Raw genomic sequence first — 115343 nt, forward strand, 5'->3', positions numbered from 1 at the left:
GTTTTGGTTTTGGTTTTGTTTTGGTTTTGTAGGAGCCAATTTATTCGGCTCGGGTTGGTTTTTGCCTTAAATCGCCAGCTGCGCTGGCCCCGCGAACAAGTTGCGGGCTACAAGGGCATTTGGTTTTGGTGGTGACGGGGTTAATTCTGTCGTAGTATCAAGCACTCATCGCTCAAAATATGACTCCGGACGTTCCATTGGTTGATATTGCACCGCCTCAACATATTCAGCCCTCTGCTCACAGTGCGCCGTTTAAGGTGTCGCGGCGGCGACTGCGCGTGTGCCACGAGTGCGACTTATTATTGGCGCTGCCGCGGTTAAAAAACGGCGAAAAAGCCGAGTGCCCTCGCTGCCAGCACACCTTAGTACGCCGGCGCACCAATCCGGCGGAGCGCAGCCTCGCCTTGGCGCTGGCTACCTTGGTCACCTTAGCACTGTCGGTGGCCTTTCCGTTTTTAAGTTTTAATATCAGCGGTATCGGTAATGGCATTGCCCTCACCGATACCGCCTCGGCACTGATGAATCTGCACTATCCGCTGGTGGCGTTAAGCGTGCTATTAACGGTGATCATACTGCCCTGCTTATACCTATGTAGCTTGGTGTGGTTGTGCGTGGGCATAACACAAAAAAAACTGTTGCCCAGAAGCCACCGTATCGCCCGTACTTTGGGTTACATGACGCCGTGGATGATGGCAGACGTGTTTGTGATTGGCACTCTGGTGAGCTTAATTAAAATCATCGGCATGGCCGAGATTGAGCTGGGGCTGTCATTTTGGACCTTTTGTGCCTACGCCCTATTGCTGGTATTTACCACGCAATCCGTAGACCGCGACTGGCTGTGGCAACACCTAGATCCTGAGCCAAAAGCGCCAAGCCAGGTACAAGCTGGCTTTTCAGCATCTTTGCAAGGCTTAGCCGGTTGTCATACCTGTGGGCTGGTTAACCGCGTGCCCAGTTCGGGCAAAGCCCTGTGTCAGCGGTGTGCCGAGCCCTTGCACCCTTATCGCGGCGTCAACAATCAGGCAAGTCTGGCGTTATTGTTCGCATCTATATTGATGTATTTACCTGCCAATCTGTACCCCATTATGGTGACCACCTCACTGGGTGACACCCAAGCCTCGACTATTTTGGGCGGCGTGCTGATGTTTTTTCAACACGGTGATTGGCCCATCGCCATTATTATTTTAACCGCCAGTGTGCTGGTCCCTGTTTGTAAAATGCTGGCCCTGTTGTGGCTCTGCTATATAGTGCGCCAACCTAAATCTGTGCTTAGCCCCTTGAATCGCAATAAATTGTATCGCATTACCGAATTTATTGGCCGTTGGTCGATGGTGGATGTGTTTGTGGTGGCCATTTTAGTGGCCTTGATCCGCAACGGTTCGTTAATGTCCGTGGAGCCCGGCGCGGCCGCGCTCTCGTTTACCGCCGTGGTTATCCTCACTATGTTAGCGGCCATTTTATTTGACCCGCGCAGCATTTGGTTGCACACCGCACCTGAACAAGTCCAACCTTCGCCTCACGCTCACTCAAGGCACGCTATTTCATCTACCAGCAAGGAAGAACCTCATGTCTGAACCCCAGCTCGCGCGGCGAAAGCTGCAGCGCTCATTATCTCCGGTCTGGATAGTGCCTATCGTGGCCATACTCATTGGCGCTTGGATGATTTACGACAACCTCAGCCGACTCGGCCCCTCTATTACGCTGATCATGGACAATGCTGAGGGCATAGAAGCAGGCAAAACCCTGATCAAGACGCGTAACGTAGAAATGGGTAAGGTCGAAAAAGTCAGTTTGTCTGACGACTTAAGCCATGCGGAGATTGTGGCCCGCATGAGCCCGCAAGCCGCCAAGATGCTGAACCAAGAAACTCAGTTTTGGGTGGTGAAACCCCGCATCGGCCGTGAAGGCGTCAGCGGTTTAGGCACTGTATTGTCCGGTGCCTTTATTCAGCTGTTACCGGGCAACAGTGAGATCGAAATAGACACCTTTCAGGTATTAGATCAGCCGCCGGTTGCCCCACCCGATGCCCCGGGTTTGCGGATCAACCTTACTAGTCAGATCGGTAATTCGGTATCTACCGGCGATCCGGTGAGCTATCAAGGCTTTACCGTAGGCCGCGTTGAAAGCAGCCAGTTTGATCCCGTCACCCGCGAGATGAGCCATCGCCTGTTTATACAATCGCCCTATGAAGGGCTCGTCACCAATAACAGCCGCTTTTGGACCGCCTCAGGCTTAGACATTCGCTTGGATTCTCAAGGCTTTAAAGTCAATGTGGGTTCATTAGAAGCCTTAGTAAGTGGCGGCATTACCTTTGGCGTACCCAGCAATATGAAAAAGGGCAATCAAGCGAAAGAGAACAGCAGCTTCGTACTGTTTAATGATGAAGACAGCGCCAAAGAAGGCCACTACCGCGACTACCTAGAATACGTACTGCTGGTGGACGATACGGTGCGCGGTTTAAGCGACAATGCCCCCGTAGAATATCGCGGCGTGCGCATTGGCACCGTGGTCAGCGTGCCTTGGAACTTCAGTGCCCCGCAGCCGGATTCATTAAGCCGCTTTGCCATTCCGATTTTGATCCGCATTGAGCCGCAGCGCTTTGACGACTCAGGCACAGAGATAGACATAGCAGATTGGAAGCAACGTCTGGAAGGCATGTTTGGCCATGGCCTGCGCGCTTCACTCAAAGCGGGTAACCTGCTCACGGGCGCCTTATTTGTGGACCTTAACTTCTATAAAGATGCACCGCCGTTTCAACACATGACCTTTGTTGAAAAGCCGGTGTTCCCCACCACCTCTGGTGGCTTTGCGCAAATTGAGCAAAAAGTGTCTAACTTGTTGGATAAACTTAATAACTTAGAAATTGAGCCCATCTTGAGCACCTTAAACACCACGCTGGCCAGCACCGAGCAAACCATGCGCAAGGTGAACGACATTGCCGCCTCGGTAGATAAGCTGCTCACGGATCCAGCCACATCACAGCTTCCCGCCAACGTGAACACCACCATGCGCCAGTTACGCGATACCTTGCAAGGCTTTGCGCCTGACTCTCAGGGCTATAACGAGCTGACGCAAACGCTGTCTCGCCTTGAAAAACTAATGCGCGATCTGCAGCCTGTGGTGCGCACCTTAAGTGATCAGCCCAATGCGCTCATCTTTAAGAAGAAATTATCACAAGACCCACAACCGAGGGCCAAACCATGATTCACAGGAATAAAATAGCAGCACAGAGCAAGCCGCGCCGCCTAACCAGCCTAATGGCCGCAAGCCTGCTCGGCGTTACCTTAATGGGGCTGGCGGGCTGCGCCGGCCCTGTGAGTGGCCCCACTACCTATCTGTTGCCCTCAAGCACCATGGCGCTCACTGCTAATCAGCAACTTGGTTATCAGCAATATGACAAGCGATTAGCCGTGATAGTGGCGCCGCTGCGCATTGCCGAGCACTTAGACAATGAAGGCATAGTGATGCAGCTCAACGACATTGAGGTGTATCAAGCACGGCAACATTTATGGGCTGAAAGCATTGGCCAACAGCTACAACAACAGCTGCAACAACGCCTCGCCCTCGCCCTGCCTAACGCGCAAATCATCAGTAAAGGCCAACCCGTGCAAGCGGGTGTGCCAGTGCGCGAGTTACGCCTACAAGTGAACCGTTTTCAAGGGCAACAAAGCGGAGATGCACTGGCCGAGGGCCAATGGCAGTTATTGGATGGCAGCGGCCAACTGCTTAAACAGCGCAGCTTTAGCGTAACCGCCCCCTTAGCCGATAACGGCTACCCCGCCCTAGTGCGCGCCCTTGGTCAGGCCTGGCAACAACAAGCAGATGCGTTAGCAAAAGAGCTAGCCTCAAGCCAGCGCTAGGCGCCGAGCACCAAGCATAAGGCCCACAGCAACATAGTTGCAGTGGGCCTTTTTTTGTAGCCGGCTGTTTTCCCTTGTAGCCGGCTGTTTGAAAAACAAAACCCAAAACCGTGGCGAAGTCCTCTTCGCTGAAGAGACGGCCACCTACAAAAGACATCGCACTTGTAGCCCGCAATTTATTCGCGGGGCCAGCGTAGCTGGCGGGTTTTATAGCAGAACACAACAGCAAAACCGTGGCGAAGTCCTCTTCGCTGAAGAGACGGCCACCTACGAAAGACATCGCACTTGTAGCCCGCAATTTATTCGCGGGGCCAGCGTAGCTGGATGGTTTTAAATCAAAAAACAAAACCGAGCCGAATAAATTGGCTCCTACAAAAGATCGAAAAATCAAACCGTGCCTCAACCTTTTTACCTACGACACGGCCACCTACAAAAGATCGAACAACACCGTACGCCTGCACCACACCGCTCTTGCGGCTACACTCACCTCTCATGCCCATTATTCAAGGACGAATAATGACTTATCAAGATGCATTAGCAGGCAGAGTCTCTTTGCCGCAGCAAATTTATCATATTACGCTGTGCACTTATCAACGCCAGCCCGTGTTTACCTGTTTTGCTACAGGCCGCCTTATCGCCCATCAACTTAAAGACGCACAAGCGCAACGCCATGCGTTATCACTGGCGTGGGTCATCATGCCCGATCATCTGCACTGGTTAATGCAATTAGAAGAGACCTGCTCATTGGATCAGGTATTAAAACGGCTAAAAGCGCGCTCGGCGCAGGCGGTGAATCGGCATTTAAACCGCACCGGCCCGCTGTGGCAAACGGGGTTTCATGAACATGCACTGCGAAAAGAAGAAGACATCAAGCAGATAGCGCGTTACATCATCGCTAACCCGCTACGCGCAAAGCTGGTGACAAAAATAGGGGATTATCCCTTATGGGACGCCGTTTGGTTATGACCGATTGGCCACATGCATTTGTAGCCCGCAACTTGTTCGCGGGGCCAGCGTAGCTGGCTGGTTTTAGATCCAACCCTAAAACAAAACCGCAGCGAATAAATTGCTGCCTACAAAACCCCAAAACCAAATGACCTTGTAGCCGCCCGTCTCTTTGGCAAAGAGGACTTCGGCGGTCCGCGTTAGCGGATGGTTTTAAAATCGAAAACCAGAACAAAACCGTGGCGAATAAATTGCCACCTACAAAAGACATCGCACTTGTAGCCCGCAATTTATTCGCGGGGCCAGCGTAGCTGGATGGTTTTAAATCAAAAAACAAAACCGGCCCGAATAAATTGGGCCCTACAAAACCCCAACCTCAAAACCAAATATCCCTTGTAGCCGCCTGTTTCCCTTGTAGCCGCCAATTTATTCGGCGGTCCGCGTCAGCGGATGGTTTTAAATCAAAAAACAAAACCGTGGCGAAGTCCTCTTCGCTGAAGAGACGGCCACCTACAAAACCCCAAAACCAAATGCACTTGTAGCCCGCCGTCTCTTTGATAAAAAGGGCGCCGCTGCCCTGTCCAACCCACAATAGTCGTTAACGCACCGCGGCACGGCGGTTAAACACCCGATCGTTAGCGCGCATCCTCATCTCTAACATGAATCTCAAATTCGCAGTCGGCAGAGCCAAGCGGGCACCATTATAAGGTTGCAGCCATTTGAGCACTTCCAGCGCCACATCGAATGTGGCAGCCTGTGGATATTCCGCCACGCTGATGCCGTCAATCTCCAAGCCATCATTGTCTATGGCCAACGTGGGAGGTGTCGCATCATGGGGCTTGATCGCAGTTGCAGTAATTGTGGCATTATTCGCAACATCACCGGCAAAACTAAAGTGATCCTCGTCAAGTACCGCATGCTTGCCACTATCGAAGTAATACAGCTTGCCTGTGATATGGCCATCGGTATTTATCGGCAGCTCGATATCTGCTAAATGCAAATAACCAAAGCGCAGCCAGGCATTGTCTGCTAACTTCACTTTGGTACTGCCAGATAATGGCTTACTAGGGTTAGAGCTTATCGCATCTTCAGTAATGCTAATATTTAGTTTTAATTCCTGCTGTATTTTTTGTGCCGGTACGGCTTTTACTTTAGCGAACAGCAATTTTAGTTCATCTGTAAGCTCAATAGTATGAGTACCTGGCGTATCTATAAAGTCAGATTTATCTAAATCAACCTTACCGGCATCTAGGTTATCAATGGTTAACTCATTATCACTATCGTTTACCACAGACAATTGCAAATTTTTATTTAGCATCAAACCTTTGGCAAATTCACCACTGTAACTGGGTAAGTCACATAGTGTACCTGCTTGGCCAACGGCACAGCCATTAACGATAAATTCAGGATTTATCATAAATCCATTAGGCTTACCCCGATAAGCAATACCATCTGTTATCACTCCCGGAACGCCTTGAATGAATAAACTGTCCGGCACGGTACGGCCAACAATAGCACTAGAGCCCTTTGTTAATTTATTTCCACAGCCACCGTTATCAAGAGCACAATATGCAGTAACAGAAGCAGTAATCAAGCCGACTTGAGTAAAGTTAGACATTCCACCAGAAGAACGAACACTTCCATTAATTTTTAATGCATCTTCTCGGTCAAATGTATAACCTAAAAGTTTACTTGATTGTTTAGTTGCCTCTGTATTAAAAAAACCATAGGTGATGAAGCTCGGTTCGACTTTACTTTCCTCTCCAGCCTTAGCCAATACGGGGCAGCTTGAGTGTGCCTCATATTTAAATGAGCCTGGGTATACTGGGCAGCCAGACACAGACTGTACCTCGATCTTATAAGGCACAAAATTTAGGTTAGCGTTCAGAGAGGGAGCGGTTTGACCTGCTATCTGAGGAGTTAGCGTCAAGTTAAGCGGGCCTGCAAGATCATATTTAATATAAAGTGGCTTGTTCAGCGGCAGAGTAATGTCGCTATTGTTTTTTAACTCTATATAGTCGCCTGTTTTACCAACCTCTTTATAGAAGATATATCCATCGCCATAATTTACCTTAAATATTTTTTGTTTGTCGGTAGAGACATCTGTACTTTCAATGATTATTTTTGCCGCGTTTTCATCTTCGCCAAATACATAGCCCACTGTATCGTTCGCTTGCAGTGTGATTTCTTCTTTATCTTCTTCACCAAACCAATCGAAGTTATATGAACAACCGCTAATAACAGCGTTACCTTTCATGTCAAGATGCTTGCTACTAACTGCACCGCACAGGTTTTGACCTGGCGTCTGTACAAGTACCGTGCCTGTTGAATAGAGATAACCATAAAATTGACCTTCTATGTCAACATCGCCATTAACAAACACTAGCGAGCCATTAGTTTTATCTCCGAACGTCCCACCATTTTTGATATCTAAATCACCATTTATGATATGGATAGTCTTTTCTTCCAACCCATAGTTTTCTTTATTATCAACTGTAACACCACCACCCTCTTTAATAGTGATGCCTATTTTTTCCCTAACAGAAGCAAAATTAACAGTAGATGTTTTATTGAAGTTGACGGGTATAATACATTGTTGTCCGTAACATGTATTATCACTTATCTTCTGTTGGCCTTGATTATTAAAGTTCACTTCCCCAGGGTTATTTGTATTACCTACACCAGTGATTTTTGCATGAGAGTTCATGGAAATTGTCCCATCTTCGGAATGGCTTTGCACTGTATAGGGAAAAACATCTTTGATGGTCTGAGCCTGACTAAATGCGCTCCAAACTAAAGAAACCAACAATAAAAATTTTAAATACTTCATTCAATAGCCTTAATTTCTACATTGCTGATCATCAAGCATTGACCGGTATTATATGTTTCGGTGACCATGGTATTCATTTGACTAACACCGGCGTCATTATTGGTTGGCAAAACGCTCATGCTGCTCACACAGCCGCCGATGAGTGCGGCCAGCCGAGCGTCACTAAAAAATACGCGCAACGACAGGCGGCCACTGTGCGTGGCATTAAGATGGGTATTATTAGGATTCACCAAAACTCATAGAATACGTGTAAAACTCGTGGCTAAAGCGGAAAATGTGAGCAATTGCTGGTAGTGGTAGATTTTTGATGGTCAATATCAACGCAGATTGCCCTGCCCCTGAGCTAGCCACTGTTGAGCGGGGCAAGATATCAAACATTCTCCTCAGCGCATAAGGTTTTTTGTTTTTTAGATTGTTCACAAAACAGGGCCAAACCTGCTCCGCCGTCAAACGCCGCCGGTTGGTCTTAAAAAATTCGAGATTTTTAGCCATGGAATACACGGAAAAACACGGAAGGTAAAACGAACAAAGAGGGGGAGTGATTAAAGCCTGACAGTAGCTCGCGGGGGTAACTAGGTAAAGAGCTGGGGGAGATAGCTTGATCGGTAGCTAACTGGGTAAGGTAAGTAGATAGATAGATAGATAGATAGATAGATAGATAGATAGATAGATAGATAGATAGATAGATATTTACAGATAAGCAGGTTACGACTTAAATTAACGGGTGCAGATAACTGCACCCGTGAGGTTATGCTGCTGAGACCGGTCAGTTTGGCTCCGTTTCAGCTAATGATATTGGTTAATGCACCAATTCGCGGCGGTTAAACACCCGGTCGTTCGCGCGTTTGCGTGCGTTTGGTGTGATATGGAGCCGAGCGGGGTCTATTAGGCCTTCGCCATCGATTTCAGCCACCCTCGGCACTAGCCAATTTGCGTGCATAACCTGTACTTGTCCCAACCAGCCATCAGGATGTGGATATGCATCTACCTTGAGTACTTTATCTAACACGGTTATTGTAGGTGACTGGCTCGGCGGTGACTGGATCGTCGTCTCTATAACATCCGGAACACTTGTTGATAACCGATAAGGAAAAACCGTGTCTCGCTGTATACTCCCATCCTCCGCATAATAATTTAAATGGGTTTGCATATAACCCGTCTCGCCCGTCGGTAACTCAAGATCGTCGATGGTTAAAAACCCATAACGCAGTTTAGGCTTGTCATGGGTGTATAAGTGAGCCTCTAACCCGCCCCCAACGGACTCAGGCTTTATATTATCTTGAGGTACCTCGACAACTAATTTTAAACGCTGGATTATATCTTGCTCCCCCTTTATGTCGTCTTTGGTAAATACTAATCGCATAAACTTGGAGGGTAAAATAGTATGGATGCCAGATTCATAGGGGCCAGTATGTATATATCGGTTTAACACTATCTTAACTGGGTTCTTGTTTGATTCGCTTGTCTTGATCATTAGCTCTGCATCGAGATCGTTGCCCGCAGAAAACCTAACATTGTTGCCCAACGTTAAGCCTTTGGCAAACTCGCCACTGTAACTATGTAACTGCGTACAACCGTCTCTGGTCGGGTCAACGGCGCAGCCTATAATTTCAAACCTGGGCGGTCTGGGCCAACCGGACATTTCATTAAATCCCACCTCATGGGCACGGTAAACAACATCGTTTGCCAAGTCTCCAGCAAAGGCGGTCACCTTTAGGCGATCCGGCACGGTGCGCCCCAAGACTCGGCTATCACCATAGGTGGGTATTACTCCCACACCCTGCGCATTTTTACCGTGAACTGTATAATGATCTTGTACTGTCGCTTTGATCAAACCTACATGCTGTGATCGGTAGGGCAACAAATGGCTGCCTTTATCACCTGTGTTATTAAAGTTAAGCATCATATCAGTGGTAATCTCCTTATAAGGAGGTTCCTCTTCTTCATTAATTTTAGGATTACCCTCGAAAAATTCAGAAATTGTCACTAGTCTCTCTGAATTATTAGCCACGTAATTGGTAATCACTTTGTCACCTTCACCATAGGCTTGCAATCTCAATGGGATCTCTGCGCCCGCTTTACCTAATACAGGGCAGGTAGCGTGCTGAGTTACATAATTAAATTTATTGTCCTCGCTACCACAGTCTATTGCGTGATCTGCATTTTGTACCCAGGCTATCTTTTTAGGTACAAACCTTATTTTGGAGCGGTATAAAACGCCTGGGTTATTTACATCTTGCAACTCCAACTCAAAGGTTGCGGCATTATTATGGGTAACCTTTAATGGTCGCTGTAATCCTGTTGAGCCTAATTCAAGAACTTGTGCACTAGCTCTAACTGTTGTTAACCCCTCAGGACCTTCGTAGTTCACAATTTTAAAGTCATCGGCTTGCGATGAAGGAACATCGGGTGCAGCGAGGGCTGTTGCCTCACCATATACATAGCCATAATCATCTGCATTTTCATAACACAGAGTACAATTATTGAGGCGAAGGCCATCAACAAAACATGTTAACGGGGGTGAGCCATCGGGCAAAGGCATGACGCCAAAGGTGTGGTTATTAATTGCAAAGGTCGTGCATTTACCAAGAGTGCTCCCTAGCGGTTGAGTCTTTGTGCCTGTGCTGTTAATTTCTGAAAATGTAACCAAATTGTCACTGATACCACCATGTATGTTTTTGACAACAAGGTTATTAACTGTTCCTGTAAACTTATAATGACAGTTATTATCCGCACAGGCAGACGCGGTCAGTTCATTACTATGGGGAAGATAATTAATCTGATAATGGTCCATACCAGAAAACAGCTTGCGGTCCTCTATAATACCTTGTTTGTTGAATAAGCTACCTACATTCACGCCGCCATAAACTTTAGCGTGCGACTCCATCGCCAGGTGGTTTGGCGTATATAAATAACCATAAAACGTAGTATTATTTTTCATTCCCACTCCCTTTGGGAGGTTGTCAGTATGCTGTAACACTAACAATGACTTACCTACTTCACCTATTACAGAGCCACCACTTGGGTCATCCACAGGGCCACTACCTGATATTTCAATTTGATTATTTACATTGATAATTGCTCGGTTAGCGGCCAGAGTAAGTTTAGAGTTTTCTGCTACTGTTAGAGTATCAAACCAATGTTGCTCACCTGCAAGCTGCAAAGCAGAACCACCTTTAACTAACACCCCACCTGCTTGCATATTACCATTAACATATGCTGAGGCGGAAGCATCCAGTTCAACCCCCCCTTTAGCAATTAAACTCCCATGAAACCTTGATGAATCCTGAAAGTAAACAACTCGATTATTATTGGAGTGAACAATAATATTTATTGGCCTATCAGCGGTACCAAGAGTTGATTTACCCGTTACAGTTACAGTGCCCGTGACGTGAATAGTAACGGGGCCAGAGCCATCACCTAATATTTTAGCGCCTGATGCTATTGTTAAAGAATCAGCCTTATACGTACCCGCTGCATAGTTTACAACCGCACCCGCGCTAACACTAACAGCGCCTAAATTTTTTCCTGCAGAACGTTGATCAAAGCTTTTAAAATTCAATGTCCAACTTGGGGATACAGCTTGGTACTTATTTCCAGCTACTTCACAGGTAGAACTATCACATGTATTAACAATCCCGCCAAAGTTAATTGTCTTAAATTCTAGCTTGCGATTATTGGTCCCAATGATTTTGGCGTCATGAAGTCCAACCTGACTATCCCTCTTATTACCCTGAGCAGCAAAAGGAAAAGCTTTCTGAATATTATGGTTGGTTAGGTTTTGATTAGCAAAAGCGAACAATGGGGCAAGACAAAAAATTAACCAAGCACTTTTTAATTTATTCATTTAATCACCTCAACTTCAATGTTTCGGATTACGGTTAACTGGTCAGACTCACATTTGGCGGTCGCGGAAATATTGATTTGTTTGGTGAGCGTCTCACCATCTGTGTCGATACTTTTAATATAGGCGTCGCAACCATTAATCACCGCTGGCGTTCCCTCAACTGCTACTTTTGGGGCACTAATATTCGCTAATGAAACAAAAATCTGTTTTTCTAATATTGACTCTGCCGCCAACCGTGCTTTAAAGGCTTGCACTTCATAAACCAATTGCTGGCTGCTTTGGTTAGATAAGGTAGCAAGGCCGGCCATAAGTGCGCCCATGACTAAGATAATAAAGATCACGCTTATTAGCATGCTGCCACGTTGGCGGGCGTGGCGGCGAATAGCTAAGTTAAGGTCCATAAGCCACCTGAAACTGGTTGGGTAATACCAAGTTACCGTCTTGGGTTTTGAGTGACAAAGACATCACCAATAGCTGCAACCGTTCGTTATAAGGTTTAAATTTGCTATCGGTGCTAAGTTTGCTCAACATCAAATCGTTGCGCGACCATGTTGCCTCCGTTTTTTCGGCTCGATACAACTCACTACCTTGCAAACAAAAACGCACTTGCCTTGGCTGCAGTAGCGTATAGCGCTTGCCCATGCCTTCTTTATCAAAACTAACGGTATCAGCAAATGCATTGCCAAACGTCAAGCGAGACTGCTTAGTGGTTTGATTTTTAAGCTTGGCCACATTAACTGGCAAGGTGTCCGGATAATCTTGCCACACGCTGGCACCACTGTCGGCACGTACCGCGATATTCACATCTGTAATAATATTTTCTTGCTGGGTCAGCGGAATAATAAACTGTGCCATTTTATTTTTCACTAAACCATCATAACTGCCGGCGGCCAATACCGGCACAAAAGACACACATTGGCCATTACTATCATCACTGATATAGACACTGGGGCTGTACGCCAAACTGAGCTCGCGCTTCATGCGCTCCATGGCAAAGCGGGCACCGGCTAAGGCTTGGGCGCGCTCGGCGGTACTCACATAACTGTGGGCCATATCGGCAATAAAACGGGTGCTAAAGATGGCGCTAATACCAATCAGCACAATCACAATCACCAGCTCTAATAAGGTAAAACCACGGGCCCTCATCGGAGGTTATACCTGTGTAGCTCAAAACTCAGGGTGTCACTGCTATCAATTGAGATAATCATGGTGATTTTTTTTATAAAAAGGTCTGGATCTGTTTTATCGTAACCTGGATTTAAGGGGGGGGGCAGCTTGACACAGGTGGTTACACTAAACCGCGAATACAGTTCAGGTGCATACATCCCAAGATCGCTGGCGAGTGTTTCCCCATCTATAGCACCTAATGCCCCGTTCTCGCCGTTATCACACCATTTCTGAAAATCGTCCAGCACAAAAAAGTCTTTAATATTGGTGGTACTGGCTTGGTGCACATTTTTACAATCTACGTCTGGGGTTACACCACAGCGGGTTTGCAGGTTGGGGTCATTATTAGTGTCGTATTTTACTGACCAGACTTGTTCGGCGAGCGCTTCGGCTAAGGATGCGGCTCTAAACTGAAATACCGGATCTAATTGCCGAGGTTGGCTGGCAAAAAACAGCCCTACTCCTACCAACACAATCGCCAATATGGTCAGGCCCAATACAAACTCAATGAGGCTAACGCCACGGCTGAAATAATAACGGCTAGGGGACATGAATATAGCCCTCGGGTTCGATGCGCACTATTTTGGAATCTATCGTAATATCCAGTGCGCCCAATTCTGTAAGCGCAATTACATTACCATTATTCTGAGGAATGATATGAGGACGACCGAGATAACTCTGTTCACTCAAATAATCGGTGCCGCTGGCCGGTGGTAGACCAAATTGCACCACCAAAGCGCGATAGGTTGAAGACGGTGATTTTAGTTTGATGTTGAGGTCTTTTTTACCTAAAAATAGCCCTTGCTGCTCGGCGGTTTTCAGCTCGCTATCACTCAATAACTCTGCCGTATTACAATCTTTAGCAAGCGAGAAACCACTATTCGTTATTGCCACCCGACCACAACGCGTGCTGCCACTGCTGCTATCTAACGCCTCAGGGTCGTTCATGGCCCTGAGCTGTGCTTGGCGCAATAAGCCCACTAGGTTATCTGCTTGCAGGCGCTCTTCAAACTGACTGTTAATCGCTAACCGCGGCGCGACTACGGCACCTAGAATACCCACCAGTACCAGCACTAATATCATCTCGATCAGGGTAAAGCCCAACGACTTAAATTGCCTGTTAGGGTAAGCGAGGTTATGTAATGGCGATGGAGTGTGGTTCAATAAAGCATCTCGTTATTGTTCATAGCTAGCGTCCTTGTAGCAAGTGCTTAAGCCCGGGGAAAGCCTAGTTTGAGTGCAGTAATATTGGGATCAGCTTATAGCTAAAAAAAGGGTTCCAAAATAGGGCTAAAAGTTATTTTTCTTTAAAACTATACGGTAAATAAAGTTGTATTAGATGTCTTCGTTAGCCCAGCAAGTTAGCTAACGCTAGCCAAGAGACCCGAAAAATAAGGCGGCCTAAGCCGCCTTGCTTAATATCAAGTACTAATTAACAACCCTTAGTGAAAGCTGTCACTGTCGCTGTTTTTGTTTCAGTAACAGCGGCGTTTCCATCTTCCCCACCACCCGTAGTTGCTTCTGCACGTGCCTGTGTATATTCCACTTGACATTTTTTATCATTATCCGTTGCAGCTGATGTATCACGGTTTTTCGGAGAGAGTATTAATGGCTTAACATTAGTGCCTGGAGTGATAGTATAAGAAGATGAGAGTGACCCATGGTCTTGTAACATAAGCAGGATACCCGTATTAGTTGCAATAGGATAACCATTGTAAAAAGCAACATTAGTCCCATCGATATCTACGGCAGCCGCTGAACCTTTATCTTGACCGAGTAAAATAGCTTTAGTATGGGCTAAATTTGCTGCAGACTGGATTGAGCTTTTTAATGCGTTAATGTTAGCTTTATAAGCATCACCTTGCAGATTCAAAAACTTAGGTGCAGCTACGGCACCTAATATGCCTAAAATAACTATTACTATCACTAATTCAATCAGGGTAAAACCCGCGCTTTTTCTCATGTTCGCTTCCTTGTTTTCTTGGTTAATTTTCTTGGTTAGTTTTCTTGGTTAATTTTCTTAGTTAAGTAAGGCTGGGCTAAATGCTCAGCATTTAGGTTTACAACATTATACTTTATTTACTGCTCTTTATTTACTGCTCATTCTTAATAGTGAGATCATACTGTTCCGACTGAGGCTATACAATAGATACTAGAACAAAAGTAGCACAAGGTGGTGATAAATGTCTCAAATTTGAGACGACTCACACAAAGCTCTCAGATTAACTGTTAACGAGGGTTAACAGTTAGCCGCTCACAAGGGGTTAGCTGTTTACTAAGCCCACCATGTCCCACATGGGGGTAAAGATACCCAAGGCTAAAATCAGTACCATGGCGGAGATCACCACGATCAAGATCGGCTCAATTTTAGAAGTCAGGTTGGCCACGTCGTAATCCACCTCTTCTTCGTAAAACTTGCCTGCTTCCATCACCATTTCATCCACGCGGCCGGTTTCTTCGCCCACCTTAAACATCTGCAAAATCAACGGCGTAAACACCTTGCTCTGCTCAGCGACCACCGACAAGCTGGTGCCCGAGGCGAGCTTATCGGCCATGGCAAAAATAGCTTGGGTTAAATAGGCATTACCGGTGGCGTTACCGGCCAAGGTTAACACTTGCACTATGGGCACGCCTGCCCCCAGCATCATGGCAAAACTGCGGCAAAAGCGTGCCAGTAAAATGCGGTTAACTAAGGGGCCAATAATGGGGAGGCGCAACAATAAGGTGTGCCAGCGCAGTTGGCCGTTTTTCGTTTTCACGTAGCGCCACATGGCGACGCCGCTCAGCACCAGCACCACTATGATGTGCACGATATACGTGGTAAAAAATTCCGATGAGGCGATGAGTATGCGCGTCATCAGCGGTAAGTCTGAGCCCATACTGGCAAAAATACCGGTAAAAGCGGGGATCACGTAGATGTTGACCACCACCATGGCGATCACCATGGCGATGGAGACAAACATGGGGTAGCGGGTGGCGGCTTTAACGCGACGGCGGGTGTCTAATTCCAACTGAAAATAATGCGATAACTGAGCAAACGCTTGTTCTAGCTGACCGGTGCTCTCACCTACGTCAACCAAAGAGATAAATAAGCTGTTAAAAATATGCGGGTGTGCCGCCAGCGCATTGGCCAAGGTTTGGCCTTGGTTTAGCGCCTCGGCCACGTCATTTAAGGCACTGATCAGTAGTTTGTTGTCTGTGGTATCGCGCAAGCCTTCTACGATACGCAAAATGGGAATGCCGGCGCGGGTGAGCGATGAAAACTGCCGACACAAGATCAGTAACACTTCCAGCTTTACGCCGCCGTGTAGAAACTGTTGCCAGTTAACACTGGCCGTGACGCTGGCTTTGGCTGCTTTAATTTCGACCGGCATTAAGCCCGCACTCATTAAACTGTCGGCCGCCGCTTGGGCAGAGGCCGCTTCTAGCCGGCCTTGGTTAAGTTGGCCGCGGGCATTACGCGCCCGATATTCAAAAAACGCCATCAGTCTATCCACTCGCTCAGGCGCAGCACTTCACTTAAGGCAATATCCCCGTTGAGGGCAAGCTTAAGCGCCGAGTGCGCCAAGGTAATATAGCGGGGGTCTGCCGCCACTAGCTCGTTAAAGCGATCTATATTTTGCTCACGTAGGCTGTCTGCCATGTCGTGGCTAATTTCCAGCCATTCATACACCCCAAGGCGGCCTTTAGCGCCACTTTGGTTACAACTGGCACAGCCTGTGCCTTGGTAAAACTGGCCGCCACTGTGCTCAGGCGCTAAATATTGCAAAAACTGCTGCTCGCTTTGCTCAAGAACCTGCTTCACTTTGCAATATTGGCATAAGCGGCGTACTAGCCGCTGCGCCAACACGCCTTTTAGGGTGCTGGCCACTAAGTAACCGGGCACCCCCATGTCCATCAGTCGTACGGCTGAGCTGGGGGCGTCGTTAGTGTGCAGGGTTGAGAGTACTAAGTGACCGGTGAGCGCGCCGCGCATGGCAATTTCGGCGGTTTCTTGGTCGCGCATTTCACCAATTAACAGTACGTCGGGATCTTGGCGCAGGCTGGTACGCAAAATAGCGGCGAAGGTTAAGCCTGCCTTGGTATTCACCTGCACCTGATTTACCCGCGACAGTTGATATTCTACCGGGTCTTCGGCGGTAATAATTTTACGCTCAGGGGTATTAAGCTCGGTTAAGGCGCCGTAAAGCGTGGTGGTTTTACCGCTACCGGTGGGGCCGGTCACCAGCACAATACCGTTGGGGCTGGCCAGTTTACGACGAAAGGCGGTCAGTAACTCAGGCGGCATGCCGGCTTTATCGAGGCTGCGAATACCTTGCGATTGATCCAGCAGTCGTAATACGACGGCTTCACCATATTGCACCGGCATGGTGGCCATACGAATATCAACTGGACTGCCCTTTACGGTTAAGGCAAAGCGACCGTCTTGCGGCAAGCGGCGCTCGGAGATATCTAAATCGGCCATGATTTTTAGCCGCGAGACTAGCGCCGAGGCGATGTTGACTTCTTTAAGCTCGGTTTCTTGTAAGCGGCCATCCACGCGCATGCGCAAGCGGATCAGATTTTTATCGGGTTCAATATGAATATCGGAGGCGCCCACTTGCAGCGCATCTTCAAACATGGAATACAATAACTTAGCCACGGTGGCCTCATTGTCATCCAGGCCTGCGGCTTCCATGGCTGGGCGACTGGGCGCGTTTTCGCCTTGCAGCTGCTCGGCAAAATGGGCGATATCGTCGGTGCGCCGATAGAGCTGATCGTATAAGGTAAATAACTGGCTTTGCAGGGCCACCGCCAGCTTTATTTCGCGGGGTAGTAGTAGATTGGCAATGGCATCTTGCACATCCAAATCTGCGGGATCCGACAGCACCACCGTGGCTTGTATATCATCAGCGGCGACCACCAGTGCCCGATGGCGGCGCGCATACACCTCAGGCAATAACTTAACCGCTTGGGGGTCTATCTCGATTTTATTGAGATCGAATAACGGTAAATTTAATTGCTTGGCCACAAAGCCCAGTAGCTCCAGCTCAGTTAATACGCCCATTTTCACCATGATAGCGCCAATGCGCCCGCCTTCGCGCTGCTGCTGCAGCAATACGGTGTCTAATTGGGTTGGCGTTATCACCTGATGTTCGATAAGCAGCTCACCTAAGCGTTTAGTAAGTCTGTGCTTGGCCATGTTGCTCCCGTTGCTGTAGTTGTTCTAATTGGCTTTCAACAAAGCGATGCGAGGCCTCGCCTAAGTCGGCACTGGCGCGCGCTTGTAAAAACGCGGGGGTAAAATCTTGCCCTAACTGGCGCTGACACAAGCCCAGCCCTAACCACCATGCGCCCACGCGGGCGTGGGTCAACAACTCGCGATAGGTGTTTACCGCTTGGTCACAGTTACCGCTGCGCCGAGAAACCTCGGCTTTAAGGCTGTAATAATCTAAATGTTCGGCCAAGCTTGGGCTCACTTGATTAAGCTGTTGTAAGGCGGCGGCAAAGCGTTGTTGTTCAACCAGTAAGCGTGCCAGTGTGAGACGAAAATCCGCATTTAAGGGTGCCAATTCTATGCCTTGCTGTAATACGGTACGCGTTTGGCCGAGCGCCCCTCGGCCATATAATAACGCGGCTAAGCGTAAGCGCGTAACGTGGGCATCTTGATATTCGCCCAAGGCTTGTGCCAATCTTAATTCGGCCAGCGGCCAATTATTGGCGGCCAGCGCGAGATCGGCTTGATGATTCATATCACTTAGCCATGCAGAACGGCTAAGCACCACCTCAGAAAAATCAAGCTTACGAGGCTCAGAATGAGTGGCTTTGATCACTGGCTGGGGCTGTGCATAGTCTTGGGTTTGCGCATGGGGCTGCACTGTCGGCGGATTAAGCCGAGTCTGTTGCAAGTAATTAACCGCAAAGGCGTCCATGTCGGCGTCGCCAAGGTGCGCATCAGCGGCATCTGCCTCTGGCAAATTAACCATTAAGTCGGTCCAGGGCACATTATTATCATCGTCTTGGGCTTGCGCTGTGGGCACGAGCAACACGCTCAAGCTGGCCATTAATATGGCCGCCAGCGAGCTCTGTACTTTAAAGCGCAAGGTCATTAAAAGGTTCCTCTGTCTATGGCCCGCATCGGCTCGGAGAAGCTCATTCGGCCGTTGTCTATACTGCGCAGAGGTGACTGTTCAGGGTACCATTTCTCTAATAAATCACGTGAGCGCTTGAGTTCATCTTGCCAAGTGTTTTCGACGACCACCACTGGGCGCAATAAAATCACCAGCTCACTTTTTTGGCTGCTTACACTGCGGTTTTTAAATAAATTGCCTAGCACCGGAATTTGGCTTAATACCGGCACGCCACTGTTGATCTCTCTTTGTTTTTCCTGCATCAAACCGCCAATCACTATCATCTCACCGGAGCGGGCTTCTACTATGGTGTCTGATTCGCGCACCGTGCTTCGCGCCAGCGGCAAGGTAATAACACCGCTACCAAAATCGATTTGTTTATCGCCATCGGTCACTTCACTCACCGTAGGGTGAATATGCAGCAAGACTCTATTGTCGTCTGATATTTGCGGCGTCACGTCCAGCGAGATGCCAGAGAAAAACGGCTTAAGCTCGATGTCCGGTGAATCACGGGTGTTACCATTATTGTCGGTGGTGGTTTCTAAGGTAAAGTTGGTGACGAAGTATTCGTCGGTGCCCACTTTAATCACCGCTTTTTGATTATTACTGGTGGTGATTCTGGGGTTAGACAAGGTATTAACCTCACCTTGCGTTTGCAGCAAATTAATCATGGTCGAGAAATTACCGTCGGTGAAGTTAAACACGGCACCGCCGCCTAATACTCCGCCTATCGGGCTAAGAAAACCCGGGTAGGGTCTAGCTGTGCCGCCAGTGACCCTTGGGCTTGCACTAAAATTAGGGCTGCTACCAGCCTGCAAGTTAGCCCAGTCGATGCCTTGCTCATAACCGTCATCAAGCTCCACTTCAATAATGCGCGCTTCTAGCACCACTTGGCGTTTTAGCTGGCGTTCGGCTTGCTTTAAAAAATCTTCTACCAATGCAAGCTCGCTCGGTGCTGCGCGCACACTCACTAACCCCGCTTGGGCGTTGGTCACCACCACACGATCGTCTTTGCTGCCGATTAAACGGCTCAGTGCCGATTCAAGGTCAGCCCAAAAATCGTTAGTTGATTCGGTACTAATGCGGGTAGCGTCGTTGGTAGCACTGCCGCCGCCTTCACTGCTGCTTAAGCTACTGCCACTAATGGCTGTTTGAGACTGACCGGTGCGCGACAGCATTAAATAGTTAACGTTAAAGGTTTTGGTGCGCACGCCATTAGGAAACACCTGATACACGCCGCGCTTATGCTCGATGCCATAGCCGTATAATTGCGAAAGCGCGGTTAAACTTTCACTGAGCGTGGCTTGGCGCAAGTTAAGGCTGATAGTGCCATCTACTTCCGGATGCACGGCGATACTAATGCCATGCTGATTGGCTAGGGCATTAAAGAAGCTTTTAGCATCCACGTTATTGGCGGCAATATTAAAACGCCGCTCCCGTGGCTCTGCCACGGGTGAATTAATTCTGGGTTGCTGGCTCAATAACTCTTGCTCGACGGCTAACGGCACCGCATCTGGCCTAATGTTTAGCGCATCATCCAGCGCGGCTTTAGGTAAAGAGCCATCCGGTGAAGTGACACAGGCAGCCAGTGAGGCGCCGAATAAAGCTATCGCTAAAGGTCGTAAGGTTAATTTCATTAGTTACTCAGCGTCGATAAAGAGGGAAATAACGTCAACGTTAAGGGCGCGCCCGGCCCGTTCAGCACAACCTGGCTCGGTTGAATACGCACCAAGCGATAGTCTTGTACGGTATCACCCACACGGTAAGATTGACCGTCAATAATAGCGCTGTTTTTGCCACCACTAAAAATAGCTTGCAAGTGCAATTGGCTAGCAGGTGCCGTATTGATGACGCTCGGCTCGGTTTTCACCACAGTGGCCTGCGTTAATGGCTGAGTGGGATCTTGAATGCCAGCTGTGGTGCTGAGCAGTAACAGCAATAGCGGATTAACCACGTAACAGCTCCTTATGTTGGCTAATGGTAAAGAAATTAAGCCGAATGGTGGCAACCGGATATTTTTCTAACTCAAACTCTAAGCCTCGCCAAAAAATACGGCCCGACAACTGCTCCAGCTGCTTAACATAATCTAATAAAGACAAATAACTGCCACTCAACACCATGCTTAAGTTGTGTTGATACAAGGCTGCATTATCTTGTTCGCTATTAAGGCGAGTGGGCAATTCATTGCTCAGCTCAAGCAAGTCTAAGCCGTTGCTTTGTTCGAGTATCGAGAGCAATAACGCCGACATTTGCTCGGGCTCGACCAAAGTCTGCATTTTTTCATCGACGTGACTATTAAGCTGAGATAAATGACGATTTAGCCGCGCTATATGGGGCGCATTATCCTTACTCTTGAGCTCTGCTATGCCTTGATTAAGCTCCGTCATCATTTGCTGTTGCTGCGCGAGTGTATCATTAAGGCTGTTTTGCTCTTGCTCAAGCGCAATTACCCGCGCTTGGGTCGTGGCTTCATAAAGTAATAAACCCACCCATGCTAATAATGCCCACGTTGCACCTAATACTAACCAACGCTCCCGTTGTGATAAATCCAAGAAACGGCGATTTAGGTCTGCTAATAACGGTTGAATTTTGCTCATGGCGTCACCTCTGAACTGGTGAGGCTAAAGCTCAAGCCCCCTTCTGGCGCTTGGTTAATGGCTAACCGCCCAAAGCTGTGGCCGCGCAAGCTGCTACTTTTCTCAAAGCCTAAAATCCAAGCAGGCACGGCACTGGCTTGTGAGGCTGCACCACGTAATACCATTTGATTGCCCTGTAACGTGAGCCCCTGCAACGCCACGCCTTGCCAAGGAATATGGGCCAAATCATTTAAGGTTTTGGCGTACGACACCAAATTTGTTTGATTCAGTAACTGCAATAATTGTTGGCGCGTTTGAATATCGAACTCCACTCGCTCTAATTCACCATTATCTTGGCGCGCCTTTAAATCACTGAGTGCAACACTCATTAGCGCTGCATCTCGCTCAGCCGCTTGCACTGCGGCTTGTAGGACAATGTTTTGTTGTGTGAGCTGATATTGGCTGACCATGGCGCTGGCAAATATCAGCGCCCACGCCACCACAATGGCGAGGCTCACCCGGCATAGCAGCCCCATACTGGCACTATTTGGGGCAGGTTTGAGTACCGATTGATAAAACTCAACGCGCTGCTTCATGCTTGGCCCTCTTTTAAGATGCCAAGGGCAGGCAAACTCATTGGGCTCAAGGTGTCAGTGGTCAGCGATTTGGGGTTAATATCAAAAACTTGGTTAATGGATTCTTGAATAATCGGCGTGACGCGCTGTGGCAATGCCAAATACCAATTATCCGGTGCCGTTAGCTTCAGCTGGCCGACGGCGTAATCGATACTGCGTTGTAGCTCCAGCAGTAGATTATCAAACACAAATTGATCTACTGACATACTTTCATCATCTAACGCCTGAAAACCGCGAATAGTACGAGAGAAATGCCACTGGCGCTGATGAATAAACATCAGGGTCAACTCTTGGCCGGGTACCTTATATAACAATAAACCGCGCTCTTCTGGTGCCAATAAGTTAGCTAAAGCCAGTTCATCTACCCCTATGGTGGCTATTACACAGAAGGGCGTCACCGCTTGTACAATGCTCGCCATCGCTTCTTGCTCGCTGCTATACACCGCAATACGTTGTTGGCCGGCAGGCCCCGCTGGTAAGTCTATGTAGTCAAACAATAAGCTTTCTATGGGCTCATTAACTAACTCGCGCATGCACCACGGCAGTGCTTGTGCCAGCTCTTCATCTGGGATGGCGGGCTTTTCCATCTGTGTTTGTTTGTACCAATGGCGGTTGAGTGCCAGAGAAAGCCGGCGGCCTTGCCATGCTTGCTCTTCTATCATGGCTCTTAGGGCAACAGACACGGCTTCGCCCTGCCCGACGCTGCGCTCGAGCACAACAGTAGGATCCCCCTCATCTATGGCTAGCAAACGAGTGGGAGTAAGATAAATGCCCACTGCTGAGGTAGCACGGGCGGGTTTTAACCATCTGGGTAGAAGTTCCATTTGCACCGCACAATATTAAGAAGAGAACCAGTATAAACAGATAAAAGCGTTTTACAAACAAGCAATTACCCAAAGAAATGAAAATTTAGAGGCACGTCATATATAGGTGTGCTACTTGCTTAATAACACTCGTCACACCACACATTTACAAACAATTAACGTGTAATTTTTTATACAGCATTAAAAACGTGGCCTGAGCCGTTTAAATAAAAGCCAATGTCAGATAAATAACCACGGGAATGGTGACTACCGACATTAGATTACCTAACAGCACTATGCTGGCCATTTTATTTGGTTGGCATTGATATTGTTCGCACAATAAATAATTTAACACCGCCGGCGGCAGCATTACCGACAAGGCCAATAACTGCAACCAATCGGTGCTGAGCGGCAACCACCACGCCACCAGTAAAAAACTCACCGCGCCCACGGCTAAATAGATAAGGTTAACGCGCAGTGCCATGCCCAAATGGCCAATTTCACCCTGCGCTAGCCGTACCCCTAGCGCGAACAGCATTAAAGGCACGGCAATTTGGCCCAGCAGCTGGCTACTGGTTAGCACAAAATTTGGCAGCATTGCTTGATGCTCCGCCAACCCGAGCCCTAACAGCGCCGCCCACACCAAAGGATTTTTTAGCCACTGCCAGCGCCCCGCGGTATGGGACAACATAAACAGCCCCAATGAAAAATGCACTAAGTTCGACAACACAAATAAAATGATAATGGCGCCCATTTTATCGTCGCCATAGGCCAGCATCATCAGCGGAATACCAATATTACCGGTATTGCGAAACATGCCGCCCATGGCCAAGGTTCGCCGCTCTAACCCTTTTACCCGCAAGCTAAACAAAATAGCGCCCGGCACTATGATCACCAACACCCCCGCCACTATTAACGGCCAGCTGCTGCTCAGTTGCACGGGGTGCTCAATAAGCGCCGAAAACACCAAGGCGGGGCAAAACACCAGCACATTGGCGAGATTAACAAAGCTCATGTCGCTGTTAGATTGAGGACGGTTGGCTTGGCGCCGGCCAATCACAAAACCGACCACCACCACCGCAAACACGGGTATCACTATGTTTAACAAGGTGGCGAGCATAACTTCCTTCGGTTAAGTGCAAAGTTGGCGGGGGGTAAGCCGTATTTTGTGCTTTTGCTATTGCTATTGCTATTGAAATCATCCAGCTACGCTGGCCCCGCGAACAAGTTGCGGGCTACAAGAGACGATTCTTTCGTAGGAGCCAATTTATTCGGCTCGGTTTGTTCTTAAAACCATCCTGCTTCGCAGGCCCCGCGAAGTCCTCTTCGCCGAAGAGACGGCTGGCTACAGGAACATTTTGTTTTGTAGGGCCCGTATCGTAGGTAAAAAGTATTCGGGCCGATTTTGCTTTAGGTTTGGATCTAAGGCCATCCAGCTATGCTGGCCCCGCGAACAAGTTGCGGGCTACAAGGACTATGTCTTTTGTAGGAGCCAATTTATTCGGCTCGGCTCGGTTTGGTTTTCATTTTTGGCCTTAAACATTCCAGCTATGCTGGCCCCGCGAACAAGTTGCGGGCTACAAGGACTATGTCTTTCGTAGCCACGGTTATATTTTCAGTTTTAAAACCCGCGAATTAGAGCACAAAAAAGACGCCATTATGGCGTCTTGAAAAGCAGCTGTCTAGATGAAGGGCGGGAGCGCCCTGAGCAAAGAATTAGGCGTAGCGACTAACGTCTAACCCGCTATCATCGATATCTGGCTGTTTGCCGCTGATTAAATCGGCAATTAACTTGGCTGAGCCCGCACCCATGGTCCAACCCAAAGTGCCGTGGCCGGTGTTTAACCACAGATTTTTATAGCTGGTGCCGCCGATAACTGGGGTTCCATCTGGGGTCATAGGTCGAAAGCCCGTCCAAAACTTTGCCGTGTCTAGGTTGCCCGCTTCAGGGAATAAACTGCTCACCGACTCGGCGATGGTCGCGCGACGCGCCTTGGGCAAGTCCGCATTAAAATCTGCCAGTTCGGCGGTGCCTGCTGCGCGAATACGATTGTCAAAACGGGTAATGGCCACTTTGTAGGTTTCATCCATCACCGTAGACTGAGGCGCATCCGCATCATTTTTAACGTCTAACGTTAGCGAGTAGCCTTTAATGGGATACACGGGCAAACGAATGCCGACCGGATTAAGCAAGAACGGCGAGTAGCTGCCCATGCACACCAATACGTGATCCGCCACTTCTAAGCCGTTCGAGGTTTGCACGCCGCGAATTTTGTCACCGTCGCTTACCAGCGCTTTAATGTCGGTATTAAATTTAAATTGCACGCCCTGCTGCTCACAGCGCTCAACTAAGGCTTTAGTAAATAAATTACAGTCGCCGGTTTGGTCGTCAGGAAAGTGCAAGCCACCTACGAGTTTGTGCTTCACGCGTGCCAAGGCTGGCTCACGGGCAATGCACTCTTCCACATTCAGCATCTTGTGGGCCACGTTAAACTCTTGCAAGACTTTGATGTCTTTCGCTGCATCGTCAATTTGCTTTTGGGTGCGAAACACCTGCAGTAAGCCTTGTTTGCGCGCTTCAAACGGCAACTGCAGTTCTGCTTGTAAATTATTAATGCATTGGCGGCTGTATTCCGACACCCGCACCATGCGCGACTTATTAATGCCGTACGCTTTTTCGGTGCAGTTGGCCAGCATAGACAGCATAAACTGCCACTGGGCCGGATTTAAACTAGGGCGTAATTTTAACGGCGCATGAGTCTGAAACATCCACTTCACGGCTTTTTGCGGAATACCCGGAGCCGCCCACGGCGAGCTCATGCCAAACGACAATTGTCCGGCGTTAGCGAAACTGGTTTCTTCCGCTGCACTCGCTTGACGGTCGATCACCACCACTTCATGGCCTTGCTGCGCCAAATACCACGCGCTGGTCACACCGACAACTCCACTACCCAAGACTAATACTTTCATGACTCCACCCTAGCTACACGCTGCAATGGCGGTAATATCATCTAAAAAAGAGATAAAATCCAGAGGAAAACACAAGCTTGTTGAAAATAGCACTTAACTCAATCAGGGCAAGGCTTGGCGGGGTAATTACATCTACTATTCCGCATTAAATTAGCAGAATTTAAAACCATAAATAACATTAATAGCGAAACTATAAACCACCAACAGGCCAATTGTGACTGAGTTCTCAGTTATTAAATTTCGCAGCGCCAGCGACAGAGACATTTTGTTTTTGTAGGGCCCGTGTCGTAGGTAAAAAGTATTCGGGCCGGTTTGGCTGTAGGTTTGGATCTAAGGCCATCCAGCTACGCTGGCCCCGCGAAGTCCTCTTCGCCGAAGAGACGGCGGGCTACAAGGACATTTGGTTTTTCGATCTTATGTAGGGCCCGTATCGTAGGTAAAAAGTATTCGGGCCGGTGTTATTTTAGGTTTGGATCTAAAACCATCCTGCTTCGCAGGACCCGCGAACAAGTTGCGGGCTACAAGGACATTTGGTTTTGTAGGGCCCAATTTATTCGGGCCGGTTTGGCTGTAGGTTTGGATCTAAAACCATCCAGCTATGCTGGCCCCGCGAACAAGTTGCGGGCTACAAAGGGCATTTGGTTTTGGTTTTGGTTTTGGTTTTGGTTTTGTAGGAGCCAATTTATTCGGCTCGGTTTGGTTCTTAAAACCATCCGCTAACGCGGACCGGCGAATAAATTGCCGGCTACAAGGGCATTTGGTTTTGGTTTTGTAGGAGCCCGTCTCTCCAGCAAAGAGGACTTCGGCACGGTTTGGTTCTAGTGGCGCGTAGCGCCACCAAGATCTTCAAACCGCGCAGCGTTAACAAAGGGCACCTACAAAGCACACCTCGTTTAACATTGATGTGGTTTGTAGGTTCTTGTTTTACTACGTAAAACCGGCCAGCTAAAGCGGCCTCTACCGCTCGCTTAAGCTCTGTTTTAACAAGCTAAGTTGTGCGGCGCTGGGTCTTTGCTGCTGTTGTAATTCCTGCAATATAACGTGTGCTTGGGCGGCAAGCTCAGTGAGTGCGTGCCGTTCTGCACGTTGGGCAAGTGTCGCCATCAGCTGTTGGGCATCTGGCCAGTTTTTTGCGGCCATAAGCGCGGTTAACTGCCAGACCGCATCTTGTTGTTGAGCTAAAAATTCTGCGCGCGCGGCGGGACTAACACTCGCTTGTTCGGCTTGCACCTTTTCAGCTTGAGAGGTGGCGGGCAGAGCCAGCTGTTTAGCGGTTTTCTGCACGCTTTTTTGCCCTGTTCGCTGGGTTTGCTGCTGCGCTATTTGCTCGACTAAAGCCTGATACAGCGCAAAGCGATCCACGGGTTTGGTGACATAGCAGTTCATGCCGGCACTGAGGCTAATTTCACGGTCTCCGCGCATGGCACTGGCGGTTAAGGCAATGATGGGAATATCGTGCTGGGTGTTGAGTTTGCGAATTTGGCGGGTGGCTTCAATGCCATCGAGAATTGGCATTTGTAAATCCATTAAAATGGCATCAAATGATTGCCGGCTCATCAGCTCTACCGCTTGGCGACCATTGTCGGCAATCGTGGTCGACACGCCCACTTGATTTAAAAACTCCACGATTAATTGCTGGTTCATCCGGTTGTCTTCGGCCAACAAAATTTGTTTGCCCAGTAATTGGCGACGATAATCCGACAATTGATACTGATTAATGGCGAGTGGCTCCAGTCGCCCACTGCTCTCTGGCGCCAGCACGCGGCTCACACTTAAGCGTAAACTTTGCTCGGTAATGGGTTTGGCTAAATAGTGCGTAAGACCCAAAGCCCGCATTCTGTCTGCCACTTTATCTTGGCCAAAGGCGCTCATCACCACCACCGCAATGTGCACAAGGTGCTCATGGCTGCGCATAAAGCGCGCTAAATCTAGGCCATCGTCTTGCACAAGGCAGCAGTCAATCAGTGCCAAGCTCAATTGCTCACCCTGCTTTTGCAATAACTCTTTGGCCGCACTCACACTATTAGCCCTATAAACAATCAAGCCTAACTGGCGCAGTAACTGGCTGGTGACCTCAAGCACCAGCGCATTATCGTCCACCAACAGCACTTTTTTACCTTGATAAGCGGCCACCGGCGCCAACGCTTTATGCTCGGCAATCTGCAACGGCAGGCTAACGGTAAAGGTTGAACCTCGCCCTGGTCGGCTATCAACGGTAATGGTGCCCTGCATCAGCTGCACTAAATGGTAGCTAATGCTTAACCCCAAACCGGTGCCGCCATACTTACGCGTGGTACTGGCATCCACTTGGGTAAAGGCATCAAATAATCGCGCCAGCTGATCTGGAATAATGCCGATACCGGTATCTTTAACGGCAAAACATAATCGGGGCTCGGGGCTTTCATCCAGACTAATGCTGATCACCACCTCACCGCGCTCGGTAAACTTAATCGCGTTGTTAACCAAGTTGATCAGTACTTGGCCAAGGCGCAGCGGATCACCGCGCAGCCAGTTGGGGACATTGGCGGCTTTATCAATGATCACTTCTAACTGCTTATGCTCAGATAAGTCGGCAAATAAACTGGAGAGTTTTTCGAGCTGTTCATTTAAATCAAACGCTATGTCTTCCAGCTCTAACTTGCCCGCTTCTACCTTGGTTAAATCTAAAATATCGTTGATTAACAGCAATAAGTTATCGGAAGATTGACTGATTTTTTTTAAATATTGCTGTTGAGTTAAGGCCAAGGGCGTTTGTTGCAGCAAAGACGCAAAGCCAATAATGGCATTCATGGGGGTGCGTATCTCATGACTCATATTGGCTAAAAAGTCTGTTTTAGCCCGTGCCAGCTCAAGAGAGACTTGGCTCACTTTGCGCAACTCTTTGTTCTGTAACGCCAACACCCCCAACCCAAGGCTAAAACTAACCAGTAGCCACAGCAGTAAGGCTAACTGCATGTTTTGTAAATGCTGTTCAGACGCTTGCTGCCACTGGACTTTATAGTGCAGTAACACGTCTTTATTATCGGTGAGTAAGGCGTAGCGCTGCTGCACCAAAGGGGTGAGGCTTTGACGATATTGTTGATAGTAATCAAACACTTCTTGATTAAAGGTTTGCACTTCGGTATGCCAGCGGCTGGCATCATCATCCAGCGCGTATAAATACTGCAAATTGGGCGCATTGAGGTACAAACGGCTGCGCATGAGCAAGATAGAATAATAACTGTCGTCTTTGTCCACCACAGCCCGTACTCGTTCGGAAAAGGCGTTGAGCGCATAGCGACTGTGCATATCCGCGTCTTGTAGCGCCTGTAACTGTTGCTGATAGTTAACGAGCGTGGTTAACACGTCATCAAGCCCAACAAAAGGGGGGCGTCTGTTTTCAATAAACGTTATAAACTGGTGATTGATTCGAGATAACTCGTTTATTTTTTTATTGAGCAATAAGTCTTGGTCCGCGTTGATCACCACTTTGCGCTGCATATCATGTAAGGCGGACACCACCGGCTCTATGCGCTGCTCTAACTGCAGGTAATGCCGATGCTGCCAGTATTGATTGCCTGCATAGCCGAGCAACAATAACGACATCATGAGCGCATATCCCAGCACGGCGATGCGCGAAAAGTGAGAAAAACTTCGTTTTGCTACCGTCATCATCTTTTGTACCCTAGGTCTAGTGGTATACTTATATTCTTCGATAAAACAATAATATAACGAGATAACCTAATGTCCGTAGACGTTCCACAGCAAACCCTGACGGTAAAGGCCAAATGGGCCATTTTAATTGCCGACATTCTGCTATTTGTCATCCTGCTGAATACCCTGCCGTTTGATGAAGGCGTGACTAAGGGCTTAAGCCTGCTGATTTTTATTGCCGTGCTGTGGTTGACCGAAGCACTGCATATTACCATTACTGCGCTCTTGGTGCCGCTGTTAGCCGCGGGCTTGGGTATTTTAACGACCAATGACGCCTTGAGTAATTTTTCTAACTCCATTATTTTTCTGTTTTTGGGGGGCTTTGCGCTGGCCGCCGCCTTGCACAGTCAGCAATTAGACCGCTTGATTGCCAGCCGGATTTTGTATCTGGCTAAAGGTCGCTTGAGTGTGGCGGTGTTGCTGCTGTTCTTTACCTCGGCCTTTTTATCCATGTGGATCAGTAACACTGCTACCACCGCCATGATGCTGCCGTTGGCCTTAGGCTTATTAGCGTGCTTGGACGCCGAGCGCCATTATCGCACTTATGTATTCGTGCTGCTGGGCGTGGCATACAGCGCCAGCATCGGCGGTATCGCCACCTTAGTGGGTAGCCCGCCTAATGCCATTGCCGCCGCCGAAGTGGGTTTGAGCTTTAACGAATGGATGGCACTGGGCTTGCCGGTCACCTTGATACTGCTGCCCATCGCCATCGCTATTTTATATGCCTTGTTCCGCCCGCAATTAAATGAGCGCATTGAGCTGGCCGCCGAGCAGATTGTCTGGACCGGACAACGCAAAGTCACCTTAGGTATTTTTGCCATTACGGTATTTTTATGGGTATTTTCCAGCCCCATTTCTGCGGCGTTGGGCAACCTAAGTTCGTTTGACACCATAGTGGCGCTGCTGGCCATCGCCTTAATTGGCATTACCCGCGTGGCCGATTGGAAACACATTGAAAAACACACCGACTGGGGCGTGCTGCTGTTGTTTGGTGGCGGTTTAACCTTAAGCCATGTACTCAAAGAAACCGGCACCAGTTTATTTTTGGCGAGCTTTTTAGCGGATATGCTGGGCACGGCGAACCCGTTTGTGATCTTATTGGTGATCACCGCCTTTGTGGTGTTTTTAACTGAGCTGGCTTCTAATACCGCCAGCGCCGCCCTGCTGATCCCGGTGTTTGTGGCGGTGTCAGAAGGCTTAGGCTTGTCGCCGGTGATGGTGGCATCTGTGATTGCGGTGTCCGCTTCCTGTGCCTTTATGCTGCCGGTGGCCACCCCACCTAATGCCATCGTATTTGGCTCTGGGTTTATTCAACAGAAACAAATGATGCGTGCCGGTATCGTACTCAATTTGGCCTGTATTGGCGTGCTCTCGGCTTATTTTTATGCCTTTGGCTAACGCAGGTCAGCACACTGCTCACTGAGCAGTAGTCCGCTGTAACAGCGATGAAAACAGGGCTTAACCCAATAATTTTTTGCAACGGAATCCACAGAAGAACACGGAAAAATAATGATAAGATCTGAAAGTAACGCTTTTGGATAATGGCCAAACACAAGTGCATCATAGAGCAGCCCTCACCCATTAAAGGCTTTTGTGGTTCCACGCCTGTTATACCGTTTTACTTAAGAAATCCGATAGCCGCTTATCCAGCGGCTATTTTTATGGGCCTTTTTGGCGCGCTAAGCAGCTTCACACTCAATTTATGGCACAGTGGCGCGCACTGCCTTACCAGTAAAGCGTGCTGACAAAAGGTGTTTAATACGATGTTTATGCTAAAAACCAAAAAACCACACATCAACTACTAATTAGCAGCCTGCTAGCATAAAACTCTAGCCACACCACAAAAACCAGCCCTAGGCACCAGCTGAGCTTGCTTATGCCATTGACCACTTGGCCTTAACGCACTGGCCGCACCAGTGGATAGATTGATTTTGGTGCTGGGGCTCCTTATTCTGCGCGCCACTTATCTATCCTTAGCGGTAAAGACCAATCAAGGAGTTATTATGAAACGAGAACAATGGGGCTCGCGCACCGGGTTTATCCTCGCCGCCGTGGGTTCGGCCGTGGGCTTGGGTAATATCTGGCGCTTCCCTTATATGGCGTACGAAAATGGCGGGGGGGCGTTTTTTATCCCTTATCTGTTTGCCATGCTCACGGCGGGCATTCCGTTTATGATTTTGGAGTTTACCCTCGGGCATAAATATCGCTCGGGTGCCCCCAAAACCCTGCGCGCCCTCAACAATAAGTTTGAATGGTTGGGTTGGTTTCAGGTAATGATCTCGGCCATGATCGCTTTCTACTACGTAGTGGTGATTGCCTGGGCCATTTCTTATGCTTATTTTGCCTTTACTCAAGCGTGGGGCGAAGACAGCAATGCCTTCTTCTTTGGTGAGTTTTTAGGTGTCGCAGACGACAGCGCGCCCTCAAACTTAGGTAGCTTGCAATGGCATTTGTTACTGCCCTTGTGCTTGGCGTGGGCCGCTACCTACTTTGCGACTTACCGTGGCGTTAAAGGCGGCATCGAAAGAATTAATAAAATATTAATGCCGCTGCTATTTGTGATGGTGTTATTACTGATCGGTCGCATTATCTTTTTACCGGGCGCGCTGGATGGCATTAACTGGCTGTTAGAGCCGGACTTTAGCAAGATCTGGGATCTTAAAGTGTGGTCCGCCGCTTACGGGCAAATCTTTTTCACGCTCAGCGTGGGTTTTGCCATCATGCTGTCTTATGCCAGCTATTTACCTGAAAAGTCTGATATCAATAATAACGCCTTTATGACGGTATTGATGAACTGCGGCTTTTCTATGCTGGCCGGTATCATGATTTTTGGCGCTTTGGGCTATATGGCCCAAGCCCAAGGTAAAGACCTCACCGACGTGGTCAGCTCTGGCGTAGGCTTGGCGTTTGTCACCCTGCCCACCGCCATTAACTTGCTGCCCGCACCTGGTATCATGGGCCCCTTGTTCTTCTGTGCCTTAATGTTTGCCGGTATTAGCTCGCATATCTCTATTGCTGAAGCCGTGACCACGGGGTTAATGGATAAATTAGGTTGGAGCCGCCCTAAAACCGCCACCGTATTTTGTTCGGTGGGCTTAGTGGTCAGCTCGCTCTACATCACCCAAGGCGGCATCTTGCTGCTCGACTTGGTGGATTACTTCATCAATAACATCGCCTTGCTCAGCTCTTGTTTGGTGGAGTTACTGCTGGTGGGCTGGCTGTGCCGCTTATCTGACTTTAAAGAACATGCCAATCGCTTGTCGGAATTTAGCATCGGCCTGTGGTGGACAGTGTGCATTAAGTTTGTCTCTGTTGGCATCTTGCTGATCATCTTGTCGAACAACATCAAAACCGCCTTTAGCGAAAACTACGGCGGCTATTCAAACTTTGAAGTGAATACGTTGGGCTGGGGCGTGTTGGCCTTGATGCTGGTATTGGCAGTGGTCATTAACCTTAACAGTAAGCAGGAGGTGCGCTCATGAGCACAGGCGCCATTATCATGTTAATCATAGGTTTAGGGATTACTTGGGGCGGTGCCGCCTTATGTATCCGCTTGGCCATGAAAGCTAACAAGCGCTAACCAAAGTAAAGCTTATCAAGTGTCGTACGCGGCAGTAACGACGGTCAACTCCTTTGAGTTGACCGTTTTTTTATGTCAAATAGCACAGTGCAACTGTTTTTTGTGCCACGTGTTTTAGGTGAAAGGTATTGAGCTACGGTGTGGTGTTTTTGGTTTAAATATTAAATCTCAAAAACAGCCAGCTACGCTGGCCCGCCGAAGTCCTCTTTACCAAAGAGACGGGCGGCTACAAGGGCGATATCTTTTGTAGTGTGGCCGTCTCTACAGCGAAGAGGACTTCGCCACTGTTTTGCTGTTGTGTTCGGCTATAAAACCCTACAAGGGACATTTGGTTTTGTAGGGCCCAATTTATTCGGGCCGATTTTGCTTTAGGTTTGGATCTAAGGCCATCCAGCTACGCTGGCCCCGCGAAGTCCTCTTTACCAAAGAGACGGCGGGCTACAAGGGCAAACATGGCCGGCTACACATCAAAGGCCTTTGCTCTTCTCGCTCCTGAGTCACGGCGCTGATCGACGCGTTAGCCTTATGTTATGATGTGCCAATTTTAAGAAGTGAGTAGTAATCATGGATTGGGATCCCGATGTGTTCCAGCGTAATGCCCTGCTCGCACAACTAGCGGGCTTAATTGATATTGACCATCAGCAATGGCCGACGGTTGCCGAGCTCAATGTGCACTTAAACCCGTCATTATCCGGTGAGCCCTTGCCGGTGCGCTTTATTAATGACGCAGAATTTAATGCGCTTAATTGCTACTACGAACAATCAGTGGCGCAAGGCTTAGTGCCCACTCGCGAGCAAAACTGGCATGATCTTTTTGGCGCGCTGATCTGGGCTTTATTCCCGCAAACCAAAGCCTTACTCAGCCGTTTGCACATGGACGACATTAGCGCTTTAGGCTTAAAACGCACGCCAAGGCGGGATCGCATTACCCATTTTGATGAATGTGGTTTGGTGTTAGCGGTCACCGATAAAGACGAAGTACAAGCGCTATTAAAACAACATGCTTGGCAGACGCTATTTATAGAACAACGCGCCCGCTTTGGCCGCCAGTGGCAGCCGTTTATTTTTGGTCACGCCTTATACGAACAGGCCTTGGCACCCTTTATTGGCTTAACGGCCAAATGCGTGCTGATTGAGGTGGAGCCAAGCTTTTTTACGCTGACTCGCGCCGAGCAATATGCCCGCCTCGACCCACAGTTGGCCATTGAGCTTGAGCGCTCGGCCTTGTTTGACCAGCCGAGATCCTTACTGCCGCTGCCATTACTGGGCATTCCCGGTTGGTGGCCCGCAAACGAGGATCCAGCTTTTTATCAAAATCAGGATTACTTTCGTCCGCGTCGTAACAGATGATTTATGCGGATTTTTTTCTTACACTGCCCGCTTCATTATTAAAAGGAATCTGCTGTGTCTGTGGCTGACCCCGTTTATGACCTCACGTTTAAACGTCATTATTTGCACCCAAAATACTGGCTCACTTGGCTGGCCATCGCCGCATTATGGCTGTTGGCGTGGCTACCAGTGCGCGCACGCGATGCCTTTGCCGGTGCCTTTACGCCGTTACTGATGCGTTTGGCCAAAAAGCCCTGCTATATTGCCCGCACTAATATTAAGCTGTGCTTTCCTGAGCTTAACGCGCAGCAAGTGGATGACATCTTGGCCCATTCTATTCGCGCCGGCTTGATGACCTTTATCAGTTACGGTGAGTGGACGGCCCGCAGTAAAGACTATTTGCAAAGCCGGTTTGTGGTGCAAGGCCAAGAGCACCTTGATGCCTGCTTGGCGAATGACGAAAAAATCATTTTTATGATCCCCCACACTTGGGCCATAGATGCGGGCGGTTTGTATTTAACCTCTTTAGGTTTACCCATGTGCACCATGATGCACAGCGCAAAAAATCAGGTATTTGACTGGTTTATCAACCGCCAGCGCGCCCGTTTTAATGGCATCGTTTACGAGCGCGATGCGGGCATTAAAGCGGTGATAAAAACCATTCGCTCTGGCAAACATTTCTTTTATTTGCCCGACCAAGACCATGGCCGAGAAGCCAGCTTGTTTGTGCCCTTTTTTGCCGAGCTTAAAGCTACGCTGCCCGCACTGCCTAAGCTAGTAAAGCTCACCGGCGCTAAAGTAATACCGGTGCTCAGCGTGTATAACACCAAACTGCATCGTTATGAGCTGATCATGCGCCCCGCCATGGCGCCCTATCCCACCGCTGATTTAGCCGCCGATACCCGCGCCATGAACGCCGAAATTGAAGCGCTGTTAATCGAGTGGCCCGAGCAATACATGTGGTTTTTAAAGTATTTTCAAACGCAAGTCGATACCGATGATGGCCGTTATGAAGCCGGTATTCGCGCCATTAGAAAGCGTTAATGGCGATGCTCGAATATCTGTTATGGGTGGCGCTCGGCCTATTTGTACTGTGGTTAGTGGGCCGTATCGACGATTGGTTGATAGCCAGAGAACAGCGCTAAGCACGTAGAGGCCGCTTTAGCTGGCCGGCTTTGCGCAGCAAAGCTAGAAACAACAACGCCGAGTCTAAGACTCGGCGTTTTTTTGTTTAGTGTCTGACTATGTTTTAGCCCGGGAACAACAAAAACTTGGCGCCAACAAGAATTAAGAAAACAGCAAAGCCACGTTTAAGCGCCACGGCAGAGAGTTTGTGTGCCCAAGTCGCGCCTAAGCGGGCAAAGGGCATACTGGCCAAGCTCACGCCGATTAAGGCCGGTAAATACACATAACCCCACGCTTCGGCCGGCAAGCCTTCATGAGCCAACCCGTGAACCACATAACTGAGTGCACCCACTAAGGCGATTGGGAAACCGCACACTGCAGACACGGCCACCGCGCGCTGCATGGGCACCGAGCACCAGGTTAAAAACGGCACCGTGAGCGATCCACCACCAATACCAAAGATACCAGACGCCCAGCCAATAATGCCGCCCACCGCCACTTGAACCGGCTTACCCGGCAGTTGTGCCCCGCTTTTAGGTGCTAAGCCAAACAGCATTTGTGCCGCCATTAACCAAGCAAACAAGCCAATCAAGCGTTGCAATAACGGCCCAGATAGTTTGTCAGCCGTATAGCCGCCGAGCCAAGCCCCTATCACAATGCCCACTGAGATCATGGCAGCTAAGCGCCAGTCAACGGCCCTGCGGCCATGATGGGTATGAATAGCGCTGAGCGAGGTAAACATAATGGTGGCCAGGGAGGTGCCCACCGCCATGTGCGTCACCAAGTCACCGCCTATGCCTTGCAACTTGAAGCTGATAATAAGTACCGGCACAATAATTAAGCCGCCGCCCACCCCAAATAAGCCCGCCAAGGTGCCGGCAAAAGCACCTAAGGCCAAATACATTAACCAAGTCATGATTGATTCCTAACGGATTATTTTTAATAAGTATGATGTCAAATAAGTCCGCCATTATGCCTGTAATACTGACCGATAAAAACAACTCAGAACCAAGCTCAGTGCAAAACCGTGCCTCATGCTCTCTATCTACGATATGGCCACCTACAAAAGACGGTGATCCTGTAGCCCGCCGTCTCTTTGATAAAGAGGACTTTAGCGGGCCAGCGTAGCTGGATGGTTTTACAAATTTACGCCTACGGCGTATGCGAGAACAAGTGTTCGCCTACGAAACCAAACCAAAATGTCCCTTGTAGCCGCCAATTTATTCGGCGGGACAGCGTAGCTGGCGGGTTTTAAAACAACACCGAGCCGAAGTCCTCTTTACCGAAGAGACGGGCTCCTACAAAACCAAAATCAAATGCCCTTGTAGCCCGCAACTTGTTCGCGGGGCCAGCGTAGCTGGATGGTTTTACAAATTTACGCCTACGGCGTAATGCGAGAACAAGTGTTCGCCTACGAAACCAAACCAAAATGTCCCTTGTAGCCGCCCGTCTCTTTGGTAAAGAGGACTTCGGCGGGACAGCGTAACTGGCGGGTTTTAAAACTCGCAGGCCTGAAGCAAAACCCAGACCGGGGCGAAGTCCTCTTCGCCGATGCTGCACTGGTACTAGATTTGAGTTTTGGCACCTAGGCTGATGACCACGCGGCGGTTGGTATCACGGCCATCCGCACTTCTGTTATCTGAAATCGGGCGGCGCTCGCCGTGCCCTTCAAGGCTGATACTGCCTTCTGGCAAGCCCAGCTCTAAAAAGTAGGCTTTAATGGCTTTGGCTCTTTTTTGGGACAGTTCTTTATTGTGGTAAGCGGTGCCAAAGCTATCGGTATAGGTATTAATTTCTACCTTATCGATATTAGGATCGGCCTTCACGTATTCGGCAATCATGGCTAAGCGCTTGCTGGAGTGCTCAGTCAGCATATCGGCGTTATTTACATAATTGAGCACACTAAAGGCGATGTCTTCGAAACTGTAAGGCAGCAAACTGGCCTGACAATCTAAGAAAGCCGCATAGCGAGCCCGAAAATTCACCGACGATAACCCCACGCTGGTGAGCTGGCCTTTGCGATACCAATCATCAAAATAAAAGGTCGGCCAACGCCCTTGGCTCAGCTCTTCCAGCATCACCCAAGCCGCCTGCTGCTCAACCATGGCATCAAACTGCTGATAAAAGGTCACTCGTGTCAGATGATGAGCGCCACGGCCAGGCTGCCACTGCGGTGACTGACTGACGAGCGAAGCGGTTTGGGTGCGCGGCTGGGCACGCAGCGGGCTAAGGGCGAACACCAAGTTAATATTTTTACCCGCCTCACTGATAAAGGCGCCGGTGCCAAAGCTGGGAATCGGGTGCTCTAAGCGGCACTCAATGGCCGAGTCTGCAGTGAGCCGCCATAAAGACTGCTCTAAATTAGCGATATAGGCGCGGGGCTGTGCCCAAGCGGTAGTGCACAGGGTCAGCCCTGCTAATAAAAATATGATGCGCACGCCAGCTCTCCTATAAATCGATAATATTAATATCGGCTCAGGGTGTTTATTCTTTAGGGATTTATTGGGAGGTTTTTGTGGTGTCACCTGACACATAGCAGCAAAGATGCTGCTAAGCGATATTGTGCCGCCGCTTAAGGCAGTAACCATAAAAGAAGCGTACTCGGCGCTATGCTCTTCTCTAGTGGAAATTAAAAGCAAACACGATCAGTAAAGCGATGGCGTCGTGATGAACGACACGACTTGGTATAACAAGGGGGATTGAATGGGGCTAGAGTTCTCTGCGACTCGGTGCGCCGCACCTGTTTGCGAAAGGATGTGTGCCTGACCACTGCGGATCGTTTGCCGTGGCCAGGCATCTTGGTTAACCGACGTTAAATGCCCAGATTAATTTTCCTGATTAGCAAACCTCGGTAAGGCAATGCCGAAGCGGTTGCCAATGGGTGTGAAAGCCTGCGCCAGTCTCTCATCAACGGTATTGCGAATTTGCTCTCCTAGTTGCGGAGCAAACTTGTTACTGGGCTTGCCAACGCGCGGGAATGCCATACCGATACGACCAACAAGAGGCGTATCTGCCGATGAACCACCCACATGCACTTCATATCGGCCCGTCGCCGAGGCCCATTCACCATCCGCCCACTTAGTCAGATCGTTCGGATTATCCGGCACGAAGTAAGAGAATGGATGGTTAGAGGCGCCAGCGTCTATCTGGACCGAGACCCGAGCACTCGCGCCCGGTTCGAGATAGACTTTATCGAAGCCGACCAGACGTTTAGAAGGCTGCTCAGCCTGCCGAGGTAGCTTCAGATAGACCTGTGTGGCCTCAGCACCGGCAACGGCTCCCGTATTGGTGACTGTGTACTCCACAGTTAGCACAGGCACCAGACCTTTAAGCATTGGAATAGTACGGTTAGGAACCAGATTTGTCGGCAGTCCTGCTAAACCCAGAATAGGCATTTGAGTAAATTCACGGCGGAACTCCCTGTTGAGCCGCAAGTTGCTGTACTCGAAGGTAGTGTAAGACAAACCGTGTCCGAACGGGAATACCGGCGTTACACCGTTGGCCTCATACCAGCGATAGCCCATCTGCAGATTCTCGGTATAGTTACTGATCAACTGGTCTTCATTCAAGTCCTCCCAATCACCGACGTCTATACCAGGAAAACCGGGGCCGCCGGGCTGACCGGTATCTTCACGCAGACCCGGATACTGTGCCTCGGTGGTAAAGGCCGCCTCACTATTACTGGTAGGGAAGGTCACCGGCAGCTTGCCCGACGGGTTGAGTTCACCGAACAGGATGTCGGCCATAATGGCGCCGTCTTCCTGCCCGGGGAACCAAGCGGCGATCAGGGCGCCAACATCATCCAACCAGGGATCCATCAAGATACCGGCACCGCTGTAGAGCACCACGGCGGTCTTGTTACCGTAACCGGCATTAACCATGGCCTGAACCAGATCATCCTGGTACACGCAGTTTTCAGATAGTCCGGGCACGCCCGGCGGGCAATACACTTCTTCTGCGTTGGTACAGAGATTCGCGTAGCTGGGTTTTTTATCAAACAGGCAGAGATCGGGCAGGCGCAGGCTCAGTAAATCCCGGCTCTCCCGTGGGGTGGAACCCACCATCAAGATAACGACGTCGGCATTTTCTGCCAGCTCAACCGCTGCCGCAATGTCAGTACCGTCGTTATATGCCACGTTGTCGGCAAATTCCTCCAGACCTTGCTGAGGGGTCACGGTGAACTCTGGTGGTGCCACCACAGTGGCCAGTTCTTTCGGGTCGCCGTTACGCGGCGCTATGCTCGCGGAGCCCGCGAACCAGGGATGGCCGATCAGGGCGATCGACTGGACGTTGGAGCCCAACGGCAGCAAGTTTCCCTCGTTCTTGAGCAGCGTAATGCCGCCTTCAGCCAAGGCTCGCGCTTTTTGGGCGTTTACGGCTCGATCTATGCTGGGATCGGTATCGATATTGATGATAGTGTCGAAGGGGTCGGCAAATTGGCCGAATTCGTACATCTTGATGTAGCGGGGTCTGAGCACGGCATCAATATCTGCTTCCGTGATGTCGCCGTTGTTGATGGCAGCCATGATCTTGCCTGCGGTGTAGTACTTGGGCTGAAAGTCGAGTTCCCAACCTACACCCGCGAGCAGGGCATCCACTGTACTGTGCATCGCCCGGCGGTCGCTCTCGATCCAGCCATCAAAGCCCCAGCGCTCACGCAGGGTCTTTACCAGTACATCTTGGCTGTCGCAGATATAGGCGGTGTCATTCAGGTAGGGAAAGGCACACATGATGGAAGCAGCACGCCCATCCTTGACCGCCATTTCAAAGGGCAGCAGATACAGCTCGTGCATCGCCCGGCTGGGAATGCGCACCCCTGCGGTCCAGCGCTCGCGCTGGAATTCGTGCTCGTTACCTACGAAGTGTTTTATCTGAGCCTGTACGCCCTGAGACTGAATGCCCCGCACCTGGGCGGCGCCCATCATACCTGCCAGATAGGGATCCTCGCTTGGGTATTCCTGGGCGCGCCCGGCATAGGGCGTACGGATAAGATTCAGCGCCGGACCCAGCAACACCTGGCTGGCCATGGCAAAGGACTCGACTCCCACCACCTCACCCCAGCCCTCGACTAGGGCTGGGTCGAAGCTGGCGGCGGCCAGAGTCATGGAGGGACCAGCGGTCATAACGGGTTCGGGGGTACAGGAGCCGCCGCGAATACCGTTACCGCCGTTGATTTCGCGAATGGTGGGAATATCCAGATCGGGTATGCCTGGAATGCTGCGCCCCACGAACGAGAAGCCGCACTCCTTAAGTCCACCGCCTTCGGCACGGTATAAACCTGTGGGCAGGTCCGACACGTTAGGCTGGTTACCGATCTGCTGGATTTTCTGTTCGAGCGTCATCTTGCCAAGCAAGACATCGGCGGCGATCTCGTTCGGGCTGGGGCCTCCCTCCTGAGCGACCAGCGCTACAGGCAGCACGACTGCCACGAGCGCCGCTATTAATGTGTGGTGGTTCATCACGATCTCCTATCTACCTATTTAGTAGGCTTCGGATAACCTCCTTGTCTATCTCTCGGATCAGTTTGAACATGTGGCACATCAAACCTGACGTGCCAGCTTGCGACGGCATCAACAAAATAATTTGTAATACAGTCACTTGCATGTTGAAACTTAAGTTACTCCCGAGATCTCGTCAATGACACAAAGCGTAAAAATGCCTCTTTTTTGTCCCTTATTTGGTACCTTATCTTTGTTCGTACATGAGGCGATTTCTGAACAACCTAACTTCTAACTTCTCACGCTCCTATGCTCGCAAGGAGTAGGTGCATGAGCAGAACAAGTATTATGAAGGGGAGATATTCTTGACGGAATCGGCGTTAAAGCAACGCCGACACATTCCACTCCCCCTCTAGCACATAGCTTTATAAAAATAGACCACGGTAGTTAGATTAAGCAACTAATAACAATTATCACGGATTCATCTTTAACCAAAAAACAATAGAAACACAGTTAGTTAAGCATACTCTGATGTATTGATGCCATATAATTCAATTGGTTAATTTAATATTAGAAACAAAATGGAATAACATTAATTTTTATCGAACTAAATATACTATAAATATTTTTATTCTCTGGCCATTCTACAAACAAATATCGGCTCCATCCTGACCCAGCGCTGCCAGAGCAGTACCCGAATGCCGCCTATAGCATCTCCTCATCAGGCCACGCCAATCGTTTTAACCTCAGATCTGGATCTCTGATAATTTCCCCAACTTCAGATTTATTAGCATATTTTTTGGCTTTGTTTTCAGCTTGATTATGCTAACTGATTCTAATGGGCCCTTTCTATGTGATTTTCCGCATTTGAATTAATATTAAATACACACAAATAAACTCACCACACCCGCCTATTAACAATCGGTAAAAACGGCCCTATTTTTAAATAATCCATACCGATTAATAAAGCATTAACACTAATACAAAACTCAAATGAGCATCTAGCACAATAAAAAACACCTTAATTACCCCCTCTTAATTGGCCCATTATTTTATTTTTTAAAGCACATCACAGAAAAGTTGGCTTCGATAACAGGGTGAACTCTGACTACTTTGCTAACTTTGAGGTTGTTTAAAGTCGTCTATGCTTATTTAACCGTTATCCAGAGTAAATCATCGGCGATGATGCCAAACACTAAGTAATGCTGCGGAACTAACGTGGATTTTGTCGTTACAGGCTCTTAAAGATTCAAGACTCCTTCGCCACTGTCTTAGCGCTGGGTTTTGATCTTGTAGGTGCAAATTTATTCAGCACGGTTTGGAATTTGGCTTTAGGTTTAGCTCTAAAACTAACCAGCTACGCTGGCCCGGCGAAGAGAGCTTCGCCGCAGTTTGGAGCTGGCTATCCACAGCAGTTATACCGGACTGCTTAAGTAACCAATAGAAGACAGGGGCCAAAAAGACAGCAACCGTTTTCGACCATGTGCTACTCGGCATCCCGTCGGCGCTCTGAGGTGCCGTATCAAGATCGGTGATTTAATTTGTACTTTCAGGGGAATGATATGGACACAGAGCAGCTGGCGGTGACCGATCTGATGCCACTGGGACAGGCGCTTATCCGGGCTGGACACATCAGCGAAAAAGACTGGCTGCGGGTGGAGCGGATGCAACACCATCAGCCCACCGCCACGCCGCTGATATCCTTGCTGCTCAACTTAGGGTTAGTGTCAGAGCGGGACTTGGCTAGCTGCATAGCAACCATCACCGGCCTGCCCCTAAGCCAGAGTAATGAATATCCGCTGTCGACACCGATTGACACTCCTTTGTCCTACCGCTTTTTAAAAGAATACCAACTGGTACCCTTGCGCCAAGAGCAAAATACCCTGGTGGTAGCCATCGCCAATCCCCAGCACGAGTTTGCCGTCAAGGCTATGACCATGGTCTGCCACCAACCGCTCAGGCTGCAGGTCGGGATCCGCTCGGAGATAGCTGCGGCGATCGAGAAATTATACGGCGCGGGCCAGAGCCAAATGGGCGATATTATGTCGTCGGTGGATCAGCCGGAAGATACCGAAGAAAACATAGAACAGCTAAAAGACATGGCCAGCGAGGCGCCGGTCATTCGCTTGGTCAATCTGATCATCCAGAAGGCGGTGGAACTGCGAGCTTCTGATATTCATGTGGAACCTTTCGAGAGTCGCCTTAACATTCGTTACCGCATCGACGGCGTTATGCAGGAGGCGGAAGCCCCGCCGGTTAATATGACGCCGGCCATCATTTCTCGCATCAAGATTATGGCGCGGTTGAACATCGCCGAGCGCCGCTTGCCTCAGGACGGCCGTATCGAATTAAAGGTACAAGGGCAGGATCTCGACGTCCGGGTCTCTACCGTGCCCACCATGCATGGTGAAAGCTTGGTGATGCGCTTGTTGAACCGAGAAAACGTGGTGCTGGACTTCAATGCTCTGGGCTTTGCCGCCGACACTCAGCTCCGGCTGCAACAGGTGCTCAAAATCCCCCACGGCATGCTGATGGTCACCGGCCCCACCGGTAGCGGTAAGACCACCACGCTCTACACGGCACTGAATCAGCTTAATACCATAGCGCGCAAGCTGATCACGGTGGAAGATCCGGTTGAATACCAGCTGGAAGGCATCAACCAGATCCATGTTAAACCCAGTATCGGGCTGACCTTCGCCAGCGCCCTGCGTTCCATCGTCCGCCAAGATCCCGACGTGATCATGGTGGGTGAGATGCGCGACCTGGAAACCGCCCGCATCTGCATACAGTCGGCGCTGACCGGCCACTTGGTGCTGTCGACCCTGCACACCAATGATGCCGCCAGTAGCGTCACCCGGCTGCTGGAAATGGGGGTAGAAGACTATCTGCTCACTTCGACTCTCAACGGGGTGATTGGCCAGCGCCTAGTACGGGTACTCTGCCCCCACTGTAAAGAAGAATACAGCCCGCTGCCGGAGCTGGTTCGCGAACTCGGGCTCCCCCTCACTCCAGAAGGAACCATTCGGCTATTTAGGCCCATCGGCTGCAGCCACTGCGCCGGGACTGGCTATCACGGCCGGCTGGCCATTCAGGAGCTGCTCACCATGAACGATGAACTTCGCCGCCTGATACTTCAACATGCTGATGCCGGCCAGATCCAAAAAGCCGCCATCAACAACGGCATGCGCACCATGTATGCGGACGGCATTCAAAAAGCACTGGCCGGGCTGACCCATATAGAAGAAGTGCTCCGCGTCACTCAGGAGTCCTGAGATGGCACTCTATCACTTTAAAGCGGTTAATCAGCAGGGCGAAATCCAGGAAGGCCGGCTAGAAGGCACCGATCAGCAAGCCATCCTGCTCCAGCTGCAACACAGAGGCTTAATCCCCATGCTGGTGGAGCCAATAGACCCACATAAACCCCTGTCTTTGAGCCTGAGTTTGACCGGAAAAACCGTAAATGAGCGCCAAATCCAGGTGCTGACTCAGGATCTCGCCGCCCTGTTGAAAGCGGGTGTTGCCCTAGAGCGCGCCTTTAGCATCATGATGCAGGTGCGCAGCAACCCCGCCGATAACAAGCTGCTCGGGCAGCTTCAAGAAGGGGTACGCCGCGGTCAGCCCTTGTCTATGGTGCTGGCCGAACAGGGCACCGCTTTCTCCCATTTTTATCTCAACATGGTCAAGGCCGCCGAGATTGCCGGTAATCTGGAGCAAGGCTTGGCCGATCTCTCCGTGTATATGGAACGTAGCCGTCAGCTCAAAGAAAAGGCGCTGTCGGCCCTGCTCTACCCCGCCATACTGCTGCTGGTGTCGGCGGCCTCCTTACTGATCATCCTGACCTATGTGATCCCCCAATTTCAGCAACTGTTTGCCGATATGGGCCAGCAGCTACCGCTGGCAACCCGCATCGTGATCGGCACCGCCGAATTTATCAAAGGCAAGGGGCTGTGGTTGTTGCTCGTGGTGCTGCTGATGCTGATTTATGGCCAGCGCCAGCTACGAAAGCCCGAAATACGGCTGCACTGGGACAGCTTTCTACTTCGGCTGCCGCTGGTGGGCGAATTGCTAAAACGGCTAGAGGTGGCTCGTTTCAGCCGTAGCCTGGGCACGTTGATGAAAGGCGGGGTACCTTTGCTAAATGCCCTGCATATTGCCAAAGACACCCTGACCAACAGCCGCATGGCCCAAACTCTGGATGCGGCGGCAGACAGCCTAAAGGCCGGTAAGCGTCTGGCGGAACCGCTGCTGGCCTCGGGCGTCTTTCCTCCGCTGGCGATACAAATGATTCAGGTGGGGGAAGAAACAGGACAACTGGAAGAGATGCTGCTCAAGGTGGCGGATCGCTACGATCAAGAGGTGGAAACGGCCATTCAGCGTCTGCTGACCGTATTGGAGCCGCTGCTGATTGTCGGCCTAGGGCTTATTATCGCTGGCATTATCATTTCTATTCTGGTCGCCATCCTGAATATCAACGAACTGCCTGTATAGGGAGATAGCAATGCGTAACAGAACCCGACCATCCATCACTGGCTTTACCCTCCTGGAACTGCTGGTAGTCTTGGTTATCCTTGGCCTGCTGGCCAGCCTAGTCGGCCCTCAGGTACTGAAACAACTGAGTGGATCCAAGACCAAAACCGCCAGCCTGCAGATAAAAGAGCTCAGCTCGGCGCTGGATCTGTTTCGGCTGGAAGTCGGCCGTTATCCCACCGCATCCGAAGGACTGACCGCCCTGCTCAGTGAGCCCGGCGATGTTCGGGGCTGGAACGGGCCCTATCTGACCAAACGGACGATTCCTGCGGATCCTTGGGGTAACGCTTACCAGTATCGTTATCCAGGCCAACAAGGGGAGTTTGACCTGTTCAGTCTGGGATCAGACAACCAGGAAGGCGGTGAAGGCGAGGCCCGAGATGTGGGTAGTTGGGAATAACCCATGACACGCGGTTTCACGCTTTTGGAGCTAGTCGTGGTCATGGTGATCGCCATGCTGGCATTGTCGATAGTCGCGCCCAAGTTCGCGGCGCTGTTGCCCGGCGTGACCTTGAAAACCTACAGCCAGCAAACGGCCTCCCTGCTCAGAATGGCACGCAGTGAGGCCATCGCCCAGGCTCAAGCAACAGAGCTGGTATTTGATGGCCAAGCACGGCAAACCCGTATCTTGGGTGCTGAGCAAACTTATGCTTGGCCGAAAAATATCCAACTGCTGTTCACGGCACAAAACGGGATCCAGGCCAACTCCCCGCAGCCGCGACTGATCTTTTATCCGGATGGCAGCGCCAGTGGCGGTCTGGTTACGCTCTCGTCTTCATCGGGACAATACCGAATCGAGGTCAACTGGCTGACTGGGAGTGTACGTACCCTTGAATAAGACACACGGTTTTTCTCTGCTGGAAGTGCTAGTGGCGTTCGCCATATTGACCGTCACCTTAGGGGTCTTGCTTAATATTTTTTCACTCACCATTCGCACCACACAGTCGGCGCAGGAACAGCAGCGGGCGCTGCTGTTGGCAGAATCAAAAATGGTCACGCTGGCAGCCGGCACGTTCCTGCGACTAGGGCAGGAACAAGGCCGTTTTGATAACAAATACTGGTGGCAAACTAGAATAGAAACATTCGATGTGCACTGGATGACAACTCAAGCATCGCCGCTGGTTCCTTATCGACTGTCCGTGACGGTAGGTTGGGGCCAGCAGCAGCTTAGCCTGACCAGCCTGCGCCTAGTCAGGGAAGAGGGCCTATGACATCGTCAACCAAGGGCTTTACCCTGCTGGAGATGATGATCGCTCTGGTATTGATGAGCCTGTTGTCCGGTTTGATATTCGGCGGTTTGCGCCTGGCCAGTCGGGCTTGGGAAACCGTCAATGCCCATGGCGCGCTAACCAGTGAAATGGGCCAGACCTATCATGCGCTGCGCAATCTGCTAGAGCAGGCCGAATCGCTGGACTTGTGGGATCCGGCAGAAAATTACCTGCTGTCATTCCAGGGCACCGAAACTGAGCTGTTCTTCCTCGCGCCATTGCCGCTACCACTGCGATCTTCCGCCGCCGTGGTAGGGCATACTTGGTTTTATCTGGTGTTGGATGAGACCGACCCAAACCAGCCTCGGTTACAGCTAAAAGCCCAGCCTTTTATCGAGAATGAAGCGGACTTCAGCGTGAATTGGCAGCAGCTCAAGGGCGATTTCCAGACCCCTGGCCGAGTTGCACCGCTGCTGGAGATGAGCGCCGACAGCCTGACGATATCCTATCAGCCCCGAGAAAAAGACCACCCACCCAGCTGGCAAGCTCAATGGCTGAATGAAAACCAGCTGCCAGAGTTAATCCGCATCCAAGTGGGCAACAGCCAACAGCAACAGGACTGGCCGCCCTTGGTTGTCACACCTCGGAAAAACAGCTATGACATCAAAGAAACCTTCTGATCTGCAACGGGGGATTGCCCTGCTCAGTGTACTCTGGGTATTAATGCTGCTGACCGTGATCGCCAGCAGCTTGGCGCTGACCAGCCGCAGCCTGGGCCAGCAGACCCGTAATATCACCAATGCACAACAGGCTCGGCTAGCGGCAGAAGCCGGCATACAATTGGCGCTGTTCAATCTAAGCATGGCGCCCGAACAAAGAGCTTGGCTGGCCGATGGCAGCCCCTATCACTTCCTGCTGGATGACACCCAGATTTGGGTGGCCACCTTCAACGATAGTGGCCGTATCGATGTCAATGGGGCCGACCAAGCTCTGCTGGCCCGCTTGTTCAGGGCCGCCGAGGTAGAAGATGACCTAGCGGCCGAGCTGGTGGATGCCATTCTCGACTGGCGGGATAACGACGACCTAACACGCCTGAATGGCGCCGAATACGATGACTATATCGGTGCCGGTCGAGAACAGGGCCCGGCCAATGCCCCTTTTACAACAGTTGCAGAGCTGCAGCTGGTATTGGGCATGACCGCTGAGATTTATCGGCGCATCCGCCATGCCCTGACCACCCATAACCCTGAGAACGACATCAATCCCCAGTTCGCGCCACGCCTAGTATTACTGTCCTTGCCCAATGTCGATGAAACTCGAGTTTCCCAGTTTATTGAAGACAGGCGCAGCCATCAAAAAAATGGTTTGCCGCCCCCTGATCCCGACCTGCTTTCTGGCCAACCCTCGTCGCGCAGGCGCCTCGGAGTCAACTACACTATTCACACGGAAGCCCGCATCGGTACAGGACATCGCCACCGCTTGACTGCCACCCTGCGCTGGCAACGCGGACGGCCTGATATACAACGCATAACACAGGAACATCTGCCGCTATTTACCGAGCCTGAATTGTAACGGAGACGCCCTATGAGTGGAGGTAAGTTGAGCTATGCACTGGAACAATGGCGCCATGATCTGTTGCAACTGCTGAGTAAATTCTGGCAGTGGTGGACATGCCAGTTGCTGACGCTGCTCCCCTCCTCGTTACAACACGCGCTGCATGGAAAGAAACAAACGCTGACGCTCGCTCTCGATGAGGGGCGTTATCAATTGTTATTGCAGCCACAAAACGAACAGCTGGAATTAGATGCAGAGCCAACCGAAGCGCAGCTGCAAGCGCTGACTAGGCTACAGGGAAAAGCCGCCCACTTTCAGCTTTGTCTACCCGACACCGACTTACTCCATACTCGCATCACTCTGCCTGCGGCGACCGCCGACAAGCTACACAATGTACTCACCTTTGAAATGGACAAACATACCCCCTTTCAAGCCCAAGAGGTCTATTTCGGTTACCGCATTGTGGAACAACATAAACGCGCTCAAACTATTTTGGTAGAACTGCTGCTGACCACAAAAACACAACTCGACCCTGTTTTATCTGAACTTGATGCGCTTGATTTACGCCCGGCCCGCGTGGTCAGTCGCACTTTGCCCACCACACTCGCCATTCCCTTAACCACGCCGGAAAATACGTCCAGCAGACGAACACGAAACATTAGGCAGCTCCGTCGTCTGCTGATCTTGATAATAGGGGTGCTGCTAATTGCGCTGCCCCTCTATCGGCAACAAGCCAGGATAACGGCCCTGAAAACCGAACTGACCGAGCCTAAAATCGAAGCCGAAAAGGCCGCCCAGCTGAAACGTCAGTTAAAGGCACTGCAAGAAGACAAGCAATTTTTGCTGAATGCCAAAGCCACCCGACCTGCTGTGCTACCCATGCTGGATGAACTGACCCAGCTATTGCCGGACCATACTTGGTTAGATCGCCTTGAACTTCAGCAAGATAGAGTCCAGATCAAAGGAGAGTCGGCCAGAGCCTCTGAACTAATCGGCCTGCTCGAAGGCTCAGCGCTGTTTTTTGATGTGCGTTTTATTGCCCCTATCACCCGTAATACCAGCACTAATAAGGAAAGATTTGTACTTCAAGCCCGCTTTGGCAGCGGGGAGCCTTTATGATACTCAGCGACCAACAGCAAAAAATTACCGCCGTGGTGCTGCTGGTGGCCGCCCTGCTACTAGTGGTCGGCTTGCTTATCGCGCCTTTGCTCCAGCTATTTATCCATCAGCGCCAGACCCTGACCCAACTGGAAAGCCAGTTGCTGCATTATCGGCGCATATACGACGAACTGCCGCAAACCAAGCTCCAAATCCAATCCCTGCAACAACAAAACCCCGACTCGGCGCTTTATGTTCCAGAAACCAGTTTCTCACTGGCGTCAGCCTGGCTACAGCAATATATCAGCACCCTGGTTGGCCGCCATGATATCCAGCTGGTCAGCATTCAGAACCAGCAGCTCAATGAGCAAACGCCTTTGCTCGGCATCGTACTGGGGGTGCATTTAAAAGGACAACTAGCACAACTGGTACCGCTGTTTCATCAAGTGGAGTCAAGTAAGCCTATACTGTTTATTGACGACTTGGTGATCACCGCCAATGCTAGGCCCAATCGACCCAGCCGTCGACGTCAGAACCCCAGATTGCCGCAGCAGGCCGCTCTCGATATTCGTTTCAATCTGATCGGTTACAGTATCGGGGAGCAACCATGAATCATGTGCTATTACGCGGGATATTGGCCACCGCCACGATCCTGTCCATGCTCCTCCAGTTCGCACAGGGTCAGCTCGATGGCGAGTCCCCCCGCCAAGTCTACCCCGGGCTTGATCATTTTCAGGCAATCACCCAGCGGCCCCTGTTCGAAGAAAGTCGTCGCCCTCTGCAACGCGATGAGACTCCAACAGCAACCGGCACCACGGCACAAGCGCTACGGGCAGCATGGCGACTGACCGGTGTGGTATGGGAGGGGGAGCAGCAGCTGGCGCTGTTCAGTGAACGTCAGGGAGAAGGCCGGCGGCGGCTGAAGACAGGTTTGTATCTGGACAGGGGCTGGCAGTTGGAAGAAATACAGGCTGAGGCCGTGATCCTGAGTGATGGCAGCCAACAATTGGTACTGGAGCTCAGGGAGCCCAGACCGCAGGGAACAGAACCAGAAGCATCCAGATCGAATACAGGTTCGTTGCCAACGGACCAACAAGCAGGGCAAGCAAACGCCGAGATCCAATAACCTAGCTACGATAACCTAGGCCCTATAACAGGTATCAAGGATGATAATAGGATCACTATGACAACTTTATATCAATCAAGATGGCTGTGCCCCCTACTCTGCTGTGTGTTGCTGTTTGGCTGCAGTACTCCGACCGGCGACAGAGCCACGCTGGACAAACCCTGGGGAAAACCCCAGGTCACCAGCAGCGTAAATCCAATCCGGATACCAACCCAGAATCTGCCCCGCCCTGCCACTAATCCGCTGCCGATAACAGAAAATGCGGTCCAGCGACTGCCCCGTTCGGAAATGTATCGCGGGTCTGGAAATTTCGTCAAACTTAATAATGCAGCACAAGCAGAACCGGCATCAGGTGACATTATGCTTAATTTTCAGGGCTCGGATATTGCCGAAGTGGTCAAGACCATACTGGGTGACATACTGCAATTAAACTACAGCCTGGATGACCGAGTTCGTGGCCCTGTGTATCTACAAACCAGCCGACCGATCAGCCGGGATGATGTGCTCCCGACCTTAGAAAGTCTGTTGCAGACTCATGGTGCCGTACTGATACACAATAATGGCCGCTTCGAAGTGGTGCCAGCGACCGACGTGCCCTCGGCTTCCCTGAATCCGACACTGGCGCTGGCAGTCGGGCGTGGCTATCAAATGCTACTGCTGCCGTTGCGCTATATTGGCGCTCGAGAAATGGAGAAAATCCTCGAACCCATCAAACCACGTCAAGGGGGGGTATTAGTGGATGACAGACGTAATATGCTCACCTTGGTAGGCACCGAGGATGAATTGCAGAATATTAGGGAGACCGTTGGTATTTTCGATGTCGATCAACTAAAGGGCATGTCGGTGGGGCTATTTCGGCTGCAAGCCAGCAGTGCCGATATTATCGCCGACGAGCTGCAGGCCATCTTTGGCAACGAAGCCGAAGGTCCACTGGCTGGCATGATACGTTATCTGCCCATAGAGCGACTCAACGCCCTGATGGTGATCACCCCTCAAGAACGCTACCTGACTGATGCCCGTATCTGGATCGAACGCCTCGATCGCGCTGAAAATCCCCGCGGACTTAATATGTATGTCTATCATGTGCAAAATGGTAAGGCCGATAATCTGGCTGAGCTCTTAACCCAGCTGTTTGACAATCAGCGACGCAATCACAGCAACACGGGCGGTCCCGCGCCCCTCCCCGCAGCGGTGGCTACCGATACCAGTGGCATAACACCGCCCCCACCACCGACTCCCCAGCCCATCGGTTTGCATAGCAGCAATCTGGATGTCGCGGATGTCAGCATTATCGCCGACCTCGAGCGCAACGCGCTAGTGATCATGTCATCTAGCGCCGATTATCAAAAGGTCGAACAGGCCATCAAGCGGCTGGATATACAGCCATTGCAGGTGTTGGTAGAAGCCACCATAGTCGAGGTTAGCTTGGAGGATGAGCTGCGTTACGGACTGCAATGGTATTTTAGAAATAGCCTAGGAGGAGGACTCAGAGGTGCCGGTGCCGTAGGAGCCCTGCCTATTCCTTCGCCGTTTGGCGGTGGCGTAGCGGCCTCGGCGAGCTATGAAATATTCAATGCTACCGGCACCCGGGCTCTGTTGACCGCTCTAGCCAGTGATTCCAAACTCAATGTTATCTCTTCCCCCTCCTTGATGGTGTTGGATAACCATACCGCCGTTATCCGCATTGGCGATCAGGTGCCGGTGCGCACCTCAGAAACCACCAATACCGGCAGCGATAACCTCAATACCACCAGTACCATTCAATTCAAAGATACCGGGGTGCTGTTAGAGGTGACTCCCAGAGTGAATTCCGGCGGCATGGTGGTATTAGATATCTCCCAGGAAGTGAATGACGTGGCCCCGACCACCACTTCTGGTATCGACTCCCCGACCATCACCCAGCGCAAGATAAACACCCGAGTCGCCATCCAGAGCGGAGGCACTCTGGTGCTAGGTGGCCTGATCCGTGAAAACAAAACCCAGGACAGCCAGGGAGTACCCGGTCTTCGCCATATTCCGGTACTGGGCTGGATTTTTGGTAGCAGTGGCACCAGTGTCAGACGCACTGAGTTGGTGGTGTTGATTACTCCCACAGCTGTCATCAATCAGCAAGATGCACGCGCCGTTACCCAGGAATACCGGAAAAAACTGCAGAGCATTGCCATGTAAGGAGTAAGAGCCACCGCAGGAATAGGCGCTCCCCCGCCAAGCGTGGGAGCGCAAACAAATTAAGTGAGTGTTTATACCAGTCAGATTTTTTCATGAACACACAAATAGTCTTCCATGAAAGTGGCGCCGTTTTAGCTCGGTAATACAACGCCATAAGCGTGGCCGTGGTCACGAATGTCAGAGGCCAAATGTGCTTTTTCTTCTGGCGATAACCAACAGGCTTCGACGCTGTTGAGCGCCAACTCTAATATATTTTCATCGCTTAAATTTAAACCTTCTTGCAGCGCCTGATAGTTCGCATTCATATAACCGCCAAAGTAGGCCGGATCGTCTGAGTTAATGGTCACGCACACGCCGGCCGCTAAAAATTGCGGGATCGGCAACTCACTCATATCCTTGATAACCTTTAACTTTAGGTTAGACAATGGGCAAACGGTGAGCGGAATGCGCTCTTGGGCCAAGCGCGCCATTAAAGGTGGGTCGGTAATGGCGGCCACTCCGTGGTCGATGCGCTCCACGCCCAAAATATCCAGTGCATCACGAATATAGCTGGCTGGCCCCTCTTCGCCCGCATGGGCCACCAAGCGATAGCCTTGTTCAAGGGCGGCGGCATAGACGCGGGCAAACTTGGTCGGTGGATTGCCTTTTTCTGCCGAATCTAGCCCCACCCCCGATAAGTGATGGCGAAAAGGTTCCGCCAAGCGTAGCGTCTCAAACGCTGATTCTTCGGATAAATGGCGTAAGAACGACATGATTAAGCGGCTGGTTAAGCCCCACTGTTGTCGCGCTTGCTCCAGTGCGCGCACTATGCCCTCGACCACCGCCGCCATGGGCACACCTCGAGCTAAATGCGCTTGGGGATCAAAGAAAATCTCTACATGACGCACGCTATCGGCGTGCGAGCGCACCAAATAGGCCCACGTTAAGTCAAAAAAGTCCTGCTCGGTGAGCAACACTTGCATGCCCGAATAATAGACATTAAGAAAAGACTGCAAGTCGTCAAACTGATAGGCGGCCCGTAAGGCGCTTTCATCTAAGTAATTGAGAGTGATACCATTACGCTTTGCTAACGCAAACACCAGCTCGGGCTCCAAGGTGCCCTCTATGTGCAGGTGTAACTCTACTTTGGGTAAGTCACTGATAAAATTTGACATGGCGTTTCTCCAGAGCCATCGACCAGCCAGTAGTCGCCAGCTCAATTCGACGTAAGTGCACGTAAATAGCGCACTTTAATAAAGTATCAACATAACAAAAATTTAACCATAAACGCCAGCACGGCGCTGGGCTAACGGTTGGAAATGTGACCTAATAGCAAACGCCCCTTATAAAGGACTCTGTATTGATGTTTTCTTTTCTCAAACGCCTGGTGCGCTGGCTGTTAGCCTTGGTGATTGTACTGCCGCTGTTGTTAACCTTGGTGTATCGTTTTTTACCCGTACCCGTCACGCCATTAATGGTTATCCGCCTCATTGAAGGCGAAAGTTTAAGCAAACACTGGCAACCGGCACACCGCATCGCTAACTCATTGAAATCATCGGTGATTGCAAGTGAAGATAATAAATTTTGCCAACACAGCGGCTTTGACTGGGACGCCTTTGCCGATGTGGCGAGCGAATTTAAAAATGAAGGTAAACTGCGCGGCGGCAGCACCATTAGCATGCAAACCGCGAAAAACCTGTACTTGTGGCCTGGCCGCAGCTGGGTACGCAAAGGACTAGAGGCAGTGTATACGCCCATGCTGGAGCTGATGTTGCCTAAAGAGCGCATCATGACCTTGTATTTAAACATTGCCGAATTTGGCCCAGGTATATATGGCGCAGAAGCGGCGGCACAAGCCTACTTTAATACCTCGGCGGCCCAACTTTCTCCTTATCAATCGGCGCTATTGGCGGCGGTGTTACCTAACCCTCGCCAATATAATGCGGGCCGACCTTCGGCTTATGTACAAGGCCGAGCCGCCACCATTCGGGTGCGGGTAAAACAGCTGGGCCCTTTGCTCAGCTGCGTCAGTAAATAAAATACGCGCAGCCACCGGATGGGTGGCATCGTGACTGCCCTATAAACCGGCAGCGCGCCGTGAGCTATACGATAAATAAAATAATGCAGCAAGGAGAGATGCCGTGACTAAGAAAAATGTGATTTGTGATATTGATGGCGTCATCTTGCATAACAATGACTTGATACCCGGTGCCGATGTGTTTGTACAGCGCCTACTCGAGCAAGGGATTAACCTGTTATTTTTAACCAATTACCCGGCGCAAACGCCCAAAGATCTGCAAAACCGCTTTTATTCGGTCGGGATTGAAGTGCCTGAGTCGATGTTTTATACCTCAGCCATGGCCACGGCGGATTTTTTAAAGCGCCAAAGTGGAGAAAAAGCCTATGTGATTGGCGAAGGCGCCTTGATCCATGAGCTGTATAATGCCGGCTTCACCATTACCGACATAGACCCAGACTTTGTAGTAGTGGGCGAAACGCGCAATTACAACTGGTCTATGATGCAAATGGCCGCACGCTTTGTTTCACAAGGGGCGCGCTTTATCGCCACCAACCCCGACACCCATGGTCCGCACATGCACCCCGCCTGCGGTGCCTTGTGCGCGCCTATCGAACGTATGACCGGCAAAAAGCCGTTTTATGTGGGTAAACCCAGTGCTTGGATCATTCGCGCGGCACTTAATCACATGGACGCCCACTCGGAGAACACGCTGATCATCGGTGATAATTTAAATACTGATATTTTAGCGGGCTTTCAAGCGGGCCTAGATACGGTGCTGGTGCTGACCGGCGTCAGTCAAATCAGTGATATTGATAATATGCCCTTTCGCCCGCAGCATGTGTACGCTTCTGTGGCCGACATTGATTTATTTTAATTTATTTATTTTAAACTAAGTTGTTTTAACTGGTTTTCAACGCAAGAAGAGCTCATGGATCTGATCTTTATCGTTATCGCTTTTGGCTGTGGCTTGGCCGTTTATCTCATTAACCTACCGCCGTTAATCGGCTTTTTAGCGGCGGGTTTTGTACTCAACGCCATGGGCTATAGCAGTAACGACACCCTAGATACGCTGGCTAATTTAGGTGTCACGCTGCTGCTGTTTAGCATAGGTCTAAAGCTGGACTTAAAAGTGTTACTGAGAAAAGAGGTCTGGGGCACCGCTTGCGGCCATATCCTGCTGTCGACCTTGTTTTTTACGCTGGTATTATTGGCCATAAAAACCATCGGCTTTAGTTTGGCTGCCGAGTTGGAATGGCGCCAAGCCATGCTAATGGGCTTTGCCTTAAGCTTTTCGAGTACCGTATTTGCGGTTAAAGTGCTCGAAGAGCGCAGCGACATGAACACCTTTTATGGCCGTATCGCCATTGGTGTGTTGGTGATGCAAGACCTGTTTGCGGTGGCGTTTTTAACCATCTCTAAGGGTAAAGTGCCAAGCCTGTGGGCCATAGGTTTATTAGCGTTATTACCACTGGTGCGCTGGCTGGCTTTTAAAATTCTCGCGCGCATCGGCCACGGCGAGCTGCAAACCTTATTTGCGGTATTTTTAGCCTTGGTCGTGGGCGCGGGCAGCTTTGAGTTAGTGGGCTTAAAAGGCGACTTGGGTGCCTTGCTGATTGGTATGATGCTGGCCGGCCATTACAGCGCCTCCGCACTAGCTAAGTCTTTGTTTAATATGAAAGAGCTGTTCTTGGTGGCATTTTTCTTGAGTATTGGCCTCAAGGGCATGCCAACGCTGGATGCACTCTGGATTGCCGCGATTTTGTTATTGGTATTACCGGTGAAAAGCCTGATTTATTACTGGCTATATAATCGCTCACAGTTACGTATTCGTACCTCTTTGCTGGCCACTTTTAGCCTCTCTAACTATTCAGAATTTGGCTTAATTGTGGCGGCGTTGGCGGCTCAGCAAGGCTTGCTCAGTAACGACTGGGCAATAGTGGTGTCTATCGCGCTGGCCATTTCGTTTGTGGTGTCCGCACCACTCAATAGCCATAACGAAAGCTTGTATCGCCGTTTAATGCAGCGTTTTAATCCCCGCGAGCATACCCGACTGCATCCGGATGACAGGCCGATAGAATTGGGCAATGCCCATGTACTGATTGTGGGCATGGGCCGTATCGGCCAAGGGGCTTATATGGAGCTAGAAGCGCGCTATCCGGGGCAATTGTTAGGGATAGACAGCGACAGTAAAAAAGTGGCTTTGCTCAATGGGCTCAATATTAACGCCATTGAAGGCGACGCTTCTGACTCGGATTTTTGGGATAAAACCAGCATTAGCACGCAGGTCGAATATATTTTTCTCGCCATGCCCAATCATGCGGGTAACTTGTATGCGCTGGAGCAAATTCGCTACAACCACTTTAAAGGTCGTGTAGCGGCCATTATTTGCTACCCGGATGAAGGCGCGCAACTGCGTGATTTAGGGGCTGATGATATCTTTAATATCTATGAAGAAGCCGGCAGTGGCTTTGCGCGCCACGTCATTGAGTCACATCCGCTGTAAAGGTAATTATCGTTTTTAGCAGGAGTTTTAAACCCGAAAATCAACACTAAACGTCCCTGTAGCTGCCCGTCTCTTTGGTAAAGAGTATGAGGCACGGTTTTATGTGTTGTTTAAAAACAGCCAGCAAAGCTGGCCCGGCGAAGTCCTCTTTACCAAAGAGACGGCCGGCTACATTGGTGCTTGGCGCTAAATATCGTTTCACGTACGTCTCACGCGTGCACAATTTACGTTTTTTGGAATTTTTATCATGTTATCTCAGCTAAAACAGACTTGGTTTTTTAATATTCGCGGCGATGTACTGGCCGGCATAGTGGTGGCCTTGGCCTTGATCCCCGAAGCCCTCGCGTTTGCGGTTATCGCCGGCGTGGATCCTAAGGTCAGTTTATATGCTTCTTTTAGCATGGCGGTGGTGATCGCTTTTGCTGGCGGACGGCCAGGCATGATCTCGGCCTCGACCGGTGCCATGGCGCTGTTGATAGTCACACTGGTGAAAGACCACGGCTTGGAGTATTTACTGGCCGCGACTTTACTCTGTGGCGTGTTGCAGTTACTGGTGGGGTATTTTCGTTTAGCACAGTTGATGCGCTTTGTGTCGACCTCAGTGGTCACCGGGTTCGTCAATGCCTTGGCGATTTTGATTTTTATGGTGCAAATAGAGGAACTGTTGGGCGGCAATTGGCACGTATACGCCATGGCAGCTGCAGGCCTGGCGATTGTTTACCTGCTGCCGCTGATCCCCTATTTAGGCAAAGTGCTGCCCTCCCCTTTGGTGTGTATCGTTATTCTGACGCTGGTCGCCGTTTACTTTGGCATAGAGGTGCCGAATGTGGGCAGCAAAGGCGAGCTGCCCAGCAGTCTGCCCATATTTTTATGGCCCGATGTACCACTCAATTTTGAAACACTGGCCATTATTTTCCCCTATTCTTTATCGTTAGCCATTGTGGGTTTGTTAGAGTCCATGATGACTGCCACTATAATAGATGACTTCACCGACACCCAAAGTGATAAAAACCGCGAATGTAAAGGCCAAGGTATCGCTAACTTAGCCACCGGTTTGCTGGGCGGCATGGCGGGGTGTGCCGTGATTGGCCAGTCGGTCATCAACGTAAAATCTGGCGGCCGAGGTCGGTTATCGACGCTGGTAGCCGGTGTAGTGTTATTGCTGATGGTGGTATTTTTGGGCCCTTGGGTATCACTCATCCCGATGGCCGCATTGGTGGCGGTGATGATAATGGTGTCTATTGGTACCTTTAGCTGGAGCTCTATCGTAAACATTAAGTCCAACCCGCCCAGCTCCAGCATTGTGATGATAGCCACCGTGGCCGTGGTGGTGTATAGCCATAACTTGGCGTATGGGGTCTTGGTGGGCGTATTATTAAGTGCGTTGTTCTTTGCCCATAAGATCAGTCGCCTGCTCACTGTGACCAGCAGCCAGCCGATAAAAAACGCGCGCAACTACCAAGTGGTCGGTCAAGTATTTTTTACCTCTAAGGATCAGTTTGTGGCCGCCTTTGATTTTAAAGAAGTGCTACAAAAAGTAAGCATTGATGTGAGCCGCGCCCATTTTTGGGATATCAGCGCCATCGCCGCACTGGATAAAGTGGTGTTAAGCTTTAAGCGCGAAGGCGCAGAAGTAGAGATTATCGGCCTTAATGAGGCCAGTGCCACCTTGGTGGATCGCTTTGGTCTGCATCAGGACGCTAAGACTACGATTAAGCTAACGGACCAGTAAGGAGAGCGAGCATGAGTACTCGAGCAAACATGAGCACAAGCGCATATCTGGCCCAAGGAGAGTAAATATGACCACGAATGTAATCGCCTGTATCGATGGCTCACGTTATGCCAACGCCGTGGCCGACGCCGCCACTTGGGCCAGCCTGCGCCTAGCAGCACCTCTGCATTTATTGCATGTGCCTAATAAAATACCAGCACCCGTGCCCGCAGACTTAAGTGGCACCATTGGCCTGGGCAGCCAAGAGCAGTTATTGGCACATTTAAGTGAGCTGGATGCCAAGCAAAACAAGCTCTCTAGCGAGCGAGGCCGCCTGTTGCTGGAAGCCATTCAAGCGCACGTGCTCAAAGGCGGCGTGTTGGCAAACCCCATTCAACGCCACGGCGACTTGCTCGAAACCTTGGTGGAGTTTGCACCCAGCACCAGGTTGGTAGTGTTAGGTCGCCATGGAGCTAACTCAGCGGCGGACTCTCCTCATTTAGGCAGCCATGTAGAGGCCATTACCCGCAACTTGCGCTGCCCCATCTTGCTCACTAAAGATGATTTTAAGGCTCCACAAAAGGTGCTGTTAGCCTTTGATGGCAGCGCCAGCACCCGCCAAGCGGTAACCTTGCTCGCCAGTAGTCGTTTATTAGCGGGGCTGGAGGTGCATATCATTTTAGTGGGTGAAAATAGCGACGCCCACCAAGAGCAACTCAAGTGGGCCAGCGCCTTATTACAACAAGCAGAGATAACAACCGTAAGCCATATTTTACCCGGATCCGTAGAAGAAACCTTGGCTCAATATCAAGCCGAGCAAGGTATCGAGTTAATGATAATGGGAGCTTACGGGCATTCTCGGATCCGCCAATTGCTGCTCGGCAGCACTACCTTGGCCATGATCAAGAAGGCCAAAGTGCCCTTGCTTATCTTGCGCTAAAAACGCAAACGTCCAGAGAATAACGCTAAACAGCGTTATTCTCTGGTTTTGTGACAAGATTATGAAACTTGATGCAGCCCCCCAAGCCGTTTAATGTGTGCTACATTGGTTTTAGATCGGAGCCCCCGCGATTCTTGTATGTAAAGTCAATAACTTATCATCGGGATGAACCACATGAAAACAAATGTATTAGCCTGTATTGACGGTTCCAAACACACCACCACTGTGTGTGATTATGCGGCCTGGGCCAGCAGTCAGCTGGGTGCATCTTTAGTGTTATTGCATGTATTACCCAAATCCGAGCCCACTATGCTGTTTAGCATCAGTGGTGCTGCCAGCCTCACTCCACAAGATAACATTACTAAAGAACTGGTTGATCTAGACCAAAAACGCGAAGCCTTGGCCAAAGAGCACAGCCGCCAAGTACTGGAGCAAGCCAGTAATCATGTGGCAAGCAAAGGTTATGCAGCGCCGCGCACCATACAGCGCGTAGGCCGACTGGTTCATGAAATTGAACAATACGACGATTATTGCCAGTTATTGGTGATGGGCCGTCAAGGTGCCAATGAAGACGATCACGTGAGCCGCTTAGGTAGCCATGTAGAACAAGTTATCCGCACCACCGACAAGCCTCTATTGCTGACTTGGGATGCGTTTACGCAGCCTCAAAAAATCATGCTCGCCTTCGATGGCAGTGACACCACCCGCAAAGGTGTGGATATGCTGGCGTCGTCTTTACTATTTCATGGCTTAGAATGCCATTTAGTGATGGTGGCCAGCCCAGATCCCCAGAACTTAGAACAGTTAGAATCTGCACGCTTGCAATTAGAAGTGGCCGGTTTAAACGTCACCTCGGCACTCTTGCAAGGTGATGTGAAGAAGAACTTACTGGCCTATCAAGACAAGCACGACATCGACCTAATGGTGATGGGCGCTTATGGCCATTCCCGCATCCGCCAGTGGTTGCTGGGCAGTATTACCGACTTGATGCTTAAAGAATCCACTAAGCCGCTGTTGATTTTACGATAAGTGATCTTAAGATAACCTGATTACGTATGACCCTCAGCCATGATGTGCGCTGTTTTGGTTTGTTCTTTTCTCGTATCCATACCCTGCTGCGATATCAATACAAGCAAGGTGCAGCAAGGCTATTGCTTTGCGGTAGAGGCCGCTTTAGCTGGCCGGTTTTACGCAGTAAAACAAGAACCTACAAATCACATCAATGTTAAACGAGGTGTGTTTTGTAGGTGCCTTTGTCAACGCCGTGCGGTTTGAAGATCTTGGTGGCGCTCCGCGCCACCGGCCAGCTACTCTTTACCTAAGACAAGGGCCTCTACGGTACAACGTTGTGAAATTTGGCGTGGTTGTGGGTCTTGAACGTATGGCCAGCAGGATATTCGACATACCTTTCTGTAACCTATTGAATTCATTGATGCTGAATTTACTGAAACATAGCTGAGCTTTGTGGGTAATCAGGTAAGATTAAGACTTATTTGCCACGCCTCTTTGTTGCGTGAGGCACGGAAAAAGAAAGACAAGTCCGAAGAATGATAAATCATTAAGGGTAAGATCTTACCTCCTAAAAGCTCTATCACTCTTGCACTATTTCGTGCGTTCCGTGTTCTTCCGTGGCAAAAATAGATCTAGCACTAGAACTTAAGGTTCATCTACAATGACTCTATATTTTAAGCGACACAAACCAAAACGCCCCAGCGGGCTTAGCTCGCTGGGGCGTTTTTTACTTAAGCGTGTTACTTAAATAAGACTAGCTTACAGCACGCCTTTCTCACGCAAGTACTCTTCGTAGCTGCCGCTAAAGTTACGCAGGCCATCTTCAGTGAGCTCTATAATACGGGTCGCCAGTGATGACACAAACTCACGGTCGTGAGACACGAAGATTAAGGTGCCAGGATACATTTCAAGGGCCATATTCAGTGATTCAATAGACTCCATATCCAAGTGGTTGGTAGGCTCATCCATCACTAAAATATTTGGCTTTTGCATCATCAGCTTGCCAAACAGCATGCGACCTTGCTCACCACCGGACAACACCTTCACTTTTTTCTTAATGTCGTCTTGGCTAAACAGCAAACGACCCAGCACGCCACGTACGCTTTGCTCGTCGTCGTCGGCTTGCTGCCACTGGCTCATCCAATCAAACACCGTAATGTCCATATCGAAGTCACTGGCGTGATCCTGCGCGTAATAACCAATTTGAACGTTTTCTGACCATTTACAGCGGCCGCTCATCGGCTTTAATTCACCCACCAGGGTTTTTGCCAGTGTGGTTTTACCGATACCGTTGGCACCCAAAATCGCGATGCGCTCGCCCACTTCCACCAACACATTGAGGTCTTTTAACAGCACATTGCCGTCATAGCCTTGGCACATGTCTTCCAGTTCGAGCACATTACGATACAGCTTTTTATCTTGCTCAAAGCGCATAAAGGGGTGTTGACGGCTAGAGGCTTTCACTTCTTCCAAGACTATTTTGTCGATCTGCTTGGCACGTGACGTTGCCTGACGCGCTTTAGAGGCGTTGGCACTAAAGCGCGCTACAAACGACTGTAAGTCGGCAATTTGGGTTTTCTTCTTGGCGTTATCAGACATCAAACGCTCACGGGCTTGATTAGACGCCAGCGTGTAGTTGTCGTAGTTGCCCGGATAAACGCGCAGCTCACCAAAGTCCAGATCCGCCATATGAGTACAGACACTGTTTAAGAAGTGACGGTCATGGGAAATAATGATCATGGTGCTGTTACGCTCGTTCAGCGCGCTTTCCAGCCAACGAATGGTGTCGATATCCAAGTTGTTGGTCGGCTCATCGAGCAGCAACACTTCTGGATCAGAGAACAGCGCTTGTGCCAATAACACTCGCAGCTTTAAGCCCGGTGCCACTTCGCTCATGGGGCCGGTATGCTGCTCTAACGCTATGCCTACGCCTAATAACAGTTCACTGGCACGAGATTCGGCGGTGTAACCGTCGAATTCGGCCACTTCGCCTTCAAGCTCAGCGGCACGCATGTACATTTCGTCGGTGGCTTCAAGGTTGGCATAAATCGCATCGCGCTCATGAAGCGCTGCCCACAATTCAGTGTGGCCCATCATCACCACGTCCAGCACTCGGTACTCTTCATAGGCGAATTGATCTTGGCGCAGCTTACCTAGACGCTCATTGACATCTAAGCTCACGTGACCGGCACTGGGTTCCAGATCGCCACCCAAAATTTTCATGAAGGTAGACTTGCCACAGCCGTTGGCGCCAATCAGGCCATAACGATTACCGTCGCCAAATTTAACGGAGATATTTTCAAACAGCGGCTTAGCGCCAAATTGCATGGTGATATTATTGGTGGAAATCAAGAAGCAAACTCACAATTAACGAACGAAGAAGACAGGCGTGTACGCCGAAGGAGGATAATGATACCGACAGTCGAGGAGAAGTTCAAAGAATGGGCAAATTTATCGCGTTAAATACCCGCCTTCAAAGCCAGAGCGCACCCTAACTCTGATTAAATAGGCATAAGACAAGATTTTTTATACTATATCGCTATATTTGAAATTTGAAATCACATGTTCAGCCACCAAGGGAGAGTCAGGTGCACGAAACAAACATTAACCGCCAGCTATTGATCGAAGTGGAAGCCATCGCCCGTGCAGCGGGGGCCGCCATCATGGATATTTACAGTCGCCCGATTGCTGTGACGGAGAAGGCAGATCAATCGCCGCTGACCGAAGCCGACCAAGCCGCCCATCATTTGATTGAGCAGCAACTGGGCCGCTTGTCCCCTACTTTGCCAGTATTATCAGAAGAAGACACCGCCGCCTTTGCCGGTGCCGATGCACAAGGCCGTTATTGGTTGATAGACCCGCTGGATGGCACCAAAGAATTTATTAAACGCAACGGCGAATTCACCGTTAACATCGCCCTTATCGAGCAAGGCAAGTCGGTATTAGGCGTGGTCTATGCGCCGGCGTTAGAAGTCTGCTACCGCGCCGCCGTGGGGTTAGGCGCAGAGAAAATTGACGCACAGGGGCAACGAACGCCACTTAAGGTCGCTACTCATCAAGCAAACAGCCCGTGGCGCTTAGTGGGCAGTCGCTCTCATGCCGGTGACGCCATGCCCGCACTGCTCGCGCAATTAGGCGAGCATGAATTAGTGCCCATGGGCAGTTCACTTAAATTATGCTTAGTGGCAGAGGGCAGTGCCGATGTATACCCGCGCTTGGGCCCCACATCCTTATGGGATACGGCGGCGGCGCAGTGCGTGGTCGAGCAAGCGGGCGGTACTGTGGTGCAGTTGAATGGCGAGACACTCAGTTACGCCAATACCAAACAGTTACTTAACCCCTACTTCTTAGTACTGGGCAAAAACCGGCAAGATTGGCCGTCATTATTTTTAGATAAGTAATCGCTCATAACTCCTGTGGAACTTTCGGTTAGCCGATAGTTTTCCCTTTAGAAACTCAAGATTTTTTGCCACGGAATCCACTGAACCCACTGAAAAATAGTGATCAGATCTGAAAGTGAACTTTATGGTAAGAGCCAAACACAAGTACATCACAGGAGAGGTTCTTACCCATCAAAGGTTTTTAGGCTCTTGTCGCACGTGAACTGCGTCCGTGCGTTCCGTGGCAAAGAAGATCTTTAATTTAATGTTTAATGTTGAATGACAGATAAGACAAACAAAAACACCGAGCCTAAACTCGGTGTTTTTTCCTCACGCCTCACGCCTCACGCCTCACGCCTCACGCCTCACGCCTCACGCCTCACGCCTCACGCCTCACGCCTCACGCAGAAATTATCTCGCCACTAATACGTCACAGGGCAAGGTACTTAAGAAGGCGGTGGCCACGCTGCCGATCAGTAAGCGACTGATGCCTTGGCGGCCGTGAGTGCCAAGGACTAATAATTGCGGTCTGTGCAATTCTACGGCTTCGGTTAAACGCTGCTGGGCATTACCGGTCAGCACTTGGCTTTCAATACGGCTTTGGTCATCATCCGCTAAAAAATACGCCATTTCGCTGGCGATTTCTTGCTCTAAGCGTGCCTTCTTCTCGGCTAATAGCGTGTCCAGATCGTCTTGGTCGTAGCGTACAAAGCCCATAAAGGGTGGATCGCAAACGTGCACCAGATTCACTTTCGCCTCCGGCGCCAACCATAAACCGGCTTGCAGCGCATGATGGGAACTGCGTGAAAAATCCGTGGCGGCCATTACGTGCAGATAAGGCTCAACAGAGTCGGTGCTCACCATCAGCAGCGGAATATCACAGTGACGTAACAAGCGCTCCGCCGTGGTGCCCACAAACAAATCCCGCAACGGCTCAATGTGATGGCGGCCTACAATTAATAAATCCGCTTGTGACTGGCTAATATATTTCGCCAGTGCCTGATGGGGCTTGCCCAATATCACTTGATAACAACTGTGGGCTTTAAGCTCCGATGGCAACAACTCAAACAAAGACTGCAGTGCGGTCTCTGCCGCTTGTTTTAGCCGATGGCGCACCGAAATTTCCACCATGGGCTCATACAGAGTCAAGGCATCATCCACCACATGCACTAAATGCAGTTTTGCCTGCAAGCGCGCCGCAAGCTCCACCGCCCTTTTCACCACTAAGATGGAGCCAGATTCCAAATCGATTGCAGCTAGCAGCGTTTTCACATTTACGTTCCTTGTCTCAAAGTGCTGTGATGCCAAAGGGCTGATTACCTTTCATTATTACTCAGCATTCCTCCTTTAGGAGATAAAAGCAAATTATGCGCTAAGGCCGGTTGGCCGCGGGCTTAGCAGGGAAGACATTGGCTAAATACGCGGCAATTTAACCGGCTTTTTATTCTCCTACTGCCTGCTTTGGTTTACACTAGCCAGTCTTTGAATGCCCCAGTTAGGAGTTTGAGTGTTAACAGCAGAAACTGCCATGCGTTGGCTTAGCGCCAGCTACATAGAACATTACGTGTGTGAAAACTGTCACGGCATTCATTTATCTGAACTGCAAGAACTGGAAGGCGTATTGGAAAGCCGACTGTTCGTGGAGCAAGAAGGCGCGCTCTTAACCAGCGAAATCGAAATCAGACCCACGGCACTTTTGGTGCTGGTGGCTGAATTAGGCCGTCTCAACATGAATTATCCCAGCCTTAAAGTGTTTGTCGACATCGTAGACGATAATCTGCCGCGCTTAATCGTCGCCGATTACATGCACACTCAAGCGGGACTGGATGAATCTCAGTTTATCTGGATAGTGCAACAGACAGTGATGGCCACTCAGCAGTTATTGTTTGAAATTGGTGAGCTGGGCTTTTTAATGCAAGACGAAGAACCCAGTAAGCTGCCCTCGGCGGTGCACTAACTCCACTGTGGGTCATAACCAAACGAGCCTAGGCATCGCATCTAGTGAACAAGCGCTAATGAACAAGCACTGATGCATGAGTGCTAATCAAACACTAGGCTCGTTTGAGTAATATATTAAGCGCCAACGCTGCGCCCCCTCCCCCACTAACTGTACCTATCCTTTCCGACCTTCTCTGTTAGACCTCCTGTTACTAGAAAAATCCGACAAGCAAAACGGCTTAGTCGCATACACAGCGATTAATTGCCGCCTGCACGGACTGCCTAGCTTGGTCGTTACTGAAATACATTGATGGCGGAATTTCTTAGGTGCGTGGTAATCCTGAGTTAGCCAAATCTTTGTTTAATCTGCATTTTTTGTATTTAACCCATATAAGGGCTATGTTGATGGCTGCCATGGTCGTTAGCGAGCTGGCCGCAGTAAAAATAAGAGTTAGGCACGAGCAATGCAGACGCGCTGCACATGCAAATTTTCTTTCTGGCTACCCGAGTCGCTATCAGTGTTAATAGGCGCTCTTAAAAGCGGGGTGCACACCTGGAGGGTTAAACGTGAATGCAGTTGTAGGACTTGAATTAGATTTTACCAACATCATAGAGGCGTTAGCAGGATCTGGCATTGGCATTTTCCCTGACTTTATTGATAGCAATATTGTGGCCAGCTTACGCCACGATCTGCTTACCTTGCCTGCGGGCGAGCTCACCCCTGCCGCCATTGGCCGTGAACGACACCAGCAAACCAATGAGCGCGTACGCAGTGATAAAACTCGCTGGCTGGAAGGCGACACCCCCATTCAACTTTATTACTTGTCTTTGATGACACGTTTAAAGCAGGCGTTGAATCGACAATTATTCTTGGGCCTCAAAGATTACGAGTGCCACTATGCCTTGTATCAAAGCGGCGACTTTTATAAGAAGCATCTGGATGCCTTTCGTGGGCGCGGCAATCGGCGCATCACCACAGTGCTCTATCTCAATGAAGACTGGCATGCCAGCCATGGCGGTGAGTTATTAGTGTACCCAGAGCAAAGCGCGGACGTGCTGCATCGTGTCTTGCCCACCGCCGGTACCTTGGTATGTTTTTTATCGGAAAACTTTCCTCATGAAGTGCTGCCCGCCCACCGCGACCGCATGAGCATCGCCGGCTGGTTTCGCATTGACGATCCTATCGCACCCACCGTAATGCTGTAATTGACCGAATTATGAATTAACGAATATGTAAAAAATAGCCTATTATTTTATCAATTCGCCTTAATTAACCACTATTAATGAGGATCTAAAAACATAGTGGCGTTATTTTTACTTTTTATCCATTTCAACTTTCCATCCTACTGTGACTCTGCCAACCTAAATTTACGGTACAGAGCCACAAATTAAGGATGATGATATGTGTTCTATCTTTGGTATTCTCGAACTTAAGTCTGATGTCACGCCCCTGCGCGCCCGCGCATTGGAGCTATCTAAACTGCTGCGCCATCGCGGCCCAGACTGGTCCGGCATTTACAGCTGCGACAAGGCCATTCTGGTGCACGAGCGCTTAGCCATTGTCGGCTTAAACAGCGGCGCTCAACCCTTGCTTAACCCAGCCAAGACCCATGCGTTGGCAGTGAATGGCGAAATCTATAATCACAAAGCGCTGCAAGCCGGTCTTGAGAGTGATTTTGAATTTCAGACCCAATCTGACTGTGAAGTTATCCTCGCCTTGTATCAGGAAAAAGGCCCTGAGTTTCTGGACTCTCTCAACGGCATTTTTGCCTTCGTGCTTTACGACGAGGAGCAAGATGCTTATTTAATTGGTCGAGATCACATGGGAATTATTCCGCTTTATACTGGCCACGACGAGCAAGGTAATTTTTATGTCGCCTCCGAGATGAAGGCGCTTACCCCAGTGTGTAAAACCATTAACGAGTTTCCACCCGGCCACCTGCTTTACAGCCAAGAAGGCGAGTTACGTCGATATTATCAGCGCGACTGGGAAAGTTACGCCAATGTCGAGCATCAAACCTCGAGCGTAGAGGAATTGCGCGAAGCACTAATGGCGGCCGTTAAGCGCCAGCTAATGTGCGATGTCCCCTATGGCGTGCTCTTGTCCGGAGGGCTCGACTCCTCAGTTATTTCTGCCATTGCCAAAATCTATGCCGACCGACGAGTAGAAGATCAAGATAACAGCAAAGCTTGGTGGCCCCAGTTACATTCGTTTGCCGTAGGCCTAGAGAATGCTCCGGACCTAATTGCCGCACGCAAGGTCGCCGCACACCTAGGCACAGTGCATCACGAGCTGCTCTACACGGTACAAGAAGGCCTGGATGCGCTGCGTGAGGTCATCTATCACCTCGAAACTTATGATGTCACCACTATTCGAGCCTCAACCCCCATGTATTTGATGGCGCGGCGCATTAAGGCAATGGGCATCAAGATGGTACTGTCTGGCGAAGGTTCAGACGAGTTGTTTGGCGGTTACCTGTATTTTCACAAGGCGCCCAACGCCAAAGAGTTTCACGAAGAAACCGTGCGCAAGCTAAAAGCCTTACACATGTTTGACTGCTTGCGCGCCAACAAGTCGATGGCCGCATGGGGCGTGGAAGCCCGCGTGCCTTTTCTCGATAAAGAGTTTATGGATGTGGCCATGCGCCTTAACCCAACCGACAAAATGTGCGGCCCAGGAAAAATGGAAAAACACATACTGCGCGAGGCTTTCAGTGACATGCTGCCCGATGAAGTAGTGTGGCGTCAGAAAGAGCAGTTTTCAGACGGAGTAGGCTATTCGTGGATCGACAGCCTTAAAGCCATGGTAGAGCAAGAGGTCACCGACCAGATGATGGCGGCGGCAGGCTTTCGGTTTCCGGTGAATACGCCCACCAATAAAGAAGCCTATTACTATCGCGCTATCTTTGAAGGCCATTTCCCTCAGGAATCTGCCGCTCGCTGCGTGCCCTGCGGCCCTTCCGTGGCGTGCTCAACACCCACGGCCATCGAATGGGATGAACAATGGAAACTCATGGCCGACCCTTCTGGCCGTGCTATTAAAGGGATACACAGCCAATCTTATTAATCTAGAGGCAGCTGCGGATAGCGGTCACACGCCGACTATCCGCACATTAGTTATACAAAAATAGTGGTAAACGATTTTTTTTATAAGCATACCTGATTACCCACAAAGCTCAGCCATGTTTCAGTGAACTCAGCACCAATTAATTCAATAGGTTACAGGGAGGTGCTGCCTCTTCGGTAAAGAATATGAAGCTCAGTTTGGTATTTTGACCTTGTAGGGGCCAATTTATTCGGCCCGGTTTGGTGTTTTGGTTAAATCTAAACCTCAGTAACAGCCAGCAGAGCTGGCCTGCCGAATAAATTGGGCAGCTACAAAGAACAAACCGAAACAGGGTGCATTATGGCGGAGGTTCATACGTAATCAGGTAAGCATAAAAAATGATTTCTTTAAATCCCTACTATTTTCACGGTATTTAGATCGGCTCTCTTAGTTGAATATGCTAACGTTAACGATAATTTAGTGTCAAATGAGCCAACGTGATGCCTCTCCATTCTACTGCCGCCGACCTGCCCGTTGAGCGTATAATGCACCGCGGTCTGCTTACCTGCAGCCCAGACACGCCTATTTTTGAGGCGGCACAGCGCATGACCAGTCGCCGCTGCAGCTCCATGCTGATTATGGAAAACGAAACCGCAATTGGCATTTGGACCGAGCACGACAGCTTACGCCTCGACTTTAATGACCCCACTTCCTTGCAGCGCCCCATTAGTGAAGTGATGAGCCACCCGGTGAGGAGTGTGACATTGAGTGCTCGCGCCTCAGAAGTGATGCAACGCTTTAATGATGAAGGGCTGCGCCATTTATTGGTGACGGATAACTTAGGTCGCCCGCAAGGCATAGTGTCGCAAACAGACATAGCGCTTAAACAAGGGCTGGAGTTGTACTTGAGCCTGCGCACCATAGACCAAGTCATGGATAAAGCGCCCTTGGTGTTAGCCGGCAGTTTAACGCTGGGACAAACCGCACCGCTAATGCTGGCACACCATCAAGACGCAGTCGTGGTGGTGTGCTCAGAGCAGGAATATGGCATTATCACCGAGCGCGACATGGTGCGTTTTGTGGCGCACCACCCCGGTAACACACCGCTGAGCAAGCTTGCCAGTCGCCCTTTGCTGACCATCACGCCCCAAGACTCTTTATTGCGCGCTCGTGACCTGTTGATTGATAATCAGCTGCGCCATTTAGCGGTAAAAGATAGCGACAATCACGCCATTATCGGTTTGCTGGGGTTTCGCAATATTTTAGAGGGCGCCGACCAGCACCGCATGCAAGAGCTGCGCCACGCCATGCAGCTGCGCGATCAGGCGCTACAGCATCCGCACCTCAACTTACAGCTGGCCGAACGCGTGATTGCCGCCTCATTAGAGGGCGTGATCATTACTGACGCCCACGGGCGTATTGAGTTTGTGAACCCCGCCTTTACCCATACTACCGGTTACTCGGCAGAAGAAGTGATGGGAAAATCGCCGGCAATTTTGTCTTCGGGACGCCATGATGCCGACTTTTATAACCGTATGTGGCAAACCCTGAGTCAAGACGGCTATTGGCGCGGCGAGATTTGGAACCGACGTAAAACGGGCCAGTTGTATCTGGAGCTGCTCACCATTACCAGCATTAGCGATGAAACCGACAAGGTCACTCATTATGCCGCCCTGTTTGCCGACATTACCCATATTCGTGAAAATGAAGACCAAATTCGCAAGCTCGCCTATTACGATGCCCTCACCCAACTGCCTAATCGCCGCCTCTTAGAAGACCGATTGGATCACGCATTGCGCCATGCCCACCGTCAACAGCAGCGTTTGGCGGTACTGTTTATCGATTTGGATCATTTTAAACAAGTGAACGACAGTCTCGGCCACGCGGCGGGAGATGAGCTGCTGCTTGAGGTGTCCAAACGCATGGCGGCGCGGTTGCGCGAAGACGATACTTTAGCGCGTTTAGGCGGCGATGAATTTATTGTGCTATTACCGGATTTAACCGACGCCAATGAAGTGACTATCATTGCTAGGCGCCTATTAGAGGCCGTGGGTGAACCTGTGTTATTGAATAATCAGCAATTTAGGGTCGGCTGCAGCGTAGGCATTAGCCTGTATCCGGACGATGCGAGTAATGCTCAGCAACTGTTACAGCACGCGGATGCCGCCATGTATCGCGCCAAACAAGAAGGCCGCAATACCTATCGCCTTTTTAGCACCGCCCTAGATGTGCGCGAGCACCGCTGGCTGGCCATGGAAACGGCGCTGCGCAATGCGCTGGACACCGGCCTTGGCTTGAGCTTGCATTATCAACCTTTGGTAGCGCAAGACTCCGGACGATTAGTCAGCATGGAGGCGTTGGCGCGCTGGACGGACACCACGTTTGGCCAAGTTTCACCGGGGGATTTTATTCCACTGGCCGAGCGTACAGGTCTTATTCAACCCTTAAGCAAATTATTAATGCGCACCGTGGCCGCCCAGTTACGCTGTTGGCTCGATAGCGGATTAACGCCGGTACCGGTGGCGGTCAACTTGTCAGCTCAGCAGTTTTGGCATCAAGATTTAATTGCCGACATTCAAGCCTTATATCAGGAATATCGACTGCCAGCGGGCTTATTAAGCTTTGAGCTCACCGAAAGCATCTTGCTGGATAAACAACAGCAAGCCATCACTATTTTAAATGCTTTGCGCCAGCTCGGTTGTCAGATTGCCATGGACGACTTTGGCACCGGTTATTCGTCGTTAAGCTATCTGCACCAATTGCCCATCACCACCTTAAAAATCGATCAGAGCTTTGTGCAACAACTGGGCGAAAATCTAGGCAGCGAGACTATTTTGGCCGCCATCACCGGCATGGCACAAGGGCTAAAGCTGACCGTGGTCGCCGAAGGGGTAGAAACCCAAGCCCAACGGGAGGCGTTAGCTAAATATCACGTGGATCTTATCCAAGGCTACTTGATCAGCCGACCACTGCCGGCAAATGAGTTTAGTGCGCGCTACCTCGCCTAAGCTGGAGCTAATCGTTTGAAAAATCGCTGATTTAAAAACACCCACTCATGTAAAACAGGAGTGGGTGTTTTTTTAACGAGCGACGTAACGCTAGCCGTCGGTTTGAGGCGTAAGCTCATTAAGCAAACCGCTGCGCCGAGCAACGCGCTTTTGTACCGCTTGCTCAAATACCGAAGGCCGGCTTTCTAACAAACTAAAGTGCAAGCGCGCGCGGGTAATGCCCGTATACAGCAGCTCTTTAGTTAATACCGGATTTAAGCTCTCAGGTAAGATTAAAGCGGTGTGAGCAAACTCAGACCCTTGCGACTTATGTACTGTCATGGCGAACACGGTTTCAATCGCGCTTAAGCGGCTAGGCAGCACCCATTTCAGCCCTTGTGCGCCGTCGTTGCGCGCAAACACCACCCGTAATACGCTGCGCCCTGGCTCGTCCGGCACGCGCAGGGCGATGCCAATATCGCCGTTCATTAGCCCTAAACTGTAATCATTTTGCGTTACTAATACTGGGCGTCCTTCATACCAGCCTTGATCGCTGCTCAACAAGCCGCGTCTGTGCAGAAGCTGTGCAATACGCTCGTTTAGCCCCGCAACCCCCCACGGCCCTTTGCGCAGGGCACACAACAGTCGAAATTCATCAAAGGCGCTCAATACCGCAACCGCCCAATCGCTCCACGCGCCATGGTCGGGCTCACAGCTCTGTGCCGGCCGTGTTTGTTGCAACAGCTGCAGGTAATGACCATAGCCCTGTGCCTCGCCTCGCCCTTTCAGCAACAAGTTATCGAGCGCCTTATCCTGCTCGCCCTTTAGCGCCAAGCGATGTAAGTCAGGCCGCCCTGCGTTTAATATGGCGCGAGCCTGTGTAGAGTCTTGAGCGTTAACCGCCAATGCCAACTGGCCGATGCCGGACTGACTGCCAAAACGACGCGAATAGCGCAGCATTAAAGTCCGCTGCGCCAAGGGATGGGCGCTGGCCGTCCCTGCTTGCAAGTCTGGATGGGCAAGTGACTCTCCGCTCACTTCTGCCAACCAGCGGCTTAACTCAGGGGCGTAACGCCCTGCTGTGGCATCACTGCATAAATCCCCGAGCAGTGCCCCCGCTTCTACCGAGGCTAATTGGTCTTTATCACCCAATAAAATCAGCCGCGCCTGCAGCGGCAGTGCCGATAATAAACACGCCATCATTTCTAGATCTATCATGGAAGCTTCATCCACCACTAATACATCCAGCGGTAATAGATTGGCCCCGTGATGGCGAAAATGCCGACTGTTCGGCAAGCTGCCTAACAGTCGATGCAAGGTGGTGACATCACTCGGAATAGTAGCCCGCACCGCCTCAGACACCGGTAAGCTGGCCACTTGGGCGGCAATGGATTCGGTGAGGCGCGCCGCCGCCTTGCCGGTGGGGGCAGCCAAACGAATACGCAGCGGTTTGCCACCATGAGTTTGGGCGCCATTAGCTTGACTGACATCTGTCTGGCTAATACTTGTCGGCCCAATAGCGGACTGCTGCAACAGCGCCAACAAGCGCACCACTGTGGTGGTTTTGCCAGTGCCGGGGCCGCCGGTGATCATGCTAAAGTTGCCGCGCACCGCTAATGCACAAGCCAGCTTTTGCCAATCAGTTTGCCGCTCGCCGTCCACCACTAACGGCTCGGGGAATAACTGCTCCAACTGCTCACTGAGCTGGTCTGGCAACCTAGGTGTGAGCGCTAAACGCTGACTGAGTGCACTCGCCACCGTTTGCTCATAGCGCCAGTAACGACGCAAGTACAAACGTTGCTCCACTAACACTAACGGCGTCGCACTTTGTTGGTGGGCCTGCTCTGAACTTTCAGCCACTAAGCTGCTAGCGCGCAACTGCTGGCACCAATCGGTTAAGGTCACGCCAGCCAGTAAGCTAGACGGCAGTACCGTTACCCCTGCCAAGTCCCCTTCCGGCGGCAACGACAGCGCAAAGTCTGGGCTGGCTAAGGTCGCCGTTACGTCTAAACACACGTGGCCGTGGCCCAATTGATGGCTGGCCAAAGCGCTGGCTAATAACAGCAACGGCGACGCTTCTGGCTCTAACTCGGCAAAAAAGCGCGCCAAGGCGGCGTCCAATGCTCGCAGCCAGCCTTTATCCACCCAAGTATCGAGCAACGCAAACAGCGCAGGCGTGTCTTGTAAGGGTGATAGGTTTTTCACGCTCGTCTCTTGTTCAAACATGGGCCTGTTCCTCATTGGATCCGTCAGCAAGTTCGCCGTTGCTCTTGTTATCAAATTCACCGTTAAATAGGTCATCCAGTGACTCAATCAGCGCTTTGGGTGGCCGTTCAAAATACTGGCCTTGGGGGTGGCGAATAAACCAGTAGATGGCGCCGCCCATGTGCAGATCGTAATCATAATCCGGCAGCCGCAGTTTTAATTGGCGGTGCAAGGCCAATAAATAAAGCACATATTGCAGATCGTATCTGTGCTTCACTATCTGCTCAATCATCGCCGTTTGCGTGTAGTCTTCGTCCGCAGCACCCAGCCAGTTGGACTTATAATCCACCACAAAATAGCGGCCTTGATATTCAAATACCAAGTCGATAAAGCCTTTAAACATGCCATTTAAGGTGTCGGGTAATAACTCAGCGCGGACGATATGTGGCAACACTGCCTTTTGCACTAGGCTATCCAACACCCGCACATTTACTTGGCTGGCTTCTAACCAAAATTCCAGCTCGGGCTGATAGGTGGTGAGCGCGTTTAAGCACACCGGCAGCTGAGGTGGCGCTGGCTCGCTTTCATTAAGTCCAGAGCCCGACAACAAGCCAGTGCCAGCTAATGGCGTGCGCAGCAATTGACCCAGCCACACGGTTAGCGGCTCTGCCCAGTCGTTTAAGCCGCGCAGCTCACAGCGACGCGCAATTTGTTCAGTTAAGGCCAAAGATTCGCCGTTAAAGCTCTCGGCTGCTGCCAGCTCTAACAGACCGTGTAAGAAGGTGCCAGGATTAGGCCCCCGTGGAAAACCATGCAAGCTGGCGTCCACTAAGGAGGTAGCAGCCGGCATCAAGACGGTTTCTTGTTCGTCATCCGCGATACTGGCTGCGGCGGCATTTTCGGGACTTAAATCTTCATAGCGGTGCTCTGGTTTAAGGTCCTCTGGTTTAAGGTGTTCTGGTTTAAGGTGCGCGGCTTTCTCTTGATTGATGGCACCGGTGCGCAGCGCACTGTAAGAAGCAATCCACCAATGCTCGGCGGCGCGTCGCTGTGGTTTACGCCAGACTGGCTCGGCTTGGATTTCGCTCAAGTCTTGTAGCTTTAGGCCACTTGGCTCAGGTGCGGTAACCTGCACAATTTCATTGGCCTCAACATCAACTTCAGCTAACGGCGACAACCAATCGGTTAAGTCTGAGCTACGGGTCAAGACCGCCCCGCCACCCAGCAGGTGGCCGATGGCAGAACGGTGCAAAATTGAGCCTTTGCTGCGCCCTTTAAGATCCGCCATGCCTAGCCAACAGGCATGACGGGAGCGGGTCAGCGCCACATACAATAAGCGCAAGTCTTCCGCCAAGCGGGCTTGGTCGGCCTGTTCAAGCTGAGCGGCGTTGGGCGACAACACTAATTGATTATGATCGCCGTCATGCACTTTGACCGGCTCATTGCTCTTAGTATCACGAAAGGCACAAATAAAGGGCAAGAATACCAAGGGATATTCCAAGCCTTTGGCCTTATGAATGGTCACCACTCGCACTAAGGCCGCGTCACTTTCTAAGCGCAACACTTGTTCATCATTAGTGTCGCCCTCGCCCAATACCCGCTCGCTTAAATAACGGGTCAGCGCCTGCTCGCCATCAAGATTAGCGGCGGCCTGTTGCAGCAATTCGGCTAAGTGCAAGATATTGGTCAGTGCGCGCTCACCGTCACTGCGTTGTACCAAGCGACTGGGCAGTCCAAAGTCATGGAGCAATTGATGCAACATCGGCAGCACGCCTTGGCGACGCCAACGGCTGCGATAATCGCGAAACTGCATCACCCGCCGCTCCCAGTTACGCTCATCTTGGTTGAGTTGCTCGAGCTCATACAGCGTTAGCCCCAAGGTGCGACTGGCCAAGGCAGCGCGCAATAAGCGGTCTTGCTCAGGCTCGGCACAAGCGCGTAGCCACAACATAAGATCGAGCGCTTCTTGACTGTTAAAAATGGAGTCTTTATCAGACAAATACACGCTGCGCACACCCAAGGCGGCCAGCTCAGTACGAATGGCTTGGGCCTCAGTAAAGTTACGCACCAAGACCGCAATATCACTGGGTTTGACGGGAGTTAACTGCTCGCCGTCTTTAAAACCGGCGCGGTTGTGTTGGCCTAAATTAAGTAACTCAGTAATTTCACTGGCGGCACTGGCGGCCATTTGTGCCCGATAGGCACCGCCCGATAAGGGCTCATCTTGCTCGGCTTGCCAAAAGGTAAGCGCTGGCTGCGGAATTAAGGCCGCATCGGATGTACGACGCACGCACCAATGCTCGGCGCGGCCTTTAGCCTGCACTGGCATAAAGGGCAGCGGGTTATCACTGCCATCACGAAATAAAAAGGCGCCCTGCCCTGATTCTCCCTCGCCAGCCTGACGTTGCTCGGCTAATAAAAACAGCCGGTTCACCGCATTGACCATAGACCTGGAAGAGCGAAAGTTTGTGTCCAAGCTTTCATGACGACCGTGAGTCGCGTGTTTGGCACTTAAATAAGTATGAATATCGGCACCGCGAAAGGCATAAATCGCCTGCTTAGGATCACCAATTAAAAATAAACCAGTCGTAGCTGTTTGCTCCGTCGATAACAAGTTCGCATCGCCAGACTCGGACTCAGCGTGCTTAAGCTCAGTTAACTGATAAATACGGTCAAAAATACGATACTGCTGAGGATCCGTGTCTTGAAACTCATCAATCATGGCTACCGGAAACTGAGTGCGTATCACTTGCGCTAGCCGATCACCGTTCTCGCCGTGCAGTGCCTCATAGAGCCGCGACAGCATGTCATCAAAGCCCATTTCCGCGCGGCGACGTTTCTCTTCATCAAAGCGTTGGCTTACCCAAACGCCCGCGTGGCGACGTGCCGCCTCAAAGGGGGCGTCTAAGCCCTCAAGCTGCTCGCGTAAGGTGTCCATGGCAACAAAAGCGCCATGATGGGGCGCATCGCCCATTTTCCACGCTTCAACGATACCCGCACTGCACAGGCGGGCCCAAGCCGCATCGGTGAGATCCAACTCAACCGCGTCACCGTCTCGCCAGTCACGAATTTTAGCTAACCAGTCGTCGGTGCGCTTAGCTTGTAGCCACTTGCCGTGTACCGCTTTTTGGGCAATGCCGGTGTGCAGAATTCGGTCTATTTCATCCAGCCATATCACCCAAGGGGCTTTTAGTGCCGCTAAGGCGTGCGCTTTTTGTTGTAAGTTTTCTTCCAGTAATTGCGCTAAAGAAAGTGTGGCCTTGGCGGTGGCAAGACCGGTGTTATTCAGCAAAGGCTGGATAGCTTTCAGTAAAGTGTCCGGCGTTTTCCAGTGCTCAATCACCCAATCTAGCGCCTCATTGTTAAGCGGATAACATTGCTGGCGCCAATAATCGCGCACCACCAGCGCTTTTAGCTCGCTGTGATCCGTTTCCAACGTTTGAGTAAACAAGCTGCCACTGTCAAAGGCGTGCTCGCGCAACATGCGCTGACACCAGCCGTGAATGGTGGACACCGCCGCCTCGTCCATCCACTGGGCGGCAATGTCTAAGCGCCGCGCACAAGCCGACCACAGGTCTTCGGCAAAGTCACGTTTAAATTCTTTCAGTAAATCATCGCCGAGTAATTCACCGCGAAATACCCGTGCCGCTTCTACTAAGCGCGCCCGAATACGGTCTCGCAGCTCACGAGTGGCCGCCTCGGTAAAGGTCACCACTAGGATTTCTGGCGGTAATAATTCCCGATGAAACGCCGCCTCGCCCCCATGACCCAGCACCAAACGCAGATACAGCGCCGAAATAGTGAAGGTTTTGCCAGTGCCGGCACTGGCTTCAATTAAGCGACTGCCGTGCAAGGCAAAGCGCAGCGCCAGCGGGCGAAGAGTATGGGGTTGAGGGGCATTCATGACGTTTTCTCCGCGCTCAAAGATTGGGGTTGATGGTTGAGCAAGGGGCGATATAAACGCTCACTCCAAGTGGCAAACTCCCCATTGGCGATTAATGCATCAAAGTTGGGGTACTGACGGGCCAAGGCGGCATTTTGTTGACACTCGCCGCCACCAAAAAAGTCGTCGCCTTCATATTTAGTGCGGGCTTTAGCTTCGTCTGTTTTGTCGAGCCACACCATGGCGGTTTGCAAGGCCACCGGCAACGGCGCCTCTAACCCTGCACGCCACGCACTCAGCCACTCACCTAAAATAACTTGCGCTTCATCTTGGCTAAGGGGCGAAAACTCCAAGGTTACGTCTTCCCCCACCAACCAAGTGGTTAAGCTAATGCCAGATGCGGCTGCCACCACTTGGCTGACTAATGGCCGCAACAACCGGTGCCACTTTGGCACTTTTTTATGCACTAAATTACCGGGCTGCAATTCAAGACGGGCGAACCCTTGCCCATGCTGATACAGTCCACCCAGCCAACCTTGTAACGCGATGCCCGCCTGTTCAAACTGCAAAGCTAACGGCGAGCTTAAGGGGTTGGGCCATTGCTGCGCTAATTGCTGATAGCGCTGTATTTGCTCAGGCAATGGCGCCAGCAGCTTTTCTTGTAATTCAATACCAAAGCCCGCCAGCGGCAAGCTGCCCTGCCCGCTTTGACGGGTAGCCGCCATGCGCAAGGCTTGCTCGATATCGGTAGCGTCACAGGCTTGCTCAAGCAACTGTTGCTTTAACACATACATCTCTAGCCCATCTAGGCTAAAGGGCTCTTCATCTAATTGCGGCGAGCACTCTTCACCCAGATAGACCTTCAGGCGTTGCGTAAAAAAGTGACCGACCGGATCTCGTAGAAAGTTTTGCAGTTGCTCCAGCTCGCGCACCAATGGTGGTTCATCTGCGGCCAATAAAGGTGCCAAATCCCGCTCGGCCACTGGGCTCACTTGACGATATAAGCCCGCCCACTCACTGGCATAACTAAATAGCGGTCCCGTTTCATTAAAGTACTGTGCACTAAAGGGCTGTAGCGGATGCTCGGTGGTGAGATTAGCGAGCAAACGGCTTTCGCTGTGAGTAAGCAAGGATCCCGTAGCGTCAGCATCCGTATGCCAACGCCAACCCGCAGCAATATGATCACGTAATTGACCCACTAATACCGACGGTGGTCGCTCGCTGTTATCGCGAATACTGCGCCCCACCCAGCTGATATACAGGCGGTCGCGCGCCGAGAGCAACGCTTCGAGCAATAAATAACGGTCATCTTCACGCCGTGAACGATCGCCCGGTCGATAATCCGTGGCCATTAAGTCAAAATCCAGCGCGGTCACGGTGCGCGGGTAATCCCCGTCGTTCATACCAAGCAAGCACACCATGCGAAACGGAATGGCGCGCATCGGCATCAGGGTGCAAAAATTCACCGCACCCGCCATAAAGCGCTGGCTGAGTCGGCCTTGATCCAGTGCGCTTAGCCAAGCTTCGCGCACCACGTTTAATGGCAGTATTTCCTCAAGATTTACACTGGCACACAACTGTTGCCAGTCTTCTAAGGTTTCGGTGAGGTTAGTGAGTAATGTGTGTTCGGCATCTGTATCCGTCAGGAAAAAGTCGTTCAGCAATTGATGCAGTGCTTGGCCCCAATCAGAGGGCAGATGACTCAGGGACAACCGCTGATGCCAAATATCGAGCGTGTCGAGCAAGCGCACCAACGGGCCAATCAAGGCGGCCTCTAGGCCACCAATTTCATCATAGGGCTCTATGCCCAAGCATGCCTCGCCGCTGCCCACCGCATAGCCCAGCAACATACGGCGCAAACCAAAGCGCCAAGTATTTTGCTCCATATCGGCCGGTAAACCTAAGGCGGCACGGCGCTGGGCGTCGAGTCCCCAACGAATGCCCGCCCCTTCTATCCAGCGGTGCAAGGTTGGTACGTCGGCCTCACTAATGCCAAAGCGCTGACGCAACGCCGGCACTTCCAACAAGTCCAGCACTTCACTCACGGTTTGGCGGTTATCGGGCAAGCGCAACAATTGCTCAAGGGCGATCAGTAAGGGATCCGTGCCACGGCTGCCCTGATCCGCCAAGGTAAAAGGAATATAGCGCGGGTCTTCTCGATGATATTGGCCAAATACCGCCTGAATATGCGGCGCATAAAGGTTTACATCTGGCACCATCACTATGATGTCGCGCGGTCGCAAGGTGTCGTCAGTGCTGAAATATTCCAGCAATTGGTCGTGTAAAATTTCCACTTCACGCTGAGCACTGTGGCCAATGTGAAAACGAATGGAAGCAGCGCTTTCATCCAACGCCGGCCAGCATGCTTGAGTTTCGCTTAAGGGTCTAAGATTGAGCAAGTCATCTTGCAACTGCGCCAACAGATGCGAAGTATCACCTTCAGCAAAAATATCAATGCGATTGCCCATGGCGGCAAAGCGCTCTCGATAACTGTCGGGCTCATCCATGCTGTCGAGCAAGTTGATGTAGTCTCGCCCTTGCTTACCCCACGAGGCCAACAAGGGATGCGCATGCTGATGCAAATCATGGTCACTTAGCTCAGCGGGCTGGCCTGCCTTGCGGGCATGGCGACGATATTGGTGCCGCAGCAAGTCTTGATCCGGCACTATGTCGCCCCAGTGGTGCTGGCAAGGGTTATGCACGCACAACAACACCTGACTAAAGCGCGCGACAGCGGCCAGCGCTTCCAGGGTTTGTGCCGGCAAAGACGAGATACCAAATACGATCACCCGCCGTGGCAAACCTTTGGGCGCCTCAGTCGCCGCTTGCAACGCCGCCACAAAACGCGGATGCACACCAGCGCGGCTGCCGGCCACTTGGTCGTGGCCCACATCATCAAGCAAGGCGCGCCACAGCGCCGGTTGCCACAAGGCAACGCTGTCTAGGGGCTCAGCTTTGCCACGGGCGGTGATGATTTGGTCCCGGCCCTGCTCCCACCCCCCCAGCCAATCGGCGCGATACACTTGGTATTGGTCAAATAAGTCCGCTAAACGCTCGGCCAACTGATAACGCTTACGGCCATCTTCATCGCTTTGTAAAAATCGGCTTAAGGGCGCAAAACGCTCATCATCTAATAGCTGTGGTAATAAACGCATTAAGCGCCAGGTCAGCGGTGCCTTATCCAGCGGAGACAGCTTAGGAATGGTGTCGCTACCTAGCACACTGCGATAAGTTTGCCATAAAAAACGCGCCGGCAAGTCCACCTGCATGGCCGCGGCAATACCGCCACTGCGCCGTTCGGCCAAGGCGAGCTTTAACCACTGGGCGATGCCATTACTTTGCACCAAGATAATTTCGTTTTCTAAGGGAGCCAGCGGATGACGGCGCATCCACGCCACGGCCAGCTCTCGTAGCGATTCCAACTGATTACCGTGCACCACCATAAGCCCCGGCGCCAGCGCGTTATTATCCTGCATCTTTGTTCCTTATTATCCCAAACTCGGTGGCAGCCGCGTCTCATGCTGCTCTGTCATGTTTATTGTTATATTTTCGGCAAGCATTCAAACCACACCGCCGCTTAGCGATGCGCTCTTGGGTGTATGGTATCAGTTTGAGGGTCGATAGTGCCCCGACTTTGCGTGGCACATAAGTAATCCGGCATAACTTATGTGGATAGCCAAGCTCCAAACTGCGGCGAAGCTCTCTTCGCCGGGCCAGCGTAGCTGGTTAGTTTTAGAGCCAAACCTAAAGCCAAATTCCAAACCGTGCTGAATAAATTTGCACCTACAAGGTCAAAACCCAGCGCTAAGACAGTGGCGAATGAGTCTTGAATCTTTTAAGAGCCTGTAACGACAAAATCCACGTTAGTTCCGCAGCATTACTTAGCCGTTTCATAATCGTTTAGCTTATCGAGTCACCCGTCACGAAAACGAGCTTAGTCGGCTTGGCTTAAGTCCATGGCGTGCTCGGGCGGGATGCGCGCAAAGCTGACGGGAAGTTGGCGTAGGCTATCTTTACCGCGCACCGTGAGATCCGACATAAAATTAAACTGCTGTCTGGGGTCCATGGGGTAGGCTTTAATTCGATAATGAGTGCCCCAAGGTTGTTCTGCGGCGAGTACCAATACCGGTTTAGTCAGCTTAAGATAAGGGCTAGACAGTGCTACGTCTTCCAATACGCGGCACACCTCACTGGCGTTATGATCCGGCGCTAAATAAAAGTTCACCACACACATTAAGCTGGCGCCACCATTATTAGCATTGTGAATAAGACCATCCCAGAGTTTAAGGTGAGGCACAAAAATAACGGTGTCGTTGGGCGTAACAATCTCTACTACCCGCATGCCAATGCGTTTTACTTCTCCGTACTGGCCCTCTACCTCAATCCAATCTCCGGGCCGATACGGCATTTCATAAGCGGCGACAATGCCGGCGATAATGCTACTCACGTAGTCTTTTAGGGCAAAACCAATCGCCAATCCGGTGACACTTAATATCGCTATGGTGTTCTTTACGGTCAGCTCAATAAACATCGGCACCAACCACAAGATGGCGACGGCAATAACGATGATTCGAATAGTCGGCACCAGCGCCAGTACCCATAAACGGCGTTTACTGTGCAGTCTATTCGCTAACCAAGGCAGTGTTTTTTGTGAGAGCCACACCAGTAAGATGGCCACCAGCACCACTAAGGCGGCTTCAATTAATACAGCGGAGGTGATGTCTCTAAATAAGTCCATAAATCGTTTTGGGTTCATATTCACTACCATTAAAAGTCGTCCAGTAAATAATCTCGCCCGCCCAAAAACTCACGTACCGTTAAATAGGCCAGCGCCGTTATTCGCCAGGGTGTTTCATTGCTATCACCCTCTGCAACACTCCCAGTAACAGCATCACGCTTAGCGTCTCTTTCTGCGTCGCTCTTTGCTCCATTCTCTGCACCACTTTCTACGTCGGCATAAATAATGCCCCTTTGACTCAAGCTCAGCAGTTGCACTTTCAGCTCATCAAGCGCCACATTCGATAACACCTCTGCCAGCTGAGTCAAACTTAAGCCTCGGTGTAATAGCAGCGCATACAAGATAAAGCCCGTAGCGTCGTTGGCCGTAACCGGCAGCACAGGTAACGACTGCTGATCCACATACTTACCGCGCCATAACGCCCAAGCTAGGCCAAGGTTGCCTCTGGCTTCACCGGCCAGGCGTTCTAATAGATGGTCTTTGCCCTTAATACCCAGTTGGCGTAATAAGTCTGGTGTCGCAGGTGCCAAGCTATGACTGCTGGGCAAGTTTTGCGGCCAATCGCGACTTAAAAAAGCAAATGCCCAGCTGTCACACACGATTAAACCCACACCAAACTCTCCCGCTAATACCCGTGGCAGCCAAGCTCGAATAAAGTGCAATCCCGCGGCGGTTCGCAAAAAATAGCAGGCCAAATCATCGATTAACCAGGCTTGAGTGTGAACCTGCCCTTTTACCATGGGCTGCTGTAACCACCAATCGTCCACGGCCACCTGTGCTATTTGCTCATCCGTCGGAGGAGTCAATAAGGCGCGCCCTTGTTGCCATCCCCAAGTGCGCGCCATGGCCGCCGTGCCACTAAAGGGCGGATCCAGCAAAAAGCACACCCCCTGCTGCGCGCAGTCCACGTCGGACAAATACCCCGCTAACGCAGCTTGCGCCGCCGATGCGGTAAAGTCAGGTGGATCTGGCTCAGACTGTTCTTCATTGATCGCCAAGTCTGCAGATTTTACGACGCCTAAAGTACGTAACAGTCGGCGCCATTGCTGTTTCAAACGCATGACAGTAGGCGGCGCTGGGCATTCGTACTCTTGGGCAGGGATCAGTTGCCAGTGGTTTTTATCTGTCATGTTCGCTCCGGTGCCGCCTTAATGAATGGAAGTGCCCTTAGAGACATAAATATGGAAAGTGCGCCTCGCTGAATGTTGGCCATAGCAAAGAGCTTATTTTAGTGCCGCTAGGTCTTAGCTTATCTGCTGTGTACTTATCTGCTCGTAAAACGATAGTACTAACTCAAATGAATCTTAATAATAACGCAACCGCGACCAGATGCCCGATTATGGTCAGCCAAAGCAGCGTTTTAAAGGGTTGTTTTTGCGTTTTGTGGCGTAACTTCGCTTGAGCCAGCAGTGCGCCCGGCCAACCGCCAAGCAAAGCCAACCAGTGCAAGGTTTGCTCAGGTGTACGTCTCTGATCAAGGCGCGCCGCCCGTTTGTCTTTAGCATAAAGGCCATAGGTCAGCGCACTTAACAGCAATACTCCACTTAAATAACTGGCCGCAAAGCCAAAAAAATGTGCACTAAAAAAGCCAATGGGTAACCAGGCCAACGCCGTGATTAGCGCCACCACTAATAGATAAAGCAGCGCAAAATACTGGGTTGCTTTCATAAAGAAATCCTTAGTTTTCGCGCTATTATTTAAGCGCCGTTATTTAAAGTAGATATAAGCAAAAAAGCCTCATCGCAGTTAACTGCGATGAGGCTTATAATCGAGCCTATAAACCTAAATTAGAAGGTGTAACTCATGGTCACGGCAGCACCCGCTGCTTCATCAGAGCCCATAAAACCCGCTAGGTCTAAATGTACCACCTTAAACGGCGACAAACCTATACCGGCGGTTACCATATTAGGCATATCACCTTTAAAGTCTGCACGATAGCCGAGGTTGTGTGTACTTAAACCAAAGTAGAATCAGCTTGCTCGCAATGTTTACAGGCTAATAAACAGCCAAGCATGGCGGTGCGCCCTGCTTGCGTCATCACCCAAGGTCGATTAATAAAAGGCGGCTGATGACGTACATGCTGCAGGTGACCGCATTTTAACTCGGCCACCCAGTGCTGCTCGTCGTCTTGTTGGAAACCCACTATCGCTTGTTTCATCATCCGCCTATTTAAATGTGCGCGTTGTGCCGCAAACAGCTTATCCATTTCGCTTAAAACTCACTCAACATGCTTTCTTTATAATCGGCAATGTTAAGGGTGACATTAAATTTTTCAGCCAGCGCATCCAGCTCTGCTTGCTTAATAGCCAGCTCTTCCATAATGATAATATTATCGTCTAACAGCCAAAGCTGGCGGGAGCCTGCATAACTAAATTGCAGTGCCTGCAAGGCATTAATATTGCCCAATTTGGCGGCCGCTTCTACTTTACGCATCTTGCGGGTAATTTTATTTAACGAACGCTTTAGCTCCCACACATACAAAACTTCCGTAAGATAACTATGATAGCGATAATGGCTTAAGCTCATGCCCACGATGGTGGCGGCCACTAATACGCCCAGCGCATTCCAATGGAAATGACTGCCGCTCGGGTCTGGGAACAAGGCAATTAACAGCTGAGAAAGTAGCAAGCTCAAGGCCGCTAACGCCAAGCCGCTGCCTATGAATACGTGATTTAAATGACGACGGTAACGAACTTTATCAATATCTGTAAGTGTCATAAGGTGCTTATTATCAATAAAATAGGCGTCATTGTACCCCAATGGCTTAACATCCACTATCGGATCCGCCCTATCTTGCTGCGAGCACGCTATGCATTTAAAAGAAGTAACTTTAGAAGAAACGGGCTTAGAGAAAGCAGCCTTAGAAAAAGTCGCGCTATTTGTCGACGTACAAAATGTCTATTACACCTGCCGCCAATCCTTTGGCCAACAGTTTGATTACACCGCTTTTTGGTCGCAGGTCACCGCTCAGCGCCACGTCGTGGAGGCTTATGCCTATGCCATTGACCGCGGGGATGAAAAACAGCGTCAATTTCAGTATCGGTTACAAAGCTTAGGTTTCACGCTGAGGCTGAAACCCTTTATTCAGCGCATTGATGGCACGGCAAAAGGCGATTGGGATGTGGGCATTACCATCGATATGCTGGAGTCTGCTCACCTTGCCGACACCTTAGTGCTGGTATCCGGTGATGGCGACTTTGCGATACTGGCAGAACGATTGCGCCAGCACTATGGCAAGCGTGTCGAAGTCTATGGCGCGCCTGCACTCACGGCGAAAGCCTTGATGGATGCCGCCGATTGCTTTATTCCCATTGATGGGTCGCTGTTACTGGCGTCCAGATAAATAATACGGCCTAACCGACTGAGGTTCCGCGCTTTTTATAACCAAGGGCTTTAAGATCATTTCGCAACGACTCTTTACGGCGAGAGCACGGAAGAACGCGGAAAAATAGTGATCAAATCTGAAAGTGACTATTAATGGTAAGAGCCAACACCGGCCTCGTCAGAAAGCGATTCCTAACCATTAAATATTTTTAGCCCTGTCATTCGTCGATCTTATCCCATCTTAATTTTTCCGTGGGTTCCGTGTTCTTCCGTGGCAAAAGCTAGTATTTCTCTTTTCTTGGACTACAGGCACAAAAAAACCGCCCGCAGGCGGTTTTTTTAGTTTCATTCGCAATTAAGCGCGGATGAAATCTAAGTGAGCCAATTTAGGCTTGAAGGGATGACGCTGTACGTCTTTAACCTTCACGCTCACTTCTTTGCCGTCGATAACCAAAGTCAGCACTTCGCTGTAAAATGCATCATCGGCTTGAGCGATGATTAATTTTTTATGGTCCAGAGCAATGGCAACTGGCTCTTGGCCTGCGCCGTATACGATAGCAGGAGTTTTGTCTTCATGACGCAGGCGGCGGCTCGCACCTTTCCCCAGGTCTGAACGAACTTCTGCTTGAAATGTGAATGACATAATTTTCTCTCTATAAGGTTAGTGGCAAACATTGCGACCGATATTCGCCTGTAAAATGCGCGCAGATGATAACACGCACCCCACAACGCCACAACATAAAGTCCGTCTGCGGCTTACTAAACACAGTGTTACCTTGTTTGATAAGGTGCCAGTTTTTGGTAGATAACAGTCTCATAGGTACAGAACATGAACCACGGTATGGTGCTAGTTTTCCCCTGTAGGGGCCCCTGTTGTAGATAAAGAAGATTCGGCCCAGTTTTATGTTGACCTTAAACCTTAAAACATTCTGCTGCGCAGAACCGGCGAACAAGTTGCCGGCTACAAAGACCGTCTTTTGTATTGCTCGGCGCTATATTTTCCCCTCACTCTTCACTCTTCACGATTCACGATTCACGATTCACACCTCACACACTCACAACCCATTAATCTGCTGCAAAATACGTTTCTCCGAAATCGGATAAGCGGTACCTAAGGTTTGGGCGAACAGCGACACGCGCAGCTCTTCAATCATCCAGCGAATAGCGGCCACCTCAGGTAACAACGGCTTACCTTTGGGCTGCTTGTTTAAGAGCGCCTGATAAGCCTGTTGTACTTGGCTAATTTTGAGTAATTGCAGCCGATCCCGCTGGGGATCGATGGGCAATTTATCTAAGCGCCGTGCCAACGCTTCTAAATAACGATTTACGTCATTCAAGCGTTCGCCACCGGTGGCGGTGACAAAGCCTTTAAAGATCAAGCCGTTGAGTTGCGCCTGAATATCAGCCATGGCCATGGCTTGGGATAAGTCGATTTTGCCTTTTAAGCGTTTTTTCACTTCATGAGCACGGCTTAATACTTCTTCCACTTGTAAGGCTATCGCCGCCACTGCCGGATTCAGCTCGCCCCCTACCTTATCTTTAAGCACCTCAAACTCAGTAGGGCTCCAAGCCGGCGCTTGATAACGGCGCATCAACGCCTCAACACCCGCACGAATACAGTCATCCACTAAATCTAATACTCGACCATAGGGATTAAAATACAGACCGAGCTTGGCTTTATTAGGCAGCTTTTCATGCAGGTATTTAATGGGTGACGGCAACTGTAGCAGCAATAAACGGCTCTGGCCCTGCCACATGGTTTGGGCTTGGCTTACTTCATCTTCACACAGAGTGAGTGCCACGCTGTCGCCGTTATCCGCCAGTGCCGGATACGCTTTTACCGCAAAACCGGCCCGTTTAGCCTCATAGGTTTTCGGGATCGCCCGCTCTGGGAATTGACGCAGCTCTGCTTGCTCAAAGCGGTCGTCATCCACCGCTTGGGTGAGCGCAGTTTGCACTTGGCCCTGTAAGGACAACTTAATGGCATCTAAGTCGCGCCCTGCCGCTAATACGTCACCTTTAGCATCCAAGATACAAAAACGCATCTGCAAATGAGTTGCCAACGCCGACCAATCCCATTGCTCGCGCGGCACCGTCACGCCTGTCATGCGCCGCAAATGCTTTTCTACTTGATCCAGTAGCTCGCCCTCTTGGGCTGGCATGGCCGCTAACAGCGCTTCTGCATAGTTGGGGGCTGGGACAAAGTGTTTGCGCATCGGTTTGGGCAAAGACTTAATTAATCCTATGAGTAACTCACGGCGTAAGCCCGGCACTTGCCATGCAAAAGGCTCGCTGCTCACTTGGTTTAATAACGGTAAGGGGATCTGTACCGTGACCCCGTCTTCTTCAAGACCCGGTTCAAATTGATAATCCAGCGCCAGCGTCACCCCATTGTGACGCCACACATCCGGATAATCACTGGCGGCTATCTGCTCGGCGCTGTCGTTGAGCAACATCTGTTCGGTAAAGTGCAGCAGTTCTGGCTGGGCTTTTTGCAGCGGCTGCCACCACTTATCAAAGTGGCGAATGGAGACCACGTCAGCGGGCAATTTTTGGTCATAGAAATGAAACAGCGTTTCATCGTCAATTACCACATCACGACGACGAGACTTGTGCTCTAGGGTTTCCACTTGATCGAGCAGCGATTGGTTATGATGGAAAAATTCATGACGGGTTTGCAGCTCGCCTTCCACCAAGGCATGGCGAATAAACAGCTCTCGGCATAATGTCGGATCCACTTGGCTGTAATTGACGCGGCGGCGCACCACCACCGGCAAGCCAAACAGGCTCTGACTTAAAAACCCCATCACAGCACCCTGCTTTTTCGACCAATAGGGTTCGCTGTAGCTGGATTTAAGCAAGTGTTCGGCTTGGCGCTCTAGCCACTCAGGTTCAATTTTTGCGGCAGTGCGGCCATACAAACGATGGGTTTCGGTGAGCTCGGCCACCATTAACCAGCGCGGCGGCTTTTTCGCTAGCTTGGAGTTTGGCGCCAAGATAAAGCGCGCATTACGCGCCCCCAGCAACTCTCTTTTATCGCCGTCGCGCATGCCAATTTGACTGAGCATGCCGCTCAGCAGGGCTTGGTGCAGACTGTCGCCTTTAGCGGGCTCGCTATTAAGCGCAAAACCCAGCTCGCGCACCACTAATCGCAACTGACTGTAAATATCTTGCCACTCGCGCAGTCGCAGGTAGTTTAAAAACTCCTTCTGACAAAGCTTTCGAAACTGGTTATTGCTGAGCGCTTTTTGCTGCTCTTTTAAATACTGCCACAGATTAATGTAAGCCATAAAATCTGAGTCATCATCACTAAAGCGATTGTGCTGCTCGGCGGCGGCTTGTTGTTTGTCTTGCGGGCGCTCACGCGGGTCTTGAATACTGAGTGCGGCCACAATCACCATCACCTCGGTCACGCATCCATAATCGCGGGCTGCCAACACCATGCGCGCCAATCTGGGATCAACGGGCAAACGGGCTAAGTCGCGGCCTAATGGGGTAAGCGTTAAGTCCGCCTTATCGGGCACCACCGCACCCAGCTCTTCTAAGAGTCGAATGCCGTCATTGATGTATTTGCGATCCGGCGCCTCCACAAAAGGGAAAGCCCCAATGTCACCTAGGCCTAACGACAACATCTGCACGATCACCGAGGCTAAATTGGTGCGCAAGATTTCGGGATCAGTAAATTCAGGCCGATTATTAAAGTCGTCCTCGGCATATAACCGAATACAAATGCCCGCTTCCACACGGCCACAACGGCCCATGCGCTGATTAGCACTGGCTTGAGAGATAGACTCAATCGGCAAACGCTGCACTTTAGTGCGATAGGAGTAACGGCTAATGCGCGCCGTACCGGGATCAATTACATAGCGAATGCCTGGCACTGTGAGCGAGGTTTCGGCCACGTTAGTGGCCAGCACGATGCGCCGCCCAGTGTGCGACTCAAAAATTTTATTCTGCTCGGCGTTGGATAACCGAGAATACAAGGGCACCACTTCGGTGTGGCGCAGCTCCAATTTTTTGAGGGCGGCGGCGGTGTCGCGTATTTCTCGCTCGCCGTTCATAAAGATCAAAATATCGCCATTGCCCGCTTGGCTAAGCTCAGTCACCGCATCAAAAATGCCCTGTTGCTGATCTCGGTCCTGATCGCCTTCCAATAGTGGCCGATAACGCAGCTCCACCGGATAAGTGCGCCCCGAGACACTGATAATGGGCGCATCATTAAAATGCTGAGAAAAGCGCTCCGGATCTATGGTGGCGGAGGTGATGATAACTTTCAGATCTGGGCGTTTAGGCAATAGTTGTTTGAGATAGCCCATGATGAAGTCGATATTCAAACTGCGTTCGTGGGCTTCATCGATGATGATGCAGTCATATTGGCGCAATTGGCGGTCTTGCTGAATTTCTGCCAGCAACATGCCATCTGTCATCAACTTCACTTGGGTTTGGGCACTGATGCTGTCATTAAAACGGATTTTATAGCCTACCCGCTGGCCAATCTCTGTTTGCAGCTCTTGTGCGAGTCGCGCCGCCACACTGCGTGCCGCCAAGCGCCGCGGCTGGGTATGCCCAATTGTGCCGTCTATGCCTAAGCCCAGTTCCAAACACATCTTAGGGATCTGCGTGGTTTTACCCGAGCCAGTTTCACCGGCGATGATCACCACTTGATGTTCACTAATAGTGCGTTTGATCAGCTCGCGTTGTTCGCTCACCGGCAATTGGGCCGGGTAATGAATGGCTTGACCTAACAATGCCTGCCGGCGGGCGCGCTCATTAACCGAAGTGGTGATGTCGGCCGCCACTTTGCCTAGCGCATCGGCAAACTTGGCCGCCGGCAATTTTGCCAGCCCGCGTAATCGCCGCCCCAGCCGCCCGCGCTCGGCACCTCGACATTCTGTTAATTTTGCTTGCCACTGCTCCACCGACTGCGTCAACGCACACCCCATCTTCACTATTAAAACTGGCGCGCAGTGTAGCAGAAAAGCGCTATTTTGGGATCCCTATCACCTAACCTCTGCCGCGTTGGATTACCTCAGGGCAGACTGCAAGCTAAGGCCGCTAGCGCCAAACCGCTTTATAAAACACGTTAAAGAGGAAGATTGAGCCAGCAGCAGCCTTGCCACACTTTGTCACACCTAATCACAGCCAGTGACAGTTGCTGCTCACTTTAACGACAGAAAACCTGACCCAACTAACAAGTGTTGGTTAAATCGGCATTTAAAAGAGAGAACCGCACTAGACCCTCTAAAACTAATACTTTCAACACCAAGCAGTTTTTCCGCACACAAATCACACCTAAGCGCTTGATATTATAGCCATATAAAAACAAAACCCTAAGATAACCTGAAGTTTAAGTCACAATAAACCGCGACTACCGAAAGCATTACTTACTAAAATAAGCCTTAGGCCACAGAAAAGCAAAGTTATCGCCATAAATACAATTTACGGGTTGAAAAGCAAACGAAACTGCCGTATATTAGATTCACAGTCAATCAACGAGGAAGGTACAAAAATGAAAGAGTTAGTTATCACCATCATTTTTACAGTCGGCGCTGCTTTAGTCGCTATTTCTGCTCCTTCCTTGGCACAGATGTAAAATGAGCCCGGGAAGAAAGAAACTGTAACAAGGTACTAAAAAGCAATAACGTAAGAGCAAAAACAATAATAAAAAAATAACGATAAAAACTGTAAAGATAACACCCATCTTCACGACAAAAAGGCACCCTAGGGTGCCTTTTTGTTTTGTAACTCCGCTCAATATGGGCGGAGTTACCAGAGCACAGCCGTAAAGGCTGGCGTTTATTAGTTAGGAGCGACGCTCAAATTGCTGCCTGAGCCAACCAGTCGTACCCGCTGGCCTGGTTGCCAAGTACGATCCGCCTTTTGTACCACTATCAGGTTTTCACCGCTGTCGGTGCGCACTTCCAACTCTACCGCCTTAACTTGGCTCAACTTGTCTTCGGCACGCGAGCCCACCATGGTGCCAGCAAGAGCACCCACGGCGGTGGCTAAGACTTGGCCGGTGCCACCACCTACTTGATGACCCAAAATACCACCTATGGCACCGCCACCCAAGGTACCTATCACGTTAGGATTTTCATCACCAGCTTGAATTAATACTGGGCGTACCGAGGTGACAGTGGCGTAAGTGACGGTTTGCGCTTGTTTGGCGGCACGGCTGCCATACACGTCACCCGAGTACACATCTGGGTTAGCACAACCGGCGAGCCCCAAGGCTGCAACTAAGGCTATCGCTGAGTAAGTATTACGTTTCATACTAGACCCTCCAAAGAGGTGAAGTGAGTGAGCAATAAGTAAGCCATTATATCTCACATATAGACCACAAACAAAAATGAACACAGTGAGCTTAGCTCACTGTGTTCATTGACCGTCATGTCTGTTATGACCGCTGAGGATTAGCTTAAATAGTGGTGCCCACTGGTTTGTCGGCCAACAGGCGCATCATAAGCAACCAGAGTGCCCAGCCGCTTACCAGCAAAATTACAAATAAGAATAAGCCCGACTGAAACTTTTCTAACATCATGCCCGCAATCATGGGGCCGGTTAGCGAGCCGATGCTGTAAGTAAACATCAGCTTTTGCGCCATTTTTACCAGCGCACGTCCCTGCATCTTGCCGCAAGCATAGGACATAGTGGTCGGGTACAGCGTAAAGCCGCCAGCGCCCAATAAAGCAAAGGCCAGCAAGAGCGCGCCTTTACCATCAAACTCCCACAAAACCACGCAGCCCACCGCTATCATGGCAGTTTGTACCGCCATCATGGTGCGTTTGCCTAATTGGTCGGCCAAACGGCCATTGGGTAATTGAAACGCCATGCCGCACAAAATAAGCCACGCCATATACAGGCCAACTTCGTCACCTAATGCTAATTGCTCTAACTGAATGGGCATTAATGAAGAGAGCGTGCCGAGCAGCATGCCCGCCACTAAACACCCCACCAAGCCTAAGGCGCGTTCAGCCCTGGGGGGCTTGCTGGCGGCGGGTTCGCCTGCGGTCTGGACTTCAAGGTCGGGTTGTTTTGCCCAGCGCAATGGCACTATGGAAAGCAAACATAAGCCGGTCGCGATAAAGAAACCCGTGGAGCCAGAAGAGGGGATCCAGTCAATAAACAGCTGGCTAATGCCATAGCTAAAGTAATAAATCAGCATATAGCGGGCCATCGCAGCAGAGCGTTTATGCAGTGGCGATACGCCCAGCACCCAGCTTTCTACCGCCACAAAACCGATGGCCGCCGCCATGCCTGCTAACACACGCAACATTAACCATAACGGCAGTAAGGCAGTCCAGGTTAAGGCCAGCGCCGCCAGTGCTAACACCAAGCAGCACACCACCAGTGCGCGTACATGACCGAGGCGTTGAATAAAATGATCGGCAAAAAAACTGGCACCCAGCATACCTAAATAAAAGGCCGAGCCGACTAAACCAATTTGCGCCGCGGGCGCGCCTTGCGCACTCAAATACACCGCCACTAAGGTCAACAAAAATGCGTTGCCTAAGGTGAGCAAGATCAGATGTAAATAAAGGGGTATTAATCGCATGACGCCTCCGGATTTGAGGCGCGCATGTTAAGAGTCTTACCAACCAAGTACAACGAGAGAAATTAGCTCAGATGACAAATTTTTTTGCTGTTTAAAAAATGTTACTTATCGTGAGCGTTACAACTGGCCAATAATGCCCTGCCCCAGCGTTAAGGCGCTCACGATTAACAAGCTTGCAACGGCCAATACCGGCGCCGAAGTAGCTTCTTTTCTAAATACTGGCCACAGCCACACTAAGGCGCTCAATAACACCACTCCACACAATTGGCCAAAGGGCAGAATTAATGCGTCTAACGTAACTGGGTCACTCTCGCCTGCGGTTTGCACTAACAACACTAAAATCATGCCTAAGGCACAGCTGACTCCCACCACGGGCAAGATCAGATTAAAGGCCTGCAATCGATGTTTAGCACGCACCATGATCAGATGCGCAAACACACAGCCGCCGGCACCCAACATAAAAATAGCGGCAGCCCCAACGCTAAACAGCAGCCACACGCCTAAGCCCCCAGCCAACACTAATGCCGGTAATTGCCACTGCAGGCTTAAACTGCGTTTGCCCGCCAGACGCGCCTGATACACCAATACGCCTATGCCTAAGGCCAGCGTGAGTCCGCCCCACCACAGCACAAATATCGGCACCCGCGCTTCTACCGCCAACATTAAGCTTAAGCCCAGCACGGCCCACACCGACATTAAACCATCGCTGATGCGTCGGCGTTGGCCCGGACACAAGTCGCCTTTTAATAATACCAAGAGTAAAACGGCCAAAGCGCCGATTGCAGTGAGTGCCAAAGGCGCAAACAAGCGCGCGGCCAAATGATCTGTCATGTGTTCTCCAAGAATAGATTTTTATTAACGATGGCGGCGGGCGTTGGCAATCATGCGGGCAAACATACGCCTAATTTCAACCGGCACCTTATGCGCACCTTGCAACTCTATGGCTTCTACCACAGATAACGCCATGCCAGGCTTGGTGCGCCGACTCAGGGCACGCTCGATAATACGACTGACGGGAGTGTGTTTATCGTAAATTTGCGCTTCTTGGCGAAAAATAGGTTCCAAGCCGTTTTTAAATAAGTAATGCTCAATGTCGATACTGGGCAACACGGTTAAGCGGTCTTCTTCACGATCACCGCGTAACTGACTGCGCACCCCTTGGGCATATTTTTGTCCTGCTTCGTCGCCATCGGTTAACAAGTGCCAGCCAATACCAAAATCTCGCGCTACTTTAATCAGCGGGCTGTGGCCACATTGGGCAAATTCAATAATACGAATGCCTTCTGCCGGCAACACATAGCCACAAATTCGTGCCAACTCATTGAGTAGCCAAATTTCAGTTTCTCCTTCCACCAATAACCAATAGCGGGCAAAGAGTGACATAGGTCGGTTAATGCGCACATGAAAAGCAATACGGCGCATATCTTCGCCATTGTACTTTTCATTGCCAATTTGAAAACTCTTAGTTTCGTCTTTGTAGCGCACCAAGCGGCGTAAATGATGCAGCGGAAACGCCGATAATAAATCACCCGAGTTGGTGGTCACCAATTTTTGGCCGGGAAAACGATCCAAGATACCCCAAGTAGCAGCCAGTACCGTGGGGTGCAGCCGGCTTTCTGGGTCTTCGATTAACAACAAGGGCCGCGCGCCCTCTTCAATGGGCCGACCACCGCGCGCTTGTAATATGGTATGGGCCACCGCCGTCAACGCCAGTGATAACTCGCTGTCTTCACCTTTCGACTGCCAGCTGTTGAACTTTCCTAACTGACTGAGCGTGACCGGGTGAATGGCAATATCTCGGGCACGACGCGGCGCTCGGCTGGTGGCCCCTTGGGCCGTAAAATAATGCTCTAATAATTGACGAACCGCATCTAAGCCGGCCTTAATGTCGGCTTGGGTAAACTCATCCTCATCTTCAACCGCTAATTGCGCACTGAGCTGAGTTAATAATTGATCGTAATCACCATTTAAGTTCACTATCGGCAAGTCTTGCGGCGTACCCCTCGAGTCTCTCAAGCGAAACACCGGATTCATTTCAATCAATTGGTGCACTATTTGCTCCGTATCTTCACAGAGCAGCTCGCCGCCGACGCCATTCATAAAGCCGTGTTCACTCACCACCCCAGCTTCGGTGCGCCGCGCACCAGCCCGATAATGAATACGATGAAAACCGTCTTTGTGTTTAACCCACGCCGGTGCCAATCTGGCCAAACGTAATGAGTGCTCACTGATACCGGGCCTATGCTCGCGATACGTCAGCGTGATGGAGAGCTCAGTGACCGGCTCATCAGACACGGAGCGATAAAAATCATCCTCCACAAACTGATAACAGCAGCCGCCTTGGCCCATTAGTCGCCATAAGGCGCGAAATAAACTGGTTTTTCCCCAGGCATTTTCGCCCATCAGTGCCGTGCTTTGATTAAGGGTGAGCGACAACTGATTGAGACCCATGAAATTGCGGATCTGGATATGCTCAAGAAACATAATCGGCCCTTGATGAATGGCTCATGGCGAGCTCGCCCAACGCCACTGAGGGCGCCTCCTAACACCAAACCCAATGAAAAGGTCGAGCAATGAATGATGATAAAATACGTTTAGTCGTGATAGCGCACGTTTAGTTGCGATAAAGTACTTTGATCAAATGATAGCCAAAGCGGCTCTTTATGGGGCCTTGAATGGCCAATTCGGGACCACTGAACACGGCTTTGTCGACCGATCCCACTAAATCGCCCTTCTTAACCTCGCCTAAATCGCCGCCCCGTTTACCGGAAGGACAGGTGGAATGCTTTTTGGCCAACTGATGAAAATCGGCTCCTTTACTTAATTTCAGTTTAAGCGCCTCACATTCGGCTTGAGTATCCACCAAAATATGCACCGCACAGGCACGCTTAGCCATAATTAATCCCAGTCATAAAAATATCGCTGCAGTGTGCCAAAAATCACATAAACAGGGAAGCGTGGCCGTAAGTTGGGCGCGATACGCTTAAACAAAAATCCCCCGATAGTCGGGGGATTTTAGACTTTACTCGATGCTAGTTGCGCAATTACGCGACGGCGAGGGCCACGGTTTCTGCATCGGTTTGCACCAATTCATTGTGTAACGACACCACAGAACGCTCGTAATATTCATCATCGACGATAAACTGCATTTCTACGGCGCGTAATGACTGGTGCACGGCACGTACCGGGACACCGGCTTTATTCAGGGCTGCTACCGAGCGGGCCAACAAGCCGGGAATACTCATGTCACTGCCTACAGCGGATACCACAGACACCTTATGGGTGTTAACGTCTGCGTGTTCAAAGCGGCGCTGCAGCGCGCTCACCAAGGTACGCACGGTTTTACGATTGCCAGAAATATAATAGGTCAGCGTATTGGCGTTCATGTCTTTCGACACTAAGTTCAAGCGCATGCTATCCAGCTCATCGGTAAAACACTCTGCGTAATGGGAAACGCGGCCCACCATATCTTGATCAAACAGCTCAACGGCAAAGATATTACGGCGCCCGGCCACCATCTCCACACAAGGTGACGGACTGCGATAATCGGTAGTGATCAAAGTACCTTCGTGATCCGGCTCAAAGGTGTTGCGCACTCGCAATGGAATATCTTGTTGGCGCAGACCTTTCGCCGCTTGCGGGTGAATCGCTTCCATGCCTAAGTTAGACAGTTGATCGGTCACATCATAGTTAGTACGACCAATGGGGATCACTTGGTCTTCGCCGGCCAAGCGCGGATCGGCACTGCTTAAATGGAATTCTTTATGAATAATGGCTTCACGCGCGCCACTTAATACCGCTAAACGACTAAAGGTCATTTCGCTGTAACCTCGGTCAAAGCGGTTCATTAAACCTTCTTGGCAATGGGCATAACCGGTAGCGACGGGCAGCTGGGTGGTTAAGTCAAAGCGCGCCAGTGTCTGAGTTAACACCTCATCAAGCGGCAAGGCTTCGTCACTGCGCCAGCCCGTTAAGTCCATTAATACTGCATTCACGCCGCTTTGGCGTAAATACAACACCATATTGTGCGCGCTGTGTGCTTCACCCATGGCGGCCAACAGCTCACGAATGGTTTGTAATTGCTCGGCTAATTGAAACTGACCAAAGGCGCAAACTTGGCGCAGATGATGCAAACAATCACGAATACCGGCAATGCGCTCTTGTAGAAACGAGTCGGCCAAGGCGCGCTCAGGGGTGTGCCCAAACATATCTTCGTTAATTTTCGCCATGCGATCGAGGACGTTATCGAGCGCTTGCTCCCAAGCACTGTCGTCTTCTGCATCAGCATAAGTGGCATAAACACCGGGCGCGCCGGTGCGTTTGCACTCCAGCAAGCCATCTGTCACACCGCCAAAGGCCGACACCACTAACAGACGCTGGTAGTACTGCTCTGGGGTACGATTATGCAAGATGATGTTATCGCGGACCGCTTGATACTCGCTCATGGAGGTACCGCCGATTTTTTCTACTGTGTGTGACAAGTTATTCCCTTAATGTTTATTAAACAGGTTTTCACTGTGTTCGCACATTTTCATTGGGCTTGGGGTTTGGCGCCTAGATGTGATTTACCTTAACGCACCCTGCCCAGTGAAAATGTTCGTAAACGGGGGCCAGCCCCCGTATCCAGCAAGCATTACGTTATTTAGGTTACCGATTACTCGGTGTCGAGTGCGTATACGCCGTCGGCGTCGTGCACTTCTTTACCGCTTAGTGGCGGGTTAAATACACACGCCAGCTTCATATCTTCACTGCCACCACGTAACAAGTGATTGTCGTGCTTGTCCAAGATATACAAGGTGCCAGGCTTAATGGGATAAATTTTACCATCGGCTAAATCTTCAATTTCACCGTCACCACTCATGCAATACACAGACTCTAAGTGGTTCTGATAATGAATATGGGTTTCGGTATTGGCATAAATAGTGGTGATGTGAAAAGAAAAGCCCATGTTGTCGTCTTTCAACAACATACGGGTGCTTTCCCAAGTCCCAGTTTCTGATTTCACACGACGCTCAGTTTGCTCACATTCAGCTAAGGTACGTACTATCATGCTATTTCCTTTCTTTAATACTGTATTCAGTGCGGCGTGACGACTTGGCACACCACACTCACTTAATAGATAACTGCCCACCGACAAGATTTGCGTGTTCGGTGGGTCAAGTATTGATGTTATGACGCTTTACGTAAGCGCTCAGCGTCGGTCTCTGCTGCTGCTTCTTCTAACCAATCTAGGCCTTGGTTTAATTCAGCCTCAGTAATGATAAGTGGGCACAAGCACTTCACGACTTCACCATCTGGGCCGGCAGTTTCAATAACCAAACCACGCTCAAAACATTTACCGGTAATGATGCTGGCAATGTCGCCATCGTAACAGGCCATACCTTGCATCATGCCGCGGCCTTTAACCTTGATGAACAGCTTAGGATAGCGGTCTACCATGGCTTGCATACGTTGATTCAGCAATTCGCCTTTCTTGCGCACTTCTGCGGCAAAGGTGTCGTCTTTCCAAAACAATTCCAGTGCCTTACGTGCGGTAACGAAGGCGTGGTTGTTACCACGGAAAGTACCGTTATGCTCACCGGGCTCCCACTGATCCAGCTCAGGGCGCAGCAGCACGATGGCAAAAGGTAAGCCCATGCCACTTAACGACTTAGACAAAGTAATAATGTCGGGCTTAATACCGGCGGGTTCAAAGCTAAAGAAAGTACCGGTACGGCCACAACCGGCTTGAATATCATCGGCAATCATTAAAATGTCGTGTTCACGACAGATTTTCTCTAAACGCTGCAACCACTTAAAGGAAGAAGCATTCAAGCCGCCCTCGCCTTGTACCACTTCAAACAACACGGCCGCTGGCTTATCTAGGCCACTGGAGTTGTCATTAAGCATGGTTTCAAACAGTAACAGGCTGTCTTCACCGGCACCTGGGTAACCGTCGTACGGTAAACGGCTCACATCGGCCATCGACGTACCGGCACCGCCTCTGTGGTGTTGGTTACCGGTAGCGGCCAACGCACCTAAGCTCACGCCGTGAAAACCGTTAGTAAAGGCCACAATATTGCTACGTCCGGTCACCTTACGAGCCAGCTTCATGGCGGCTTCTACCGCATTAGTACCAGTTGGGCCGGTAAACTGCGCCACATGATCCATGCCGCGCGGCTTTAAAATAACCTGCTGTAAGCTGGTTAAAAACGCCGCCTTGGCGGTGGTGTGCATGTCTAAGCCGTGGGCGATACCGTCTTGCTGAATGTATTCAATCAGCGCTTCTTTTAACTCTGGGTGGTTATGGCCGTAGTTCAGGGTGCCAGCACCGGCGAGAAAATCTAAATAGCGCTTGCCAGATTGGTCGTATAACCACACGCCTTGTGCCTTATTAAAGGTCACCGGAAAAGAACGGGCATAGGTTTGTACACTTGATTCCATTACATCAAAAATATTACTCACATGGACTCCTTAAAGTCTGAGTGCAAATCAAAAACAAAAGATAATTTGGCGATCAACAAGATGAATTAGCATTGCTGTCTGTCACGGGCTGTTAGCCAAGCGTGATGCGAAATAAGATTTCACTGCTGCTATCACCATTAAAATGGCGCTGCTGATCAAAGAGAAGGTGGCGGGCGCCTGAGTCTGTCGCTTGGCTACGCGCAAAGCTTTCAAACAAACCCCAAGAGGCAGCATTATCCGCAGTAATCGTGGTTTCTAGATGGGTGACGCCAGCGCAGGCATCAGATGCTAATAGGTTAGTTAGCAAAGTGCGGGCTAACCCCTCACCACGTGCGCGTTTATCTATGGCTACTTGCCAAACAAACAAAGTGTTTGGTTCAGCAGGTTTGCGGTAGGCAGAGATAAACCCCAGTAGTGAGTTATCTTCCTGGTCTTCGGCCAGCATGCAAGTGTCGGCAAAATGCAGGCATTGCAGAAGATTACAATAGGTAGAGTTAGTGTCGAGTGGCTTACAACGGTCAATCAAACGGTTGACGTGATAACCGTCGGTTGACTGGGGGTGACGCAACAAAATTTGCAGGTCAATGGTTGTGTCCGCTTCTAAGTCTGAATGGGTAGTAATCATTTATAGTCCTAAACTTATTTAGTTAGTGGGCTAAGCAAAAATGCTCCACTAACCTAACAAACCATCAGTCAATTGCAAGCATAACTCGCATTTTTTAATTAGGGCTGCATGCATTTTAGTGATCAATAATGAATGATATATGAAGGATAACACGGCCATTTACCCCCTGATAAACGGCCAAAAATCGCATTTTTCATGCCCCGATCAACCCTGCTCATTTCCGCTCAGAGCAGGTCTCAACAGAGCTGCTACTATCAAAGCAGTGGTAATAAAGTGTTGCCACCTAGTCAGACTAAATCGGATAGAGATTATGAGCGCAAAAGAGACAGGTACTGTGAAGTGGTTCAACGAAGAAAAAGGCTTTGGATTCATCACGCGTGCATCCGGGCCGGATCTTTTTGTCCACTTTTCTTCCATACAAGGGGATGGTTTTAAAACCCTACCAGAAGGCCAAGCAGTGACATTTATTGTGACCCAGGGTAAAAAAGGACCTCAAGCCGAAGAGGTAGAGCTGGCTTGATTAACGGTTAGGGCGCCGTGCAAGCGGCGCCCTAACATTATTTGAACAGGAACCATCCAAGGGTTACCCTCAGTCATTGCAATAGCACGCTTCATTCTCTGACTAGGTATCCCATGATTAAATTTTTCCTCTCTTGTTGTTTTTTACTCTTCTCACTACCACTACTCGCCCAAGACCCACCCGGAGAACCCGACTCAACTGCCGAGGCTGAAGTGCGCACCAGACTCACGCCCTTTATGGAGCGTTACATGCTTGACGAGCTCAAAGCGCTGCGCACCGAAATGGCAAAATTTCAGGTTAAAGTTACCGATGACATTGTACAAAAAGAGCTTAACGTCGCCGATAAAGCGATAAGTTACGCAAACGTGACGGTTACTTACTTCTTTTACCTGTTGGCGGGGGCAGCTTCCGTACTGGCCATTGTTGGCTGGCAATCGTTAAGGGAACTAAAGAAAACTGCTCGCGATTACGCAGAAACTGAGATGAGAAAGATCACCAATACCTATGAACACAAGCTCAAACAGATAGAGCGTGAACTACAACGAAAAACCAAGGTGATCGCGGAAAACTACCGAGAAATTGAACGCTTTCAAGAAATTCATGGCCTGTGGTTACGTGCCAGCCAAGAACAAAGTCCCCAAGCAAAAATTGATATTTACGACCAAATTCTCGATATCAAACCCGGCGATTTAGATGCCATGACCCACAAAGCCGATGCGGCCTTAATGATGAACGAGCGCCAATGGGCACTCAGTTTGTGTAATCGGGTACTGCAGGTGGACCAGCAAAACGCCCATGCGTTGTATCAAAGAGCCTGCGCCCACGCCGGAATGGGCCATGAAGATCAAGCCTTGTCAGATTTAGAACTGGCGGTAAAAAACAACGTGCACTTGGGCGATGTGGCGGCGGAAGATGAAGAATTTGACTCATTACGCCAGCATCCGCGCTTTATTGAGCTCACTCACGAGCATATCGACACCAGCACAACGGACAGTTAACAGGTGATAACAGGCACCCTAAATGCTCATAAAACTTGCCATAATGCTCAACATAAAATATTTTTAACGTGACGTTGAAAATATTGATTTTGCATCCGCATGCTGAGTGCCATACTTTGCGCGAATCAGAGAGCCATCAATTAAAGTGAGAAAGAACATGAGCTTTGAGTCAAACAAGCCATTTCAGGACTTCGCCCATTTCCCTCGCGGTTTACGTCGTTGTGGCGAATTTACTGTCGTAGAAGCCCAACTGCTTGAACAAGCCGGCCACGCTATGTTGGCATTGTATAGTGAACAAACCGCGCCCAACGGCAGCGAAGAGCTGCGTTTCGTTGAACAAGTCAAGGAAGGCAGCGCCACCGACAGCAAACATGCTAAGGTGTGGTTAAAGTATTTAAAGGTAATAGGCCCTAAACGCGTACACCGTTTATGCTCACCCATGACCTCCGGCGGTGATGATGATTTTGAACCCGTAGAAGACAGTTCAGAATAAGTTGTACATTGCGGTCAGTTAAGAGCACCGCCATTATTTTGCAAAGTACCGAGCTTGGCTCGGTATTTTTTTATCTCATTTTTTGGACAGTTCCGGTGTTACCGAATTTAGCTTTGTAGCCGCCCGTCTCTTTGATAAAGAGGACTTCGGCGGTCCGCGTCAGCGGATGATTTCAAACCAACATAAGACCGAGCCGAAGCCCTCTTCTCCGAAGAGACAGACTCCTACAAAATACGATGGCTCTCTAGTCACTATATTTCACTTTACCCATCGAATGTTTTGGCTCTTTTCGCTCTTATCCCAGTTTAATTTTTCCGCGCCTTCCGCGTTCTTCCGTTGCAGAGAGTCTTTAATCTTTTGTTTAGCTAGCGTTTGGTGCTGGACGCTCGGCGCTGTTTTATCTTTAGCTTACCGCTGCTTTTGCTACATGATACTCTTACACCACGCTTTTATTGGCCCGCCGCTTATGCTCTATGTTTTGCAGTAAGTGATACATTAAGCAGTGATGCGTAACGCGAGCACTGGCCCACGCAATTAAAGAATCTAATCCCTATGAGTCAGCCTGCAGTAACACCCAGTTTTTTATTCCACGACTATGAGACGGCAGGCTTGCATCCGGCCTTTGACCGGCCGGTACAATTTGCCGCCATTCGTACCGATGCAGAGCTCAATGAAATTGGCGAGCCCATGATGTGGTACTGCCAGCTGCCCTCTGATTATCTGCCCTCGCCTGAGGCGACGCTAATCACCGGCATTACGCCACAAACCGCCCAGCAACAGGGCTTGTGTGAGGCGCATTTTATTGCCCGCATTCATGAGCAGTTTAGCCAACCTAATACCTGTATTTTGGGTTACAACAATATTCGTTTCGACGATGAAGTGACCCGCTATACCTTATATCGCAATTTTTATGATGCCTACGCCTATAGCTGGCAGCATGGCAACTCCCGTTGGGACTTACTGGATGTAGCGCGCACCTTTTATGCGCTGCGCCCCGAGGGCATTAACTGGCCAGAAGACGAAGACGGTAAGCCGAGCTTTAAACTAGAGCGCCTAACCCAAGCCAATGGCATTGAACACGCCAATGCCCACGATGCCCTGTCGGATGTGCGGGCCACCATAGCGCTGGCCAAATTGCTGCGCCAAGCTCAGCCTAAGTTATTCGACTATTTATATACGCTTCGCAGTAAGCACAAAGTGAAAGCCCTTATCGATGTGATTAACGCCAAGCCATTAGTGCATGTGTCGGGCCAGTTTTCAGCTTGGCAAGGCTGTGCCACTTGGATTGCGCCATTGGCGTGGCACCCAGACAATGCCAATGCGGTGATTTGCGTTAACTTAGCCATGGATCTGACTCCACTTATCGAACTGAGCCCCGAGCTGCTAAAAGAGCGGCTTTACACTAAGCGCGCGGATCTGGGCGAACTGTTACCGGTGCCGGTAAAATTGGTGCACATCAATAAATGCCCGTCATTAGCTAAAGCCGCCGCCCTGAGCGAGCAAAGAGCCGATGAGCTAGATATTAGTCGTGCTCAGTGTCGTGAAAGCCTTGATCTATTGCGTCGCCACCCAGAAATTCGCGAAAAAGTGGTGGCGCTGTATCAATTGCCTCATGATTTTGGCCCCAGCGCTGATGTAGACGGGGCGCTATATGAAGGTGGCTTCTTTGGCGACGCCGATAAGGCAGCCATGGCCATGATCCACGCCAGCTCGCCTGAAGTGCTGGCCACCCTGCCGCTGCAATTTAATGACTCACGATTAAGTGAATTGCTGTTCCGCTATCGCGCGCGTAATTATCCCAACACCTTAAACGAGCAAGAATGGCAGCGCTGGCGTCAGTATTGCCAAGATAAGCTCAGCGCTCAGGCCGAGCCTTATATGCAGCGCCTCGAGCAATTGGTTGTCGATCATCAAGATGATGAAGCCAAGTTGGCATTACTGCAGGCCGTGGCCCGTTATGTGCAAGCGCTTTAACGCCGCCCTTAACTCCGCACTGGTTAAGCATCCGCTGTTTATCTTGCTGCGCGGCTTTAGCCTGTTATTAGCCTGCCTCATCATGGGCAAAGCCATAGCGGGCTTATTACCCTTTGCTTTTCCGGGCAGTATTATTGGCCTCTTGTTGCTGTTCTTTTTACTGGTCAGCCAATTAGTCCCTTTAAACTGGGTACACCAAAGTGGCCAGCTACTACTGCGCCACATGGCGCTGTTATTTATTCCGGTGGCTGCCGGCTTACTTGGCTATGTGGACGTACTCAGCGAGGGATTAGGCTTGATTTTAAGTGCGGCTTTTAGTGGCTTGGTACTGATCTTAGTGGTGGTGGGCCGTTTATATCAACGGATGCAAGCATGATGCTGTGGCTGGCAATGCCGCTCACGGCCGCCTTGTATTTAGCCGTTAAGAAACTGGCGCGCCATTATAAAAGCCCGCTGATCAACACCATTATGCTGCCGGCACTGCTGATCATCGGCTTGCTGGTATTAACGGGCCAAGATAGCAGTACTTATCAGGCAGGCACCAAACCGCTCAACTTATTATTGGAATTGGCGGTGGTGGCCTTTGCTCTGCCCTTGTATCAGCAGGCGGCTAAAATTCGCCAACAGCTGTGGCCAATCGTGCTGTGCTGCAGTATCTCAGTGTTAATTTCGGTAGGCACTACCTTACTACTGGGCGGCATTTTGCATGCCCAACCGCAACTGCTGGCCTCCATTGCCACTAAATCTATCACCACGCCCTTAGCCATGAGTGTCAGTGCCACCATGGGCGGCATTCCGGCCATTGCCGCAGGCTTGGTGATCATAGTGGGCATGATGGGCGCTATTATTGGCTTTCCACTGCTGAAAATCGCCGGTGTGACGCACCCTGAAGCGCAAGGTTTGGCGATGGGTGCCAGTGCTCATGCCATCGGCACCGGTGCAGCTGCCGAAGTGGGGCCGGTGCAAGGCGCTTTTGCTTCATTAGCCATGGTGGTGTGCGGCATTGCTACTGCCTTATTGGCGCCGCCCTTGTTTCATTTGTATCTTTGGTTGATAGGGTAAGAGAAAAGGTGAGGGGTAAGGAGGGAGGCGTGAAGCAAAACCAACGCTTTATACGGTAAGTCGTACACTATACGTCAAAGAAAGTGCCCAATCTTGGAGCCATGAGCCTAATGCCTAACAACAGGAGAGTTCAACTATGAATGACGCACTTAAACAAACGATCGACCAACATCGACTCAACCGGCTAACGCGCTTTAGCCCAGAGCAAATCCAACTGTTAATGGACGCCAGTCAATTGGGCACAGGCGCGCTGGCGTTTGCCTTGTTACCGCTCGCCGAAGCCAAAGCCCAGGTACCAGTCTCTGATTTTGCCGTGGGCGCCATCGCCATAGGCGGCTCGGGTCATTGGTATTTAGGGGCCAATGTGGAGTTTGTTGGTGTGCCCTTACACCAATCGGTTCACGCCGAGCAAGCGGCCATCGGGCATGCGGCGTTATTTGATGAGCAATACATAGAGAGAGTGGTGGTCAGCGCCAGCCCTTGCGGCCAGTGTCGCCAATTTATGCACGAGCTCAATCAAGACGACCTGCTACTGGTTTGGCCCGAACACCATTTTATGCTCAATGAATTACTGCCTCACGCTTTTGGTCCGGCAGATCTTCAGCAAACCTATGGCCTGCTCAATCACCCCACCGCCAATTTAACCGCCAGCTCTCAGCCTACATCGGAACATAAGCCCGATGCACTTACGCTTGCAGCTTGGGATCACGCTTGCGCCAGTTATGCGCCTTACAGTCATAACCGAGCAGGCGTCGCCTTATTATTAAACGATGGCCAAATTTGTCCGGGTCGCTACTTAGAAAATGCCGCTTTTAATCCTAGCCTAGGCGCCTTGCAATTAGCCTTAAGTCAGCTGTATTTGCAGGGTTATACGCTCGCGGACATTAAACGCGCCGTGTTGGTGGAAGCCCTTGCAGAAGTACAACAGGCAGCGCACGCGGCTCTACTATTAGGCCAGCTGTGCGATGTGCCTTTGGAAGCCTTAGTGTTGGCCCGTGAGGCGTGAACAAGCGTTCGCCTAGAATGGACACGGCAGCTAGGTTAGCTGGGTTCTGTGCCCTTCACCCTTCTCTCTTCACGTATTAGCTATTAGAAAAGTGATTGCGGCCCATAAAGGAGTGGCTCAGGGTATTGCCATCGACCAACTCCAGCTCGCCGCCAATTGGCACGCCGTGGGCGATACGACTTACCGCTACGCCGTGGTGACTGGCGATATCAGCAATATAATAGGCAGTAGCCTCGCCTTCTACGGTCGGGTTAGTGGCCAAGATCAGCTCAGAAAATGACTCGCGCGCCAGCCAACTGGCGAGCTTATCTAGCCCTAACTCTTCGGGACCTACGCCGTCCAGCGGCGACAAATGTCCCATCAACACAAAGTAGCGCCCTTGATATTGACCGGTTTGTTCGATGGCCACCACGTCGGCGGGGCTTTCTACGATGCACAACTGGCCGCTCACGGCGCGCTTAGGATTGGCACACAGCGGGCAAATTTCTTCTTCGGTAAAGGTGCGGCACTGGCGACAGTGACCGATTTTCTCTAACGCTTCATCCAATATATGGGCTAAGCGTCGGCCACCGGCGCGTTGGCGCTCTAACATGGCAAACGCCATGCGCTGGGCCGACTTTGGGCCCACACCGGGTAAGATTTGCAAACTCTTGATTAACTCATCCAACAAGGGACTAAAGCGCATAGTCAGACTCTTAGTAATAGCGAGGGATAAATAGGGAGTAGAAATGCCACCCTTAAGTGAGGGTATAGTAACGTAAGCGAGGTAAAGCTGGCTAATCGAACACTCTGGTTGAGAGTCTTAGAGGCAGAAAAATTAAGGTATTATGACCCCTGTGTAACCCCCAGTGATACAGGCACTGGTTAAGTGCCTGAGGATCAAGGGCAAAAATGCCTAGAACGGCATTTTGAAGCCCGGTGGTAATTGCATGCCACCGGTAACTTCACCCATGCGGGATTTATTTTGTTCTTCTACACGACGAACTGCGTCGTTAACGGCCGCAGCCATCAAGTCTTCTAACAGCTCTTTGTCGTCTTGCAGCAAACTTTCATCAATTTCAACGCGACGTACTGAGTGGCTACCGGCCATGGTAACTTTAACCAAACCGGCACCGGCTTCACCTACCACTTCTAACAAGGCAAGCTCTTCTTGCAGCTTCTGCATTTTCTCTTGCATCTGCTGAGCCTGCTTCATGATATTGCCCATTCCACCTTTACCAAACATATCTGCTCACTCTTAGTTAATAAATCATTAAGGGATAAAATACGCCGCATTACTGCGCCATAGGTTCTATGCTGTCGCGGTCTAATTCGGCCGCAAAGCGGGATATCAAAAATTGTACCGCATCATCGGCCTCAATTTCATCTTTTGCTTGGCTTATCGCACTCTGATAAAGCTGCTGCTCAATATCAAACGGCGTTAAGCTGCCCGTCTGCTCACCCACTTGCACCTGTAAATTGATGGCAGCTTGCTGCTGCTCACTTAGCACGGCCGCCAGCTCTACACAGGCTTTGTCATTTAATAAGTGTTTATGATCAGGGTTTAGCCACAATTGCCATTGATTGGGGCTTTGTTGTACAAGGCTGGAGTGCATGGCCAATTGGCGCAATAAGCCACCGAGCGGCAACTGGGCCACCAAGGCGGTCCAGGTATCCGTGGCGTGGGCCAATAAGCTACTGGGCTTTAAGGGTTCCGGATCGGTGGCGGTTTGCGAAGCACCCGAGCGCAAGCCTGCCATCGCATTTAATTCGCCAGAAGCATTCAAGCCACCGGAGGCACTCAAGCCGCCAGAAGCAACAAAAGCAGGCGCAGGATTGGCCGCCTGTGGAAGTGTTTGTGCTCTGGCGGGCGGCGCGCTGGGCCGCGAAGTTGGCTGAGATGAGCGCGAACTCGCAGGAGTCACACTGGATTGCCACGTGGCCTGCGATGCTGTGTTGTCGCTCGCGTCATCCAACCAAGGTGGCAAGTCATCTGCATCCTGCTGCGCACCCATATCCGCATAAGAGTCCAACGGCGGCAGCTCGGCACCTTGGTTATGGCTATGGTTATGTTGGTCATTGCCAAACGACGCCGCCGGGCTCTGAGCCGAAGGTGCTTGCCCCTGACCCAAGGTCGAGCTGTGCGCTGGATTAGACGCTTGGTTGTGCGTTTGAACGCGCTCAGGCACCGCAGTCACAGGGCTCGGCGCCGTGGCAGCTGGGCTGCTAGCATTATCCCCTTTTGATGCAGGAGGCACATAGCTGGGTTGAGCCTGACGGCTTACAGGGGTCGCACCGCGTACAGGCGTATTATCGGTCGCATCTAAGTCGTGACTGCGCAAGCGATTGCGCGTTTGCAGCAAACGACGAATTTGCGCCACATTGGCCGCCGCCGGATCGCCGGTCTCAGGTTCAACCTGCGACGGGTTTGTCTCCGCCAGACTACTGACAGACGGATTAACTGCGGCTGGTGCCTGATTGCTTAACTCCACTGCTGGCGGTGCTTGAACCACTTGTGGAGAGGTACTTGGGATTGGGCTCGGCGTAGGCTGCATAGACGCAGCCGCTTGGTAACCAAACTGCGCCGCCTGCGTCAAAATCGTGTCTTGTTCGTGATAAAGCTGGGCCGCCAGCTGCGCATCCGCCTCATCGCTCACTGCAGTACCTTCAGCTACTGCAGAGCCCTCGATTGCAACGGAGTCTTCAACAGTAACAGAGTCCTCAACCACAACAGAGCCATCACTGGCCTCTGCCGCTTGATTGCCAGCACGTGGAGGCACCGCAACAACAGGCTCATTAGACGCTACAGTAGCGATGGCAGGTGCTAATTCAGGTGGCGCTATCTCTGGCGGCGACATGCGCGGCGGCTCAGGCTTTTTTACAGCATTATGCTCCGTTGCGACAGCTGTCGGCGTGGCACTGCCATGAGCCGCACTCGCCGCTTGAGGCCGAAACGCCAAGGTGCGTAGCAAGGTCATTTCCAGCGCGGCACGACCATCGGCGGCAAAGGGCAAGTCTTTGCGCCCTTGTAGGCAAATCTGGTAATAAAGCTGAATGTGCTCTGGCGAAATTAATGGCGCTAAGCGATTCAGATCATTGGCATAGGGCAGCAAAGGCTGGGCGGGCACTATTTGTGCCAAGGCCAATTGATGCCAAAAACCCACCAGCTCTTTATGAATATGATCGTAATCGGGCCCTTGACTGGCCAGATTGCTCACTTGCGCCAGCATAGCCGCACCATCGCCTGATAACAGCGCATTCACCAAGCTCATTAGCTGGTTATGGTTAAGGTTGCCAAGCATAGACTCAACTTGCGCCAGCCTGATCTCACCGTTACCAAACGCCAGTGCCTGATCCGTTAAACTCAGGGCGTCGCGTACACTGCCATCGGCGGCCCGCGCCAATGCGGCCGTTGCTTCTATTTCAAAGGGCAACTGCTCTTGGCGCAAAATATGCTGCAGCTGACCATCAATCTGCTCTGGCTCTAGGCTTTTCAGATGAAACTGTAAGCAACGGGATAAAATAGTGATTGGTAGCTTTTGCGGATCCGTGGTGGCTAGCAAAAACTTCACATGGGGTGGCGGCTCTTCAAGGGTTTTTAACAGCGCATTAAAGCTGTGGCGCGACAACATGTGCACTTCATCAATTAAGTACACCTTAAAACGGCCACGCGCCGGCTGATACTGCACGTTATCGAGCAGCTCACGGGTGTCTTCAACCTTAGTGCGGCTGGCGGCATCTATTTCTAATAAATCGACAAAACGCCCTTGTTCGATTTCAACGCAACTGCTGCACTCACCGCATGGCTCAGGCGTAATGCCCTTATCGCAGTTCAGCGCCTTAGCCAACAAGCGCGCAATGGAGGTTTTACCTACCCCGCGGGTGCCGCTAAACAGATACGCATGATGCAGCCGCCCTTGAGCAAGGGCATTGACGAGGGCCGTCAACACATGTTGCTGGCCGACCACTTCGGTAAAACGCTGGGGGCGCCATTTTCTGGCCAGAACCTGATAATTCATCGGTAGTTAGTGACCCTTATCATTGGCAGTCTAGTTATTGGGTGTCTAATTATTGAGAGTCAAGTAATTGAGCGCCGAGTTATTCACCGTCAAACTGCACTAGGCTATTGACGCGAATGCCCATATTGTTGAGGCGCTGTAAGCCTCCCAAGGCAGGCAATGCGATCACAAAGGCCGCTTCTTGCACTTCACCGCCGCAACGACGTACTAATTTTACCGCCGCTTCTACCGTGCCGCCAGTGGCAAGTAAGTCATCGATAATCAACACTTTTTCACCGGGGGCGATGGCATCCACGTGAATCTGCAGCTTGTCTTGGCCGTATTCCAAGTCGTAGGCCACCTCAATCACTTCGCGCGGTAATTTATTGGGTTTGCGCGCCATAATAAAGCCCACGCCCAAGGCAGCGGCCACGGGTGCACCAAAGATAAAGCCACGGGCTTCTGTGCCCAGCACTTTGTTGATGCCGGCATCGCGATACAAGTCGACCAAGGCATCTATGCTGGCTTTGAAGGCGATGGGGTCTTCCACCAAACTGGTAATATCACGAAAAATCACCCCAGGCTTTGGATAATCCACAATGGCGGTGATGCTGTCAGCAATGAGTTTCAGCGTTTCTTGTTTCATAGCGTAGATTTCTTAGTAAAAAATTTCATAATAAAGGCTGCCTTAATGGACCCGCAAGGGTTGGCCCGACCAGACTCGCGCACCTTGATAGCAGGCTTGCAGCTGTGGGAACTGGGCATAATAAAACGCATGGCGGCTAGATTGTCTTAAAACTGTTGGGGATTATAACAGGATGCGCCGCCCACTGGGAGTCAACGCAAGATTGTTCTGCAGTTAACGTCCCCTTCCCGCTCGGTTAGCCAGTCAGACACCAAATCGCGAAAGGGGCAGAGATGCATATGCATCTCTGCCCCTATTGGAGTGCGCTCGCTCTTGATTTTTTAAGGCCCGCAGAAACCGGGCAACTCCTTACCCTGTTTTTCTAGCAACCGACACTGGCGGTTATCCACTCCATCCCCCATCGATAAGGTCTGAATGACAATGCCGCTGTTAGCGGAAACTGTGCTTGCTTGGGCCGGTAACAACATTAGGGTAAATACCGCCGCCAACATAAGTGAAGTCATGGCTTTCATAATGCTTCCCTCTTACCTAAGTGAGCAGCCCTGCCATCACACCTGTTGACCTTTCAGGTATCGAAAAATCAATAAACTCTAAGTGCCGTTGCCTGCAAGGCCTGAATTAATCAGTAGGGCCCATGCCCTTCCGTTATGGCAACAATGTCTAACGGTTACTTATTAAGACGCGGTGAGAGAGACATTTATTACAAAATATTATTATTTTTACACTCAGCACTCCCGCAATAATGCGGTAAACAGGCATCACCAACAAATTTCCGCGAGCTTAGGGCTTGGTTTTGTTGAGTTCCACTCCTGAAGAGTCAGGTATCAGGGGCAAGCGTAACATCCACAGCACTATCACCCCATAAACCAAGGCCAAGCCGATTCTTACGTACCAAAGCGGCATGAAATACATTGAAAATACAAAGCTGATGGCCATCATCCACAGTGCTCGGCGGCGAATAGGGGCTCGTATGCCTCGGTGAGTTTGCCAGTCGTGGATCAAAGGCCCAAACCACGGGTGATTCACTAACCAATAATGAATGCGCGGCGAGGACTTACTAAACAAAAAGGCGGCCAATAAAATAAAAGGTGTGGTGGGCATCACCGGCAAAAAGGCACCAATGATCCCTAACACCAAAGCCAGCCAGCCCAAAAAGGCAAATAATATGCGCATACTTTCTCCTAATCGCCGCAAGGCTCACCATAACAAAATCTGTGCCTCAAGGGCAGCAACATAGGCGCTTAAGGCCAGTAGCCACACGCCTCGTATCAGGCCTGCCAGGCTCGATAAATGTGCGAACCGTGTCGCCCATTTAATGCCGCTATTTAAAACCGCTTAGGACGTAATGGCAGCCCGCACCCGAATGCCTATCAATAGGCATAACAGGGTAGCCCTCAAAAACATCGTCAATATTAGCTGCCAACATGAGGGGCTATCATCAACGAAAACTGCTATTTTCGCCCTAAAAAGCGCAACAGCGCGGACTTTTTAATTTATTGCATTGGTTTTCGCTACAAAGCGTTTAAGCTAATCCTAGATTCTTCAGCTACTTGGTACTCAATCAGGCTTGTTTTAAGATAACGATAAAGCCATTACCTGCAGACGCCAGTAGCCTTGTCTCTTTATCTGGCCTTAAAAAGGATGGCCCTGCTCATGGAATTAACTCTGTTTTGGCTCGCCACCGCATTTACCGGCCTAATAACGCTACTGCCCTTGTGGCAAAACCCCGTTTGGTGGGTACGCGGCTTGGATTTCCCCCGCGTACAGTTTATCACTCTGATAGCCGCACTCACCCTACTCGTCTTATGGCGACTGGACATGAGCCAAGCCGCTCATTGGCCCTTGGTCATCTTAAATGTGGGTTATGTGAGTTATCACCTGTGGTGGATTTTGCCCTACACCCGTTTGTATCCTCACGAAGTGAAAACGGAAAGCGCCGCACAACCGCCACATATGCTGACCCTTCTTAGCGCCAACGTATTGGCCAGTAATCCCCATGCTGAGAGTTTGCTGGCCTTGGTGAAGCAGTATCAGCCGGATATCTTAGTCACCCTAGAGTCAAATTTATGGTGGCAGCAGCAGCTCTCGGTATTAGAAGCGGATTATCCTTATCTGATGCAATGCCCATTAGAAAATTTGTATGGCATGCATGTTTATTCACGCTTGCCGTTAAGCGATACCCACATTAGTTATTTAGTGGAGCAAGAAGTGCCCTCTATGCATTGTTTAGTGACGCTCACCGGCGGCTTACAAGTGCGCACACACTTTTTGCATCCAGCACCCCCTAGCCCTACCGAAAATGAAGAATCCGCACCGCGCGATGCAGAGCTGCTCGCCGTGGCGAAGAGCGTGGCCGAGTGCAAGGTGCCGGTGATCGTAGCTGGCGACCTTAACGATGTGGCCTGGTCACCGACAACCCGTTTGTTTAGAAAAATTAGCGGCTTACTGGACCCACGGATCGGGCGCGGCATGTTTAATACCTTTAATGCCCAGCACATTTTTATTCGCTGGCCGCTGGATCACTTATTTCACAGTGATCATTTTCGAGTAGTGAGTTTAAAACGCTTAAAACTGAAAGGCTCGGATCATTTCTCACTGCTCTCTTGCCTGAGTCTTAGGCCCCATACAGAAAATGGTCAGCCATTATTAGATTCCGACACGGCGGATCAAGAAACAGCCCAACAGAAGATGGCCCGAGAAGATATCTGCAAGAAAGACGTACCCGTACCGGAAAAATAATCGACCCTAGCTTGCCGAGGGGTGATTATCACAAGACGGCGTTGAGGAATTTGATTTGGCTAGCGCCGCTAATGCCTGAAACACCCGCAAGCTCGCATAGGCGTCATTCGCCGCATAGCGCAGCTGGCCGGACGTTAACTCAGGATTAGACCAATTAGACAGCGCCACGCGCTTAGACTTTACTAGGTATTGGCCCAACAAAATGGCGACCGCCGCTTGCAGTCCCACCGGATGCTGATAACCCAGTTGCTTTACCCGATTCGATAACTCATACAAGCCGGCTACTTCGATGCCGAGCTTACGCTGCAAGGGTCCACGGTCTGACTTTAAGCCAAACCCTACTTTGACTATCTGCTCTGAACTTAAGATATCCACCAGTAATTGATTGCTGGCGGCATCGTTTAAGGTAAATAAATACCCCCGCTTGTTGGAGGCTAATTGCACCAAGTGCGGCCCAGTGCTGTGCTCACCCACCTGAAAAGTGGGCTTACTCTCGGTATCAAAACCCACATAGTCGCACTGGCACAAATCTGCGCGGGCCAAGGCCACCTGTTCAGGCTCGGTCAGCAATTGAATATCTGACAATTCCAGCCCGTTAAAAGCAGGAAATTGCTGCATTTGGGCACGGGTTGGTCTTATTTTATACGCGGTGGGCTCTGTCATTGACGTGCTCTTGGTTGAATTCAGGGGATTAAAGCAAGCGGGGCTATATTGCTGGCTGCGAAATCTTAGCGTCACAACCACGCCTTGACCACAAAAAAACGGGATGCCACTGTATGAGTCGCATCCCGTTATTGGTCATATTTCGTTTTTTGAGCTTAAGCGTAGGATTAACACGCTATGCTGACTGAGCCGTAACTTACTGGCTAATCGTGGACAGCAGGGCTGGATTCGTCACTAAGTTTCTGACGCCATGAGCATGGTCTTCCTCGAACACGTTGCTCTTACACCACTGGCCTACGCTTGCAATATTGACCTTGGCTACCTTAGGCTTAACACTCCAAGAAACCTGAAAAGGTGAGCCCGCTTCGTTGAAGCTCGGGCCTGTG

At 50.6% G+C, this 115343-nt stretch carries 93 protein-coding genes and 1 pseudogene (1 of these 94 running past the window's edge); 40 read left to right on the forward strand and 54 right to left on the reverse strand.

The window, feature by feature from the left end; genetic code table 11:
* Positions 1–179: 179 nt before the first annotated feature.
* The 4 genes from R0134_RS07990 to R0134_RS08005 all read left to right on the forward strand — a co-directional run bounded on the left by R0134_RS07990 (position 180) and on the right by R0134_RS08005 (position 4826).
* Positions 180–1574 (forward strand): paraquat-inducible protein A, encoded by a 1395-nt coding sequence (locus tag R0134_RS07990; protein ID WP_319784255.1) that lies wholly within the window; start codon positions 180–182, stop codon positions 1572–1574.
* On the forward strand, positions 1567–3204 hold the full coding sequence (gene pqiB / locus R0134_RS07995) for an intermembrane transport protein PqiB (RefSeq protein ID WP_319784256.1): 1638 nt from the start codon (positions 1567–1569) through the stop codon (positions 3202–3204). The genes R0134_RS07990 and pqiB overlap by 8 nt, the downstream gene beginning before the upstream one ends.
* Positions 3201–3860, forward strand: coding sequence for a membrane integrity-associated transporter subunit PqiC (locus R0134_RS08000; RefSeq protein WP_319784257.1), 660 nt, complete (start codon positions 3201–3203; stop codon positions 3858–3860). Before pqiB ends, R0134_RS08000 begins: the two co-directional genes overlap by 4 nt.
* 516 nt (positions 3861–4376) lie before the next feature.
* Positions 4377–4826 (forward strand): REP-associated tyrosine transposase, encoded by a 450-nt coding sequence (locus tag R0134_RS08005; RefSeq protein WP_319784258.1) that lies wholly within the window; start codon positions 4377–4379, stop codon positions 4824–4826.
* 577 nt (positions 4827–5403) lie between these two features.
* Here the strand turns inward: R0134_RS08005 and R0134_RS08010 are convergent.
* From R0134_RS08010 to R0134_RS08105, 20 genes are all read right to left on the reverse strand, one after another.
* Positions 5404–7635, reverse strand: coding sequence for a DUF6701 domain-containing protein (locus R0134_RS08010; RefSeq protein WP_319784259.1), 2232 nt, complete (start codon positions 7633–7635; stop codon positions 5404–5406).
* Positions 7632–7865: a hypothetical protein gene (locus R0134_RS08015; protein WP_319784260.1), complete on the reverse strand. Its 234-nt coding sequence runs from the start codon at positions 7863–7865 to the stop codon at positions 7632–7634. Before R0134_RS08015 ends, R0134_RS08010 begins: the two co-directional genes overlap by 4 nt.
* Complete coding sequence (locus tag R0134_RS08020) at positions 7855–8127, reverse strand: hypothetical protein (RefSeq protein ID WP_319784261.1); 273 nt, start codon at positions 8125–8127, stop codon at positions 7855–7857. Before R0134_RS08020 ends, R0134_RS08015 begins: the two co-directional genes overlap by 11 nt.
* 307 nt (positions 8128–8434) lie before the next feature.
* A complete protein-coding gene (locus R0134_RS08025) occupies positions 8435–11482 on the reverse strand; it encodes a hypothetical protein (RefSeq protein WP_319784262.1) in 3048 nt (1015 codons plus the stop codon).
* Positions 11479–11883 carry a hypothetical protein gene (locus R0134_RS08030; protein WP_319784263.1) on the reverse strand — a complete coding sequence of 135 codons (405 nt, stop codon included), beginning with the start codon at positions 11881–11883 and terminating at the stop codon, positions 11479–11481. Before R0134_RS08030 ends, R0134_RS08025 begins: the two co-directional genes overlap by 4 nt.
* Positions 11873–12628: a type II secretion system protein gene (locus R0134_RS08035; protein WP_319784264.1), complete on the reverse strand. Its 756-nt coding sequence runs from the start codon at positions 12626–12628 to the stop codon at positions 11873–11875. Before R0134_RS08035 ends, R0134_RS08030 begins: the two co-directional genes overlap by 11 nt.
* Positions 12625–13200 carry a prepilin-type cleavage/methylation-like protein gene (locus R0134_RS08040; RefSeq protein ID WP_319784265.1) on the reverse strand — a complete coding sequence of 192 codons (576 nt, stop codon included), beginning with the start codon at positions 13198–13200 and terminating at the stop codon, positions 12625–12627. The genes R0134_RS08035 and R0134_RS08040 overlap by 4 nt, the downstream gene beginning before the upstream one ends.
* Positions 13190–13813 (reverse strand): type II secretion system protein, encoded by a 624-nt coding sequence (locus R0134_RS08045; protein ID WP_319784266.1) that lies wholly within the window; start codon positions 13811–13813, stop codon positions 13190–13192. The genes R0134_RS08040 and R0134_RS08045 overlap by 11 nt, the downstream gene beginning before the upstream one ends.
* 268 nt (positions 13814–14081) lie before the next feature.
* Positions 14082–14612, reverse strand: coding sequence for a type II secretion system protein (locus R0134_RS08050; protein WP_319784267.1), 531 nt, complete (start codon positions 14610–14612; stop codon positions 14082–14084).
* Positions 14613–14913: 301 nt separating this feature from the next.
* Positions 14914–16134, reverse strand: a complete 1221-nt coding sequence (locus R0134_RS08055; RefSeq protein WP_319784268.1) for a type II secretion system F family protein — start codon at positions 16132–16134, stop codon at positions 14914–14916.
* The gene (locus R0134_RS08060) at positions 16134–17831 is read right to left on the reverse strand and encodes a GspE/PulE family protein (RefSeq protein ID WP_319784269.1); all 1698 of its coding nucleotides are present in this window, start codon (positions 17829–17831) and stop codon (positions 16134–16136) included. Before R0134_RS08060 ends, R0134_RS08055 begins: the two co-directional genes overlap by 1 nt.
* The gene (locus R0134_RS08065; protein ID WP_319784270.1) at positions 17809–18738 is read right to left on the reverse strand and encodes a tetratricopeptide repeat protein; all 930 of its coding nucleotides are present in this window, start codon (positions 18736–18738) and stop codon (positions 17809–17811) included. The genes R0134_RS08060 and R0134_RS08065 overlap by 23 nt, the downstream gene beginning before the upstream one ends.
* Complete coding sequence (gene mshL, locus R0134_RS08070) at positions 18738–20396, reverse strand: pilus (MSHA type) biogenesis protein MshL (protein ID WP_319784271.1); 1659 nt, start codon at positions 20394–20396, stop codon at positions 18738–18740. The genes R0134_RS08065 and mshL overlap by 1 nt, the downstream gene beginning before the upstream one ends.
* Entirely contained in the window at positions 20396–20713 is a 318-nt protein-coding gene (locus R0134_RS08075) for an MSHA biogenesis protein MshK (protein WP_319781354.1), read from the reverse strand. The genes mshL and R0134_RS08075 overlap by 1 nt, the downstream gene beginning before the upstream one ends.
* Positions 20706–21356: an MSHA biogenesis protein MshJ gene (locus R0134_RS08080; protein WP_319781355.1), complete on the reverse strand. Its 651-nt coding sequence runs from the start codon at positions 21354–21356 to the stop codon at positions 20706–20708. Before R0134_RS08080 ends, R0134_RS08075 begins: the two co-directional genes overlap by 8 nt.
* On the reverse strand, positions 21353–21931 hold the full coding sequence (locus tag R0134_RS08085; RefSeq protein ID WP_319781356.1) for a PilN domain-containing protein: 579 nt from the start codon (positions 21929–21931) through the stop codon (positions 21353–21355). The genes R0134_RS08080 and R0134_RS08085 overlap by 4 nt, the downstream gene beginning before the upstream one ends.
* The gene (locus tag R0134_RS08090; protein ID WP_319781357.1) at positions 21928–22794 is read right to left on the reverse strand and encodes an MSHA biogenesis protein MshI; all 867 of its coding nucleotides are present in this window, start codon (positions 22792–22794) and stop codon (positions 21928–21930) included. Before R0134_RS08090 ends, R0134_RS08085 begins: the two co-directional genes overlap by 4 nt.
* Before the next feature lie 202 nt (positions 22795–22996).
* Positions 22997–23893 (reverse strand): AEC family transporter, encoded by an 897-nt coding sequence (locus R0134_RS08095; protein WP_319781358.1) that lies wholly within the window; start codon positions 23891–23893, stop codon positions 22997–22999.
* 596 nt (positions 23894–24489) lie between these two features.
* A complete protein-coding gene (locus tag R0134_RS08100) occupies positions 24490–25743 on the reverse strand; it encodes a D-amino acid dehydrogenase (RefSeq protein ID WP_319781359.1) in 1254 nt (417 codons plus the stop codon).
* 957 nt (positions 25744–26700) lie between these two features.
* Complete coding sequence (locus tag R0134_RS08105) at positions 26701–29397, reverse strand: response regulator (protein WP_319781360.1); 2697 nt, start codon at positions 29395–29397, stop codon at positions 26701–26703.
* 69 nt (positions 29398–29466) lie between these two features.
* Here R0134_RS08105 and R0134_RS08110 point away from each other — a divergent pair, with 69 nt between their 5' ends.
* The 5 genes from R0134_RS08110 to lpxM all read left to right on the forward strand — a co-directional run bounded on the left by R0134_RS08110 (position 29467) and on the right by lpxM (position 35389).
* Positions 29467–30834: a DASS family sodium-coupled anion symporter gene (locus R0134_RS08110; RefSeq protein ID WP_319781361.1), complete on the forward strand. Its 1368-nt coding sequence runs from the start codon at positions 29467–29469 to the stop codon at positions 30832–30834.
* 605 nt (positions 30835–31439) lie between these two features.
* Positions 31440–32918: a sodium-dependent transporter gene (locus R0134_RS08115; protein ID WP_319781362.1), complete on the forward strand. Its 1479-nt coding sequence runs from the start codon at positions 31440–31442 to the stop codon at positions 32916–32918.
* Positions 32915–33016 carry a MetS family NSS transporter small subunit gene (locus R0134_RS08120; RefSeq protein ID WP_319781363.1) on the forward strand — a complete coding sequence of 34 codons (102 nt, stop codon included), beginning with the start codon at positions 32915–32917 and terminating at the stop codon, positions 33014–33016. Before R0134_RS08115 ends, R0134_RS08120 begins: the two co-directional genes overlap by 4 nt.
* 564 nt (positions 33017–33580) lie before the next feature.
* Entirely contained in the window at positions 33581–34366 is a 786-nt protein-coding gene (locus R0134_RS08125) for a DUF3025 domain-containing protein (protein ID WP_319781364.1), read from the forward strand.
* 54 nt (positions 34367–34420) lie between these two features.
* Positions 34421–35389 carry a lauroyl-Kdo(2)-lipid IV(A) myristoyltransferase gene (gene lpxM, locus R0134_RS08130; RefSeq protein ID WP_319781365.1) on the forward strand — a complete coding sequence of 323 codons (969 nt, stop codon included), beginning with the start codon at positions 34421–34423 and terminating at the stop codon, positions 35387–35389.
* Between the two features lie 205 nt (positions 35390–35594).
* On the opposite strand, the gene R0134_RS08135 is transcribed toward lpxM, so the two are convergent.
* The 3 genes from R0134_RS08135 to R0134_RS08145 all read right to left on the reverse strand — a co-directional run bounded on the left by R0134_RS08135 (position 35595) and on the right by R0134_RS08145 (position 40929).
* Positions 35595–36386: a sulfite exporter TauE/SafE family protein gene (locus tag R0134_RS08135; protein ID WP_319781366.1), complete on the reverse strand. Its 792-nt coding sequence runs from the start codon at positions 36384–36386 to the stop codon at positions 35595–35597.
* Between the two features lie 649 nt (positions 36387–37035).
* Entirely contained in the window at positions 37036–37908 is an 873-nt protein-coding gene (locus tag R0134_RS08140; RefSeq protein ID WP_319781368.1) for a flagellar protein MotY, read from the reverse strand.
* 387 nt (positions 37909–38295) lie between these two features.
* Positions 38296–40929: a beta-glucosidase family protein gene (locus R0134_RS08145; protein WP_319781370.1), complete on the reverse strand. Its 2634-nt coding sequence runs from the start codon at positions 40927–40929 to the stop codon at positions 38296–38298.
* Between the two features lie 1520 nt (positions 40930–42449).
* On the opposite strand from R0134_RS08145, the gene gspE reads away from it, so the two are divergent.
* From gspE to gspD, 11 genes are all read left to right on the forward strand, one after another.
* A complete protein-coding gene (gene gspE, locus R0134_RS08150; protein ID WP_319781371.1) occupies positions 42450–44180 on the forward strand; it encodes a type II secretion system ATPase GspE in 1731 nt (576 codons plus the stop codon).
* 1 nt (position 44181) lies between these two features.
* Positions 44182–45396, forward strand: coding sequence for a type II secretion system F family protein (locus R0134_RS08155; RefSeq protein WP_319781372.1), 1215 nt, complete (start codon positions 44182–44184; stop codon positions 45394–45396).
* Between the two features lie 10 nt (positions 45397–45406).
* Positions 45407–45835 carry a type II secretion system major pseudopilin GspG gene (gene gspG, locus R0134_RS08160; RefSeq protein WP_319781373.1) on the forward strand — a complete coding sequence of 143 codons (429 nt, stop codon included), beginning with the start codon at positions 45407–45409 and terminating at the stop codon, positions 45833–45835.
* A gap of 3 nt (positions 45836–45838) precedes the next feature.
* Positions 45839–46273: a GspH/FimT family pseudopilin gene (locus R0134_RS08165; protein ID WP_319781375.1), complete on the forward strand. Its 435-nt coding sequence runs from the start codon at positions 45839–45841 to the stop codon at positions 46271–46273.
* Positions 46266–46646, forward strand: a complete 381-nt coding sequence (locus R0134_RS08170; protein ID WP_319781377.1) for a prepilin-type N-terminal cleavage/methylation domain-containing protein — start codon at positions 46266–46268, stop codon at positions 46644–46646. Before R0134_RS08165 ends, R0134_RS08170 begins: the two co-directional genes overlap by 8 nt.
* Positions 46643–47323, forward strand: coding sequence for a prepilin-type N-terminal cleavage/methylation domain-containing protein (locus R0134_RS08175; RefSeq protein ID WP_319781378.1), 681 nt, complete (start codon positions 46643–46645; stop codon positions 47321–47323). The genes R0134_RS08170 and R0134_RS08175 overlap by 4 nt, the downstream gene beginning before the upstream one ends.
* A complete protein-coding gene (locus R0134_RS08180) occupies positions 47301–48215 on the forward strand; it encodes a type II secretion system protein GspK (RefSeq protein WP_319781379.1) in 915 nt (304 codons plus the stop codon). Before R0134_RS08175 ends, R0134_RS08180 begins: the two co-directional genes overlap by 23 nt.
* Before the next feature lie 12 nt (positions 48216–48227).
* Positions 48228–49316: a PilN domain-containing protein gene (locus R0134_RS08185; protein WP_319781380.1), complete on the forward strand. Its 1089-nt coding sequence runs from the start codon at positions 48228–48230 to the stop codon at positions 49314–49316.
* On the forward strand, positions 49313–49906 hold the full coding sequence (gene gspM / locus R0134_RS08190; RefSeq protein WP_319781381.1) for a type II secretion system protein GspM: 594 nt from the start codon (positions 49313–49315) through the stop codon (positions 49904–49906). The genes R0134_RS08185 and gspM overlap by 4 nt, the downstream gene beginning before the upstream one ends.
* On the forward strand, positions 49903–50421 hold the full coding sequence (locus R0134_RS08195) for a hypothetical protein (RefSeq protein ID WP_319781383.1): 519 nt from the start codon (positions 49903–49905) through the stop codon (positions 50419–50421). Before gspM ends, R0134_RS08195 begins: the two co-directional genes overlap by 4 nt.
* A gap of 360 nt (positions 50422–50781) precedes the next feature.
* Complete coding sequence (gene gspD, locus R0134_RS08200; protein WP_319781384.1) at positions 50782–52590, forward strand: type II secretion system secretin GspD; 1809 nt, start codon at positions 50782–50784, stop codon at positions 52588–52590.
* 131 nt (positions 52591–52721) lie between these two features.
* Here the strand turns inward: gspD and R0134_RS08205 are convergent, their stop codons facing one another.
* Positions 52722–53744 carry an adenosine deaminase gene (locus R0134_RS08205; protein ID WP_319781385.1) on the reverse strand — a complete coding sequence of 341 codons (1023 nt, stop codon included), beginning with the start codon at positions 53742–53744 and terminating at the stop codon, positions 52722–52724.
* Positions 53745–53932: 188 nt separating this feature from the next.
* On the opposite strand from R0134_RS08205, the gene mtgA reads away from it, so the two are divergent.
* The 6 genes from mtgA to R0134_RS08235 all read left to right on the forward strand — a co-directional run bounded on the left by mtgA (position 53933) and on the right by R0134_RS08235 (position 60772).
* Positions 53933–54607 carry a monofunctional biosynthetic peptidoglycan transglycosylase gene (mtgA, locus tag R0134_RS08210; protein WP_319784331.1) on the forward strand — a complete coding sequence of 225 codons (675 nt, stop codon included), beginning with the start codon at positions 53933–53935 and terminating at the stop codon, positions 54605–54607.
* A gap of 103 nt (positions 54608–54710) precedes the next feature.
* Positions 54711–55463 carry an HAD-IIA family hydrolase gene (locus R0134_RS08215; protein ID WP_319781386.1) on the forward strand — a complete coding sequence of 251 codons (753 nt, stop codon included), beginning with the start codon at positions 54711–54713 and terminating at the stop codon, positions 55461–55463.
* Between the two features lie 54 nt (positions 55464–55517).
* Entirely contained in the window at positions 55518–57092 is a 1575-nt protein-coding gene (locus R0134_RS08220; RefSeq protein ID WP_319781387.1) for a cation:proton antiporter family protein, read from the forward strand.
* A 247-nt stretch (positions 57093–57339) separates the two neighbouring features.
* Entirely contained in the window at positions 57340–58824 is a 1485-nt protein-coding gene (locus R0134_RS08225) for a SulP family inorganic anion transporter (protein ID WP_319781389.1), read from the forward strand.
* Positions 58825–58891: 67 nt separating this feature from the next.
* Positions 58892–59743: a universal stress protein gene (locus tag R0134_RS08230; RefSeq protein WP_319781390.1), complete on the forward strand. Its 852-nt coding sequence runs from the start codon at positions 58892–58894 to the stop codon at positions 59741–59743.
* A gap of 174 nt (positions 59744–59917) precedes the next feature.
* Complete coding sequence (locus R0134_RS08235) at positions 59918–60772, forward strand: universal stress protein (RefSeq protein ID WP_319781391.1); 855 nt, start codon at positions 59918–59920, stop codon at positions 60770–60772.
* A gap of 741 nt (positions 60773–61513) precedes the next feature.
* Here R0134_RS08235 and R0134_RS08240 read toward each other — a convergent pair.
* Positions 61514–63106, reverse strand: a complete 1593-nt coding sequence (locus tag R0134_RS08240; RefSeq protein WP_319781392.1) for an ABC-F family ATPase — start codon at positions 63104–63106, stop codon at positions 61514–61516.
* Between the two features lie 236 nt (positions 63107–63342).
* Here R0134_RS08240 and cysQ point away from each other — a divergent pair, with 236 nt between their 5' ends.
* Positions 63343–64155: a 3'(2'),5'-bisphosphate nucleotidase CysQ gene (cysQ, locus tag R0134_RS08245; protein WP_319781394.1), complete on the forward strand. Its 813-nt coding sequence runs from the start codon at positions 63343–63345 to the stop codon at positions 64153–64155.
* Positions 64156–64545: 390 nt separating this feature from the next.
* Here cysQ and R0134_RS08250 read toward each other — a convergent pair whose 3' ends face one another.
* Positions 64546–65406, reverse strand: a complete 861-nt coding sequence (locus tag R0134_RS08250) for a universal stress protein (protein ID WP_319781395.1) — start codon at positions 65404–65406, stop codon at positions 64546–64548.
* Between the two features lie 256 nt (positions 65407–65662).
* Here R0134_RS08250 and R0134_RS08255 point away from each other — a divergent pair, with 256 nt between their 5' ends.
* The 4 genes from R0134_RS08255 (at position 65663) to R0134_RS08270 (ending at position 72126) form a co-directional block, all read left to right on the forward strand.
* Entirely contained in the window at positions 65663–66091 is a 429-nt protein-coding gene (locus tag R0134_RS08255) for a YbjN domain-containing protein (protein WP_319784332.1), read from the forward strand.
* A gap of 548 nt (positions 66092–66639) precedes the next feature.
* Positions 66640–67278 carry a 2OG-Fe(II) oxygenase gene (locus R0134_RS08260; protein ID WP_319781396.1) on the forward strand — a complete coding sequence of 213 codons (639 nt, stop codon included), beginning with the start codon at positions 66640–66642 and terminating at the stop codon, positions 67276–67278.
* A gap of 196 nt (positions 67279–67474) precedes the next feature.
* Positions 67475–69139: an asparagine synthase B gene (gene asnB, locus R0134_RS08265; RefSeq protein ID WP_319781397.1), complete on the forward strand. Its 1665-nt coding sequence runs from the start codon at positions 67475–67477 to the stop codon at positions 69137–69139.
* A 479-nt stretch (positions 69140–69618) separates the two neighbouring features.
* Positions 69619–72126 carry an EAL domain-containing protein gene (locus R0134_RS08270; protein WP_319784333.1) on the forward strand — a complete coding sequence of 836 codons (2508 nt, stop codon included), beginning with the start codon at positions 69619–69621 and terminating at the stop codon, positions 72124–72126.
* Positions 72127–72216: 90 nt separating this feature from the next.
* On the opposite strand, the gene recD is transcribed toward R0134_RS08270, so the two are convergent.
* The 9 genes from recD to R0134_RS08315 all read right to left on the reverse strand — a co-directional run bounded on the left by recD (position 72217) and on the right by R0134_RS08315 (position 85649).
* Complete coding sequence (gene recD / locus R0134_RS08275) at positions 72217–74331, reverse strand: exodeoxyribonuclease V subunit alpha (protein ID WP_319781398.1); 2115 nt, start codon at positions 74329–74331, stop codon at positions 72217–72219.
* Positions 74324–78214, reverse strand: a complete 3891-nt coding sequence (gene recB / locus R0134_RS08280) for an exodeoxyribonuclease V subunit beta (protein ID WP_319781399.1) — start codon at positions 78212–78214, stop codon at positions 74324–74326. Before recB ends, recD begins: the two co-directional genes overlap by 8 nt.
* Positions 78211–81669 (reverse strand): exodeoxyribonuclease V subunit gamma, encoded by a 3459-nt coding sequence (gene recC / locus R0134_RS08285; RefSeq protein WP_319781401.1) that lies wholly within the window; start codon positions 81667–81669, stop codon positions 78211–78213. The genes recB and recC overlap by 4 nt, the downstream gene beginning before the upstream one ends.
* Before the next feature lie 458 nt (positions 81670–82127).
* Positions 82128–82949, reverse strand: coding sequence for a mechanosensitive ion channel family protein (locus tag R0134_RS08290; RefSeq protein WP_319781402.1), 822 nt, complete (start codon positions 82947–82949; stop codon positions 82128–82130).
* An 11-nt stretch (positions 82950–82960) separates the two neighbouring features.
* A complete protein-coding gene (locus R0134_RS08295; protein ID WP_319781403.1) occupies positions 82961–84061 on the reverse strand; it encodes a hypothetical protein in 1101 nt (366 codons plus the stop codon).
* A gap of 163 nt (positions 84062–84224) precedes the next feature.
* Positions 84225–84599, reverse strand: a complete 375-nt coding sequence (locus R0134_RS08300) for a DUF1294 domain-containing protein (protein ID WP_319781404.1) — start codon at positions 84597–84599, stop codon at positions 84225–84227.
* Between the two features lie 119 nt (positions 84600–84718).
* The gene (locus R0134_RS08305; protein WP_319781405.1) at positions 84719–84844 is read right to left on the reverse strand and encodes a hypothetical protein; all 126 of its coding nucleotides are present in this window, start codon (positions 84842–84844) and stop codon (positions 84719–84721) included.
* Between the two features lie 41 nt (positions 84845–84885).
* Positions 84886–85137 carry a DUF3565 domain-containing protein gene (locus R0134_RS08310; protein ID WP_319781406.1) on the reverse strand — a complete coding sequence of 84 codons (252 nt, stop codon included), beginning with the start codon at positions 85135–85137 and terminating at the stop codon, positions 84886–84888.
* A gap of 5 nt (positions 85138–85142) precedes the next feature.
* Complete coding sequence (locus tag R0134_RS08315) at positions 85143–85649, reverse strand: DUF3087 family protein (protein ID WP_319781407.1); 507 nt, start codon at positions 85647–85649, stop codon at positions 85143–85145.
* Between the two features lie 91 nt (positions 85650–85740).
* On the opposite strand from R0134_RS08315, the gene R0134_RS08320 reads away from it, so the two are divergent.
* Positions 85741–86274, forward strand: coding sequence for an NYN domain-containing protein (locus R0134_RS08320; protein ID WP_319781408.1), 534 nt, complete (start codon positions 85741–85743; stop codon positions 86272–86274).
* A gap of 336 nt (positions 86275–86610) precedes the next feature.
* Here the strand turns inward: R0134_RS08320 and rplY are convergent, their stop codons facing one another.
* The 11 genes from rplY to ectA all read right to left on the reverse strand — a co-directional run bounded on the left by rplY (position 86611) and on the right by ectA (position 100879).
* Positions 86611–86898, reverse strand: coding sequence for a 50S ribosomal protein L25 (gene rplY, locus R0134_RS08325; RefSeq protein ID WP_319781409.1), 288 nt, complete (start codon positions 86896–86898; stop codon positions 86611–86613).
* Positions 86899–87310: 412 nt separating this feature from the next.
* The gene (gene hrpA, locus R0134_RS08330) at positions 87311–91186 is read right to left on the reverse strand and encodes an ATP-dependent RNA helicase HrpA (protein ID WP_319781410.1); all 3876 of its coding nucleotides are present in this window, start codon (positions 91184–91186) and stop codon (positions 87311–87313) included.
* 868 nt (positions 91187–92054) lie between these two features.
* Positions 92055–92528, reverse strand: a complete 474-nt coding sequence (locus R0134_RS08335; RefSeq protein WP_319781411.1) for a glycine zipper 2TM domain-containing protein — start codon at positions 92526–92528, stop codon at positions 92055–92057.
* A gap of 145 nt (positions 92529–92673) precedes the next feature.
* Complete coding sequence (locus tag R0134_RS08340; protein ID WP_319781412.1) at positions 92674–93810, reverse strand: MFS transporter; 1137 nt, start codon at positions 93808–93810, stop codon at positions 92674–92676.
* Between the two features lie 117 nt (positions 93811–93927).
* Entirely contained in the window at positions 93928–94641 is a 714-nt protein-coding gene (locus R0134_RS08345) for a hypothetical protein (protein WP_319781413.1), read from the reverse strand.
* Between the two features lie 24 nt (positions 94642–94665).
* Complete coding sequence (locus R0134_RS08350) at positions 94666–96294, reverse strand: DUF2813 domain-containing protein (RefSeq protein ID WP_319781414.1); 1629 nt, start codon at positions 96292–96294, stop codon at positions 94666–94668.
* Between the two features lie 130 nt (positions 96295–96424).
* Entirely contained in the window at positions 96425–96706 is a 282-nt protein-coding gene (locus R0134_RS08355; protein WP_087034413.1) for a peptidylprolyl isomerase, read from the reverse strand.
* A 148-nt stretch (positions 96707–96854) separates the two neighbouring features.
* Positions 96855–98291, reverse strand: a complete 1437-nt coding sequence (locus R0134_RS08360) for an aspartate kinase (RefSeq protein ID WP_319781416.1) — start codon at positions 98289–98291, stop codon at positions 96855–96857.
* Positions 98292–98464: 173 nt separating this feature from the next.
* Positions 98465–98860 carry an ectoine synthase gene (locus R0134_RS08365; RefSeq protein ID WP_319781417.1) on the reverse strand — a complete coding sequence of 132 codons (396 nt, stop codon included), beginning with the start codon at positions 98858–98860 and terminating at the stop codon, positions 98465–98467.
* A gap of 119 nt (positions 98861–98979) precedes the next feature.
* Positions 98980–100254 (reverse strand): diaminobutyrate--2-oxoglutarate transaminase, encoded by a 1275-nt coding sequence (gene ectB / locus R0134_RS08370; RefSeq protein WP_319781419.1) that lies wholly within the window; start codon positions 100252–100254, stop codon positions 98980–98982.
* A 91-nt stretch (positions 100255–100345) separates the two neighbouring features.
* Positions 100346–100879: a diaminobutyrate acetyltransferase gene (gene ectA, locus R0134_RS08375; RefSeq protein ID WP_319781420.1), complete on the reverse strand. Its 534-nt coding sequence runs from the start codon at positions 100877–100879 to the stop codon at positions 100346–100348.
* Positions 100880–101189: 310 nt separating this feature from the next.
* Here ectA and R0134_RS08380 point away from each other — a divergent pair, with 310 nt between their 5' ends.
* The 7 genes and pseudogenes from R0134_RS08380 to cdd all read left to right on the forward strand — a co-directional run.
* Positions 101190–101399, forward strand: a complete 210-nt coding sequence (locus tag R0134_RS08380) for a cold shock domain-containing protein (protein WP_319781421.1) — start codon at positions 101190–101192, stop codon at positions 101397–101399.
* Between the two features lie 248 nt (positions 101400–101647).
* Positions 101648–102397, forward strand: coding sequence for a tetratricopeptide repeat protein (locus R0134_RS08385; protein ID WP_319781422.1), 750 nt, complete (start codon positions 101648–101650; stop codon positions 102395–102397).
* Positions 102398–102554: 157 nt separating this feature from the next.
* Positions 102555–102890 carry a DUF413 domain-containing protein gene (gene maoP / locus R0134_RS08390; RefSeq protein ID WP_319781423.1) on the forward strand — a complete coding sequence of 112 codons (336 nt, stop codon included), beginning with the start codon at positions 102555–102557 and terminating at the stop codon, positions 102888–102890.
* 552 nt (positions 102891–103442) lie between these two features.
* On the forward strand, positions 103443–104864 hold the full coding sequence (gene sbcB / locus R0134_RS08395; RefSeq protein WP_319781424.1) for an exodeoxyribonuclease I: 1422 nt from the start codon (positions 103443–103445) through the stop codon (positions 104862–104864).
* Positions 104865–104883: 19 nt separating this feature from the next.
* Positions 104884–105240, forward strand: a complete 357-nt coding sequence (locus tag R0134_RS08400; RefSeq protein ID WP_413641456.1) for a CidA/LrgA family protein — start codon at positions 104884–104886, stop codon at positions 105238–105240.
* Entirely contained in the window at positions 105237–105926 is a 690-nt protein-coding gene (locus tag R0134_RS08405; RefSeq protein ID WP_319781426.1) for an LrgB family protein, read from the forward strand. Before R0134_RS08400 ends, R0134_RS08405 begins: the two co-directional genes overlap by 4 nt.
* A 133-nt stretch (positions 105927–106059) precedes the next feature.
* A pseudogene (cdd, locus tag R0134_RS08410) lies at positions 106060–106932 on the forward strand (cytidine deaminase); the annotation flags it as partial.
* 76 nt (positions 106933–107008) lie between these two features.
* Here the strand turns inward: cdd and recR are convergent.
* The 6 genes from recR to R0134_RS08440 all read right to left on the reverse strand — a co-directional run bounded on the left by recR (position 107009) and on the right by R0134_RS08440 (position 112728).
* Positions 107009–107617, reverse strand: a complete 609-nt coding sequence (gene recR / locus R0134_RS08415) for a recombination mediator RecR (RefSeq protein ID WP_319781427.1) — start codon at positions 107615–107617, stop codon at positions 107009–107011.
* Between the two features lie 210 nt (positions 107618–107827).
* Complete coding sequence (locus R0134_RS08420) at positions 107828–108157, reverse strand: YbaB/EbfC family nucleoid-associated protein (protein WP_087034424.1); 330 nt, start codon at positions 108155–108157, stop codon at positions 107828–107830.
* 49 nt (positions 108158–108206) lie between these two features.
* Positions 108207–110930, reverse strand: a complete 2724-nt coding sequence (dnaX, locus tag R0134_RS08425; RefSeq protein WP_319781428.1) for a DNA polymerase III subunit gamma/tau — start codon at positions 110928–110930, stop codon at positions 108207–108209.
* A 79-nt stretch (positions 110931–111009) separates the two neighbouring features.
* The gene (apt, locus tag R0134_RS08430; protein WP_319781429.1) at positions 111010–111555 is read right to left on the reverse strand and encodes an adenine phosphoribosyltransferase; all 546 of its coding nucleotides are present in this window, start codon (positions 111553–111555) and stop codon (positions 111010–111012) included.
* A gap of 320 nt (positions 111556–111875) precedes the next feature.
* Positions 111876–112067, reverse strand: coding sequence for a hypothetical protein (locus R0134_RS08435; protein ID WP_319781430.1), 192 nt, complete (start codon positions 112065–112067; stop codon positions 111876–111878).
* Positions 112068–112335: 268 nt separating this feature from the next.
* Entirely contained in the window at positions 112336–112728 is a 393-nt protein-coding gene (locus R0134_RS08440) for a YbaN family protein (protein WP_319781431.1), read from the reverse strand.
* 480 nt (positions 112729–113208) lie between these two features.
* Here R0134_RS08440 and R0134_RS08445 point away from each other — a divergent pair, with 480 nt between their 5' ends.
* Complete coding sequence (locus tag R0134_RS08445) at positions 113209–114294, forward strand: endonuclease/exonuclease/phosphatase family protein (protein WP_319781432.1); 1086 nt, start codon at positions 113209–113211, stop codon at positions 114292–114294.
* 6 nt (positions 114295–114300) lie between these two features.
* Here the strand turns inward: R0134_RS08445 and R0134_RS08450 are convergent, their stop codons facing one another.
* On the reverse strand, positions 114301–114957 hold the full coding sequence (locus R0134_RS08450; protein WP_319781433.1) for a 3'-5' exonuclease: 657 nt from the start codon (positions 114955–114957) through the stop codon (positions 114301–114303).
* A gap of 196 nt (positions 114958–115153) precedes the next feature.
* Positions 115154–115343, reverse strand: partial view of a delta-class carbonic anhydrase gene (locus R0134_RS08455; protein ID WP_319781434.1) — the end only. The gene runs 695 nt beyond the window's last position; the window shows 190 of its 885 coding nt (coding positions 696–885); its start codon lies off the right edge, out of view; it ends in the stop codon at positions 115154–115156.

The organism is Oceanisphaera sp. IT1-181 (assembly GCF_033807535.1).
GTDB lineage: Bacteria > Pseudomonadota > Gammaproteobacteria > Enterobacterales > Aeromonadaceae > Oceanimonas.

Excerpts from the sequence above, each read along its gene's own strand:
- R0134_RS07990 (WP_319784255.1), top strand. The coding sequence starts at position 180 with ATGACTCCGGACGTTCCATTGGTTGATATTGCACCGCCTCAACATATT.
- pqiB (WP_319784256.1), top strand. The coding sequence starts at position 1,567 with ATGTCTGAACCCCAGCTCGCGCGGCGAAAGCTGCAGCGCTCATTATCT.
- R0134_RS08000 (WP_319784257.1), top strand. The coding sequence starts at position 3,201 with ATGATTCACAGGAATAAAATAGCAGCACAGAGCAAGCCGCGCCGCCTA.
- R0134_RS08005 (WP_319784258.1), top strand. The coding sequence starts at position 4,377 with ATGACTTATCAAGATGCATTAGCAGGCAGAGTCTCTTTGCCGCAGCAA.
- R0134_RS08010 (WP_319784259.1), bottom strand. The coding sequence starts at position 7,635 with ATGAAGTATTTAAAATTTTTATTGTTGGTTTCTTTAGTTTGGAGCGCA.
- R0134_RS08020 (WP_319784261.1), bottom strand. The coding sequence starts at position 8,127 with ATGGCTAAAAATCTCGAATTTTTTAAGACCAACCGGCGGCGTTTGACG.
- R0134_RS08025 (WP_319784262.1), bottom strand. The coding sequence starts at position 11,482 with ATGAATAAATTAAAAAGTGCTTGGTTAATTTTTTGTCTTGCCCCATTG.
- R0134_RS08030 (WP_319784263.1), bottom strand. The coding sequence starts at position 11,883 with ATGGACCTTAACTTAGCTATTCGCCGCCACGCCCGCCAACGTGGCAGC.
- R0134_RS08035 (WP_319784264.1), bottom strand. The coding sequence starts at position 12,628 with ATGAGGGCCCGTGGTTTTACCTTATTAGAGCTGGTGATTGTGATTGTG.
- R0134_RS08040 (WP_319784265.1), bottom strand. The coding sequence starts at position 13,200 with ATGTCCCCTAGCCGTTATTATTTCAGCCGTGGCGTTAGCCTCATTGAG.
- R0134_RS08050 (WP_319784267.1), bottom strand. The coding sequence starts at position 14,612 with ATGAGAAAAAGCGCGGGTTTTACCCTGATTGAATTAGTGATAGTAATA.
- R0134_RS08055 (WP_319784268.1), bottom strand. The coding sequence starts at position 16,134 with ATGGCGTTTTTTGAATATCGGGCGCGTAATGCCCGCGGCCAACTTAAC.
- R0134_RS08060 (WP_319784269.1), bottom strand. The coding sequence starts at position 17,831 with ATGGCCAAGCACAGACTTACTAAACGCTTAGGTGAGCTGCTTATCGAA.
- R0134_RS08065 (WP_319784270.1), bottom strand. The coding sequence starts at position 18,738 with ATGACCTTGCGCTTTAAAGTACAGAGCTCGCTGGCGGCCATATTAATG.
- mshL (WP_319784271.1), bottom strand. The coding sequence starts at position 20,396 with ATGAAATTAACCTTACGACCTTTAGCGATAGCTTTATTCGGCGCCTCA.
- R0134_RS08080 (WP_319781355.1), bottom strand. The coding sequence starts at position 21,356 with ATGAGCAAAATTCAACCGTTATTAGCAGACCTAAATCGCCGTTTCTTG.
- R0134_RS08085 (WP_319781356.1), bottom strand. The coding sequence starts at position 21,931 with ATGAAGCAGCGCGTTGAGTTTTATCAATCGGTACTCAAACCTGCCCCA.
- R0134_RS08090 (WP_319781357.1), bottom strand. The coding sequence starts at position 22,794 with ATGGAACTTCTACCCAGATGGTTAAAACCCGCCCGTGCTACCTCAGCA.
- R0134_RS08095 (WP_319781358.1), bottom strand. The coding sequence starts at position 23,893 with ATGCTCGCCACCTTGTTAAACATAGTGATACCCGTGTTTGCGGTGGTG.
- R0134_RS08100 (WP_319781359.1), bottom strand. The coding sequence starts at position 25,743 with ATGAAAGTATTAGTCTTGGGTAGTGGAGTTGTCGGTGTGACCAGCGCG.
- R0134_RS08105 (WP_319781360.1), bottom strand. The coding sequence starts at position 29,397 with ATGATGACGGTAGCAAAACGAAGTTTTTCTCACTTTTCGCGCATCGCC.
- R0134_RS08110 (WP_319781361.1), top strand. The coding sequence starts at position 29,467 with ATGTCCGTAGACGTTCCACAGCAAACCCTGACGGTAAAGGCCAAATGG.
- R0134_RS08115 (WP_319781362.1), top strand. The coding sequence starts at position 31,440 with ATGAAACGAGAACAATGGGGCTCGCGCACCGGGTTTATCCTCGCCGCC.
- R0134_RS08120 (WP_319781363.1), top strand. The coding sequence starts at position 32,915 with ATGAGCACAGGCGCCATTATCATGTTAATCATAGGTTTAGGGATTACT.
- R0134_RS08125 (WP_319781364.1), top strand. The coding sequence starts at position 33,581 with ATGGATTGGGATCCCGATGTGTTCCAGCGTAATGCCCTGCTCGCACAA.
- R0134_RS08135 (WP_319781366.1), bottom strand. The coding sequence starts at position 36,386 with ATGACTTGGTTAATGTATTTGGCCTTAGGTGCTTTTGCCGGCACCTTG.
- R0134_RS08145 (WP_319781370.1), bottom strand. The coding sequence starts at position 40,929 with ATGAACCACCACACATTAATAGCGGCGCTCGTGGCAGTCGTGCTGCCT.
- R0134_RS08155 (WP_319781372.1), top strand. The coding sequence starts at position 44,182 with ATGGCACTCTATCACTTTAAAGCGGTTAATCAGCAGGGCGAAATCCAG.
- gspG (WP_319781373.1), top strand. The coding sequence starts at position 45,407 with ATGCGTAACAGAACCCGACCATCCATCACTGGCTTTACCCTCCTGGAA.
- R0134_RS08165 (WP_319781375.1), top strand. The coding sequence starts at position 45,839 with ATGACACGCGGTTTCACGCTTTTGGAGCTAGTCGTGGTCATGGTGATC.
- R0134_RS08175 (WP_319781378.1), top strand. The coding sequence starts at position 46,643 with ATGACATCGTCAACCAAGGGCTTTACCCTGCTGGAGATGATGATCGCT.
- R0134_RS08180 (WP_319781379.1), top strand. The coding sequence starts at position 47,301 with ATGACATCAAAGAAACCTTCTGATCTGCAACGGGGGATTGCCCTGCTC.
- R0134_RS08185 (WP_319781380.1), top strand. The coding sequence starts at position 48,228 with ATGAGTGGAGGTAAGTTGAGCTATGCACTGGAACAATGGCGCCATGAT.
- gspM (WP_319781381.1), top strand. The coding sequence starts at position 49,313 with ATGATACTCAGCGACCAACAGCAAAAAATTACCGCCGTGGTGCTGCTG.
- R0134_RS08195 (WP_319781383.1), top strand. The coding sequence starts at position 49,903 with ATGAATCATGTGCTATTACGCGGGATATTGGCCACCGCCACGATCCTG.
- gspD (WP_319781384.1), top strand. The coding sequence starts at position 50,782 with ATGCTTAATTTTCAGGGCTCGGATATTGCCGAAGTGGTCAAGACCATA.
- R0134_RS08205 (WP_319781385.1), bottom strand. The coding sequence starts at position 53,744 with ATGTCAAATTTTATCAGTGACTTACCCAAAGTAGAGTTACACCTGCAC.
- mtgA (WP_319784331.1), top strand. The coding sequence starts at position 53,933 with ATGTTTTCTTTTCTCAAACGCCTGGTGCGCTGGCTGTTAGCCTTGGTG.
- R0134_RS08220 (WP_319781387.1), top strand. The coding sequence starts at position 55,518 with ATGGATCTGATCTTTATCGTTATCGCTTTTGGCTGTGGCTTGGCCGTT.
- R0134_RS08225 (WP_319781389.1), top strand. The coding sequence starts at position 57,340 with ATGTTATCTCAGCTAAAACAGACTTGGTTTTTTAATATTCGCGGCGAT.
- R0134_RS08230 (WP_319781390.1), top strand. The coding sequence starts at position 58,892 with ATGACCACGAATGTAATCGCCTGTATCGATGGCTCACGTTATGCCAAC.
- R0134_RS08235 (WP_319781391.1), top strand. The coding sequence starts at position 59,918 with ATGAAAACAAATGTATTAGCCTGTATTGACGGTTCCAAACACACCACC.
- R0134_RS08255 (WP_319784332.1), top strand. The coding sequence starts at position 65,663 with ATGCGTTGGCTTAGCGCCAGCTACATAGAACATTACGTGTGTGAAAAC.
- asnB (WP_319781397.1), top strand. The coding sequence starts at position 67,475 with ATGTGTTCTATCTTTGGTATTCTCGAACTTAAGTCTGATGTCACGCCC.
- R0134_RS08270 (WP_319784333.1), top strand. The coding sequence starts at position 69,619 with ATGCCTCTCCATTCTACTGCCGCCGACCTGCCCGTTGAGCGTATAATG.
- recD (WP_319781398.1), bottom strand. The coding sequence starts at position 74,331 with ATGTTTGAACAAGAGACGAGCGTGAAAAACCTATCACCCTTACAAGAC.
- recB (WP_319781399.1), bottom strand. The coding sequence starts at position 78,214 with ATGAATGCCCCTCAACCCCATACTCTTCGCCCGCTGGCGCTGCGCTTT.
- recC (WP_319781401.1), bottom strand. The coding sequence starts at position 81,669 with ATGCAGGATAATAACGCGCTGGCGCCGGGGCTTATGGTGGTGCACGGT.
- R0134_RS08290 (WP_319781402.1), bottom strand. The coding sequence starts at position 82,949 with ATGAACCCAAAACGATTTATGGACTTATTTAGAGACATCACCTCCGCT.
- R0134_RS08295 (WP_319781403.1), bottom strand. The coding sequence starts at position 84,061 with ATGACAGATAAAAACCACTGGCAACTGATCCCTGCCCAAGAGTACGAA.
- R0134_RS08300 (WP_319781404.1), bottom strand. The coding sequence starts at position 84,599 with ATGAAAGCAACCCAGTATTTTGCGCTGCTTTATCTATTAGTGGTGGCG.
- R0134_RS08305 (WP_319781405.1), bottom strand. The coding sequence starts at position 84,844 with ATGCCTAATATGGTAACCGCCGGTATAGGTTTGTCGCCGTTTAAGGTG.
- R0134_RS08310 (WP_319781406.1), bottom strand. The coding sequence starts at position 85,137 with ATGGATAAGCTGTTTGCGGCACAACGCGCACATTTAAATAGGCGGATG.
- R0134_RS08315 (WP_319781407.1), bottom strand. The coding sequence starts at position 85,649 with ATGACACTTACAGATATTGATAAAGTTCGTTACCGTCGTCATTTAAAT.
- R0134_RS08320 (WP_319781408.1), top strand. The coding sequence starts at position 85,741 with ATGCATTTAAAAGAAGTAACTTTAGAAGAAACGGGCTTAGAGAAAGCA.
- rplY (WP_319781409.1), bottom strand. The coding sequence starts at position 86,898 with ATGTCATTCACATTTCAAGCAGAAGTTCGTTCAGACCTGGGGAAAGGT.
- R0134_RS08335 (WP_319781411.1), bottom strand. The coding sequence starts at position 92,528 with ATGAAACGTAATACTTACTCAGCGATAGCCTTAGTTGCAGCCTTGGGG.
- R0134_RS08340 (WP_319781412.1), bottom strand. The coding sequence starts at position 93,810 with ATGCGATTAATACCCCTTTATTTACATCTGATCTTGCTCACCTTAGGC.
- R0134_RS08345 (WP_319781413.1), bottom strand. The coding sequence starts at position 94,641 with ATGACAGATCATTTGGCCGCGCGCTTGTTTGCGCCTTTGGCACTCACT.
- R0134_RS08350 (WP_319781414.1), bottom strand. The coding sequence starts at position 96,294 with ATGTTTCTTGAGCATATCCAGATCCGCAATTTCATGGGTCTCAATCAG.
- R0134_RS08355 (WP_087034413.1), bottom strand. The coding sequence starts at position 96,706 with ATGGCTAAGCGTGCCTGTGCGGTGCATATTTTGGTGGATACTCAAGCC.
- R0134_RS08365 (WP_319781417.1), bottom strand. The coding sequence starts at position 98,860 with ATGATAGTACGTACCTTAGCTGAATGTGAGCAAACTGAGCGTCGTGTG.
- ectA (WP_319781420.1), bottom strand. The coding sequence starts at position 100,879 with ATGATTACTACCCATTCAGACTTAGAAGCGGACACAACCATTGACCTG.
- R0134_RS08380 (WP_319781421.1), top strand. The coding sequence starts at position 101,190 with ATGAGCGCAAAAGAGACAGGTACTGTGAAGTGGTTCAACGAAGAAAAA.
- R0134_RS08385 (WP_319781422.1), top strand. The coding sequence starts at position 101,648 with ATGCTTGACGAGCTCAAAGCGCTGCGCACCGAAATGGCAAAATTTCAG.
- maoP (WP_319781423.1), top strand. The coding sequence starts at position 102,555 with ATGAGCTTTGAGTCAAACAAGCCATTTCAGGACTTCGCCCATTTCCCT.
- sbcB (WP_319781424.1), top strand. The coding sequence starts at position 103,443 with ATGAGTCAGCCTGCAGTAACACCCAGTTTTTTATTCCACGACTATGAG.
- R0134_RS08405 (WP_319781426.1), top strand. The coding sequence starts at position 105,237 with ATGATGCTGTGGCTGGCAATGCCGCTCACGGCCGCCTTGTATTTAGCC.
- recR (WP_319781427.1), bottom strand. The coding sequence starts at position 107,617 with ATGCGCTTTAGTCCCTTGTTGGATGAGTTAATCAAGAGTTTGCAAATC.
- R0134_RS08420 (WP_087034424.1), bottom strand. The coding sequence starts at position 108,157 with ATGTTTGGTAAAGGTGGAATGGGCAATATCATGAAGCAGGCTCAGCAG.
- dnaX (WP_319781428.1), bottom strand. The coding sequence starts at position 110,930 with ATGAATTATCAGGTTCTGGCCAGAAAATGGCGCCCCCAGCGTTTTACC.
- apt (WP_319781429.1), bottom strand. The coding sequence starts at position 111,555 with ATGAAACAAGAAACGCTGAAACTCATTGCTGACAGCATCACCGCCATT.
- R0134_RS08435 (WP_319781430.1), bottom strand. The coding sequence starts at position 112,067 with ATGAAAGCCATGACTTCACTTATGTTGGCGGCGGTATTTACCCTAATG.
- R0134_RS08440 (WP_319781431.1), bottom strand. The coding sequence starts at position 112,728 with ATGCGCATATTATTTGCCTTTTTGGGCTGGCTGGCTTTGGTGTTAGGG.
- R0134_RS08445 (WP_319781432.1), top strand. The coding sequence starts at position 113,209 with ATGGAATTAACTCTGTTTTGGCTCGCCACCGCATTTACCGGCCTAATA.
- R0134_RS08450 (WP_319781433.1), bottom strand. The coding sequence starts at position 114,957 with ATGACAGAGCCCACCGCGTATAAAATAAGACCAACCCGTGCCCAAATG.